96 protein-coding genes, 1 tRNA gene and 1 pseudogene are annotated in these 115343 nt (G+C 72.3%); 61 read left to right on the forward strand and 37 right to left on the reverse strand.

Features of this window, described 5'->3' with window-relative positions; genetic code table 11:
* Positions 1-713: glycoside hydrolase family 3 N-terminal domain-containing protein (locus tag NBM05_RS00005; RefSeq protein ID WP_302183536.1), on the reverse strand; the 713-nt coding region annotated here is incomplete at its 3' end.
* 157 nt (positions 714-870) lie between these two features.
* Between NBM05_RS00005 and NBM05_RS00010 the strand changes: the two genes are divergently transcribed.
* Positions 871-1599 carry a TVP38/TMEM64 family protein gene (locus tag NBM05_RS00010; protein ID WP_254164022.1) on the forward strand — a complete coding sequence of 243 codons (729 nt, stop codon included), beginning with the start codon at positions 871-873 and terminating at the stop codon, positions 1597-1599.
* Positions 1600-1619: 20 nt separating this feature from the next.
* On the opposite strand, the gene NBM05_RS00015 is transcribed toward NBM05_RS00010, so the two are convergent.
* From NBM05_RS00015 to NBM05_RS00035, 5 genes are all read right to left on the reverse strand, one after another.
* Complete coding sequence (locus NBM05_RS00015; RefSeq protein ID WP_254164024.1) at positions 1620-3869, reverse strand: heavy metal translocating P-type ATPase; 2250 nt, start codon at positions 3867-3869, stop codon at positions 1620-1622.
* 111 nt (positions 3870-3980) lie between these two features.
* Positions 3981-4607 carry a YdhK family protein gene (locus tag NBM05_RS00020; protein WP_254164026.1) on the reverse strand — a complete coding sequence of 209 codons (627 nt, stop codon included), beginning with the start codon at positions 4605-4607 and terminating at the stop codon, positions 3981-3983.
* Positions 4604-6943, reverse strand: a complete 2340-nt coding sequence (locus NBM05_RS00025; protein ID WP_254164376.1) for a heavy metal translocating P-type ATPase — start codon at positions 6941-6943, stop codon at positions 4604-4606. Before NBM05_RS00025 ends, NBM05_RS00020 begins: the two co-directional genes overlap by 4 nt.
* Positions 6944-7064: 121 nt before the next feature.
* The gene (locus tag NBM05_RS00030; protein WP_254164028.1) at positions 7065-7244 is read right to left on the reverse strand and encodes a hypothetical protein; all 180 of its coding nucleotides are present in this window, start codon (positions 7242-7244) and stop codon (positions 7065-7067) included.
* A gap of 1 nt (position 7245) precedes the next feature.
* Positions 7246-7458 carry a heavy-metal-associated domain-containing protein gene (locus tag NBM05_RS00035; RefSeq protein ID WP_254164030.1) on the reverse strand — a complete coding sequence of 71 codons (213 nt, stop codon included), beginning with the start codon at positions 7456-7458 and terminating at the stop codon, positions 7246-7248.
* A gap of 319 nt (positions 7459-7777) precedes the next feature.
* Here NBM05_RS00035 and dcuC point away from each other — a divergent pair, with 319 nt between their 5' ends.
* On the forward strand, positions 7778-9193 hold the full coding sequence (dcuC, locus tag NBM05_RS00040; RefSeq protein WP_254164032.1) for a C4-dicarboxylate transporter DcuC: 1416 nt from the start codon (positions 7778-7780) through the stop codon (positions 9191-9193).
* Positions 9194-9235: 42 nt separating this feature from the next.
* Positions 9236-10186, forward strand: a complete 951-nt coding sequence (locus NBM05_RS00045; protein ID WP_254164034.1) for a nucleoside hydrolase — start codon at positions 9236-9238, stop codon at positions 10184-10186.
* Positions 10187-10324: 138 nt separating this feature from the next.
* Here the strand turns inward: NBM05_RS00045 and NBM05_RS00050 are convergent, their stop codons facing one another.
* Positions 10325-11737 carry a sugar porter family MFS transporter gene (locus NBM05_RS00050; RefSeq protein WP_254164036.1) on the reverse strand — a complete coding sequence of 471 codons (1413 nt, stop codon included), beginning with the start codon at positions 11735-11737 and terminating at the stop codon, positions 10325-10327.
* 102 nt (positions 11738-11839) lie between these two features.
* A complete protein-coding gene (locus NBM05_RS00055; RefSeq protein WP_254164038.1) occupies positions 11840-12841 on the reverse strand; it encodes an Lrp/AsnC family transcriptional regulator in 1002 nt (333 codons plus the stop codon).
* 101 nt (positions 12842-12942) lie between these two features.
* Between NBM05_RS00055 and NBM05_RS00060 the strand changes: the two genes are divergently transcribed.
* Together NBM05_RS00060 and NBM05_RS00065 are read left to right on the forward strand one after the other, a co-directional pair.
* Positions 12943-15873 (forward strand): amidohydrolase, encoded by a 2931-nt coding sequence (locus tag NBM05_RS00060; protein WP_254164040.1) that lies wholly within the window; start codon positions 12943-12945, stop codon positions 15871-15873.
* A 149-nt stretch (positions 15874-16022) separates the two neighbouring features.
* On the forward strand, positions 16023-16721 hold the full coding sequence (locus tag NBM05_RS00065; RefSeq protein ID WP_254164042.1) for a glutamine amidotransferase: 699 nt from the start codon (positions 16023-16025) through the stop codon (positions 16719-16721).
* 124 nt (positions 16722-16845) lie between these two features.
* Here NBM05_RS00065 and NBM05_RS00070 read toward each other — a convergent pair whose 3' ends face one another.
* Complete coding sequence (locus NBM05_RS00070) at positions 16846-18312, reverse strand: anion permease (protein ID WP_254164044.1); 1467 nt, start codon at positions 18310-18312, stop codon at positions 16846-16848.
* A 206-nt stretch (positions 18313-18518) separates the two neighbouring features.
* The gene (locus NBM05_RS00075; protein ID WP_254164046.1) at positions 18519-19052 is read right to left on the reverse strand and encodes a hypothetical protein; all 534 of its coding nucleotides are present in this window, start codon (positions 19050-19052) and stop codon (positions 18519-18521) included.
* Positions 19053-19277: 225 nt separating this feature from the next.
* On the opposite strand from NBM05_RS00075, the gene NBM05_RS00080 reads away from it, so the two are divergent.
* The 9 genes from NBM05_RS00080 to NBM05_RS15525 all read left to right on the forward strand — a co-directional run bounded on the left by NBM05_RS00080 (position 19278) and on the right by NBM05_RS15525 (position 28889).
* Complete coding sequence (locus tag NBM05_RS00080; protein WP_254164048.1) at positions 19278-20318, forward strand: App1 family protein phosphatidate phosphatase; 1041 nt, start codon at positions 19278-19280, stop codon at positions 20316-20318.
* Between the two features lie 278 nt (positions 20319-20596).
* A complete protein-coding gene (gene nrdH, locus NBM05_RS00085; RefSeq protein ID WP_254164050.1) occupies positions 20597-20833 on the forward strand; it encodes a glutaredoxin-like protein NrdH in 237 nt (78 codons plus the stop codon).
* A 70-nt stretch (positions 20834-20903) separates the two neighbouring features.
* Positions 20904-21368 carry a class Ib ribonucleoside-diphosphate reductase assembly flavoprotein NrdI gene (nrdI, locus tag NBM05_RS00090; protein WP_254164052.1) on the forward strand — a complete coding sequence of 155 codons (465 nt, stop codon included), beginning with the start codon at positions 20904-20906 and terminating at the stop codon, positions 21366-21368.
* Complete coding sequence (nrdE, locus tag NBM05_RS00095) at positions 21365-23518, forward strand: class 1b ribonucleoside-diphosphate reductase subunit alpha (protein ID WP_302183547.1); 2154 nt, start codon at positions 21365-21367, stop codon at positions 23516-23518. The genes nrdI and nrdE overlap by 4 nt, the downstream gene beginning before the upstream one ends.
* Positions 23519-23632: 114 nt before the next feature.
* Entirely contained in the window at positions 23633-24607 is a 975-nt protein-coding gene (nrdF, locus tag NBM05_RS00100) for a class 1b ribonucleoside-diphosphate reductase subunit beta (protein ID WP_254164379.1), read from the forward strand.
* Between the two features lie 506 nt (positions 24608-25113).
* Entirely contained in the window at positions 25114-26379 is a 1266-nt protein-coding gene (locus NBM05_RS00105) for a hydroxymethylglutaryl-CoA lyase-like TIM-barrel protein (protein ID WP_254164054.1), read from the forward strand.
* The gene (locus NBM05_RS00110) at positions 26376-27305 is read left to right on the forward strand and encodes a ketopantoate reductase family protein (protein WP_254164056.1); all 930 of its coding nucleotides are present in this window, start codon (positions 26376-26378) and stop codon (positions 27303-27305) included. Before NBM05_RS00105 ends, NBM05_RS00110 begins: the two co-directional genes overlap by 4 nt.
* 36 nt (positions 27306-27341) lie before the next feature.
* Positions 27342-27884, forward strand: a complete 543-nt coding sequence (locus NBM05_RS00115) for a CGNR zinc finger domain-containing protein (protein ID WP_254164058.1) — start codon at positions 27342-27344, stop codon at positions 27882-27884.
* A gap of 45 nt (positions 27885-27929) precedes the next feature.
* The gene (locus tag NBM05_RS15525) at positions 27930-28889 is read left to right on the forward strand and encodes an AEC family transporter (protein WP_254164060.1); all 960 of its coding nucleotides are present in this window, start codon (positions 27930-27932) and stop codon (positions 28887-28889) included.
* 119 nt (positions 28890-29008) lie between these two features.
* Here NBM05_RS15525 and NBM05_RS00125 read toward each other — a convergent pair whose 3' ends face one another.
* Positions 29009-30598 (reverse strand): MFS transporter, encoded by a 1590-nt coding sequence (locus NBM05_RS00125; RefSeq protein ID WP_302183539.1) that lies wholly within the window; start codon positions 30596-30598, stop codon positions 29009-29011.
* A 278-nt stretch (positions 30599-30876) separates the two neighbouring features.
* Between NBM05_RS00125 and NBM05_RS00130 the strand changes: the two genes are divergently transcribed.
* The 3 genes from NBM05_RS00130 (at position 30877) to NBM05_RS00140 (ending at position 33627) form a co-directional block, all read left to right on the forward strand.
* Positions 30877-31584: a TetR/AcrR family transcriptional regulator gene (locus NBM05_RS00130; RefSeq protein WP_254164064.1), complete on the forward strand. Its 708-nt coding sequence runs from the start codon at positions 30877-30879 to the stop codon at positions 31582-31584.
* Positions 31585-31645: 61 nt separating this feature from the next.
* Positions 31646-32890, forward strand: a complete 1245-nt coding sequence (locus tag NBM05_RS00135; protein WP_254164066.1) for a GNAT family N-acetyltransferase — start codon at positions 31646-31648, stop codon at positions 32888-32890.
* A 101-nt stretch (positions 32891-32991) separates the two neighbouring features.
* The gene (locus tag NBM05_RS00140) at positions 32992-33627 is read left to right on the forward strand and encodes an SRPBCC family protein (protein ID WP_254164068.1); all 636 of its coding nucleotides are present in this window, start codon (positions 32992-32994) and stop codon (positions 33625-33627) included.
* 40 nt (positions 33628-33667) lie between these two features.
* On the opposite strand, the gene NBM05_RS00145 is transcribed toward NBM05_RS00140, so the two are convergent.
* Complete coding sequence (locus NBM05_RS00145; RefSeq protein WP_254164069.1) at positions 33668-35173, reverse strand: SulP family inorganic anion transporter; 1506 nt, start codon at positions 35171-35173, stop codon at positions 33668-33670.
* A gap of 121 nt (positions 35174-35294) precedes the next feature.
* Between NBM05_RS00145 and NBM05_RS00150 the strand changes: the two genes are divergently transcribed.
* The gene (locus NBM05_RS00150; RefSeq protein ID WP_254164071.1) at positions 35295-35987 is read left to right on the forward strand and encodes a lipoyl protein ligase domain-containing protein; all 693 of its coding nucleotides are present in this window, start codon (positions 35295-35297) and stop codon (positions 35985-35987) included.
* Positions 35984-36745, forward strand: a complete 762-nt coding sequence (locus NBM05_RS00155; RefSeq protein ID WP_309248078.1) for an SOS response-associated peptidase — start codon at positions 35984-35986, stop codon at positions 36743-36745. Before NBM05_RS00150 ends, NBM05_RS00155 begins: the two co-directional genes overlap by 4 nt.
* A 78-nt stretch (positions 36746-36823) precedes the next feature.
* Here NBM05_RS00155 and NBM05_RS00160 read toward each other — a convergent pair whose 3' ends face one another.
* The 4 genes from NBM05_RS00160 to NBM05_RS00175 form a co-directional block, all read right to left on the reverse strand.
* Positions 36824-37330, reverse strand: a complete 507-nt coding sequence (locus NBM05_RS00160; RefSeq protein WP_254164075.1) for a GNAT family N-acetyltransferase — start codon at positions 37328-37330, stop codon at positions 36824-36826.
* Between the two features lie 63 nt (positions 37331-37393).
* Complete coding sequence (locus tag NBM05_RS00165; protein WP_254164077.1) at positions 37394-38872, reverse strand: alpha/beta fold hydrolase; 1479 nt, start codon at positions 38870-38872, stop codon at positions 37394-37396.
* The gene (locus NBM05_RS00170) at positions 38869-41487 is read right to left on the reverse strand and encodes a DEAD/DEAH box helicase (RefSeq protein WP_254164079.1); all 2619 of its coding nucleotides are present in this window, start codon (positions 41485-41487) and stop codon (positions 38869-38871) included. The genes NBM05_RS00165 and NBM05_RS00170 overlap by 4 nt, the downstream gene beginning before the upstream one ends.
* Positions 41488-41539: 52 nt before the next feature.
* Positions 41540-42208 (reverse strand): MBL fold metallo-hydrolase, encoded by a 669-nt coding sequence (locus NBM05_RS00175; protein ID WP_254164081.1) that lies wholly within the window; start codon positions 42206-42208, stop codon positions 41540-41542.
* Between the two features lie 231 nt (positions 42209-42439).
* Here NBM05_RS00175 and uvrA point away from each other — a divergent pair, with 231 nt between their 5' ends.
* From uvrA to secG, 11 genes are all read left to right on the forward strand, one after another.
* A complete protein-coding gene (gene uvrA, locus NBM05_RS00180; protein ID WP_254164083.1) occupies positions 42440-45340 on the forward strand; it encodes an excinuclease ABC subunit UvrA in 2901 nt (966 codons plus the stop codon).
* Positions 45337-46077 (forward strand): HAD hydrolase-like protein, encoded by a 741-nt coding sequence (locus NBM05_RS00185; RefSeq protein WP_254164085.1) that lies wholly within the window; start codon positions 45337-45339, stop codon positions 46075-46077. The genes uvrA and NBM05_RS00185 overlap by 4 nt, the downstream gene beginning before the upstream one ends.
* Positions 46078-46116: 39 nt before the next feature.
* Positions 46117-46806 (forward strand): lysophospholipid acyltransferase family protein, encoded by a 690-nt coding sequence (locus NBM05_RS00190; RefSeq protein WP_254164087.1) that lies wholly within the window; start codon positions 46117-46119, stop codon positions 46804-46806.
* Positions 46807-46855: 49 nt separating this feature from the next.
* Positions 46856-48841, forward strand: coding sequence for an excinuclease ABC subunit UvrC (gene uvrC / locus NBM05_RS00195; RefSeq protein ID WP_254164089.1), 1986 nt, complete (start codon positions 46856-46858; stop codon positions 48839-48841).
* Positions 48842-48902: 61 nt separating this feature from the next.
* The gene (gene rapZ, locus NBM05_RS00200; protein ID WP_373689249.1) at positions 48903-49823 is read left to right on the forward strand and encodes an RNase adapter RapZ; all 921 of its coding nucleotides are present in this window, start codon (positions 48903-48905) and stop codon (positions 49821-49823) included.
* A 9-nt stretch (positions 49824-49832) separates the two neighbouring features.
* Positions 49833-50852 (forward strand): gluconeogenesis factor YvcK family protein, encoded by a 1020-nt coding sequence (locus NBM05_RS00205; RefSeq protein ID WP_254164091.1) that lies wholly within the window; start codon positions 49833-49835, stop codon positions 50850-50852.
* Positions 50853-50938: 86 nt separating this feature from the next.
* Positions 50939-51913 (forward strand): DNA-binding protein WhiA, encoded by a 975-nt coding sequence (whiA, locus tag NBM05_RS00210; protein WP_254164093.1) that lies wholly within the window; start codon positions 50939-50941, stop codon positions 51911-51913.
* Between the two features lie 358 nt (positions 51914-52271).
* A complete protein-coding gene (gene gap, locus NBM05_RS00215) occupies positions 52272-53276 on the forward strand; it encodes a type I glyceraldehyde-3-phosphate dehydrogenase (RefSeq protein WP_254164095.1) in 1005 nt (334 codons plus the stop codon).
* 50 nt (positions 53277-53326) lie between these two features.
* Positions 53327-54550, forward strand: coding sequence for a phosphoglycerate kinase (locus NBM05_RS00220; RefSeq protein WP_254164097.1), 1224 nt, complete (start codon positions 53327-53329; stop codon positions 54548-54550).
* 118 nt (positions 54551-54668) lie between these two features.
* A complete protein-coding gene (gene tpiA / locus NBM05_RS00225) occupies positions 54669-55484 on the forward strand; it encodes a triose-phosphate isomerase (RefSeq protein WP_254164099.1) in 816 nt (271 codons plus the stop codon).
* A 132-nt stretch (positions 55485-55616) separates the two neighbouring features.
* Positions 55617-55865, forward strand: coding sequence for a preprotein translocase subunit SecG (gene secG / locus NBM05_RS00230; RefSeq protein ID WP_254164101.1), 249 nt, complete (start codon positions 55617-55619; stop codon positions 55863-55865).
* 234 nt (positions 55866-56099) lie between these two features.
* Here the strand turns inward: secG and pgl are convergent, their stop codons facing one another.
* The 5 genes from pgl to tkt all read right to left on the reverse strand — a co-directional run bounded on the left by pgl (position 56100) and on the right by tkt (position 62845).
* Complete coding sequence (pgl, locus tag NBM05_RS00235) at positions 56100-56873, reverse strand: 6-phosphogluconolactonase (protein ID WP_254164103.1); 774 nt, start codon at positions 56871-56873, stop codon at positions 56100-56102.
* Positions 56866-57852, reverse strand: coding sequence for a glucose-6-phosphate dehydrogenase assembly protein OpcA (locus tag NBM05_RS00240; protein ID WP_254164105.1), 987 nt, complete (start codon positions 57850-57852; stop codon positions 56866-56868). The genes pgl and NBM05_RS00240 overlap by 8 nt, the downstream gene beginning before the upstream one ends.
* Positions 57852-59396, reverse strand: a complete 1545-nt coding sequence (zwf, locus tag NBM05_RS00245) for a glucose-6-phosphate dehydrogenase (RefSeq protein ID WP_373689250.1) — start codon at positions 59394-59396, stop codon at positions 57852-57854. Before zwf ends, NBM05_RS00240 begins: the two co-directional genes overlap by 1 nt.
* A 95-nt stretch (positions 59397-59491) precedes the next feature.
* On the reverse strand, positions 59492-60592 hold the full coding sequence (tal, locus tag NBM05_RS00250) for a transaldolase (protein ID WP_254164109.1): 1101 nt from the start codon (positions 60590-60592) through the stop codon (positions 59492-59494).
* Between the two features lie 135 nt (positions 60593-60727).
* Positions 60728-62845 carry a transketolase gene (gene tkt, locus NBM05_RS00255; RefSeq protein WP_254164111.1) on the reverse strand — a complete coding sequence of 706 codons (2118 nt, stop codon included), beginning with the start codon at positions 62843-62845 and terminating at the stop codon, positions 60728-60730.
* Positions 62846-63243: 398 nt separating this feature from the next.
* Here tkt and NBM05_RS00260 point away from each other — a divergent pair, with 398 nt between their 5' ends.
* Both NBM05_RS00260 and NBM05_RS00265 read left to right on the forward strand, forming a co-directional pair.
* The gene (locus tag NBM05_RS00260; protein WP_373689252.1) at positions 63244-64176 is read left to right on the forward strand and encodes a heme o synthase; all 933 of its coding nucleotides are present in this window, start codon (positions 63244-63246) and stop codon (positions 64174-64176) included.
* A gap of 7 nt (positions 64177-64183) precedes the next feature.
* The gene (locus tag NBM05_RS00265; RefSeq protein WP_254164113.1) at positions 64184-65092 is read left to right on the forward strand and encodes a dihydrodipicolinate synthase family protein; all 909 of its coding nucleotides are present in this window, start codon (positions 64184-64186) and stop codon (positions 65090-65092) included.
* Between the two features lie 22 nt (positions 65093-65114).
* Here NBM05_RS00265 and NBM05_RS00270 read toward each other — a convergent pair whose 3' ends face one another.
* From NBM05_RS00270 to NBM05_RS00280, 3 genes are all read right to left on the reverse strand, one after another.
* Positions 65115-66230 (reverse strand): COX15/CtaA family protein, encoded by a 1116-nt coding sequence (locus tag NBM05_RS00270; protein WP_254164115.1) that lies wholly within the window; start codon positions 66228-66230, stop codon positions 65115-65117.
* A gap of 87 nt (positions 66231-66317) precedes the next feature.
* A complete protein-coding gene (locus NBM05_RS00275; protein WP_254164117.1) occupies positions 66318-67112 on the reverse strand; it encodes an ABC transporter permease in 795 nt (264 codons plus the stop codon).
* The gene (locus NBM05_RS00280; RefSeq protein WP_254164119.1) at positions 67109-68107 is read right to left on the reverse strand and encodes an ABC transporter ATP-binding protein; all 999 of its coding nucleotides are present in this window, start codon (positions 68105-68107) and stop codon (positions 67109-67111) included. The genes NBM05_RS00275 and NBM05_RS00280 overlap by 4 nt, the downstream gene beginning before the upstream one ends.
* 187 nt (positions 68108-68294) lie before the next feature.
* Between NBM05_RS00280 and NBM05_RS00285 the strand changes: the two genes are divergently transcribed.
* From NBM05_RS00285 to NBM05_RS00310, 6 genes are all read left to right on the forward strand, one after another.
* Positions 68295-68999 carry a helix-turn-helix transcriptional regulator gene (locus tag NBM05_RS00285; protein WP_507237313.1) on the forward strand — a complete coding sequence of 235 codons (705 nt, stop codon included), beginning with the start codon at positions 68295-68297 and terminating at the stop codon, positions 68997-68999.
* On the forward strand, positions 68992-70449 hold the full coding sequence (gene sufB, locus NBM05_RS00290) for a Fe-S cluster assembly protein SufB (protein ID WP_254164123.1): 1458 nt from the start codon (positions 68992-68994) through the stop codon (positions 70447-70449). The genes NBM05_RS00285 and sufB overlap by 8 nt, the downstream gene beginning before the upstream one ends.
* A 3-nt stretch (positions 70450-70452) precedes the next feature.
* Positions 70453-71766 carry a Fe-S cluster assembly protein SufD gene (gene sufD, locus NBM05_RS00295; RefSeq protein ID WP_254164125.1) on the forward strand — a complete coding sequence of 438 codons (1314 nt, stop codon included), beginning with the start codon at positions 70453-70455 and terminating at the stop codon, positions 71764-71766.
* A 41-nt stretch (positions 71767-71807) separates the two neighbouring features.
* A complete protein-coding gene (gene sufC, locus NBM05_RS00300; protein ID WP_254164127.1) occupies positions 71808-72572 on the forward strand; it encodes a Fe-S cluster assembly ATPase SufC in 765 nt (254 codons plus the stop codon).
* A complete protein-coding gene (locus tag NBM05_RS00305; RefSeq protein WP_254164129.1) occupies positions 72569-72907 on the forward strand; it encodes a metal-sulfur cluster assembly factor in 339 nt (112 codons plus the stop codon). Before sufC ends, NBM05_RS00305 begins: the two co-directional genes overlap by 4 nt.
* A 109-nt stretch (positions 72908-73016) precedes the next feature.
* Positions 73017-74615, forward strand: coding sequence for an ABC-F family ATP-binding cassette domain-containing protein (locus tag NBM05_RS00310; RefSeq protein WP_254164131.1), 1599 nt, complete (start codon positions 73017-73019; stop codon positions 74613-74615).
* Positions 74616-74721: 106 nt separating this feature from the next.
* Here the strand turns inward: NBM05_RS00310 and NBM05_RS00315 are convergent, their stop codons facing one another.
* From NBM05_RS00315 to NBM05_RS00325, 3 genes are all read right to left on the reverse strand, one after another.
* Complete coding sequence (locus NBM05_RS00315; RefSeq protein WP_254164133.1) at positions 74722-75678, reverse strand: SURF1 family cytochrome oxidase biogenesis protein; 957 nt, start codon at positions 75676-75678, stop codon at positions 74722-74724.
* 64 nt (positions 75679-75742) lie between these two features.
* A complete protein-coding gene (locus tag NBM05_RS00320; RefSeq protein WP_254164135.1) occupies positions 75743-75976 on the reverse strand; it encodes an acetone carboxylase in 234 nt (77 codons plus the stop codon).
* A 2-nt stretch (positions 75977-75978) separates the two neighbouring features.
* Positions 75979-76515 carry a DUF3099 domain-containing protein gene (locus NBM05_RS00325; protein WP_254164137.1) on the reverse strand — a complete coding sequence of 179 codons (537 nt, stop codon included), beginning with the start codon at positions 76513-76515 and terminating at the stop codon, positions 75979-75981.
* 337 nt (positions 76516-76852) lie between these two features.
* Here NBM05_RS00325 and NBM05_RS00330 point away from each other — a divergent pair, with 337 nt between their 5' ends.
* Entirely contained in the window at positions 76853-77584 is a 732-nt protein-coding gene (locus tag NBM05_RS00330; protein ID WP_254164139.1) for a beta-ketoacyl-ACP reductase, read from the forward strand.
* A 74-nt stretch (positions 77585-77658) separates the two neighbouring features.
* Positions 77659-78408, forward strand: a complete 750-nt coding sequence (locus tag NBM05_RS00335) for an SDR family oxidoreductase (protein ID WP_254164141.1) — start codon at positions 77659-77661, stop codon at positions 78406-78408.
* A 152-nt stretch (positions 78409-78560) separates the two neighbouring features.
* On the opposite strand, the gene serB is transcribed toward NBM05_RS00335, so the two are convergent.
* A complete protein-coding gene (gene serB, locus NBM05_RS00340; RefSeq protein WP_254164143.1) occupies positions 78561-79514 on the reverse strand; it encodes a phosphoserine phosphatase SerB in 954 nt (317 codons plus the stop codon).
* Positions 79515-79675: 161 nt separating this feature from the next.
* Here serB and NBM05_RS00345 point away from each other — a divergent pair, with 161 nt between their 5' ends.
* From NBM05_RS00345 to NBM05_RS00355, 3 genes are all read left to right on the forward strand, one after another.
* Entirely contained in the window at positions 79676-80467 is a 792-nt protein-coding gene (locus NBM05_RS00345) for an ABC transporter ATP-binding protein (RefSeq protein ID WP_254164145.1), read from the forward strand.
* Positions 80464-81432, forward strand: coding sequence for a TSUP family transporter (locus tag NBM05_RS00350; protein WP_254164147.1), 969 nt, complete (start codon positions 80464-80466; stop codon positions 81430-81432). Before NBM05_RS00345 ends, NBM05_RS00350 begins: the two co-directional genes overlap by 4 nt.
* A 104-nt stretch (positions 81433-81536) precedes the next feature.
* Entirely contained in the window at positions 81537-82367 is an 831-nt protein-coding gene (locus NBM05_RS00355) for a TrmH family RNA methyltransferase (RefSeq protein WP_373689253.1), read from the forward strand.
* Between the two features lie 66 nt (positions 82368-82433).
* Here NBM05_RS00355 and NBM05_RS00360 read toward each other — a convergent pair whose 3' ends face one another.
* The 3 genes from NBM05_RS00360 to NBM05_RS00370 form a co-directional block, all read right to left on the reverse strand.
* Entirely contained in the window at positions 82434-83921 is a 1488-nt protein-coding gene (locus NBM05_RS00360; RefSeq protein WP_254164151.1) for a sugar porter family MFS transporter, read from the reverse strand.
* Between the two features lie 140 nt (positions 83922-84061).
* On the reverse strand, positions 84062-84886 hold the full coding sequence (locus NBM05_RS00365; RefSeq protein WP_254164153.1) for a nucleoside/nucleotide kinase family protein: 825 nt from the start codon (positions 84884-84886) through the stop codon (positions 84062-84064).
* Positions 84876-85745 (reverse strand): sugar phosphate isomerase/epimerase family protein, encoded by an 870-nt coding sequence (locus tag NBM05_RS00370; protein WP_254164155.1) that lies wholly within the window; start codon positions 85743-85745, stop codon positions 84876-84878. Before NBM05_RS00370 ends, NBM05_RS00365 begins: the two co-directional genes overlap by 11 nt.
* A gap of 142 nt (positions 85746-85887) precedes the next feature.
* Between NBM05_RS00370 and NBM05_RS00375 the strand changes: the two genes are divergently transcribed.
* Complete coding sequence (locus tag NBM05_RS00375) at positions 85888-87051, forward strand: ROK family transcriptional regulator (RefSeq protein WP_254164157.1); 1164 nt, start codon at positions 85888-85890, stop codon at positions 87049-87051.
* 60 nt (positions 87052-87111) lie between these two features.
* On the opposite strand, the gene NBM05_RS00380 is transcribed toward NBM05_RS00375, so the two are convergent.
* Positions 87112-88374, reverse strand: coding sequence for an SDR family oxidoreductase (locus tag NBM05_RS00380; RefSeq protein ID WP_254164159.1), 1263 nt, complete (start codon positions 88372-88374; stop codon positions 87112-87114).
* Positions 88375-88572: 198 nt separating this feature from the next.
* Between NBM05_RS00380 and NBM05_RS00385 the strand changes: the two genes are divergently transcribed.
* From NBM05_RS00385 to NBM05_RS00395, 3 genes are all read left to right on the forward strand, one after another.
* Positions 88573-89475: a helix-turn-helix transcriptional regulator gene (locus NBM05_RS00385; RefSeq protein ID WP_254164161.1), complete on the forward strand. Its 903-nt coding sequence runs from the start codon at positions 88573-88575 to the stop codon at positions 89473-89475.
* A 138-nt stretch (positions 89476-89613) separates the two neighbouring features.
* Positions 89614-89874 (forward strand): type B 50S ribosomal protein L31, encoded by a 261-nt coding sequence (locus NBM05_RS00390; RefSeq protein WP_254164163.1) that lies wholly within the window; start codon positions 89614-89616, stop codon positions 89872-89874.
* Positions 89875-90007: 133 nt separating this feature from the next.
* Entirely contained in the window at positions 90008-91030 is a 1023-nt protein-coding gene (locus NBM05_RS00395) for an LCP family protein (RefSeq protein ID WP_254164165.1), read from the forward strand.
* A gap of 167 nt (positions 91031-91197) precedes the next feature.
* On the opposite strand, the gene NBM05_RS00400 is transcribed toward NBM05_RS00395, so the two are convergent.
* The 4 genes from NBM05_RS00400 to NBM05_RS00415 all read right to left on the reverse strand — a co-directional run bounded on the left by NBM05_RS00400 (position 91198) and on the right by NBM05_RS00415 (position 98379).
* Positions 91198-92556, reverse strand: a complete 1359-nt coding sequence (locus NBM05_RS00400) for a hypothetical protein (RefSeq protein WP_254164167.1) — start codon at positions 92554-92556, stop codon at positions 91198-91200.
* A gap of 204 nt (positions 92557-92760) precedes the next feature.
* Positions 92761-95346 carry an aminopeptidase N gene (gene pepN / locus NBM05_RS00405; RefSeq protein WP_254164169.1) on the reverse strand — a complete coding sequence of 862 codons (2586 nt, stop codon included), beginning with the start codon at positions 95344-95346 and terminating at the stop codon, positions 92761-92763.
* Positions 95347-95512: 166 nt separating this feature from the next.
* The gene (locus NBM05_RS00410) at positions 95513-97591 is read right to left on the reverse strand and encodes an acyl-CoA dehydrogenase family protein (protein ID WP_254164171.1); all 2079 of its coding nucleotides are present in this window, start codon (positions 97589-97591) and stop codon (positions 95513-95515) included.
* Positions 97588-98379 carry a TetR/AcrR family transcriptional regulator gene (locus tag NBM05_RS00415; RefSeq protein WP_254164385.1) on the reverse strand — a complete coding sequence of 264 codons (792 nt, stop codon included), beginning with the start codon at positions 98377-98379 and terminating at the stop codon, positions 97588-97590. The genes NBM05_RS00410 and NBM05_RS00415 overlap by 4 nt, the downstream gene beginning before the upstream one ends.
* Positions 98380-98491: 112 nt before the next feature.
* Here NBM05_RS00415 and NBM05_RS00420 point away from each other — a divergent pair, with 112 nt between their 5' ends.
* The 8 genes and pseudogenes from NBM05_RS00420 to NBM05_RS00455 all read left to right on the forward strand — a co-directional run bounded on the left by NBM05_RS00420 (position 98492) and on the right by NBM05_RS00455 (position 104250).
* On the forward strand, positions 98492-99796 hold the full coding sequence (locus NBM05_RS00420) for an acetyl-CoA C-acetyltransferase (protein ID WP_254164173.1): 1305 nt from the start codon (positions 98492-98494) through the stop codon (positions 99794-99796).
* Between the two features lie 64 nt (positions 99797-99860).
* Positions 99861-101195 carry a 3-oxoacyl-ACP reductase gene (locus NBM05_RS00425; RefSeq protein WP_254164175.1) on the forward strand — a complete coding sequence of 445 codons (1335 nt, stop codon included), beginning with the start codon at positions 99861-99863 and terminating at the stop codon, positions 101193-101195.
* Positions 101192-101896, forward strand: a complete 705-nt coding sequence (locus NBM05_RS00430; protein ID WP_254164177.1) for a hotdog fold domain-containing protein — start codon at positions 101192-101194, stop codon at positions 101894-101896. The genes NBM05_RS00425 and NBM05_RS00430 overlap by 4 nt, the downstream gene beginning before the upstream one ends.
* Positions 101893-102180 (forward strand): MaoC/PaaZ C-terminal domain-containing protein, encoded by a 288-nt coding sequence (locus NBM05_RS00435; protein ID WP_254164178.1) that lies wholly within the window; start codon positions 101893-101895, stop codon positions 102178-102180. Before NBM05_RS00430 ends, NBM05_RS00435 begins: the two co-directional genes overlap by 4 nt.
* 104 nt (positions 102181-102284) lie before the next feature.
* Positions 102285-102370, forward strand: a tRNA-Leu gene (locus tag NBM05_RS00440).
* A gap of 262 nt (positions 102371-102632) precedes the next feature.
* Positions 102633-102926, forward strand: a complete 294-nt coding sequence (locus tag NBM05_RS00445) for a DUF4287 domain-containing protein (protein WP_254164180.1) — start codon at positions 102633-102635, stop codon at positions 102924-102926.
* 96 nt (positions 102927-103022) lie between these two features.
* Positions 103023-103519 (forward strand): annotated as a pseudogene (locus tag NBM05_RS00450) (RNA polymerase sigma factor).
* On the forward strand, positions 103516-104250 hold the full coding sequence (locus tag NBM05_RS00455) for a methylated-DNA--[protein]-cysteine S-methyltransferase (RefSeq protein ID WP_309248079.1): 735 nt from the start codon (positions 103516-103518) through the stop codon (positions 104248-104250). Before NBM05_RS00450 ends, NBM05_RS00455 begins: the two are co-directional and overlap by 4 nt.
* Positions 104251-104435: 185 nt before the next feature.
* On the opposite strand, the gene NBM05_RS00460 is transcribed toward NBM05_RS00455, so the two are convergent.
* Positions 104436-105734 (reverse strand): enterochelin esterase domain-containing protein, encoded by a 1299-nt coding sequence (locus NBM05_RS00460; RefSeq protein ID WP_254164182.1) that lies wholly within the window; start codon positions 105732-105734, stop codon positions 104436-104438.
* Positions 105735-106028: 294 nt separating this feature from the next.
* Here NBM05_RS00460 and NBM05_RS00465 point away from each other — a divergent pair, with 294 nt between their 5' ends.
* From NBM05_RS00465 to NBM05_RS00490, 6 genes are all read left to right on the forward strand, one after another.
* A complete protein-coding gene (locus NBM05_RS00465; protein ID WP_254164184.1) occupies positions 106029-107144 on the forward strand; it encodes a nucleotide disphospho-sugar-binding domain-containing protein in 1116 nt (371 codons plus the stop codon).
* A 54-nt stretch (positions 107145-107198) separates the two neighbouring features.
* Positions 107199-110897, forward strand: coding sequence for an ABC transporter ATP-binding protein (locus NBM05_RS00470; protein WP_309248080.1), 3699 nt, complete (start codon positions 107199-107201; stop codon positions 110895-110897).
* A 33-nt stretch (positions 110898-110930) separates the two neighbouring features.
* On the forward strand, positions 110931-112079 hold the full coding sequence (locus NBM05_RS00475) for a heme/hemin ABC transporter substrate-binding protein (RefSeq protein WP_254164188.1): 1149 nt from the start codon (positions 110931-110933) through the stop codon (positions 112077-112079).
* A 6-nt stretch (positions 112080-112085) separates the two neighbouring features.
* Entirely contained in the window at positions 112086-113144 is a 1059-nt protein-coding gene (locus NBM05_RS00480; protein ID WP_254164190.1) for a FecCD family ABC transporter permease, read from the forward strand.
* Entirely contained in the window at positions 113141-113899 is a 759-nt protein-coding gene (locus NBM05_RS00485; RefSeq protein WP_254164192.1) for a heme ABC transporter ATP-binding protein, read from the forward strand. The genes NBM05_RS00480 and NBM05_RS00485 overlap by 4 nt, the downstream gene beginning before the upstream one ends.
* 197 nt (positions 113900-114096) lie before the next feature.
* Positions 114097-114771: a condensation domain-containing protein gene (locus tag NBM05_RS00490; protein WP_254164194.1), complete on the forward strand. Its 675-nt coding sequence runs from the start codon at positions 114097-114099 to the stop codon at positions 114769-114771.
* Positions 114772-115343 lie beyond the last annotated feature (572 nt).

Consider the following 115343-nt stretch of genomic DNA (forward strand, 5'->3'; position numbering starts at 1 on the left):
CGGAGTTGTGTATAAGAGACGGGGTTGTAGCCGCCCATGCCCGCCCGCGGCCCGCCGTGCTCCAGCGCGATCTCGAAGGCCAGCAGGTCCGACTCCCGCAGCTCGGCCTCGGCGAGGTCCGAGCTGACCATCACCCGCCCCGTCTCCTGGGGGTTCAGCGCGAAGTGCTTGACGGTCGAGACGACGCCCTCCTCCTGGATGCCGCGCACCGCGGACCCGGCGAGCACCCCGCTGAGCAGCGCGTCCTCCCCGACGTACTCGAAGTTCCGCCCGCCGCGCGGCTCGCGGACCAGGTTCATGCCGCCGGCCAGCTGGACCGTGAGGCCGGTCGCGCGGGCCTCCGCCCCGATGGCGCGGCCCTGCGCCTCGGCCAGCTCCCGGTCGAAGGTGGCGCCCAGGGCGAGGCCGCTGGGGAACGCGGTGGCCGGGGCGTCCCCGCGGACCGCGCCGGGGTTGGTGACGCCCAGGCTCGCGTCGCCCTCGTCCCACGCCGGGATGCCGAGCCGGGGCACGCCGGGGGAGTGCGCCGCCGAGCCGAGGGCCTCCTCCGGCGCCCCGGGGCCGTAGCCCATGGGTGCGCTGACCAGGGAGAGCTTCTCCTCCCGCGTCATCTGCGCGACCAGGTCCGCCGCGGCGGCGAGGTCCTCCTCGCGCGTGGGCCACGGGTCCCGCTGGGCTCGGAACCTGGACTCGACGCCGTCGTGGGTGCTCATGCTGTGTCCTCTCGGTGGGGTCTCACGGTCGGCTCGACGCTGCGGGCGGCCTCGTCCCCGGTCTACTCCACCGCGGCGCACCGTGTCGACGCCGCCGGCCCCCGTCCGCGCAGGGCGAGAACGCCCGTCCGCTCCGCCGTCCTTCTATACTGAAGGGATGACTGACGACCGGAATCGCCCCGCCGAAGCCTCCCGGGGCGACTCCTCCGACGGGCCCCGGTGGGGCACGGTGCTGCGCAACGCGCTGCTGGTCTTGGTCCTGCTGGGCATGGTGTGGCTGGCCCTGAACGTGCGGCTGCCCTCGGCGGAGGAGCTGCGGGCGGACCTCGACCGGTGGGGCTGGGCCGCGTGGCTGATCTTCATCGGGCTCTACGCCGTCGTCGCCCTGACCCCCATCCCGGTCACCGTCATGGCCGTGGCCGCCGGGGTGCTGTTCGGCGTCGTGGAGGGCAGCCTGCTGTCGGTGGTCGGAGTGCTGATCGGCTGCTGGGGGGCCTACTGGATGGCCCGCGGGCTGGGGAAGCAGACCGTCAAGCGGCTGCTCGGCCGGCACGCCTCGGTGGTCGAGGACCGCCTCGACGACGCCGGCTTCCAGGCGGTCTACGTGCTGCGCCTGATGCCCGGCCTGCCCTACTGGCCCGTCAACTACGGCAGCGGCGCCTTCGGGGTCTCGCAGCGGGACTTCCTCGTCGCGAGCGTCCTGGCCACGATCCCCGGCCAGATCTCCCTGGTGGCGGTGGGGACGATGGTCGCCCAGCCCTCGGTGCTGCATGGCATCGTCCTGGGCGCCTCGTGGGTCGTGGTCATCGTCATGACGATCTGGGCCTACCGCTCCTACAAGGGGACCGCGAAGCACCAGCTGCCGGGGGCCGGGCTCCTGGACTGAGGGGCGGGCGGCGTCCGGCCTCAGTCCTCGGCGGCGATCCGTTCCGGCGCCAGGTCCAGCCGCCGCAGCAGCTGCGCGTTGAGCGCCACAACCACCGTGGAGGCCGACATCAGCAGCGCGCCCACGCTCATCGGCAGCACGAACCCCACCGGCGCCAGCACCCCCGCGGCCAGGGGCACGGAGAGCAGGTTGTACCCCGCCGCCCACCACAGGTTCTGCTTCATCTTCCGGTACGCGGCCCGCGAGAGCGCGTAGACGGACAGCACCGCCCGCGGATCCGAGGAGGCGAGCACGACGCCGGCCGAGCCGATCGCGACGTCCGTCCCGGCGCCGATCGCGATCCCGACGTCGGCCTGGGCCAGCGCCGGGGCGTCGTTGACGCCGTCGCCGACCATGGCAACCCGCTTCCCCTCCGCCTGCAGCTCCGCGACCTTCGCGGCCTTGTCCTCGGGGCGCACCCCGGCGAAGACCCGGTCGATGCCCAGCTCGCCCGCGACGCTCTGCGCCACGGCCGGCGCGTCGCCGGTGATCATGACGACCTCGGCGCCGCGCGCGTGCAGCGCCTCGACGGCCTCGCGGGACTCGGGGCGGACCTCGTCGGCCAGGCGCAGGGCCCCGGCCACCTCGCCGTCGTCGACGACGTGCAGGATGATCGCGCCCTCCTCCCGCCACGGCCCGACGGCGTTGAGCTCGGCCAGCCCCCGGTCGCGGAGCAGCGCGGGCCCGCCGACCTCGACCGTCCTCCCGTCCACCGTGGCGCGCACGCCCACCGCGGGCGAGGAGGCGAAGTCCGACGCCGCGGGGACGCTCAGCCCGCGCTCGGACGCCGCGGCGCGGATGGCCGCAGCCAGCGGGTGCTCGCTGTCGGCCTCGGCGGCGGCGGCGAGGGCCAGGACGCGGTCCCGCGCCTGGCCCACGGACGGGTCGGCGTCCGTCACGTCACGGCTGTCGGCCGTGTCCGCAGCGGCCCCCGCCTGGAGACCCCCGGTCGCGTCCATATCCGTGCCCGACCCGAGGCTGCCGGCCGGCTCCACCGCGGTCACGGCCGGCTCGCCGCGGGTCAGGGTGCCGGTCTTGTCGAAGAGCACGGCGTCGACGGTGCGCATCGACTCCAGCGCGAGCCGGTCCTTGACCAGGACGCCGGCGCGGGCGGCCCGCTCGGTCGCGATGGAGACCACCAGCGGGATCGCCAGGCCCAGGGCGTGCGGGCACGCGATGACCAGCACCGTGATGCTGCGGACGACGGCGTCGTCGGGCAGGCCGACCAGCGTCCAGGCCGCGGCGGTGAGGACCGCCGAGCCCAGGGCGAACCAGAACAGCCAGGCGGCCGCGGTGTCCGCGATCCGCTGGGCGCGCGAGGAGGAGGACTGCGCCTCGGTCACCAGCCGCTGGATGCCGGCCAGCGCGGTCTCCTCCCCGACGGCGGTGACCTCGACCCGCAGGCCCGAGTCCGTGGCGACCGTCCCGGCGACGACGTGCTCGCCGGCCTCCCGGCGCACGGTCCGCGACTCGCCGGTGACCATCGACTCGTCCATGCTGGCCGAGCCCTCGGCGATCCGCCCGTCCGCCGGCACCGAGGCGCCGGGCCGGACGAGCACGACGTCGCCCACCCGCAGCTCCGCGGGGGAGACGGCGACGACGTCGTCGCCCTCCACGCGCTCGGCCTCGTCGGGCAGCAGGGCCGCCAGGGAGTCCAGGGCGGAGGTGGTCTGGGCGAGCGAGCGCATCTCGATCCAGTGTCCCAGCAGCATGATGACCACCAGGAGCGCGAGCTCCCACCAGAAGTTCAGCTCGTGGTCGAGCAGGTGCAGGCTGGCGCCCCAGGAGGAGAGGAAGGCGACCGTGATCGCGAGCGCGATCAGCAGCATCATTCCCGGCCGGCGCGAGCGGATCTCACCGAGGCCGCCGGTGAGGAAGGGCCGGCCGCCCCAGAGGTACATGACCGTGCCGAGCACGGGGGAGACCCACCGGGTCCACTCGGCACCGGGCAGGGGATAGCCGATGAGCTCGGCGAACATGTCGTTGAACGCGACGACCGGCACCGCGAGGACAAGCATGATCCAGAAGAGGCGGCGGAACTGCCCGGCATGATCGCCGTGGCCTGCGTGGCCTGCGTGGCCTGCGTGGCCTGCGTGGCCTGCGTAGCCCGCGTGGCCCGCGTGCCCGTCGTGGCCCGCCTGCCCGTCGTGACCCGCATGCCCTCCATGGCCCGGGGCCTCGGCGAGGTCCGCGGTTCGGCCCTCGCCGATATCGGTGTGCTGCTCGTCCATGGTCGCTTCCTCTCAGCTCGCTCGTCTCCACCGGACTGCCGTGGTCCGGCGCCCCGCGGGGCCTCTCCGCCACCCGGGCCCTTCCGTCACCCGGGGGACCGGCCGGCGCCCCTAGGAGGCCGGCCGGATCTCGCTCTCGACGACCCACCGGTGGTTCGTCATGGTCATCCCGTCCGCCTTGTAGTCGACGACGTAGACGGTCTCGTCGGTCGAGGAGGCGATGGTCGCCGCCGCGCCCTCCATGCCCTCCATGTGACCGGCCTCGAGGGTGACCTCGGCGCCGTCGGCCAGCCGGTCCGGGCCCGCCCCGGTGAGCTCCTCCTGCACGACCCAGCGGTGGTCCTCGACGCGGTCCCCGCCGGTGGTGGGCGCGTAGTCGACCGAGTAGGCATAGGTGTCGTAGGCGCCGACGATCGTGGCCGGGGCGCCGTCCATGCCCTCCATGTGGTCCGCGGCCAGGGTCACTTCGGAGCCCACCGGGTACTCGGGATCGGCGGCGGGGGTCATGCCCTCGGGCACCGGGCCGCCGTCCATCGAGTGCCGCATGCCGCCGCCGTGCTCCCCGTCGCCCCCGTGGGCCATGCCCCCGTGCCCGCCGTGGCCCTCCTCGCCGCCCTGGGAGGCCGAGGCCGACGCCGAGGGGGCGGCGTCGTCGTCCCCGCCCGCGGCGCAGCCGGTCAGGAGGGCCGTGCCGCCGAGGATCCCCGCGGCGAGCAGCGTCGTGATGTTCCGGGTCATGTCCGTGTCCTCTCGAGGGTGCCGCGTTCCGGCGCGGCGTCGTCGGCCCGGGCCCTGAAGGTCCGCAGGCGCAGGCTGTTGCTGACCACGAACACCGAGGACAGGGCCATCGCTGCACCGGCCAGCATGGGGTTCAGCAGCCCGAACGCGGCCAGCGGGATCGCCGCTGCGTTGTAGGCGAAGGCCCAGAAGAGGTTGGCCTTGATGGTGCGCAGGGTCCGGCGGGAGAGCCGGATCGCGTCCGCCGCGGCCCGGAGGTCCCCGCGGACCAGGGTGATGTCGGCGGCCTCGATCGCGACGTCGGTCCCGGTACCCATGGCCAGCCCCAGGTCCGCCTGCGCGAGGGCCGGGGCGTCGTTGACGCCGTCGCCGACCATGGCCACCACGCGGCCCTCCCGCTGCAGCCCCGATACGACGTCGACCTTCTCCCGCGGCAGCACCTCGGCGATCACCCGCTCGATCCCGACCTCGGCGGCGACCTGCTCGGCCACCGCGCGGTGGTCGCCGGTCAGCAGCACCGGGGTGAGCCCGAGCTCGCGGAAGCGGGCCACCGCCTCGGTGCTGGTCGGCTTGATCCGGTCGGAGACCACCAGGACGCCGCGGGCCGCGCCGTCCCAGCCCACGGCCACCGCGGTCCGCCCCTCGGCCTCCGCGGCGCTCATGGCCGCGGTGAGGCGCTCGTCCAGCGCCATCGACCGGTCGGCGATCAGCGTCCGCCGCCCCGCCACGACCTCCCGGCCGCCGACGCCCCCGCGGACGCCCCGGCCCGCGAGGTTCTCGAAGGACTCGGGCGCGGGCAGCCCGCCGAGCTCGGCGGCGGCCCCGGCCGCGATCGGGTGCTCGGAGGAAGACTCCAGCGCCCCGGCCAGGCGCAGCAGCTCGGCCCGCTCCACGCCGTCGGCCGGCACGACGCCGCTCATCGTCATCCGCCCGCTGGTCACGGTGCCGGTCTTGTCCAGCACCACGGTGTCGACCCGCCGGGTGGACTCGAGCACCTCGGGCCCCTTGATGAGCACGCCCATCTGCGCGCCGCGCCCGGTGCCGACCAGCAGCGCGGTCGGCGTCGCCAGCCCCAGCGCGCACGGGCAGGCGATGATCAGCACGGCGACCGCGGCGGTGAACCCGGCCGAGACCGGGAAGCCCGCCCCGAGCCAGGCGCCCAGGGTCGCCACGGCGACCGCGATTGCGATCGGCACGAAGACGCCCGAGACCCGGTCGGCCAGCCGCTGCACCGCAGCCTTGCCCGACTGCGCGTCCTCGACCATCCGCGCCATCTGCGCCAGCTGCGTGTCCGCCCCGACCCGGTCGGCGCGGACCGCGAGGCGGCCGCCGGCGTTTACGGTGGCGCCGGTGACCCGGTCGCCCTCGGCGACCTCCACGGGCACCGACTCGCCGGTCAGCATCGAGGCGTCGATCGCCGAGGTCCCGGAGACGACGACGCCGTCGGCCGCCACCTTCTCCCCGGGCCGCACCACGAACTCGTCGCCGACCGCGAGCTCCTCGATCGGCACGCGCCGCTCGACGCCGTCCCGCAGGACCGCGACGTCCTTGGCCCCCAGCTCCAGCAGGGCCCGCAGCGCGGCCCCCGCGCGCCGCTTGGACCGCTTCTCGACGTAGCGCCCCAACAGGATGAAGGTCACGACGCCGGCCGCGACCTCGAGGTAGATGTGCCCCAGCCCGTCCGATGGGGAGACCGTGAGCTCGAAGGGGTGCACGACGCCGGGCCGCCCCGCCGTGCCGAGGAACAGCGCCACGACCGACCAGATCAGGGCCGCCGAGGTGCCGACGGAGATCAGCGTGTCCATGGTCGCCGCACCGTGCCGCAGGTTGGTCCACGCGGCCCGGTGGAAGGGCCAGCCGGCCCACACGACCACCGGGGCGGCCAGGACCAGGGAGGCGAAGCCCCAGTAGTCGAACTGCAGGGCGGGGATCATCGCCATCGCGATGACCGGCACGGCGAGCAGCGCCGAGACGACCAGGCGCTGGCGCAGGGCGCGCAGCTCGACGTCGTCGGAGGACTCGGCCCAGCCGGACTCCCGGTCCGCTGCGCCGTCCGCACGGACAGGACCGGTCCCGGTGCCCTCGGACCCGGCCCCGGCGTCGTGCTCCGGCGACCCGGCACCAGCGTCCCCACGCCCGGTCGCCCGGGACGGGGGCGGGGGAGGCAGCTCGGCGGTGTACCCGGTGCGCTCGACCTCGGCGATCAGCGCCTGCGGGTCGTACCCCGCGGGGGTGTTCACGCGCGCCTTCTCGGTCGCGTAGTTCACGCTCGCGGTCACCCCCTCGAGCCGGTTCAGCTTCTTCTCGATCCGGTTCGCGCACGAGGCGCACGTCATGCCCCCGATGCGCAGCTCGAGGCTGCCGACGCCGCGGCCCCCCGCGCCGCCGAGCGCCTCGACACCGCGGCCCCCCGCGACGCCGGCGGACCCTCCGACGCCGCCGCGGACGCCGCCCGTCTCACTCCCCGTGGCCATGCTCCGCCCCCTCCTGGTGCGATTCCTGATGCGTCTGCGTGCTCTGCTGCGTCCAGTCCCGGACGAGCTCCTCCGGCACGAGCGCGCCCGCCGCGGCGAAGGCCACGGCGAACACGGCCGCGAGGAGCAGCCCGTACAGGCCGAGTCGTGCCGGTGCCCTCATCTCAGCCCCTGGCCGCCTCATAGCCGGCCTCGTCGACAGCGGCGAGCACCGCGGCGTCGTCGAGCGGCGCGTCGGAGGTGACGCTCAGCAGGCCCGTCGCGGCGCTGACCTCGACGCCGGTCACCCCGGCGATCTCCGAGACCTCGGCGCGGACGGCGCTCTCGCAGTGCCCGCAGCTCATCCCGGTCACGCGGTACTCGGTCGTGGTGGTCATGGTTCGTCTCCTCGTCTCGGGGTCGTTCGCCTTCAACGGTATACCCCTAGGGGGTATAGGGCAAGGCCGTCTCCGTGACGGCGGCCGGGCCGGTGGAGGAGCGCCCCGCATTAGTCGACGGGAGGCCGGTTGTCCACGGGATAAGAAGAATCCGCGTGGCCCACGTCATCTGGGGTAACGTTCCGTGCAGCCCACGCCGGCCGCGGATCGACCCGCCGGGGCGGGGATCGCCGCCGATCGTCGTCGAGGAGCGGCTCCCGCCCGCGCCGGCGCCCTCCTCCCATCGGCGCCCGCTCCCGCGGCGCGAAAGGACGTCCGCATGATCGAACTGATCATCGTGGCCGTGGCGATCCTCGCCACCGGCTACCTCATCGTGAAGAAGGTCGACGCCGCCGTCGCCCTCCTCGTGGTGGGCCTCGCCCTGTTCATGGTGGCCCCGTTCCTGGGGCACACCGACACCGGCACCTTCGAGGTCGAGCCGAGCGGCAACGCCTGGTACGACCAGCTCCAGCTCGCCACGGCCATCTTCTCCGACCGCTTCGCCAACACCGGCCTGGTCATCATGATGCTCTTCGGCTTCGCCGCCTACATGTCCCACATCGGGGCCAACGACAAGGCGGTGGACCTGCTGACCCGGCCGCTGCTGAAGCTGCGGGTCAAGTACCTTCTGGTGCCCATCGTGTTCTGGGTGGGCAACCTGATGTCCCTCGTGGTGCCCTCGGCGTCGAGCCTCGCGGTGCTGCTCATGGCGACGCTGTACCCCATGATGGTCGGCGCGGGCCTCTCGCGGCTGACCTCGGGCGCCGTCATCGCCACGACCGCGACCATCGTCCCGACGCCGCTCGGCGCGGACAACGTCATCGCCGCCGACCGCCTCGCCCTCGACCTCGGCGAGTACGTCTTCAGCCTGCACGCCCGCGTCTCGATCCCGACCCTCGTCGTGATGGGCGTGGCCCACTACTTCTGGCAGCGCTGGATGGACTCCCGCGACGCCCGCAGGGGCCGCACCCTCGTGGACGAGGCGGCGGGCGGGGTCGGCTCCGTCGCGGCCGAGGACGCGCCGCGCGGCAGCGTCCCCGGGTTCTACGCGATTCTCCCGGTCCTGCCGCTGCTTTTGGTCCTGGTGCCCTACGTGCTCACGACCGTCGGCGTCATCGACTTCCAGGTCTCGCTGCTGCCCATCGTGCTGGTGAGCCTCATGGCCGGCCTCGTGGTCGAGGCGATCCGCAAGCGCCAGCTCCTGCCCTCGCTCAACGACCTCAAGGTCTTCTTCCGCGGGATCGGCGACGGCGCCGCGAGCGTCGTCGCGCTGCTCATCGCCGCTGGCATCTTCGTCGAGGCGATCACCCAGCTGGGCATCATCGACTCGCTCGTCGCCGCGACGGAGAACATCGAGGGGGCCGCCCTGGTCCTCATGCTGGTCTTCGTCGGCGCGACCATCCTTCTGGTCCTGCTGACCGGCAGCGGACTCGCGCCGTTCTACTCGTTCATCGAGGTGATCCCGCGGATCGCCGGGCAGACGGGCATCAACGGCGTGCTGCTCGCGCTGCCGATCCAGTTCGCCGGGAACCTCGCCCGGGCCGTCTCGCCGGTCTCGGCGGTCGTGCTGATCGTCTCGCGGGCCATGAACGCCAACGTCATCGACCTGGTCAAGCGGACCGTGGTCCCCATGGCCGTGGGCATCGTGGTGTCCATCGCGCTGACCTGGATCCTCATCCCCGGCGCGGTCGGCTGACCCGCCCGAGCCCGTAAACCCCCTACCCAGAAGGAGAACATCGTGCAGAACATCTGGATGGACTGCGACACCGGCATGGACGACCTGTTCGCCCTGCTCGTCCTCGCCGACGACCCCGAGATCGACGTCGTCGGGGTGTCCACCGTGGTGGGCAACACGAGCCTCGACCACGCGACGGCCAACACCCTGGCGGCGGTCGAGCTGGCGGGACTCGAGGTCCCCGTCCACCGCGGCGCCGCCAAGCCGCTCGCCCAGGAGCCCCAGACGATCGAGGACCTGCTCGGCGAGGGGGCCATGGGCACCCTCGGCCGCCGGCTCGCGGTCGCGACGTCGGAGGCCGCCCCCGAGAACGCCGTGCAGGCGCTGATCGGCGCGCTCGAGGCCTCCCAGCCCGGGGCGCTCACGATCCTCGGCACGGGGCCGCTGACCAACGTCGCGATGGCGCTGATCCTGCGGCCCGACCTCGCCGACCGCGTGGGCCGGCTCGTGATGATGGGCGGCTCCGCGACGTCGGGCAACCACACCAGCGCCGCGGAGTTCAACGTCTACGCTGACCCCGAGGCGCTGGACACCGTGCTGCGGGCGGGCCTGGACGTCCGCGTGTTCGGGCTGAACCTCACCCGGCAGGTGCTGGTCGGCCCCGAGCACGAGCAGGAGCTGCGCGACCTCGGCGGGGATGCGGGCCAGACGCTGGCCGACCTGCTCGGCGCCTACCTGCGGATGATCGACAAGACGACCGCGCGGGCCATGCCGCTGCACGACCCGAGCGCCGCGGCCTACCTGCGGTGGCCCGAGCTGTTCACGCTGCAGCCGGCCAAGGTCGACGTGGAGCTGAACCGCGGTGTCGGGCGCGGGGCCACCTTCTGCGAGTTCAGGCTGCCCCGTAAGGGCGAGCCCAACGCGCTGGTCGCGACCGAGGCGCGCGGCGAGGAGGTCATGCGGCGGGTAATGGACGCGATCCGCGGCGCGGTGGGGCACGGGCCGCTGGGGTGAGCCGTGCCGCGGCGGGCGGCGTCGTCGGGTGCATCCGGCCCGACGACGCCGCCGCCGTGCATCCAGTCCGACGCCGCCCGCCGCGCGCCCCGCCCGACGACGCCGCGCGTCCAGCACGCCGCCCGCCGCGCGTCCCGCTCAGCCGTCCCGCTCGGACAGCGCCTCCAGGGTCTCGCCCTTGGTCTCCTGGATGAACTTGATGACGAAGAAGATCGAGACGAAGGCGAAGAACGTGTACACCCCGTAGGCCAGGCCCAGGCCCGCCTCGGACAGCGCCGGGAACGTCGTGGAGACCACGAAGTTGGCCGCCCACTGGGCCGCGCCGGCCACCGCGAGCGCCATCGCGCGGATCTTGTTGGGGAACATCTCCCCGAGCATGACCCACATGATCGGCCCCCAGGTGCAGCCGAAAAAGACGACGAAGAGGTTCGCCGCGATCAGCGCGACCGGGCTCGCGGCCCCCTGCAGCAGCGGCTCCCCGTTGACGACCGGGGCCGTGGCGAAGGTGATCGCCAGGACCGCCAGCGAGGCGAACTGGCCGATCGAGCCGACCAGCAGCAGCGGCTTGCGGCCCACCTTGTCGATCAGCACGATCGCCACCACGGTGGTCAGGATGTTGGTCACCGAGGTGATCACGGTGATGATCAGCGAGTCCTGCTCCGTGAATCCCACCGCCTGCCACAGCACCGAGGAGTAGTAGAAGATGACGTTGATGCCGGTGAACTGCTGCAGGATGGCCAGGCCGAGACCCGCCCAGACGATCGGGTAGATCCGCCGCGAGGGACCGCGCAGCACCGACAGCTTGGGGCGCTCGGTGCGGCCCTGGAAGGACCGCTCGATCTCGTCCGCGGTCCGCTCGACGTCCCCGCCCACGTACTTGTGCAGCACCTTCAGCGCCCGCTGGCGCTGCCCGCGGTAGATCAGGAAGCGCGGGGACTCGGGGATGGTGAAGGCCAGCACGCCGTAGACCACGGCCGGGATCAGCTCGGCGAGGAACATCAGCCGCCAGGCCTCGATGCCGAAGAGCGTGGCCGTGGCGCTCCCGGCGGCCGCGACCAGCGCGTAGGCGGTGAGCAGCGCGACGAAGATGCCGGAGACGATGGCCAGCTGCTGCAGCGAGCCCAGCCGCCCGCGGATCCCGGCGGGGGAGACCTCGGCGATGTAGGCCGGGGCGATGATCGACGCCGCACCCACCCCCAGGCCGCCGACCGCCCGCCACAGGGAGAGGTCCCAGACCGAGAACGCGGCCGCGCAGCCGATCGAGCTGACGACGAAGAGCACCGCGGCGATGATCATGACCTTGATGCGCCCCAGCCGGTCCGCGACCGGGCCCGCGTACCAGGCGCCGATGGCGCAGCCGATGAGCGCCGAGGCCACGGCGAAGCCGAGCAGGAAGCCCGAGACGCCGAAGCGCTCGCCGATGGCCCCGACGGCGCCGTTGATCACGGCGGTGTCGAAGCCGAAGAGGAAGCCGCCGAGCGCGGCGGTAGCGGCGACGAGGACGATCCTGCCGAGGGGGACGTCCAGTGATGAGTTCTGCTGTTCGGACACGAGTGCCTCCCAGGTCGAGTGATACACCTCACCTCAGCACCGACCCCGAGCCACGTCAACAGCCCCGGGGCACTGTGACGGAGCACGGCGGGGCGGGCCGGCTCACGCGCCGTCGGGATGCACGTATCCCCTGGTCGCGCGGCCCTCGGGGTCGAGGACCCGCCCCATGTGCTTGCCCATCGAGAAGACCACGCTGCGGTCCATGATCCGCGCCCCCGGCAGGGCGCTCTCCAGCGCGGCCTCGAAGCGCACGACGTCGTCCAGCTCCCGCAGCCACGCCGCGGTCACCAGGTTGTACTGGCTCGCCACCACGAAGGCGGTGCGCAGCTCCGGGATCTGCGGCAGGACGGCCCGGGCCTGCCCGACCAGCCGCGCCGGCACCCGCATGAAGTACCAGGCGTAGATGGGCCAGCCGGTGACCGTGCGGGCGACGTCGGTGCGCAGCCGCAGCCGCCCCTGGGCGATCATCAGCGCGATGCCGTCCGCGAGGCGCTGCTCGCTGATCCCCGACTCCCGGGCGATGCGGCTGACCGGCGCCCGCCCGTCTTCGAGCAGGGCGTGCTGCAGGGCGCCCTCGACCTCGGGCCGCAGGGTTCGCGGGGCCCGGGCGCGGGGAGGGTGCGGGCGGGGGATCCGAGCGGCCTCGGCCGCGGTCAGAGCCCGGATGCGCCAGCTCGAGGCCTCCGAGATCGAGGACGTGATGAGGTGGCTCTGGGTGCCGCGCACGCCCTCCAGGGAGCCGATCCGCTGCGTCACGAGCTCCCAGACGTCGCGCGGGGTGTCGGTCAGGACGGTCGCGAGGATGTCCCGCGCGCCGGAGGTGCGGTCGATGGTGTGGACCGCCGGGATGGCGATGAGCCGCTCCTCGACCTCCCGCACCCGCTGCGGAATGCAGGAGATGTCCACCAGGGCGCCCGCGTAGCGCTGCGGGAAGAAGCCGCTGACCCAGGCGACGCCGCCCTCGCGCAGCGCCTCCCAGCGGCGGGACAGCGTCGCGGGGTCCACGCCGAGGACCGGGGCCAGCTCGGTCCAGCGCACGCGCCCGTTGATCTGCAGGGCATGGATCAGGCGCTCGTCGAGGGGGTCGAGCCGATAATCCTGCATGACAGAGATGATATGGGAGAAAAGCTGCAATGTGATCCGGTGGAAACCTCGCTGGGGAAGCATGGCGGGTGTTCCCCACCACACCCCCCCCTGGAGCAGTGATGAGCATTCGAGACCCACGACCGGGCGGCGCCGGCGCCGCCGTTGGATTCCTGATCGTCATGGAGCTGGGCAGCGGCATCCTGCAGGGCTGGTTCGCCCCGCTGTTCACGGCCATCGGGCAGCAGTACGGCGTCAGCGCCGCCTCCCTCAACTGGGTCAACGCGGCCTACTTCCTGGCCACCGTGCTGGTCGTGCCGCTGCTGTCCAAGCTGGGGGACATCTTCGGGCACAAGCGCCTGCTGCTGATCGCGACCGTGGTGGTCGCGGCGGCGTCGTTCCTCGTGGCCTTCGCCCCCACCTACGGGGTCTTCCTCGCGGCCCGGGCGATCCAGGCGCCGCTCGCGGTCTTCCTGCCGCTGGAGTTCGCGATCGTCCACCAGCGCGACCCGCGCAACGCCGGCCGCAGCATCGGACGGCTGGTCGGGGCGCTGACCCTCGGGGCCGCCGTCGGCGGGCTGCTGGCCGGATCCGTCCTGGACCTGCTGGGCAGCCTCACCGCGACGCTGCTGCTGCCCGCCCTGTTCATGACCGCCTGCGTGGCCGGCGTCGCCCTCTTCGTCCGGGAGACCGCCGTGCGGCGCCGGGACCGGGTGGACCTGCTCGGGGCGGCGCTGCTCGGCGCGGGGCTCGTGGCCTTCCTGGGCGGGGTCTCCAACCTGTCCGCGTGGCCCGCGCCGGTCGCGACCGGGGCGATCGCCGCCGGCGTCGTGCTGCTGGCGCTGTGGGTCCTCTCGGCGCGGCGCAGCGACCACCCCCTGATCGACCTGCGGATGCTCGCCAGCGGGGGCATCGGGCTGCCCGTGGTCATCGCGTTCCTCTACGGCGCGCAGGTCTTCGGCGCGCAGGCGCCCACCTCGCTGTTCGTGCAGGGCGACCCGGCGGCGTCGGGCTACGGCTTCGCCGCGACCGCGACGACGACCGGGCTGGTCATGTCCCTGTGGGCCGTGGCCGCGTTCCTCGGCGCCACGCTCAGCGACCGGGTGGCCCGGGCCGTGGGCGGACCCCGGGCCGTGGCCGCGGGCGGGCTGGTCTCGGTGGTCGGGTTCGTGCTGATGATCAACGCCCCGTTCGGGCTGGCCCTGTTCACCGGGTGGCTGCTGTTCTCGGGGTTCGGCAACGGGCTGGTCATCGGGGCCCTGCCCTCGATCGTGGTGGCGCGGGCCGAGCCCGACTCGGTCGGCATCGCCTCCGGCCTGTACAACACTGCCCGAACCGGGGCCGGGGCCGTCGCGGGGGCGCTCTTCGCCCTGCTGATGTCCGCGCTGGCGACACCGGGCCGGGACGGGGCCCCGGTCTCCACGCTGGCCTCGTTCCACGCCGTATGGTGGATCTGTGCCCTGCTGTGCGCGGCCTTCGCGGTCCTGGCGCTGTTCATCCGGCCCGCCCCCGCGCGGGAGCCCGCAGCGGCGGGCGACGCCGCGGCGGCCGGCGCACCCGCGGGGCCCCGAGCGGGGCGGCGACGGCCGGCGCACCCGCCGGAGCCCTGGGCGAGGCCGTCCCGGCGGACGACGCCGCGGGGACCGACGACGCCCCGGCGCCGCGGCCCGCCTGACCCCGTGGGGCCTAACCCTCCGCGGAGCGCCCGCCGGCCCCGTTCCATCCCGACCCGATCCGCCCACCCCCATCCACCCCGCAGCTTCCCCACCCACCCCACGCCTCCGAGAGGACCACCGATGAATTCAACGGACACCGCCCCCGCCGCCGGCACCGAGGCCGGCCAGGCCGATCGCGAGCCGCTCGCCCGGGCCGTCACCGACGCCGTCCGCGCCTCCCGCGAGGACCTGCTGCGGCTCAGCCGCACGATCCACGAGCTGGCGGAGGTCTCCTGGGAGGAGCGGCGCTCGGCGGAGGCCGTGGCCGGAGTCCTCGAGGCCGGCGGCTTCGAGGTCACCCGCGGCGCCTACGGCGTCGAGACCGCGCTCGAGGCGGTCTACGGGACCGGCGAGATGACGGTCGTGATCTGCTCGGAGTACGACGCCCTGCCGCAGATCGGCCACGGCTGCGGGCACAACATCATCGCCTCCGCCGGCGTCGGCGCCGCCCTGGCACTGCGGTCCGTGGCCGACGCCGCCGGGCTGCGCGTCAAGCTGCTCGGCACCCCCGCGGAGGAGCACGGCGGCGGGAAGGTCGACCTCCTCAACGCCGGCGCCTGGGAGGACGCGACGTTCTCGCTCATGATGCACGGCAAGCCCGACGGCGACGTCGGCGCCCTGTCCACGAGCATGACCGCGGTGGAGCGCTTCGAGGTCGTCTACACCGGCCGGGAGGCCCACGCGGCCGGGGCGCCCTCCGAGGCGATCAACGCCGGCGCCGCGGCGAGCCTGTCCCTGATGAACCTGGCCGTGCTGCGCCAGCACCTGCCCGCGGACTCCAACACCAACGCGTTCATCTCCGACGGCGGCGCGGCCACCAACGTCATCGCCGGCCGCGCGGTGGTCCAGGCCGAGGTGCGCGCCGTCGAGCTGGAGACCTGGCGCTCGCTCAAGCAGCGCGTGCTGGCCTGCTTCGAGGGCGCGGCGATCGCGACGGGCTGCTCCTGGGAGCACCGCCAGACCGAGCACCCCTACGCTCCGGTCGACACGCACGAGGGCCTGGGCCGGGCCTGGGACGCGAACATGGAGCGGGTGGGTCGCCCCGTGGACACCACGCCGGTCTCCGGCGGCGGCTCCACCGACATGGGCAACGTCTCGCTCGTGGTGCCCACCGTGCACGGCATGGTCGCGGTCCGCGGCTCGGAGGCGGTCATGCACCACCCCAGCTTCACCGCCGACGCCCTGACCCCCGAGGCGGACGAGACCATCGTGGACGGCGCGGCGGTGATCGCCCTGACCGCGCTCGACGCCGCCCTGGACCCCGCGCTGCGCGCCGAGCTGCTCGAGGCGCAGGCCGCGCGGGAGCCGGGGTCGACGCGGGTGCAGCTCCAGGCGTAGCCGCCGCGCCGCGACCGCTCGAGGCCCCCGGGGACCGGATCCCCGGGGGCGCGTCCACAGGGCGGGCACGGGAGGGCCGTCCGGCCGTGGATCCGGATAGGGTGGGGTGAGAGCCCGAGAACTGCATCGCCGAGCGTGAGGACCCACCCATGAGCAAGAGCGCCTACGTCATCCGCCACGTCCCCTTCGAGGACCTGGGCGTGCTGGAGGCGGAGCTGAGGCACCACGACTACGAGGTCGAGTACTGCGACGTCCCCGTCACCCCGCTGGACCCCAACCGGGCCCAGGAGGCGGACCTCCTGGTGGTCCTCGGCGGGCCGCTGAGCGTCAACGACGAGGAGCGGTACCCGTTCCTGCGGGACGAGCGCGAGGTCGTGGCCACCCGCGTGCAGTCCAACCGGCCCACGTTCGGCGTCTGCCTCGGCGCGCAGATGATGGCACTGGCACTGGGGGCCGAGGTCACGCCCATGGAGCGCCCGGAGATCGCCTTCGATACGATCCGGCTGACCGAGGAGGGGCGCGAGTCCGCGCTGGCGCCCCTGGACGGGCAGCTGGTCCTGCACTGGCACTCGGAGACCTTCGGCGTCCCCGACTCCGCCCAGCGCCTCGCGGAGACCGACGCCTGCTCCACCCAGGCCTTCCAGCTGGGCGAGCGGCTGCTCGGCCTGCAGTTCCACATCGAGGTCGAGCCGGAGGACGTCGAGGCGTGGCTCGTGGGCCACGCGCACGAGCTCGCCGCCCACGGGGTCGACCTCGAGGGCCTGCGCCGCGGAGCCCAGGACTACGCCTCGGACCTCCGGTCCCAGGCCCACGACGTCTTCTCCGTCTGGCTGGACCGGCTCGACTAGACGCGCGCGGGCCGCTGCCCGCAGGACGCAGGAGGCCGCGGGCCCGTTCCACCGAACGGGCCCGCGGCCTCCTGCGTCCCCGGCGCCGGGCGGGGAGCGCCTCCCCGCCCGGCGGCGGGGCCCGTCAGTCCCAGATGCCGATGAGGTACATCCACCCGCCGCCGACCAGGCTCCAGATCAGGATGTTGACCACGGAGGCGAAGAAGGAGACCTTGAACCACTCCGAGGTCTTGACGTAGCCGGACCCGAAGATCACGCCCGCCGGCCCCGAGGCGTAGTGGGTCAGCCCGCCGATGAGGTTGCCGATGAAGCCGAGGGCCAGGGCCGCGAAGAGCGGCGGGGCGCCCGTGGCGATGGCCGCGCCGAGGAACACCGCGTACATCGCCACGACCTGCGCGGTGTTGGACGCGAAGAGGTAGTGGACATAGAAGTAGACGAGCGTGAGGACGGCGAAGGCCGCGATCCACGGCATCCCGCCCACCAGGCCGGCCACCTCGTCGCCGATCCAGTCGATGACGCCGAGGTCGTTCAGGTGGCTCGCCATCCCCACGAGCACCGAGAAGAAGATCAGCGTGGACCAGGCCCCCGAGTTCGCGGCCATGTCCTTCCAAGTGAGCACCTTGGTCACGAGCAGGATGGCGACGCCGACGAAGGCCGCCGCGGTCGCGTTGACCCCGATGGTCCCGCCCAGCACCCACAGGACGAGCAGGAGCACGAAGGTCACCAGCATGGTCCACTCCCCGCGGCTCATCGGGCCGAGCTCCTTGAGCTCCCCGCGCGCGTGGGCGGGCGCCTCCGGCGTCCTGGTGATCGTGGGGCGGTACGCCTTGGCCATGAACCAGGGCATGACGACGAGCGACACGATGCCCGGGACGAGCGCCGCGAGCGCCCACGTGCCCCAGGTGATCTCGACGCCGGCGTCGGCGGCGAAGCCCACGGCCAGCGGGTTCCCGGCCATGGCGGTCACGAACATTGCCGAGGTGATGGTGTTGACCTGCACCGAGGTCAGGGAGAGGTAGGCACCGAGCCTCTTGCGGGACTCGTCGGAGGTCGGGTGCGAGTCGTTGACCGCGGCCAGGGACTTCACAATCGGGTACACGACGCCGCCGGCGCGCGCGGTGTTGGACGGCGTCGCCGGCGAGAGCACGAGGTCGGTCAGCGCCATGCCGTAGGACAGGCCCAGGGAGGACTTGCCGAGCAGCGCCACGAACAGCAGCGCGATGCGCCGACCGAGCCCGGTCAGCAGGAACCCGTCGGCGATGAAGAAGGCGGCCACGATCAGCCAGATCGTGGCGTTGCCGAAGCCCTGCAGGGCCTCGGTCCCGGTGTCCATGGTCCCGGTGATCATCGCGGCGGCCAGGCCGATGACGGCTACCGAAGCCGTCGGCAGCGGCTGGAGGATCAGCCCGAGGATGGTCCCGGCGAAGATGCCGGCCATGTGCATGCCCCGCGGGTCGACGCCGTCGGGGACGGGGAGAAAGTAGAGGACGAGGGTGACGAGCAGGATGGCGGCGATCTTCAGCGCCATGGCACGCCGGGCGCGCGACGTCGTTCCCCCCTCCCGCGTGCTGGTGCTCGTCGTGGTGGGCATGGGGGTTCCCTCGATTCTCCGTGGACGGGTGCTGGGGTCCGCGGGGGCGGCGATCCGCCCGCGGGACGACTCAACACTAGACCCGGCGCACCCCGGCGGCGCGGGCCGGAGGGGCGATTATGGGGGAGATCTCACGTGCCGTGCGGCACGGGGAGGTGTGATCCACGACCGACGCCGCGTGCCGGGCGGCCACGGTCCGCGGCGACTCAGCCCGCCGTGGCCGCGGAGGCCCGTCCCGGGAGCGCGAGCGGGGCCGTGCCCAGCTCGCGGCCGGTCCGGCCGTCCGGGGTGCGCCAGGAGAGGTCCCAGGCGATCAGGGGTGCGGCGGCCGGCGTCGCCTCCTGGACGGAGGCAGGGACGGGAACGGGGCCGGCGGTGCGGGACGCCGGTTCCTCCTGCGGCTGGAGGGGGAATCCGTGCAGGCGCTGGCTGATCTGCTCGCCCGCCCACAGGTCGGGGACGCGCACGGGCTGGGTCTGGTGCCCCACCGTCAGGGTTCCCGTGACCCGCAGGGTGCGCTCCTGGCCGCCGTTGCGGATGACCAGGGCGAGGGCCCCGCTCGGCGCCCCGCTCCGATCCAGGTGGACCTCCAGGCGCGGGTTCTCCGGGACCCAGAAGGCGGGGTGCGGCGTCGTGGGGGCCGAGGGGGCCAGGTGGCGCCGCGCGACGGGGACGAGCAGGACCAGGAGGGTCGAGGCGGCGACCAGCGGGGCCAGGTATCCCGCGATGATCTCGTACATGGTCCCCACGCCCTTCCGTCGCGCACCGCGATGGTCATCTGTTAATACGAAAGTAGTACACCAAAAGGCCTTGTCACGCTAGGGTCGCCCGAGTATGACGCGCGAGCGCCCTCGAGGGGAGGCCCCGCGCCCCGGCACGTCCGGCCGGGAGTCGGCGCGGCGCTGTGAGAAACTGGGCGCATGGCGAAGTCCCGATCACCCCGCTGCAGGAAAGATGCGCACTCGATGGGGAAGGAGGCCGCCAACCTGGCCTTCAAGGTCGCGGACCGCATCCACGACTACCGGGAGAGCACCGCCATCCGCGCCGGCAACCAGCCGGTGATCGTCCCCTTCGTGGGCTACGGGACCACGCGCTGGGTGCGGGTGCTCGGGCGGGCGCTCTACAAGACCATGCTGTTCTCGCACCTCACCGAGTCCCTGGTGGGGGACCAGCGGGCCACCAGCCCGGCCCGCGGCTGGCGCTCCTTCACCTCGGTACCGATCTCCCACGCGCTCGTGGAGGTGCGCATCGGGGGCCGCGTCTTCACGGTGCGGGCCGACCGCGGCGGGGTCCTGGACGCCCAGCTGGAGATCGAGCTCGAGCCCGGCGACCACGAGGTCCGCATGCGCACCGGCGCCTCCGAGGAGGTGGTCTCGAGCGTCTACGTGGCCCCCGAGGACCAGCGGATCGGCATCGTGTGCGACGTCGACGACACGGTCATGGTCACGGCCCTCCCGCGCCCCATGCTGGCGGCGTGGAACTCCTTCGTGATCAGCGAGCACGCGCGGATGCCGACGCCGGGCATGGCGGTGCTCATGGAGCGGCTGCTCCGGGCCCACCCGCACGCGCCGGTCATGTACCTGTCCACCGGCGCGTGGAACGTGGCCCCGGCCCTGCGCCGCTTCCTCTCCCGCAACGCCTATCCGGACGGGACGCTGCTGCTGACCGACTGGGGGCCCACCCGCACGCGTTGGTTCCGCTCGGGCGCGGCCCACAAGGTCAACTCGCTGCGCCGCCTGGTCCGCGAGTTCCCCGACGTCCGCTGGATCCTCATCGGCGACGACGGCCAGCGTGACCCGGACATCTACAACGGCTTCGCGCTGCGCTACCCGGACCGGGTCGCGGCCATCATCATCCGCAACCTGAGCGTGGGGGAGTCGGTGCTGGCCTCGGGCCGGGTGTGGGGCGACGACCGCGCCAAGCAGGTCGCCGCGGGGAGCCTCTGGATGGAGGCCAACGACGGCGCCACGCTCTCGGACAAGCTGCGCGAGACGGACCTGCTGTAGGCTCCTTCGAGGCGCCTCGCGACACGGCCGCGGGCGCCCGAAAAAAATCTTTCCTGTGGATCCAGCGGGGGATAAGTGCCGCGCGGAAACCGTCCGCCGCGTGATCCCGCGGCACAATGACACGGATGTGATTTGCACAGGCTGGGGATAACCGTTTCGGGGTGCTCCACACCATCTTGGGTAGCCTTGCAGGCCCCAACACAAGATGTAGTATTAAAACCAACTTCCCCAGACAGCGCTCCATTACGGGAGCAGAGCATTCATCGCAAGGAGCCACCATGTCTGTGACTGTGTACACCAAGCCTGCCTGCGTCCAGTGCAACGCGACCTACCGCGCCCTCGACAAGCGCGGCGTCGCCTACGACGTCGTCGACGTCACCGAGGACGCCCAGGCCCTCGAGCACATCAAGGGCCTCGGATACATGCAGGCTCCGGTGGTCGTCACCGAGAGCGATCACTGGTCCGGCTTCCGCCCGGACAAGATCGCCGAGCTGGACGTGGCCCTGGTCTCCTAGCCCAGAACCCCGCGGGCCCGCTCCGGGCAGGGCCGGGCCCGCGGCACCATCCTCGTTGAGGAGGAAGATCGTGGATACCGCACTCGAGGGGAGGCGGGACACGGATACCGGGACGGAACGCCCCCTCGTGGTGTACTTCTCCTCCGTCTCCGGCAACACCCACAAATTCGTGCAGAAGCTCGAGGCCGACTCGGTCCGGCTCCCCCTGCGAACGGGCGAGGACGCTCCCGTGATGGAGCGCCCCTTCGTCCTCTGCGCCCCCACCTACGGCAGGCCCCGCTCCGGCGGCGCCGTGCCGCCCCAGGTCATGAAGTTCCTGCGCGTGCCGCGCAACCGCGAGCTCATGCTGGGGGTCATGGGCGCGGGAAACACCAACTTCGGCGACCTCTACTGCATTGCGGCCGACAAGATCGCGGTCAAGTGCGAGGTCCCCGTCCTGTACAAATTCGAGCTGATGGGCACGTCCGAGGACGTCGCCCGCGTCAACGAAGGACTGAAAGCGCTGTGGACACGAAACTCGCGACACCCGGCCTGACCGCCGAGAGCGGCCCCGCCGAGAAGAAGATCCCCGAGAAGTACAAGGGCCTCGGCTACCACGAGCTCAACGCGATGCTGAACCTGTACGACGCGAACGGGATGATCCAGTTCGACGCCGACCGTCAGGCCGCGCGCCAGTATTTCCTGCAGCACGTGAACAACAACACCGTCTTCTTCCACGACCTGGAGGAGAAGCTCGAGTACCTGGTGGAGAACCAGTACTACGAGGCCGAGGTGCTCGAGCAGTACAGCATGGATTTCATCAAGTCGCTGTCCAAGCTCGCCTACTCGAAGAAGTTCCGCTTCCCGACCTTCCTCGGCGCGTTCAAGTTCTACACCTCCTACACGCTGAAGACCTTCGACGGCGAGCGCTACCTCGAGCGCTTCGAGGACCGCGTCTTGATGGTCGCGCTGAACCTCGCCCGCGGCGACGAGCAGCTCGCGACCGAGCTGGTCGAGGAGATCATCTCCGGCCGCTTCCAGCCGGCCACCCCCACCTTCCTCAACGCCGGCAAGAAGCAGCGCGGCGAGCTCGTCTCCTGCTTCCTGCTGCGCATCGAGGACAACATGGAGTCCATCGGGCGCTCCATCAACTCGGCCCTGCAGCTGTCCAAGCGCGGCGGCGGCGTCGCCTTCGCGCTGACCAACCTGCGCGAGTCCGGCGCCCCGATCAAGAAGATCAGGAACCAGTCCTCCGGCGTCATCCCCGTGATGAAGCTCCTCGAGGACTCGTTCTCCTACGCCAACCAGCTCGGCGCGCGCCAGGGCGCCGGCGCGGTGTACCTGCACGCGCACCACCCGGACATCTACCGCTTCCTCGACACCAAGCGCGAGAACGCGGACGAGAAGATCCGCATCAAGACCCTCTCGCTCGGCGTCGTCATCCCGGACATCACCTTCGAGCTGGCCAAGCGCAACGAGGACATGTACCTCTTCAGCCCGTACGACGTCGAGAACGTCTACGGCATGCCCTTCTCCGACGTCAACGTCACCGAGAAGTACTACGAGATGGTCGACGACGCGCGGATCACCAAGACCAAGATCAACGCGCGCGAGTTCTTCCAGACCCTCGCGGAGATCCAGTTCGAGTCCGGCTACCCGTACGTGATGTTCGAGGACACCGTGAACCGGGCCAACCCGATCGACGGCAAGATCATCATGTCCAACCTGTGCTCCGAGATCCTCCAGGTCTCCGAGCCCTCGGAGTACGAGCTCGGGCTCGAGTACCGGACCGTGGGCAAGGACATCTCCTGCAACCTCGGCTCGCTGAACATCGCGACGACGATGGACTCGCCGGACTTCGGCAAGACCATCGAGACCGCGATCCGCGGGCTGACCGCGGTCTCGGACATGTCCGACATCGAGTCGGTGCCCTCGATCGAGCGCGGCAACAACATGTCCCACGCGATCGGCCTGGGCCAGATGAACCTCCACGGCTACCTGGCCCGCGAGCGGGTGTACTACGGCTCCAAGGAAGGGCTGGACTTCACTAACATCTACTTCTACACCGTGACCTACCACGCGATCCGCGCCTCCAACGCGATCGCGCGGGAGCGGGGGGAGAGCTTCGTCGGCTTCGAGCGCTCCGCCTACGCCAGCGGCGAGTACTTCGACAAGTACACCCGCCGGGCCTGGGAGCCGAAGACCGAGCGGGTGCGCGAGCTGTTCGCCGGCGTCCACATCCCCACCCAGCAGGACTGGGAGGAGCTGAAGGCCGCCGTGCGGGAGCACGGGATGTACAACCAGAACCTGCAGGCCGTCCCGCCGACCGGCTCGATCTCCTACATCAACGGCTCGACGTCGTCGATCCACCCGATCGCCTCGAAGATCGAGATCCGCAAGGAGGGGAAGCTGGGCCGCGTCTACTACCCGGCCCCGTTCCTCAGCAACGACAACCTGGAGTACTACCAGGACGCGTACGAGATCGGCTACGAGAAGGTCATCGATACCTACGCCGAGGCGACCCAGCACGTGGACCAGGGCCTCTCGCTGACCCTGTTCTTCCGCGACACGGCCACCACCCGCGACATCAACAAGGCCCAGATCTACGCCTGGCGCAAGGGCATCAAGACGATCTACTACGTCCGCCTGCGCCAGCTCGCGCTCGAGGGCACCGAGGTCGAGGGCTGCGTGTCCTGCATGCTCTAGGCCTTCGAGCCCATCCCGACGACGCCGGCCCGGCAGCCTCCAGAACCCGGGCCGGCGGCGTCGTCCACCTATACTGAAGCCCCACAGATTTCCCAAGGAGTCGATTCCGCCATGATGAGCGAGAAGGTCGAACTGCTGCACCACGTCGAGGCGATCAACTGGAACCGCATCCCGGACGAGAAGGACCTCGAGGTCTGGGATCGCCTGGTCGGCAACTTCTGGCTGCCCGAAAAGGTGCCGCTGTCCAACGACGTCCAGTCCTGGTCGACGCTGAGCGAGCAGGAGAAGCAGCTGACCATGCGCGTGTTCACGGGCCTGACCCTGCTAGACACCATCCAGGGCACCGTCGGCGCGGTCTCGCTGCTGCCGGACGCGCAGACCCCGCACGAGGAGGCCGTGTACACCAACATCGCCTTCATGGAGTCGGTGCACGCGAAGTCCTACTCCTCGATCTTCTCGACCTTGGCCTCCACCAAGGAGATCGACGAGGTCTTCCGCTGGTCTCGTGAGAACGAGCACCTGCAGAAGAAGGCCAACATCGTCATGGACTACTACCAGGGCGACGACCCGCTGAAGAAGAAGGTGGCCTCGACCCTGCTCGAGTCCTTCCTCTTCTACTCGGGCTTCTACCTGCCGATGTACTGGTCCTCGCACGCGAAGCTGACCAACACCGCGGACCTGATCCGCCTCATCATCCGCGACGAGGCCGTCCACGGCTACTACATCGGCTACAAGTACCAGCGCGCGCTGGAGCAGGAGTCCGAGGCCCGCCGGCAGGAGCTGAAGGACTACACCTTCGAGCTGCTCTTCGAGCTGTACGAGAACGAGGTGGCCTACACCCACTCGCTGTACGACTCCGTGGGGCTGTCCGAGGACGTCAAGAAGTTCCTGCACTACAACGCGAACAAGGCGCTGATGAACCTCGGCTACGAGGCGATGTTCCCGTCCTCGGTCACCGACGTCTCCCCGGCGATCCTCTCCGCGCTGTCCCCGAACGCCGACGAGAACCACGACTTCTTCTCGGGCTCGGGCTCGTCCTACGTGATCGGCAAGGCCGTGAACACGGAGGATGAGGACTGGGACTTCTAAGTCTCCTCCAGACGTCCCTTACCTCAGGACGGCTGAACTGTGATGGCCCGGACCCGCAGCGTGCTGCGGGTCCGGGCCATTTGCATGCGACCAGCGCATAACAGGAGGGTTAGACACTACTGGTGAATCGCCCCGGGGATTGATTGCGGGGCCCTTCGAGCGCCACCGGTAAGAGCAAAACCCGGGTGCCTGCAACGGCAGTTCCCCGGTGCGGGCCATCCTAAGATCTCACCCTCCCCTGGGTCGATCAGCGATGAGGCGTCACCCACAAATGCCCAGTCAGTGCCAGAGACGATAGGGGCTGAATGCGACCAAAAGCCGGATCTCACATGCATGAACGCCCATTGTGGCATGCAGTGTTGACCGATCAGCAGGCACCAGGCCCCTAGGACTCCTCAAGCGGAACGCTTCCTCTGCGAGCGCGTGATCCACCCGCTCATCCTTGCGTAACGGCGATATGGCAGGATGTGCGTTACAGCATAAGCTCGCTGGGAAAGGATGATCCGATGCTCGACTTCCCGAGGGGCCACCGGCCCCGCTACCGTGACTTCTCCCTCCAAGCCATCTCCGACGAGACGATTCGCGAAGGCGGTGAACGTGCCATCTACGGCGCTGCGGATACCGACAAGATCCGCCTCGTCGAGAAGCTGTCCCAAGCTGGTATTAAGGACATCGACGTGGGATCCGGTCTTCACGAGGCTCAATTCCTGCGTAAGCTTCTTCTCCTGCAGGAATCAGCTGACTCCATCACCGACGACACGACCTTTTCCTTCAACCTGACGCTCAAGACCTGGGAACCACTGGTCGAGAAGCTCGAGCAGGAGGTTCCGCGCGAGCTCCTGAAGCGCATATACGTCAGCATCGGCATGATCGAGATCGACTCCGAGCGGCGTCTATTCGAGCGGGTCGCCCAGCGTCTCAGAGACATCGGAGTCGGCAAGATTCGCGCGAGTCTTCTCAACGCGTTCTCTACCGAGATCGACGAGGACGACTACGGTCACCTGATGGCTCAGATCGAACGCGCCCGCGCAATAGGCGTCAGTCTCATCAGGATCAACGACTCGGTCGGCACGCTCTATCCGGATTCCACAGCGGTCCTGGCGGCGAATCTCGTGCACGACAATCCAGACACGACCTTCTATCTGCACGGTCACAATGATCGCGGGCTCGGAACGGCAAACTCCCTGGTGAGCGTGTTGCATGGCTTTCAGGTCATCGAAGGCGGTGTTGCCGGCACCGGCAATCGGGCGGGGCTCGCGGAGCTGGAGTCCATTGCACGCTGTCTCGAGGAGAACAACATCAGCGTGAGCACTGGCCCGGTGGACGTCGATGGAGTCATCGCTGCCGCCCGGTTCTCCGAACGTGTTTACCTCACCGTGCCGACGCCGTATAGGGCTGTTAGCGGCTTCCTGGTCAAGAATGAAAACGCCGGAATCGTCAATGTTCCCGATTATCTCGGGGTCTCCCGGCCCGTCGACTACTTCCTCAATCGAATCGGGCTCTTCCCCGAGTATCTGCGGCAGATCCTCGTGGAGGGCGGCATCAGCGAGAACTCATTGAGCGACGCTGTGCTAGCGCAGGTGTACAACAGGTTGCAGGCTCGCTTCGACACCCAGCACACCTCCAAGCTCGCCGAGTACGAACGGCTCGTCGCGCAGATCTGGGACTTCCACGACGACATCGTGAGGCTTCCCGATGTCGTCGACATCGCCAAGATCGTGCTCCAGGAACAGCCGTTGGAGACGTCCACGATGTCCGAGGCGCGAGCATGAGTATCGTGGTCTACGGGGCGGGAAGCCTCGGTTTGTATCTGGCGGCACGTCTCGCCCAGGCTGGTGAAGAGGTCGTCCTCAAAGTGCGTGAGATGTCGGGCGACCACGGTCGCGGCGAAACCCTCAGGATTCTCACTCACGAGGGGATTGAGGATGTGACCGGGGTGCGGAACGTGGAATCCCTCGCAGGAGTGAAGGCTGACGCTGCGATCGTCACCACCAAGGCCTGGCAGGTCGGTGAGGCCGCCCGGGACCTGGCCGCGGCGCTTCCCCCGGAGGCACCCGTCCTCACAACCCAGAACGGCATCGACGCACCGACGTCCGCGCGGGGTCACCTCCGGGACGAGCAGGTCCTCGCCAGCACCGTGGTCGTCATCGCGACCCGAGTAGCACCCCTGGCCGTTCGCCTGATCGGCCCCGACGCGTCGCTGACGGTGGGCAGCCCGTCCGGCCGGAGGGCGTCGTCTGCACGGGGACTCACGGACGCGCTCTCCGCGGCGGGTCTCACCATGAGCTGGACCGATGACATCACCGCGGCTCTGTGGAAGAAGCTCGCGTTGATCTGCTCGTACGGTGGCGTGGGAGCCATCGTCGACGCGACGGTCGGCGAGACCCGCGCGGATGCGCGCACTAGGAGGCTGGTCTCTCAGGCCATGCGCGAGGTCTTCGCTGTCGCAGCGGCCGAGGGGGTGCGGCTGACCCAGGAGGATCTCGACGACGTCTCCGAGGTGTACCTGACGGGCTTCGCCCCGGGGACGACCTCGTCGATGCATCGAGACCTGCTGGCGGGCCGTCCCTCCGAGCTCGAAGACCAGGTCGGTGCGGTCGTGCACCGAGCCGAGCGACTCTGCGTGCCCACTCCCGTCCTGGACACGATCTACGCGGCCATGGCCCCGCGTGAGGCACGAGCTCGAGCCCGCCGATGAGACGCCCCGGCCCTCGGGGTGTCTATCCTGGGGGGCATGCCGCTGCATGTGCCCCAGATTCCAGTCCAGACCGTTGTCGAGTTCGTCAACGAATGGGCAGCCGTGCCCCAGGAGGTCTCGACACGAGCGTGGGAGGGATACCCGGCGTGGGAGTCCGAGCCCCGTCGGGTCCTGCGGTCGGTATGGCCCCCGGGGATCGCAGAGCCGAACGACGCACTGGTCGCCACGGCGTGCGATCGCGTGTACCCCGTATTCACGGGCGCATGGCCCGGATCCATCGTGGAGCGACTCAACACGGCGTTCGACGAGGCGGGGTTGAGGCCGCGCTTGGATGTCAACGACGAGGTGGTCCATCTGACGTGGGTTACCGATCGGCCGGAACGACTGATGTTCGCCGTCCTGGTGGCGTCGCTGGTCGCCCATGTCGGTCGGGTGCCTCGGGATCGGCTGGGCATCTGCGAATCCTCCGCGTGCGCCGACGTCTTGATCGACCGGTCGCCGACGCGGACCAAGCACTACTGCTCGGCTCGCTGCCAGACCCGCGAACGAGTCAAGGCGTACCGGGCTCGCACGTCCTAACGCCAGCGCCGCGGTGGCATGGCCGGGCGAGCGCCAGGATCCACCGTGCTTAGCGCTCTCACCGCGATCGGCCCCCTGTTCGCGGTGCTCGCCATCGGCGGCATGGCGAGCGTCTCTTCCAGGATGCGTGCCATCGGGCCCTCGTTGACGGTCTTCGTCCTCACCTTCGCCCTTCCGGCATTCCTATTCAACGCGGTGACCTCGGCCCCTGTGCGGGAGGGGATTCCCTGGACCTTCACAGCGATCGCCTTCGGGGTCACCGCGCTCATGTCGACGCTGACCTGGGTCTCCGGACGACTCCTCGGAGCCGGATCGGGTGGGGTCGCCGCTCCGCTGGCACTGGCCGTCGGGTATGGAAACGTCGGGTACATGGGCGTGCCCATCACGCTCAGCGTCCTGGGTCCCGAGGCGGGGCTGGCCGCTGCGATGGGTCAGCTCATCCACAACGTGATGTTCATGCTCGGCTATCCCTTGGCGAGAATGCTGTCTCCGGACCGGGGTGGGGACGTCTCGGTGCGGAAGATGCTGTGGACGGCCGCTCGCAAGGCGATCCTGACGAATCCGGTGACCTTGAGCGTCGCCGCGGGCGTCGGAGTCTCTCTGCTGGGGGTGAGACTTCCCGCAATGGCCGTCGACACCCTCGAACTCGTGGGCCAGGTCGCGGTGCCCCTAGCGATGTTCGTCGTCGGCCTCTCCCTCCCCACCGTAGGCGCGGGGCTCAGGGATGGCTCCGTTCCACGGATTCCTCTCGCCATCGGCACAGCGATCAAGCTGCTCCTGCTGCCGGTGGCGACGGTGGCAGCCCTGGCCGTCCTCGACCCTCGAATGGGCCAGCCGTGGGCGTCCACGCTCATCCTCATGGCGGCCATGCCCACCTCCACCACCGCCTTCATCCTCTCCCAGCAGGAGGACCGCGACCCTCGCCTCGTATCGGGGATGATCGCGACGACCTCGTTGCTCGGGGTGGTGACGATACCGACCGTCTTGGCGTTGTTCGTTTCATGACTATCGGGGAAACGCGTTTCTGAGCAGTGCGGGGGTCGGACGGCTGCGAGCGCTCGGCGATCCGGCCAAAGTCAGGTTCCCAGGCAGCCTCGCCTTCTCGGTCGTCCGGAACGCCCCCACTATCTCTCAGGTCGTTCCTTCCCGGGCAGAAGAAACATGCCGACCAGGAGGCTGAGAGCAAGGACCCCGCAGGCCACCCAGATTCCGAGGTGGAACGCATCGAGGAAGGCTGTCTCAGCCTCGCCGAGAACGGCCGCCGCGGTATCGGCGTCCATCTCGGCCGCGTCCCTGACCGCGGTGAGGGTCTGGGAGAGAGATTGATCCGCGCTCGCGGGCAGATCGGCGTGGAGGTTCCCGAGGGAAGGTCCGATGCGCGCCCGGTACTCCAGCGAGTACACGGCGCCGAGGACTGCGATCCCCACGATGGACATGACGCCGCGGATGGTGTTGATCAACCCGGCACCGGACCCGGCGCGAGCATCGTCGATCTCACCCATGGTCAGCGTGGTCGTCGCGCCCATGGTGATGCCCATGCCCAGACCCGCGGCGCCGAAGGCGATCTCGATCCAGGCCTGGTGGGTGCCGGCCTCGGCGACGCCGAACAGGCCCAATCCGAAGGCGAGGAGCAGCGTCGCCCCACTCACGGTCGCTTGGGCGCCGAGGGCCTGCATGAGCCAGCCGGCGACAAGCGCTCCCAGGATGGCGCCGACGGCGACGGGAAGCATGGACAGGCCGAGTTCCCCGGGTGACTGACCACGGACGAGTTGAATGTAGAACACGAGCAGGAACGTCCCGCCGGTCAGCGCGAAGTACGCCAGCGACACGGACAGGGTGCCGGCGGCGAAGGAACGGTGACACAATAGGCCGACGTCGAGCATGGGCGCGAGCCGACGACGCTCGACGACGACGAGGAGGATGAGGAGGACGAGCCCGAGGGCGACCGTCCCGGCCGTCTCCCATGCCGCCCACCGTCCGGTCTCGCCACCCCGGATAAGACCGAAGACCAACGCGCCGACGCCCGCGGTGGACAGGAGGATGCCGGCGACGTCGAGCCGAGCCCCGGTGGGCCGCTTCGACTCCGGCGTGGCCTTGGCGATGACGGCGAGGCATGCGGCGACGATCGGCACGTTGATGAGGAAGACGCTCCACCAGGGGAACCCCTGAACAAGGACCCCACCGAGGACGGGCCCGACGGCGACGGACGCGCCCCCGACGGCCGACCACACTCCCATCGCGCGAGCCTGGCGGCCCTCGGGGAAGACGTGCTTGATGATCGCGAGCGTCGTGGCCGGCACCACCGAGCCGCCGATGCCCATGACGACACGCCACGTGACGATCTGGCCCGCCGTAGCGGAGGTCGCCATGAGCGCCGAGCCGAGGAGGAAAACGACGAGGCCCAGGATCAGGACGCGATTGCGTCCGTACCGGTCCGCGAGGAACCCGGCCGGGAGCAGCAGCGCGGCGTAGAAGATCTCGTAGCCGCTGACCATCCACTGCAGCTGCGCGTTCGAGGCGTCGAAGTCCTCCTGGATGGTCTGGAGGGCGACGTTGATGATCGAGTAGTCCATCATCACGACGAGATACGCGGTGGCCACGGCGGCCAAGATCCATCCGGTGGGGACGGGGGTGCCGATGGGTGCTGGGCCTCCATCGGGCGCTGGGCCACCACTGGTGACATGGGGAGAGCTCGGGTCGGCTTGATCGGACATCGTGATGCGACGCTCCTTCGGCGCTGGTCCTCCGCGAGGGACTAGTAGGACGTGGGTGCAGAACCTTCTCGGACGGGCGAGGGGCGCAGCGGAATGCGCCGGCTCGCTCGCGTTGAGGGGAGGCTATCATTAAATTAGATGGCCATCTAAAAATCTGAGGACGTCGACCGCGAGTCCCGACGGCGCCCCATGTCGGTTGACGTCCTGCCACCTCCTCGATGGGTAAGCTGAGGGCCGACGAAACGGCCGATGCAGAGTCGAGAGGGGGTGAGGCGCGGATGCCGACTCGCCAACCACGCTCCGCCGCGACGCGCGACCTCATCCTCGACGCCGCCGCCGGCGAGTTCGCAAGTGCCGGCTACGGCGGCACCTCTCACGCGCGCATCCTCAAGGCGCTGGGCAAGAGCACGCCGAACTTCATCACCTACCACTTCCCGGCGAAGGCGGACCTCGCCCACGCGGTGCTCTCCCGTCAAGAGGAGCTGCTGCGCGCTGGCGTCGACGGCCTGGAGCGGCGGGGGATCCCGGGTCTGGAGGCCCTCGTGGCCATCGTGTTCGTCGTCGTGACCGACGAGGAGAACATGCGAGTCTTCCGAGCCGCCATGGCGCTGGAGAGCGACCGCACGGCACCCGCCGGGGGAGGCTCCCAGCCCTGCGCGACGTGGGTGGCGCTGGCGGAGCGTCAGCTGGGCCGGGCGCGGGAGGCCGGACAGCTGCCCCGGGCTGTGGACCTCGGCGACGAGGCCTGGACGATGGTCTCCGCTCTCTACGGCACCTATCAGCTCGCGGATCGCCTCGGCGCCTTGGACCGGCTCGCCCACCGTGTGGAGCAGGCGTGGCTCCCGCTGCTCGAGTCCCTCGGCGTCACCGATCCCGCCGCGCTCCTCGCGGCCGGCCGGCGGCACGCGCGCGAGTACCTCGCGGCCAGGGGCGCGGAGCCCATCCCGGCGACTCCGGAGGATCCCCGCCCAGACCGCGAGGCATGAGCCGGCCGGGTCTCACCGCCCCGGCGCCCCGCGCCCCCAGACCACCTCAGAAAGCGACCGAGTGGACCCCAGCGACCCCAGCATCCAGCGCATCATCACCTCCTACTGGGACCACCGCGCCGCCGCCTACACCGCCGCCCAGCACCGCACCGAGCGCGAGGAGCTGGACCGCGGCCTCTGGGTGGCGGTGTGGCGCTCGGCCCTGCCCGCCCCGCCGGCCGACGTCCTGGACCTCGGCACCGGCGGCGGCCACGCGGCGATCCTGCTCGCCGAGCTGGGCTATTCGGTCACCGCCACCGACCTCTCCCACGGCATGCTGGACCAGGCCCGCGCCCGCGCGGCCGGCCTGGCGGACCCGCCCCGCTTCGCCCTCGACGACGCCGTCCGCCCCACCCAGCCGCACCGCTCCTTCGACGCCGTCACCAGCCGGTACCTCGCCTGGACCCTCCGGGAGCCCGAGGCCGCCCTGCGCCGCTGGCACCGCCTCCTGCGGCCCGGCGGGACCCTGGCCCTGGTCGACGCCTCGTGGTTCCCCCGCGGGATCGACGCGAACCCCACCGAGGGCTTCGCCGAGCACTACCGCCCGGAGGTCAGGGAGCACCTGCCGCTGGCCGAGGCGCAGGGCATCGAGGAGACCGCCGCCGTCCTGGAGCGCGCGGGATTCCGCGACGTCGAACTGACGCCCCTGCGCGAGGTGCTCGAGGCCGACCGGCGCTGGGGCACGGTCCCCGGCCACGAGCCGCGCCTGCAGCACCTGATCACCGGGCGGGCCCGGCGCTATGGCGTGCGCCGGGCCGGGGCGGGCGACGTCGAGGCGATGCGCGCTGTCGAGCGGGCCGCGGGGGAGTCCTTCCGCGCCCTGGGCATGGAGCCCGTGGCCGACGACGCGCCGCCGGCCGCGGAGGAGCTGGCGCGTCACATCGCGGCCGGGCTCGCCTGGGTGGTCGAGGAGGACACGGCTCGGGGACGGGCGGGTGCCGCCGGGTACCTCGTCGCGGAATGGCTCGAGGGGTCACTGCACGTCGAGCAGGTCAGCGTGGACCCCGCCCACGGCGGGCTGGGGCTCGGCGAGCTGCTCCTCGAGCGCGCGGACCGGGAGGCCCGGGCTCTGGGGTGCGGAGAGCTGACCCTGACGACCTTCGCCGAGGTCCCGTGGAACGCGCCGTACTACGAGCGCCTCGGCTTCGAGCGGCTCGACGACGCGCGGGCGGATCCGGAGCTCCTCCGGATCCGCCGGGCCGAGGCGTCCCACGGACTCGACCGCTGGCCCCGGACGATCATGCGGCGCGCCGCCGACGGGCGATGAGGGCGTGCCGGGTCTGCTCCGGCCGCCGGGCGGGCCCTTGGGTTGGCCCCACCGCCCTCCAGATGCTTGCACCCGTCCCCGCCCTCCGGTAGACACGAGTCATGAGTGAGATCCGGATCACCGAGCTGCTGTCAGACTCCGAGCGCCACGTCGCCGAGAAGGAGGAGGCGCACGTCGTCGTCCTCGAGAAGACCTTCGGGGAACCCGCCGATGACCTCTGGCGGGCGCTCACCGACCCCGGGCACCTGGCCCGCTGGTTCGGCAGGGTCGAGGGCGACCTGCGCAGCGGCGGCCGCTACCGCCTGGCCGACAGCGGCATGGAGGGTGAGGTCCGCACGTGCGAGTCCCCGCGCCACCTCTCGCTGACCTGGGACGACCGGGGCGAGGCCGCGAGCGAGCTGACCCTGGTCCTGACCGAGGGCCAGGACGGCACCACCCTGACCCTGCGCCACACCGTCGCCGAGAACGAGCACTGGCGGACCTTCGGCCCCGCCGCCGTCGGCGTGGGGTGGGACGGCGCGCTCACCGCCCTCGCCCTGAGCCTGCGCGGCGACGAGCGCGCCGACCCGTCCCGGATGGCGCGGATCCACGAGACCGAGGACGGCCGCGCGTTCATCGACGAGTCGGCGCAGGCGTGGGGGCGCGCCCACGTCGCGGCCGGCGCGGACGAGGGCGAGGCGCGGACCGCGGCCCGGCGCACGGCGTCGTTCTACCGGGGCGAGGAGCAGCCCGGCTGATCCGCCGGCGCGCCCGCAGGTTGACCCGCCGGCTCCGCCCCTACAGCGTCCCGGTCATCCGCCGGTACATCGTCGCCGAGGCGTCGTTGAGGCCGGTGACCTCGACGTCGTGCCCGCCGCGGCCGTACTTCGCCAGCACGGAGTCCAGCGCCGCGACCGTGGAGGCGTCCCACACGTGCGCCTCGCTGAAGTCGATCACCACGCGCGGCGGGTCGCCCGCGTAGTCGAAGCGGTAGTAGAGGTCGTTGGAGGAGGCGAAGAACAGCTCGCCGCGCACCCGGTAGCGGGCCGTCGACGGCGCGCCCGCGGCGTCGTGCTCCAGCGTCCGCTCCACGCGGGTGAAGCCCGCGACGCGGCGGGCGAACGCGATCATCGCCCCCACCGTGCCGACCACCACGCCCAGCGCGAGGTTGTGGGTCAGCACCGTGACCAGCACCGTGGCGACCATGATGAGGTTCTCCGAGCGCGGGATGCGGCGCAGCGCGCCGAGGCCGATGGAGCGCCAGTCGAACGTGGTGAAGGAGATGTAGACCATCACGGCCACCAGCGCCGCCATGGGGATCGCCGCGACGACGTCGTTGAGGGTCACCGCGAGCAGCAGCACGAACGCCCCGGCCGCGAACGCCGAGATCCGGGTGCGGCCCCCGCCGGACTTCACGTTGATCATGGTCTGCCCGATCATCGCGCAGCCGCCCATGCAGCCGAACAGCCCGGCCACGGTGTTGGCGACGCCGAGCGCCCAGGACTCCCGGGTCTTGTCCGAGTGGGTGTCCGTGAGGTCGTCCACGAGCTTGGCCGTCAGCAGCGACTCGACCAGCCCCACCAGCGCCATGGCCAGCGCGTAGGGCGCGACGATCGCGAGCGTGTCCAGGCTGAGCGCGACGTCGGGCAGCCCCGGCACCGGCAGCGCCTCGGGCAGCTCGCCCCGGTCGCCCACGGTGGGGATCCGCGCCCCGGCCAGCACCGCCACCAGGGTCACGACGACGATCGCCACCAGCGGCGCGGGCACGGCCGTGGTCAGCCGGGGCACCAGGAACACGATCGCCAGCCCCAGCGCCACCAGCGGGTACACGAGCCACGGGACGCCCAGCAGCTCCGGCAGCTGCGAGGTGAAGATCAGGATCGCCAGCGCGTTGACGAACCCCTTCATGACCGAGCGCGGGATGAAGCGCATGAGCCGGGCCGCGCCGACGACCGCGAGCAGGACCTGCACGATCCCGGACAGGATCACCGCCGCGAGGTAGTACTGCACCCCGTGGGTCAGCACCAGCGGCGCCGCGACTAGCGCGACCGACCCCGCGGCCGCCGAGACCATGGCCGGCCGCCCGCCCAGCACCGCCGTGATCAGCGCGACGATGACGGCACCGAACAGCCCCATCCGCGGGTCCAGCCCGGTGACGATCGCGAACGCCGTCGCCTCCGGGATGAGGGCCAGCGAGGTCACCAGGCCGGCGAGCAGCTCCACGGAGGTGCGGCGCGGGCTGCGCAGGGTCGTGAGCACCGACTGCCGCTGCAGCGGCGAGAGCGTCTGGGGGCGGCTGGGCACGGGTCACCTCGGATGGGATGGGGCGGGGGAGAACCCCTCCATTAGATACCCGACGCCGCCGCCGGCCAAACGCGGGATACGCTGAACCAGGAGACGACCACCGGATGCGGGAGGGGACACCGTGCAGATCGAGCGCGCCGGCGCGCAGGCCGGCCGGGACGGCGAGGAGCTGCTGGCCCGGCTGCGCCGCATCGCCGCCGGGCAGGAAGGGGCGCTGCTGCGGATCAGCCGCCCGGAGCCCACGGTCGCCTTCGGCCGCCGCGACGAGCTCAACCCGGGCTACGCCGCCGCCGCCGCGGCCGTCCGCGCCGCCGGGTTCGCGCCGATCGTGCGCAAGGTGGGCGGCCGGGCCGCCGCGTACCACCGGACCTGCCTCATCGTGGACCACCTGCAGCCCGCCCGGGACGCGACGTCGGGCAACCTCGAGCGCTACCGGGAGTTCGGCGCGCTCTGGGTCCGCGCCCTGGCCGACCTCGGCGTCGAGGCCGGCGTGGGGGAGCTGCCCCGCGAGTACTGCCCCGGGGAGTTCAGCGTCCACGCCCGCCTGCCGGACGGGAGCAGGACTAAGCTGGTGGGGACGGCGCAGCGCGTCGTCGCCGGCGGGTGGTGGTTCTCGGCCGCCGTCGTGGTCGGCGGGCGCGAGCCGCTCGCGGAGGTCCTGACCGAGGCGTACGCGCGCCTCGGCCTGGACCTGGACCCGGCGACCGTGGGCTCGGTCGAGCAGGCAGTGCCCGAGGCCCGCTGGGAGGACGTCGAGGACGCGGTCCTCGCCGAGTACGAGAGGTGGGACGGCCCATGTGCGGACGGTACGTGATCGCCAGAGCGGCGGGGGACCTGCTGGGCGGCGTCGAGCTCGAGGAGGACCTGGACAACTACAACGTGGCCCCGACCCAGACGGTCCCCGTCCTGGTGGACCACGAGGACGACGGCGCGTGGCACCGCGAGCTGCACGCCGCCCGCTGGGGCCTGCTGCCGCGCTGGGCCAAGGACGAGTCGTTCTCCTCCCGAGCCTTCAACGCCCGCAGCGAGACCGTCCTGGAGAAGCCGACCTTCCGCCACGCCGTCAAGGCCCAGCACTGCGCGGTCCCCGCGACCGGCTACTACGAGTGGCTCAAGCACCCCTCCCCGGAGAAGGGCCGGCCGGCCAAGACCCCGTTCTACGTCCACCCGGAGGACGAGGCGCAGAACATCTACTTCGCCGGACTCTACGAGTGGTGGAAGGTCCCGGACGGGCCGGAGGCCGGCGGCTGGCTGCTCTCGACCACGATCCTCACCATGGACTCGCCCGGCGAGCGCGAGGCCGAGCTCGCCGAGGAGGGCGCCGCGACCCTCTCGGAGCTCTCCCGGCTCCACGACCGCCTGCCCATCCCGCTGGCCTTCACCGGCGCGGACGACGACGCCCTGACCCGCTGGCTGCGCGCCACCGACCGCCCCGACGCCGCGGTCGAACGGGTCCGGGAGGGGGCGTACGACGTCGCCGCGACCTGGCGGCTGCGCGAGGTCGGCTCGGAGGTCGGCAACGTCTCGAACAACGGGCCGGGCCTCATCGAGCCGGCCGGCACGCTCCTCTAGCCGCTCGGCGCACGGTCGCGGCGGGTGGGCCGGCTCAGGAGACCTCGCCGCCTCAGCGGCTCAGCGGACCCCTCCGCCTCAGTAGACCTCGTCCGAGTCCGGGAACCACCGGTTGAAGTCGAGCGTCAGGTACAGGGCGAGCGCCGCGGCGTTGTTCTCGTCGATCCGGAGCGCGACGTCGTCGTACCCGCCGTGGTGCAGCCGGTCGATGGCCACGCGCAGCAGCTGCTCGGCCATGCCCTCCCGGCGCCGCGAGGAGGCCGTGAAGAGCTCGAAGATGTAGGGCGACTGCGGCAGGCCGTCCCCGCGGCGGGACTCGAGCACCAGGATCGCGGCCACGATGCGCTCGTTCTCGTCCACGATGACCTGCGAGGCGTCCGCGATCAGCGTCCCGAACTCTCCCGCGAAGAGCTGCTGGATGATCTCCCGGGCCTCCGCCTGGCTGTTGACGGAGCCGTCGTCGTAGGACATGAAGAACAGTTTGGCCAGGCCCTCCGCGTCGCCGTGGGAGACGGCGCGGGACACGATGGTCAAAGGATGCGTGTTCGCCCAGGTCTTTCCGATCAGGGTGATCTTTCCGCTCATGGGGACCTCCTACGATGACGACGTGACAGCCCGTGAGGGCAGGGGTGTGCTGCTCGTACCAGTCTACCGACGCCCCGGTCCAAACGGACGAGGAACTTTCTGAGAGGGCTCCTCACGAGGGGCGATGGGCGACTCCGCGAGGGCCCCGAGCGAGACCAGCCGCTCGCCCAGCGCGCCCAGCACCGCGTCGGGGTCCTGCCCCAGCGCGTCGTGGTGGTGGGTCTCCGAGGTCCAGGCGGACAGGCCCGCCACGCTCGCGGCGGTCGCCAGCGCGAGGTCGTGGTCGACGTAGACGTCGTGCCGGTAGGCCGACGCCGCGACCGGCACCGTGTTCAGCGCGAGCCGCCCCCGGTCGTAGAGGCGGCCCCAGTCGTCCTTCTCGGCCAGCAGCCGGGCGGTCTCCGCGAGGGGGATCAGCGCGGGGTCCTCCTCGAAGTACCAGGGGTGGATCATCTCGCCCGTGAACATCAGCGGCCGCGCCGCCTCGTAGTCGGGCCGCTCGGCGCGGACGGCGTCCGCCGCCCAGCCGCTCGCGACGCCGGGGCCGTCGCAGTAGATCGCCTCGTGCATGAGCGCGTAGAGGGGCCGCCCGGCGAAGCTCACGATCTCCGAGACGTCCCGCAGGAACCCCTCCGAGAGCCGCCCGGGGCCCTCGGCGAACGCCGACTCCAGCAGGTAGTGCAGCCCGTGGACGCGGCCGGTGCCGCCCAGCAGCTGCCCGGCCATCTGGAACCGGTGCGGGGTCAGCCGCTCGCCGGTCGGCAGGCGCACGTCCTCCCGCTCGAGGTGCGCCGCGACCCGGGCCGCGGCGTCCACGTCCTCCGGGTACCACCCGTAGAACTCGGCGTTGCGCTCGGCCATGCGCTGGAAGGTGGCCCGGTACACCTCCCGCGGCGGGACGGTCAGGGGTGCCAGGCCCGCGGTGATCCAGCTGTGCAGCAGCGACTCGGGGGCGAAGGAGAGGTAGCTCAGCGTGCAGAAGCCGCCGAAGCTCTGGCCGAGCGTGGCCCAGCGCCGCTCGGGCTCGCCCGCGGTCAGCGCGAGCCGGATGGACTCGGCGTCGGCCACGATCGAGTCCGCGCGGAAGTGCTCGAGGTACGCCGCCTGGGCCTCCGGCCCGCCGCGGCGGCGCAGCGCCTCGGCGGAGAGCGGCGTCGACAGCCCCGTGCCGCGCTGGTCCATCAGCACGATCCGGTAGTGCGGCGCCAGGGCCGCGATCCAGCCGGAGGAGCTCAGCGGGCGCGGCGCCCCCATGCCGGGGCCGCCCTGCAGGTACAGCAGGTACGGCCGCTCGCCCGGGGGCAGAGGGGCCCGGGGCCCGACGTCGGTCACGACGCAGGCGAACAGCTCTACCTCCTCCCGCGCCAGCCCGGGGGCCGCGGCGGCGTCGAACGGCTCGCCGTGCCCGTAGGCCCAGCCGTGGGTCAGGGGGACCCGGAACCGGTGGTCGACGAGCTCCAGGTCCTCGACCCGGCGGCGGGGACCCGCGCGATGCCCCAGGGGCGCGCGGGGGCCCGGCCGCGCGGCGCCCGACGCCGTCACGCCCGGCCCCCGGCGCCGCCGGCCGCGGGGAACCCGACCTCGTCCATGCGGATGACCGGCGCGCCCTCCTCGTCCGAGGACAGCAGGTCCACGGTCGCCCGCATCGAGAAGTCGTAGTTCTCCTCCGGGTCGGCCAGCGCCTGGCGGATGCGCCAGACGCCGTCCTCGGCGTCGTCGATCGCGAGGTGGTGCGGGGCGCGGGCCGCGGCGTCGGTGTGGATGTCCTCGTACTCCCCGAAGTACTCGTCCATCGCCCCGGCCCACCGGTCGGCGTCCCAGCCGGCGCCGTGGTCCAGCTCGCCGAGCTCCCGCTCGCGCTCGTCCGCGAACAGCTCGACGCGGCGGAACATCGCGTTGCGCACCATGACGGTGAACGCCCGGCGGTTGTCCGTGACCTTGGGCGCCGACTCGGCCACCAGGTCCTCGAGGGTCTCCTGGGACAGCGGCTCGTCGTCGCCGGAGGTCATCTTCTCCCACTCGTCGATCAGCGAGTTGTCCGTCTGGCGGATCAGCTCGCCGAGCCACGCGATCAGGTCCTCGAGCTCCGGGGTGAGCGCGGAGAGCGGCACCGTCTGGCGCAGCGCGCGGTAGGCGTCGGAGAGGTAGCGCAGCAGGATGCCCTCGGAGCGGGCCAGCTGGTAGTGCTGCACGTAGTCGCCGAAGCCCATCGCGCGCTCGTACATGTCCCGCACGATCGACTTGGGGGCGAGCTCGAACTCCGCGATCCAGGGGGCGTCGCCGCGGTAGGTCTCGAAGGCCTGCTCGAGCAGCTCGGCCAGCGGCTGCGGGTAGGTCATCTCGTCGACGATGTTCATCCGCTCGGCGTAGTCGACCCCCTCCGCCTTGAGCCGGCCGATCTCCTCGCCGCGCACCTTCCGCTCCTGGGCCGTGAGCACCTGCCGCGGCTTCTCCAGCGTGGCCTCGATGACCGAGACGGCGTCGAGCGCGTACCCCGGGTCCTCCGGGTCCAGCAGCGTCAGCGCGGCCAGGGCGAAGGGAGAGAGGGGCTGGTTCAGCGCGAAGTTCTCCTGCAGCTGCACCGTCATCCGCAGCGTGCGGCCGTCCTCCTCCGGCTCCGCGAGGCGCTCCACGATCCCGGCGGCCAGCAGCTCGCGCAGGATCCCGAGGGCCTTGAGGACCAGGCGGCGCTGGCGCACGGCCGGCTCGTGGTTCTCGGTCAGCAGGCGGCGCGCGGCGGCCAGCGGGTCGCCCGGGCGCTCCAGGAGGTTCAGCAGCATCGAGTGGGTGACGGTGAAGGAGGAGGTCAGCGGCTCGGGGGAGGCCTGCACCAGCTGCTCGAAGGTCTTGCGGGACCATGCGACGAAGCCCTGCGGCGGCTTCTTCTTCTTGCCGCGCGTGGACTGGGTGATCTTCTTCTCGTCGTCGCCGAACTTCGTCCGCGCGCGCTCCATGATCTTGGCGTTCTCGATGTCGTGCTCGGGCGCCTGGACCACCACGGTGCCCGCGGTGTCGAACCCGGCCCGGCCCGCTCGCCCGGCGATCTGGTGGAACTCCCGCGCCTTGAGCCGGCGGGTGCGCTCGCCGTCGAACTTGGACAGGGCCGTGATGAGCACGGTCCGGATGGGCACGTTGATCCCGACGCCGAGCGTGTCCGTCCCGCAGATCACCTTCAGCAGCCCGGTCTGGGCCAGCTGCTCGACGAGCCGCCGGTACTTCGGCAGCATCCCCGCGTGGTGCACGCCGATCCCGTGGCGCACGAGCCGGCTCAGGACCTTGCCGAACCCGGTCGCGAAGCGGAAGCCGGCGATCACCTCGTTGACCCGGTCCTTCTCCTCCCGGGTCAGCACGTTGATGCTCATGAGCGCCTGGGCCTGGTCCATGGCCTGCAGCTGCGAGAAGTGGACCACGTACACCGGCGCCTGGCCGGTCTTGACCAGGTCCTCCAGCGCCTCGTGGACCGGCTCCTCCGAGTAGTAGTAGTGCAGCGGGATGGGCCGCTCGGTGCTCGTGACGTAGGCGGTGGGCCGCCCGGTGAGCTCGGTCAGCTCCTCCTCGAAGCGGCTCACGTCCCCGAGGGTCGCGGACATCAGGAGGAACTGCGCCTGCGGCAACTCCAGCAGGGGGACCTGCCAGGCCCAGCCGCGCTGCGGGTCAGCGTAGAAGTGAAACTCGTCCATGACCACCTGGCACACGTCCGCACCCTCGCCCTCGCGCAGCACCAGGTTGGCGAGGATCTCCGCGGTGCAGCACACGATGGGCGCGTGGGCGTTGACCGAGGAGTCGCCGGTGATCATGCCGACGTTCTCCGGGCCGAAGATCGCGCACAGGTCGAAGAACTTCTCCGAGACCAGCGCCTTGATCGGCGCGGTGTAGTAGGAGCGCTGCCCCGTGGCGAGGCCGGCGAAGTGCGCGGCCACGGCCACGGTGGACTTCCCCGAGCCGGTGGGGGTGGCGAGGATGACGTTGGCGCCCGAGGACAGCTCCAGCACGGCCTCGTCCTGGGCGGGGTAGAGCTCCATGTCCCGGGAGGCGATCCAGCGGGTGAAGCCCTCGTAGATCTCCTCGTCGGAGAGGGGGTTGGAGGCGAAGTCGCCGCGGTCGTAGGGGTGCGCCGAGTCGGCGAGGGAGGGTTCAAGGGCTTCGAGGAGTCTCATCGCCTCCGAGTCTACCCAGCGCCGCCGCCCACCGCGCCCGACGCCGCCCGCATCACCAGCCGCGCTCGCGCCACTCCTCGAGGTGGGGCCGCTCGGCGCCCAGCGTCGTGCTCGCGCCGTGCCCGGGGAGGATCACGGTGTCGTCCGGGTAGACGTCGAAGATCCGGGTGGTGACGTCGGAGAGCAGCTGCCGGAAGGCGGCGTCCGAGGCGGTCTTGCCCACCCCGCCCGGGAAGAGCGAGTCGCCCGTGAAGATGTGGACGGGGCCCTCCTCCGGCGTGTAGGCCAGGGCGATCGAGCCGGGGGTGTGGCCGCGCAGGCCGATGACGTCCAGGGAGAAGCCGTCGAGGTCCGCGGTGTCCCCGTCCTCGAAGGTGAAGTCCATGGGGACGTTGACGTCCGCCTCGTCGGCCGCGCCGCAGGCGGCCAGCGCCTCGGAGCGGGACTTGATCTCCGCCAGGGCGCGCACGTGGTCCCAGTGGGAGTGCGTGGTGACGATCAGCTGGACGTTGCCGCAGCACGTGCAGCTGCTCTTGACGTCCTGATGGCCGGCGGCGACCATGCCCGAGATCGCGTCCGGGTCGTCCGCCGCGTCGATCAGCAGCTGAGTCCCCGTGCTCTTGCACGTCAGGAGGTAGACGTTGTTGTCCATGGAGGAGACGCTGATGTGGCGGATCGTCAGGTCCCCCAGATCCAGCGAATTGGTTGCCGTTGCCATCATGGGCACGAGTTTACGACTCTGGCGGCGAAGTTGCGCAACCCCTGGACATGAAGCGTTCATCACCCCTCGTCCAACCGTGTTCGCCCGGGGTAAAAAGAGGGGGAGGGGCCCGCGCCGGGGCTTGACGGCGAGGCTAGAATAAATCTTCGAATCCTCCCGCTGCGCGCGCCCCGCCCTCAAGGCGCGGCGCCGCAGCGCGGCACGCACACGTCCAGCAGATCAGGTGTTCAGATGACCTCAGTCCACGCCGACGCGGCGGTCGCGGCCGCCTCCGCCCCGCACGACCTCGACCACATCCTGGTGAAGGGTGCGCGCGAGAACAACCTGCGCAACGTCGACCTCCACATCCCGCGCAACGCGATGGTGGTCTTCACCGGCCTGTCCGGCTCCGGCAAGTCCTCGCTCGCCTTCGACACGATCTTCGCCGAGGGCCAGCGCCGCTACGTCGAGTCGCTCTCCGCCTACGCCCGCATGTTCCTCGGCCAGGTGGACAAGCCCGACGTCGACTTCATCGAGGGCCTCTCCCCGGCCGTGTCGATCGACCAGAAGTCGACGTCGAAGAACCCGCGCTCCACGGTCGGCACGATCACCGAGATCTACGACTACATGCGCCTGCTGTGGGCGCGCGTGGGCCACCCGCACTGCCCCGTGTGCGGCGAGCCGATCGAGCGGCAGACGCCGCAGGCGATCGTGGACCAGCTGCTCTCGCTGCCCGAGCGCACCCGGCTGCAGGTCCTCGCGCCCATGGTCCGCTCCCGCAAGGGCGAGTTCGTGGACCTGTTCAAGAGCCTGACCCAGCAGGGGTACGCGCGCGCCGTCGTCGACGGCGAGCAGGTCCAGCTCTCCGACCCGCCCGTGCTCAAGAAGCAGTACAAGCACACGATCTCCGTGGTCGTGGACCGGCTGGTGGTCAAGGACTCGATCATGCAGCGGCTGACCGACTCGATCGAGACGGCGCTCGGGCTCGCGGACGGCCGCGTCGTCGTCGACTTCGTGGACGAGGAGCCGGACTCCGAGGAGCGCACGCGCACCTTCAGCGAGTTCCTGGCCTGCCCCAACGAGCACGAGCTCGAGTCCACCGAGATCGAGCCCCGGGCCTTCTCCTTCAACAGCCCCTTCGGTGCGTGCTCGCAGTGCGACGGCATTGGCTCGCGACTCGAGGTGGACGAGGACCTCGTCATCCCCGACCCGGAGAAGACGCTGGGCGAGGGCGCGATCGCCCCGTGGTCCCAGGGCAAGTCCACCACCGAGTACTGGCTGCGGCTGCTGGGCGGGCTCGGCAAGGAGGCCGGCTTCGACCTCAACACGCCGTGGCAGAAGCTGACCCCGAAGGCCCGCCGGGCCATCCTGGACGGCAAGGACTTCAAGGTCGAGGTCTCCTACCGCAACCGCTTCGGCCGGGAGCGGCGCTACACCTCGGGCTTCGAGGGCGTCTACGCCTACATCAAGCGCAAGCACGAGGAGACCGAGTCCGACTGGGCCAAGGACCGCTACGAGCAGTACATGCGCCAGGTCCCGTGCCCGGCCTGCGGCGGCGCGCGGCTGAACCCGACCATGCTCGCCGTCACGGTGGGCGGGCGGTCCATCGCCTCGATCACCTCGATGCCGATGGCGGAGACGCAGCGGTTCATGAACGCCCTCGAGCTGTCCCAGCGCGAGCTGAAGATCGCCGAGCAGGTGCTCAAAGAGATCAACGCCCGGCTGCAGTTCCTGCTCGACGTCGGCCTCGACTACCTGACCCTGGACCGCGCGGCCGCGACCCTGTCCGGCGGCGAGGCGCAGCGCATCCGGCTCGCGACCCAGATCGGCTCGGGCCTGGTGGGCGTCCTCTACGTCCTGGACGAGCCCTCCATCGGCCTGCACCAGCGGGACAACCGCCGGCTCATCGAGACCCTGACCAAGCTGCGCGACATGGGCAACACGCTGATCGTGGTCGAGCACGACGAGGACACCATCAAGGAGTCCGACTGGGTGGTCGACGTCGGCCCCGGCGCGGGCGAGCACGGCGGCCGGATCGTCCACTCGGGGCCCTACGCGGGGCTGCTTGAGAACGAGGACTCGCTGACCGGTGCGTACCTGGCCCGGCGCCGGGAGATCGCGGTGCCCGCCAAGCGCCGCAGGATCGACCGCAAGCGCATGGTCAAGGTCGTCGGCGCCCGCGAGAACAACCTCGACGACGTCAGCGTGAGCTTCCCCCTCGGCGTCTTCACGGCCATTACGGGCGTCTCCGGGTCCGGCAAGTCCACGCTGGTCAACGACATCCTCTACACCTCGCTCGCGAACAAGCTCAACGGCGCCAAGCAGGTCCCGGGACGGCACCGCCGCGTCGAGGGGCTCGAGCACCTGGACAAGATCGTGCACGTGGACCAGAGCCCCATCGGGCGCATGCCGCGGTCCAACCCGGCCACCTACACCGGCGTCTTCGACCACATCCGCCGCCTGTTCGCCGAGACCAACGAGGCCAAGGTGCGCGGCTACCAGCCGGGCCGCTTCTCGTTCAACGTCAAGGGCGGGCGCTGCGAGGCCTGCTCGGGCGACGGCACGCTGAAGATCGAGATGAACTTCCTGCCGGACGTCTTCGTGCCCTGCGAGGTCTGCCACGGGGCCCGCTACAACCGCGAGACCCTGGAGATCCGGTACAAGGGCAAGAACATCGCCGAGGTGCTGGACATGCCGGTCGAGGAGGCCGCCGAGTTCTTCTCCGCGTTCACCCCGATCGCCCGGCACCTGAACACCCTGGTCGACGTCGGGCTCGGGTACATCCGCCTGGGCCAGCCCGCGCCCACGCTCTCCGGCGGCGAGGCGCAGCGCGTCAAGCTCGCCTCCGAGCTGCAGAAGCGCTCCAACGGCCGCACCATCTACGTGCTGGACGAGCCGACCACGGGCCTGCACTTCGAGGACATCTCCAAGCTGCTCAACGTCCTGCAGTCGCTGGTGGACAAGGGCAACACCGTCCTGACGATCGAGCACAACCTCGACGTCATCAAGTCCGCCGACTGGATCGTGGACATGGGCCCGGAGGGCGGCTCCGGCGGCGGGCAGGTCGTCGCCGAGGGCACGCCCGAGCAGGTCGCCCGCGTGGCGGGCAGCCACACCGGACTGTTCCTCGACGAGATCCTGGAGACCGCATGAGCACCGAGCCGATCGTCCTCTTCGACCTCGACGGGACCCTGCTGGACCCGGGCGGGGCCATCACCGGCGGCATCGCGGCGGCCATCGAGGCCCACGGCTTCGCCCGGCCCGACGACGCGACCCTGCGCAAGTTCGTCGGACCCTCCTCCCTGGAGGGCCTGGAACGCCACACGGATATCCCGTTCGAGCAACACCGGGCCATCGTGGAGACCTACCGCGAGCAGTACCCGCAGCGGGCCCGGGAGCTCTCCAGCGTCTACGAGGGCGTCCACGAGCTGCTGGAGGACCTGAGCGCGCTCCCGGTGCGGCTTGCGATCGCGACGCAGAAGCCGCAGCCCTCGGCCGAGCGCATCGTCGGGGAGTTCGGCCTGACCCGGTACTTCCACGCGATCAGCGGCGCCCGCGACGACCGCTGGGAGGAGTCGGCCGCCCTGCCCACCGACAAGCCGGGCATCGTCGCCCGCGCCCTGGAGCTGCTCGGCGCGGCCGGGCGGGACCTCGCGGGCGCGGCCGTGATGATCGGCGACCGGGAGTACGACGCCGCGGGGGCGGCCGCCAACGGCATCCCCTGCATCGGCGTGACCTGGGGCTTCGGCTCGGCCGAAGAGCTCGCGGGCGCCGGGGCGCGGCCGGTGGTGGACGACGTCGAGGGCCTGCGGTCGGCGATCGCAGAGCTGACCGGACTGCGCGGCCTCGCCCCGGCCCGGCAGAGCGGCCGGCCCCCCGGCACGGGGTAAAGTATGACCTGAGCACGCGAGCAGAGAGGAACGCGAGAGGTGAAGGCGTACGAGCTGGCCCAGGCCGGCATCACCGGGCTGTGCAAGACGGTCTTCCGGGCCCGGGTCACGGGTCTGGAGAACTTCCCGATGGAGGGTCCGGTCATCGTGGCCTCCAATCACCTGGCGTTCCTGGACAGCGTGATCATCTCGGCGCTCATGCCGCGCCGCGTGGCGTTCCTGGCCAAGGCCGAGTACGTCAACTCGCCCGGGCTCCGGGGCCGGTTCATGAAGCGGTTCTTCGAGCTGATCGACATCATCCCGGTGAACCGCTCGGACCAGGCGGAGCGGCTCAAGGCCCTGGACATCGGGCTGGAGCGGCTCGAGCAGGGCGGGGTCTTCGGGATCTATCCCGAGGGCACGCGCTCCCGGGACGGGTTCCTCTACCGGGGCAAGGTCGGGGTCGCCTGGCTCGCGCACAAGACCGGCGCCCCCGTGGTGCCGGTGGGGATCATCGGCACCGAGCGCATCCAGCCTCCCGGCGCCCGGCTGATCCGGCCGGTGCGCTTCACCGTCCGCGTGGGGGAGCCGCTGACCTTCGAGACGCTGGGGGACCAGCAGACGGGTCCGCGCCGCCGGCAGACCACGGACGTCATCATGGACCGCATCGCGGCCCTCTCGGGCCAGGCCCGCAAGAACGACTACAACACCTCGCCGTCGTTGGACAAGGACGCAGGCACCCTCGCCTAGCAGCTGATCCGGCGCGACGACGTCGAGGAGATCAGGAGCTCGAGCCACCATGGCCAACCCCGCCAGCTACCGCCCCGCCACGGGGCAGATCCCCACGGATCCCGGGGTGTACCGGTTCCGCGACGAGTTCGGCCGCGTCATCTACGTCGGCAAGGCCAAGAACCTGCGCAACCGGCTGAACTCCTACTTCGCCGACCCGCAGCGGCTCGCGCCCAAGACCTATGCGATGGTGCACTCCGGGGCGAGCGTGGAGTGGACGGTGGTCGGCTCCGAGCTGGAGTCGCTGCAGCTCGAGTACACCTGGATCAAGCAGTACGCGCCCAAGTTCAACATCAAGTACCGGGACGACAAGTCCTATCCCTACCTGGCCGTCTCGGTGGCGGACCGCTTCCCCCGCGCCCGGGTCATGCGGGGGGAGAAGAAGAAGGGCACCCGGTACTTCGGGCCGTTCTCCCACGCGTGGGCCATCCGCGAGACCCTCGACGCGCTGCTGCGCGTCTTCCCGGTCCGCACCTGCACCCGCACCGTGTTCAAGCGCGCCGAGCAGACCCAGCGGCCGTGCCTGCTGGGCTACATCGACAAGTGCTCCGCGCCGTGCGTGGGGCGCATCAGCGAGGAGGACCACCGGGCGCTGGCCGACAGCCTGTGCCGCTTCATGGCGGGCGGCTCGGAGAGGTACATCCGCGAGCTGACCTCCCAGATGGAGCGCGCGGCGGAGAACATGGAGTTCGAGCACGCCGCGAAGCTGCGCGACGACATCGGGGCCCTGCGCAAGGCCTTCGAGCGCAACGCCGTGGTCCTGAACGACTCGGTCGACGCCGACCTCTTCGCCTACCACGAGGACGAGCTGGAGGCGGCCGCGCAGGTCTTCCACGTGCGGGAGGGCCGCATCCGGGGCCAGCGCGGCTGGATCGTGGAGAAGGTCGAGGACCGCACGCCCGCCGAGATGATCGCCCAGCTGCTCCAGCAGGTCTACGGCGAGTCGGCCGTGACTCTGGCCAGCACCCCCGACGAGCGGGACCTGACCCGCCACGAGATCCCCCGCACCGTCCTGGTGCCGACCATGCCCGAGGACGCGCTGCAGCTGGAGGAGTGGCTGAGCGGGCTGCGCGGCAGCCGCGTGAGCATCGCGGTGCCCCAGCGCGGGGAGCGCGCGCAGCTGCTGGAGACCGTGGCGGAGAACGCCCGGCAGTCGCTCATGCTGCACAAGTCCCGGCGGGCCGGGGACCTCACGACCCGCTCGGCCTCGCTGCAGGAGCTGCAGGAGGCCCTGGACCTGCCCGACGCGCTGATGCGCATCGAGTGCTACGACATCTCCCACTCGCAGGGCACCAACGTGGTCGCCTCGATGGTGGTCTTCGAGGACGGCCTGCCCAAGAAGTCCGACTACCGGAAGTTCTCGATCCGCGGGGAGGCGGCCCGGGACGACACGGCGTCGATGTACGACGTCATCCACCGCCGCTTCAAGCGCCACCTCGCCGAGCAGGAGGAGCGCCGTGCCGCGCCGCGCGCCTCGGGGGAGATCGCCGACGCCTCCGCGCAGGAGCCCACGCGCTTCGCCTACCCGCCCAACCTGGTCGTCGTCGACGGCGGGCCGCCCCAGGTCGAGGCCGCCCGCCGCGCGCTCGAGGACCTGGGCGTGACGGGCGTGCACGTCGTCGGGCTCGCGAAGCGCCTCGAGGAGATCTGGGTGCCCGACGACGACTTCCCCGTGATCCTGCCCCGCTCCTCCAACGGCCTGTTCCTGCTCCAGCGCCTACGCGACGAGGCCCACCGCTTCGCCATCACCTTCCACCGCTCCAAGCGGGGCAAGGCCATGCTGGTCTCCGCGCTGGACGGGGTCCCGGGCCTGGGCGCGAGCCGGCGCGACGCCCTCATCAAGCACTTCGGCTCGCTCAAGGCCATCCAGGAGGCGACGCCGGACCGGCTCGCCGAGGTCCGCGGCATCGGCCCGACCCTCGCCGAGAAGGTCCTGGAGCACCTGATCGCCCAGGACGAGGAGTCGGAGCCGGGGGAGGCCGCGACTGCCGGGTAACCTGGGAGCTGGGCCGGCTCGCCCGGCCGGCCCGTCACGGTGACACGGAAGCGAGATCAGCATGGTGAGCGACGAGACCACGACCCCGCCCGCCGAGCCCCTGCGGCACGAGAAGCCGGAGCGCACGGAGATGCTGGTGATCACCGGCATGTCCGGGGCCGGCCGCTCCACCGCCGCCCACGCCCTGGAGGACAACGGCTGGTACGTGGTGGACAACCTGCCCCCGCAGATGCTCAGCCCCCTCGTGGACCTCGTGGCGCGCGCCCCGCAGTCGATGCCCAAGCTGGCCGTCATCATCGACATCCGCGGCAAGGCGCTCTTCGCCGACTTCCGGGAGGCGCTGAACCTCGTGGCCACGGCGCCGGTGGACTTCACGGTGCTGTTCCTGGACGCCTCCGACGCCGCGATCATCGCCCGCTACGAGGCCCAGCGGCGCCCGCACCCGCTCCAGGGGGAGGGCCGGATCCTCGACGGCATCGAGACCGAGCGGGAGCTCCTGCGGGACCTGCGCCAGCGGGCCGACGTCGTGCTGGACACCACCGGCTACAACGTCCACGAGCTCGCGAAGGTCATCGCGGACACCTACTCGATGACGGGGCCCTCGGTCATCAACCTCACGGTCATGAGCTTCGGCTTCAAGTACGGCGTGCCGGCGGACGCCAACTTCCTGGCCGACATGCGCTTCATCCCCAACCCGCACTGGGTGCCCGAGCTGCGTCCCCAGACCGGGCGCGACGCCGCGGTCCGCGACTACGTCCTGGGCAACGGCGGCGCCGCCCGGTTCGTGGACCTCTACGTCGAGGCGATCGGCCCGGTGCTCACCGGCTACCGCGCCGAGAGCAAGCACTACGCGACCATCGCGCTCGGGTGCACCGGCGGCAAGCACCGCTCGGTGGCCGTGGCCGAGGAGGTCGCCCGGCGGCTGAAGTCCTACCCCAACGTGACCGTCAGTGTGCAACACCGGGACCTGGGGCGGGAATAGGTGCCCGCGATGCCGATCCCCGAGACCGGACCCGAGGAGGCGCGGACCCCGCCCCCGCCCCGCGTCACCGCGCTGGGCGGGGGCCACGGGCTCTACGCCTCCCTCTCCGCCCTGCGGCGGCTGACCCCCCACCTCGACGCCGTGGTGACCGTGGCCGACGACGGCGGCTCCTCGGGCCGCCTGCGCGAGCAGTTCGGCGTCCTCCCGCCCGGCGACCTGCGGATGGCGCTCTCGGCGCTGTGCGACGACTCGGAGTGGGGCCATCTGTGGCAGCGGGCCATGCAGCACCGGTTCGAGGGCCTGCCCGACGGGCCGCACGAGCTGCACGGCCATGCGATGGGCAACCTCATCATCCTCGCGCTGTGGCAGATGCTCGACGATCCGGTGGCGGGCCTCGAGTGGGCGGGCCGGCTCCTGCGGATCCACGGCCGGGTGCTGCCGATGGCGCTGGATCCGCTGGTCATCACGGGCTGCGCGGTGGGCCGCGACGGCGTGCGCCGCACGGTGACCGGCCAGGCGCGGCTCGCGAAGGAGCCGCGGGTCGAGGACGTGGCCCTCACGCCCGCCGACCCCCGGCCGTGCCCCGAGTCCGTCGCCTCGATGCGCGAGGCCGAGTGGGTCGTCCTGGGCCCCGGCTCGTGGTTCACCTCCGTGATCCCGCACCTGCTCGTTCCGGCCAACCGCGCCGCGCTGCAGCAGTCGGACGCCAAGATCTGCGTGACCATGAACCTGGGGCTGGAGGAGCACGAGACGGCCGGGCTCGGGGCGGCGGGGCACCTCGAGGCGCTGGCCCGCTTCGCCCCCGAGCTGAGGGTCGACGCCGTCATCGCCGACCCCTCGGCCATCGACCGCGTCGAGGAGTTCGAGGCCGCGGCCGCGCGGCGCGGCGCCCGGGTCCTGTGGCGCCGCGTGCGGGCCCAGGGGTCCGCGGACGTCCACGACCCCCTGCTGCTGGCGGCGGCCTACCACGAGGTCATGAGTGGGGCGACCGACCGCACTCACGTGGAACCTCCGGAACCGAGCGTGTAACCTCGCCTGAAGGTCCACATCACTGCACGGCCGCACCGCGCGCCGTCGCGCGGTGCCCCTCAGCCCAATTCGGAGGTAATCCCAGCATGGCCCTCACGGCACTCGTGAAAGACGAACTCGCCGCCCTCGACGTGCCGAAGTCCGTGACGAAGCAGGCGGAGGTCGCCACGATCCTGCGCTTCGCGGGAGGCCTGCACCTGGTGGGGGACCAGATCGTCATCGAGGCCGAGCTCGACCACCTGCCGACCGCGCAGCGCGTCAGGACCGTGATCGAGGACGTCTACGGCCACCGCAGCGAGCTGCTCGGCGTCTCCGGGGGCGCGCTCAAGCGCGGCGAGCACTACCTGGTGCGTGTGCGCCGCGGCGGGGAGGCGCTGGCCCGCCAGACCGGACTGCTGGACACGCGCGGCCGCCCGGTGCGGGGCCTGCCCCCGGCCGTGGTCAACGGCTCGCTCGCCGAATCCGAGGCCGTGATGCGCGGCGCGTTCCTCGCCCACGGCTCGCTGACCGAGCCGGGGCGCTCCTCCGCCATGGAGTTCACCTGCCCCGGGCCGGAGGCGGCGCTGGCGCTGGTGGGCGCGGCCCGCCGGCTCGACGTCTTCGCCAAGGCGCGCGAGGTCAGGGGCGCGGACCGCGTCGTCGTGCGCGACGGCGAGACCATCGCCCAGCTGCTCCGCCGCATGGGCGCCTTCGGGATGCTGGAGCAGTGGCAGGACCGCCGGACCCACCGGGACGTGCGGGCCACCGCCAACCGGCTGGCCAACTTCGACGACGCCAACCTCCGCCGCTCGGCGCAGGCTGCGGTGGCCGCGGGGGCCCGGGTCGAGCGCGCGCTGGAGATCCTCGGCGAGGACGTCCCGGACCACCTGCTCTACGCCGGCCGCCTGCGGCTGGCCCACCGCCACGCGAGCCTCGACGAGCTGGGCCGGCTGGCCGACCCGCCGCTGACCAAGGACGCGATCGCGGGCCGGATCCGCCGCCTGCTGGCCATGGCGGACAAGCACGCCATCGCGGAGGGGATTCCCGGCACCGACGCCGTGGACCGGGCCGAGGAGGCCTGAGCCCCGGGCCGTTCAGCTCAAAGCGCAACCGAACCCACCTCATCGCACGGACCCGTCCCGCCCCCTCCGGCGGGGCGGGTCCTCGCGCATGCACCGGCGGGCCGGGGTTCGTGGAGGGCCGCGGAGGCACGCGCGTGACCCCCACCACGGACCCCTGTTCCCGACTCCTCGAAAAAATCTGCCGGAAACACACCCAAACGCACACGAAATCACCTAAACTGGGATCAGGTCCGAAGGGAAACCCACACATGGGCTTCCGGGCGCTGCGCCCGACGCGTAGCGTTGACTTCGGCTGGACGGGCGCCCTCCGGCGCGCGTCCGACGACCGCCACCACTCAGACTGAGGAGTTTGATCGCAGTGACTGTACGCATCGGAATCAACGGCTTCGGACGCATCGGCCGCAACTTCTTCCGCGCCGTGCGCGAGCAGGGCGAGAACCTCGAGATCGTCGCCCTGAACGACCTCACCGACCCCAAGACCCTGGCGCACCTCCTCAAGTACGACTCGATCATGGGCCCGCTCGACGCCGAGGTCGAGGTCCGCGACGGCAACATCGTCGTCGACGGCCACGAGGTCCGCGTGCTCTCCGAGAAGGACCCGGCCAACCTGCCCTGGAAGGACCTCGGGGTCGACATCGTCCTGGAGTCCACCGGCTTCTTCACCGACGGCGAGAAGGCCAAGGCCCACCTCGACGCCGGCGCCCGCAAGGTCATCGTCTCCGCCCCGGGCAAGAACCTGGACGGCACGTTCGTCATGGGCGTCAACGACGGCGAGTACGACTCCTCGAAGCACAACATCGTCTCCAACGCCTCCTGCACCACCAACTGCCTGGCCCCGCTGGCGAAGGTGCTGAACGACAGCTTCGGCATCAAGGAGGGCCTGATGACCACCATCCACGCCTACACCGCCGACCAGCGCCTGCAGGACGCCCCCCACTCCGACCTGCGCCGCGCCCGCGCCGCCGCCGTGAACATGGTCCCCACCAGCACCGGTGCCGCCAAGACCGTCGGCAAGGTGCTGCCGGCCTTGGAGGGCAAGCTGGACGGCCTGGCCATCCGCGTCCCCGTCATCACCGGCTCGATCACCGACCTGACCTTCACCCCGGAGAAGGAGGTCACCGCCGAGCAGGTCAACGCCGCGCTCAAGGAGGCCGCCGAGGGCGAGCTCAAGGGCATCATCAAGTACTCCGAGGAGCCCATCGTCTCCAAGGACATCGAGGGCGAGCCCATCGCCACCGTGTTCGACGCCCCGCTGACCACCGTCATCGGCGGCCAGGTCAAGGTCTTCGCGTGGTACGACAACGAGTGGGGCTACACCTCCCGCACCGTCATGTTCACCAACAAGCTGGCGGCCGAGCTGTAGGCTACCGGTAGCAGTCACCACCTCACGACGACGTTTGGAGAGCTAACACGATGGCACACGCACTGGCCGAGCTGATGTCCCAGGGAGTGGAGGGGCGCACCGTCCTCGTCCGCTCGGACCTCAACGTCCCGCTGGACGGGACCAGGGTCACCGACGACGGGCGCATCCGCGCCTCGCTGCCGGTCCTGGAGAAGCTGGCCCGCGCCGGCGCGCGTGTCATCGTGATGGCCCACCTGGGCCGCCCCAAGGGCCAGGTGGACCCCCGGTACTCGCTGGCCCCGGCCGCCGAGCGACTGGGGGAGCTCGCCGGCGTCGAGGTGCTGGCGGCGAGCGACGTCGTGGGGGAGGACGCCCGCGCCCGGGCCGAGGCCCTCCGGGACGGCCAGATCCTGGTCCTGGAGAACGTCCGCTTCGACCCGCGCGAGACCTCCAAGGACGACGCCGAGCGCGCGGAGTTCGCCGGCGAGCTGGCCTCCCTGACCGGGGAGGACGGCGCGTACGTGGACGACGCGTTCGGCGCGGTGCACCGCCGCCACGCCTCCGTCTACGACATCGCCCAGCGCCTGCCCTCCTACCTGGGCGACCTGGTCAAGACCGAGCTGGACGTCCTCACCAAGGTCATCCAGGAGCCGGACCGGCCCTTCGTGGTCATCATGGGCGGGTCCAAGGTCTCGGACAAGCTCGCCGTGATCGACAACCTGATCGGCAAGGCCGACGCCCTGCTGATCGGCGGCGGCATGGGCTACACCTTCGCGGCCGCCCAGGGCTACGCCGTCGGCTCCTCCCTGCTCGAGAAGGACCAGGTCGAGAACGTCCGGGCCTACCTGAAGCGCGCCGAGGAGGCCGGCACCGAGTTCGTCCTGCCGGTGGACATCGTCTGGGCCGAGAAGTTCGACGCCGACGCCCGCACCGAGGTGCGCCCCGTGGAGTCCCTCGAGGAGGGCGAGATCGGCGCCTCCGGCACGGGCCTGGACATCGGGCCGAAGACCCGCGAGCTCTTCGCCGGGTACATCGCCCGGGCCGGCACGATCTTCTGGAACGGCCCCGTGGGCGTCTTCGAGATGGAGGCCTTCGCCGAGGGCACCCGCGCGGTGGCCCGCGCGATCGTCGACTCCCCGGCGATGAGCGTGATCGGCGGCGGCGACTCCGCCTCGGCGGTGCGCAACCTCGGCTTCACCGACGACCAGTTCGGCCACATCTCCACCGGCGGCGGCGCCTCCCTCGAGTTCATCGAGGGCAAGACCCTTCCCGGGCTCGAGGCGCTGGGGGCCTAGCGGCCACGAGGAGGGCGGATCGTCGACGATCCGCCCTCCTCGCCCGTCCGGCCCGCCGCCCCGCCCGGATCGCCGCGCCGCATCCTCGCGGCCCGGCTCCCGACGAAAGGAACCCCCCATGACCACGCAGACCGACGGCGTCTACGACCGCCAGCCGCTGATCGCCGGCAACTGGAAGATGAACCTCGACCACGCCGAGGGCGTGGCCCTGGTCCAGAAGCTCGCCTGGACGCTCGACGACGCCAAGAACTTCGACCACGCCCGCGTCCAGGTCGCCGTCTTCCCGCCCGCGACCGACCTGCGCTCCGTGCAGACCCTGGTCGCCGGGGACAAGCTGAAGCTGGCCTACGGCGGCCAGGACCTCTCGGACCAGGACTCCGGGGCCTTTACCGGGGACATCTCCGGCGCCTTCCTCAAGAAGCTCGACTGCGCCTTCGTGCTGGTCGGCCACTCCGAGCGCCGGACCATCCACGGCGAGTCCGACGAGCTGTGCGCCCGCAAGGTCGCCGCGGCCTACCGCCACGGCCTGACCCCCATCCTGTGCGTCGGCGAGGGCCTCGAGGTCCGCCAGGCCGGCACGCACGTGGACTACACGCTCGAGCAGCTGCGCGGCTCGCTCGCCGGCGTCTCCGCCGAGGACGCCGCGAGCCTCGTCGTCGCCTACGAGCCCGTGTGGGCCATCGGCACCGGCGAGGTCGCCGGCCCGGAGGACGCCCAGGAGATGTCGGCCGCGATCCGCGCCGAGCTCGAGCGCCTCTACGGCGAGGAGACCGCCCGCAAGGTCCGCATCCTCTACGGCGGCTCCGTCAAGGCGGCCAACGCCGCGGCGATCCTGGCCGAGCGCGACGTCGACGGCGTCCTGGTCGGCGGCGCCTCGCTGAAGGCCGAGGAGTTCGCCAACATCGCCCGCTTCGAGGACCACGTCGCGTCCTAGGGCACGACGCCGGCGGGGCGGGGTGGCAGGGCTGACCGCCGCCCCGCCCATGCCGTATAGTCGGATCCGGTCAACAACACGAGAGCGCCCGGCCGGCCGCACGGCGGCCCCGGACGCGAGGGAAAGGTCGACGTGGAAATCATTCGCTGGCTCCTGATCGGGATCATCGCCCTGACGAGCGTGCTCACGGTCTTCTTCGTGCTGCTCAACAAGGGCAAGGGCGGGGGACTGTCCGACATGTTCGGCGGCGGCATGACCAGCTCGCTGAACTCCTCCGGCGTCGCCTCGCGCAACCTGGTGCGGCTGACCGTGACCACGATCCTCGTGTGGGTCGTGGCGATCATCGCCTACGCCCTCATGCTGCGGCTCACGGTCATCTAGGCCCCGGCCTCGCGGCGCGCGGGTCGGCGCATCCCGGATACGCGAAGAGCGCCGGTTCCCTCGAAGGGAACCGGCGCTCTTCGCGTGCGGGGCGAAAGGATCGGGGGGGGGGCGCACCTCACGGAACCCCGGAGCAGACGCCCGCGCCGCCCGCGGCGGGCGGGATCGGCCTCCGTCCGGCTCGCGGAAGCGCCGAGTCAGCCGCCCGCCGCCCCGGCTCGCGGAGGCGCCGACTCAGCCGCCCGCCTCGCCCACCGCGTCGCGCGTCACCAGGTACAGCGTCTCCCGGATGCCGTGGGCGCCGGCCGCCGGCGTCTCGCGCAGCTCCTCGACGGTGGCGGCCCGGCCGGCCACGTCCAGCACGCGTCCCAGCGCCGGCGCCTTGTCCTGCCCGGCGACCAGGAACCACACCCGCTCGGAGCCGTTGATCAGCGGCAGAGTGAGCGTCACCCGGCCGGGAGGCGGCTTGGGGGAGTCCTCGATGCCGAGCGCGGCGGCGTCGTCCTCGAGGATCTCCTCGCGCCCCGGGAACAGGGAGGCCATGTGCCCGTCCGGGCCCATGCCCAGCAGCGTGAGGTCGAAGCGGGGGGCCGCCGCGCCGTCCTCGGCCCACTCGGCCAGCTCGGCCGCGTAGACCTCGGCCGCACGGTGCTGGTCCGGGAACTCGTCGCTGGAACCCATGACGTGGATGTTGCCCGCCGGAACCGCCGAACCGCCGAGGAACGCGTCGAACGCCTGCTGGGCGTTGCGATCACCGTCGCCGGTGGGGAGGAAGCGCTCGTCGGACCACCAGAAGTGCACGCGGTCCCACGCGACGAGCTCGGCCAGCGGGCTCGAGGCCACCGCCTCCCAGACGGCGATGCCCATGCTGCCGCCGGTGAGGCTGACGTGCACGGTCTCCCGCTCGGCCAGGGCGTCGGCCAGCGCCAGGACGATCCGGGCGCCGGTCGCCTCGCGCAGCCGGTCCTTGTCCGGGTGGACGACGGTCAGGGGGTGTCGCTCAGGCATCGTAGGCCTCCGTTCTGGTGTCCTCATCGACGGGCTCCCCGTCGATGTCTCCCTCGAGCCAGGTGACCCGCGCGCTCTCGAGGCCGCGGGTCAGGACGTCGCCGAAGGCCTCGTCCGGGTCCAGGCGGCGCAGCTCCTCGGCGAGGCACTGGTCCAGCGTGCGGACCGGCAGGGCGATCTGCTGGTCCGGGCTGCCGGGCTGGGAGAGGGTCGCCACGCTCCGGCCGGGGCGGTGGATCGTGACGTCGCCGCCCTCGCGGCACAGCGTGACCCGGAAGAGGCCGCGCTGGTGGGGGTCGCCGAGCACCTCGACGTCGGCGTCCAGCTTGTAGCCCAGCCAGGCGCCCAGCAGGATCACGGACGGGGAGCGCTCCGAGCCCTCGACGACGACCTTGCGGGTCGCCTCGGGCGGCAGGTCGTCCAGGACCGCGGCGAGCTGGATGCGCCACTGGGTCAGGCGCGTCCAGGCCAGGTCCGTGTCGCCCGGCAGGTAGGTCTTGCGCAGCGCGTTCAGGGCCTTCCACGGGTGCTCGGCGCGGGCGGAGTCGGTGATCCGGCGGGTCGAGATCTGCCGCAGCGACTCGTCGGCGTCGTCGTCGGGCAGGGCGTGGGGCCACCAGACCACGATCGGGGCGTCCGGCAGCAGCAGGGCCGCGAGCAGGGGCTCCGAGGCCCGGGCGGAGTCGCCCCAGCCGCGCAGGATGACGACCTCGCTGGCGCCGGCCTCGCCGCCCAGGTTGATCTCGGCGTCCAGGCGGTTCTCGGCCTCGGCGTCGTGGGCGATGTGGACGATGATCCGGCACGGGTGCTCCCGGCTGGCCGAGATCGCCGCCTCGACGGCCTTCTTGGAGTGCCCCTTCTCCGCGATGATGACCAGGGTCAGCACCCGGCCGAGGGTGCGCACCCCGGTCTCCGCGCGGAGCCGGGAGAGGGTCTTGTCCACGTTGGACGTGGTGGTGTCTTCCAGAACGGTGCCCATTACGGCCTCCTCCAGGCGCGCCCGTCGCGGGCGAGTAGACGGTGTGCCGACTCGGGTCCCCAGGACCCCGGCACGTAGGTCTCGGGCCGGACCCCGTGGTCCCGCCAGTGCTCCTCGAACGGGTCGAGGATCTTCCAGGACAGCTCGACCTCCTCGTGGCGCGGGAACAGCGGCGGCTCCCCGAGCAGGACGTCGAGGATCAGCCGCTCGTAGGCCTCCGGGCTCGACTCCGTGAAGGAGGATCCGTAGCCGAAGTCCATGTTCACCGCGCGCAGCTCCCGCTGGGTCCCGGGGACCTTGGAGGCGAGCCGGATGGTCACGCCCTCGTCGGGCTGGATGCGGATCACGATGGCGTTCTGGTCCGAGTCCTCGTGGGAGCGGTGCCGGAACAGCAGGTTGGGTGAGGACTTGAAGACCACGGCGATCTCGGTGACCCGCCGGCCCAGGCGCTTGCCGGCCCGGAGGTAGAAGGGGACCCCGGACCAGCGGCGCGTGTTGATGTCCAGCTTGATGGCCGCGTAGGTCTCGGTCAGGGAGTCCTGCGGGATGTCCTGCTCCTCCAGGAACGACTTGACCTCCTCGCCGCCCTGCAGCCCGCCGGCGTACTGGCCCAGCGCCGAGGCCTCCTCGAGGTCCTCGGGGAGCCGGACGGCGGCGAGCACCTTCTCCTTCTCGGAGCGCAGGTGGTCGGCCCCGAAGCTGATGGGCTCCTCCATCGCGGTGAGCGCGAGCAGCTGGAGCAGGTGGTTCTGGATGACGTCCCGGGCGGCCCCGACGCCGTCGTAGTACCCCGCGCGCGAGCCGATGCCGATGTCCTCGGCCATGGTGATCTGCACGTGGTCCACGTAGTTGGCGTTCCACAGCGGCTCGAACATCTGGTTGGCGAAGCGCAGGGCCAGGATGTTCTGGACCGTCTCCTTGCCGAGGTAGTGGTCGATCCGGAAGACGGAGTCGGCGGGGAAGACCCGCTCGACGATCGCGTTCAGCTCCCGCGCGGAGTCGAGGTCGTGCCCGAAGGGCTTCTCGATGACGACCCGGCGCCACCCCGAGGTCTGCTCGTGGGTCGCGAGGTCGTTGTCGGCGAGCTGCTGGCAGACCTGCTCGAAGGCATTGGGAGGGATGGAGAGGTAGAAGGCGTGGTTGCCCTTGGTGCCGCGGTCCTCGTCCAGCTGGTCGAGGACCGCGCGCAGGCGGCCGAACGCCTCGGGGTCGTCGAAGGCGCCCTGGACGAAGCGGATGCCCGAGGTCAGCTGGTTCCACACGTCCTCGCGGAACGGCGTGCGCGAGTGGTTCTCGACGGCGTCGCGCACCTGGGCCACGAAGTCCTCGTCGGACCACTCGCGGCGGCCGAAGCCGACGAGCGCGAAGCTCGGGGGCAGCAGGCCGCGGTTCATGAGGTCGTAGATCGCGGGCAGCAGCTTCTTGCGTGCGAGGTCGCCCGTGACGCCGAAGAGCACCAGCGCCGAGGGCCCCGCGATGCGGGTCAGGCGCCTGTCGTGGGGATCCCTGAGTGGATTCGATTCGTGAGTCGGGGACACGCTCATCCTTCGGTCGGTGGAGGAACGCGCGGTCCGCGGGACCGGACCGCGCCGCCGCGGGCGCCCGGGAGGGGACGCCCGCGGCGCGGGGGGTGGGTCGGCTACTTGCCGAGGGCCGTGGAGACGGTCTGCAGGAGCTCCTCCCAGGAGTCCTCGAACTTCTGCACGCCCTCGGTCTCGAGCTGCGCGACGACCTCGTTGTAGGAGATGCCCAGCGACTCGAGGCGGTTGAGCACGGCCTCCGACTCGTCGTAGGTGCCGCGGACGGTGTCCCCGGTGACCTCGGCGTGGTCCGCCGTGGCCTCGAGGGTCTTCTCCGGCATGGTGTTGACGGTGCCCTCGGCCACGAGGCCGGTCACGTACATGGTGTCCGGGAAGCTCGGGTCCTTGGTGCCGGTCGAGGCCCACAGGGGGCGCTGCGGCTTGGCGCCGGCCTGCGCGAGGCGGTTCCAGCGCTCGGAGCCGATGGCCTCCTCGTAGACCTGGTAGGCCAGGCGCGCGTTGGCCAGCCCGGCGCGGCCCTTGAGGTCGCGGGCCTCGTCGGTCCCGATCGCCTCGAGGCGCTTGTCCACCTCGGAGTCGACGCGGGAGACGAAGAAGGAGGCCACCGAGTGGATCGAGCCGAGGTCCTTGCCGTTCTCGAGCGCGCGCTCGAGACCGGTCAGGTAGGCGTTGATGACCGCGCGGTAGCGCTCGAGCGAGAAGATCAGGGTCACGTTGACGCTGATGCCCTCGGCCAGCGTCGCGGCGATCGGCTCCAGCCCGGCCTCGGTCGCGGGGATCTTGATCATGACGTTCTCGCGCCCGATGGCCTTTGAGAGGCGCGCGGCCATCTCGGTGGTCTTCTCGGCGTCGTGGGCCAGGCGCGGGTCGACCTCGATCGAGACCTTGCCGTCCACGCCCTGGGTCGCCTCGTGGAGGGGGGCGAGCACGTCGCAGGCGTCGCGGACGTCGTCGGTGGTCACGGAGAAGACCGCGTCCTCGACGTCGGCGCCCTGCTCGGCGAGCTGCTTCATCTGCTCGTCGTAGGACTCGCCCTGGGACAGGGCCTGGGCGAAGATCGTGGGGTTGGTGGTGACGCCGACGACGTCGCGGGTGTCGATGAGCTCCTGCAGGTTGCCGGTGGTCAGCCGTTCGCGGGAGAGGTCGTCGAGCCAGATGGAGACTCCGGCCTGGGAGAGCTTCTGGGTGGGGGTGGACATCGTGGATCCTCCTGGGGTGGCGCGGCGGCCCGGGCGGCCGCCGCTGTCGGCGAGGGGCGGGCGCGCGGGCGCCGCGGGGTGTCTGGCGAGGGCGGGGCCCGGGCCGGCCGGCGTCACCGGCCGGCCCGGGGCGCCTCAGCCGCGGGCGGAGGCGATCGAGTCGCGCGCCGCCTGGGCCACGGCGTCGGCGGTGATGCCGAACTCCGAGTACAGGGTCTTGTAGTCCGCCGAGGCGCCGAAGTGCTCGAGCGAGACCGCGCGGCCGTGGTCGCCCAGCAGGTCGTTCCAGGACATCGCGACGCCGGCCTCGACCGTGACGCGGGCCTTCCGGGCGGCCGGGATGACCGACTCGCGGTACTCCTCGGACTGCTGCGCGAACCACTCGCGGCACGGCATCGACACGACGCGCGCCGCGACGCCCTCGCCGCGCAGCGCCTCGCGGGCCTCGAGCGCGAGGTCCACCTCGGAGCCGGTGGCGATCAGGACGACGTCGGGCTCGCCCTCGGTCCCGGCGAGCACGTAGCCGCCGCGCGCGGCGCCCTCCGCCGAGGCGAGCTTCTCGCCCTCGGCCTCCGGGTGCAGGTCCTCGCGGGCCAGGGTGGCCACGGCCTGACGGGTCAGCGCGATCCCGGCGGGGTTGTCCCGGTTCTCCAGGATGGTGCGCCAGACGACGGCCGTCTCGTTCGCGTCGCCGGGGCGCACGACGTCGAGGTTCGGGATGGCGCGTAGCGAGGAGAGCTGCTCGACCGGCTGGTGGGTCGGGCCGTCCTCGCCGAGGCCGATCGAGTCGTGCGTCCACACGTAGATCGAGGGGACGCCCATCAGCGCCGAGAGGCGGACCGCCGGGCGTTGGTAGTCGCTGAAGATCAGGAACGTGCCGCTGTAGGCCCGGGTGGGGGAGGAGAGCACGATGCCGTTGACGATCGCGGCCGCCGCGTGCTCGCGGATGCCGAAGTGCAGGACGCGGCCGTAGGGGTTCGCGTGGAACTTCCCGGTGCTGCGGTCGGTCGGGTTGAACGAGTCCGCGGCGTCGATCGTGGTGTTGTTCGAGCCGGCGAGGTCGGCGGAGCCGCCCCACAGCTCGGGGAAGGTCTCGGCGATGGCGTTGATGACCTCGCCGCTGGCCGCGCGGGTCGCGAGCGGCTTGCCGGCCTCGAAGACCGGGAAGACGTCCCGGTAGTCCTCGGGCAGGCGGCCGGAGGAGAGGCGGTCGAACAGCGCGGCGGCGTCGGGGTTCTCCTGCTGCCACGCGCTGAAGGAGCGCTCCCACTCCTCGCGCTCGGCCCGGCTGCGCTCCACGACCGCGCGGGAGTGCTCGACGACCTCGTCCGCGACGTCGAAGGACTTCTCCGGGTCGAAGCCCAGGTGCTCCTTGACGGCCTTGACCTCGTCCTCGCCGAGCTTGGAGCCGTGCACGCCGCCGGTGTTCTGCTTGTTCGGCGCGGGCCAGCCGATGATGGTCCGCAGGGCGATCAGGGTCGGCTTGCCGGTCTCCTTCTTGCCCGCGACGATCTGCTCGTAGAGCGCCTCGACGTCCTCGGTGTACTCGCCGTGGTGCTCGGTCCAGTCCACGCGGCGGACGTCCCAGCCGTAGGCCTCGTAGCGCTTCAGGACGTCCTCGGTGAACGCGACGTCGGTGTCGTCCTCGATGGAGATGTGGTTCTGGTCGTAGACCACCACGAGGTTGCCGAGCTCCTGGTGGCCGGCCAGCGAGGAGGCCTCGCTGGTGACGCCCTCCTGGAGGTCCCCGTCCGAGGCGATCGTGTAGATCGTGTGGTCGAAGGGGCTCTCGCCCTCGGGGGCCTCGGGGTCGAAGAGGCCGCGCATGCGGCGCTGGGCGTAGGCGAAGCCGACGGCCGAGGCCAGGCCCTGGCCCAGCGGGCCCGTGGTGATCTCGACGCCCTTGGTGTGCTTGTACTCGGGGTGCCCCGGGGTCAGCGAGCCCCACGTGCGCAGCGACTCGATGTCCTCGAGCTCCAGGCCGTAGCCCGAGAGGTACAGCTGGAGGTAGAGCGTGAGCGAGGTGTGACCGGGGGAGAGGACGAAGCGGTCACGGCCGGACCAGCGGTCGTCCGTGGGGTCGTGGCGCATCACCTTCTGGAACAGTAGGTAGGCCAGCGGAGCGAGGCTCATGGCGGTCCCGGGGTGCCCGTTGCCCACCTTCTCCACGGCGTCGGCGGCGAGGACCCGGATGGTGTCCACCGCCCGCTTGTCCTGTTCGGTCCATTCGAGCTTCTGATTCAGGTCCGGCACGAAATTCGTTCCCCTTCCATGGGACGGCGCTAGGTGTGGATCCCGGCGGCTCGCGCCGGGCGAGGCGGGGAGGCGCGCGCACTGCTGCTCCGTCGCCCCGCATGTCCTATGTCTCACCATAAGGCACGGCCGCGCGCGGAGACAGGCGACTGAGCTGTCAGCTAAAGCGCGTCGCGGGCGCCGCCGGGCGGAATCCATGGCACATCTCACCGCGAGAGGAGGGACACGCCGGGCCAACCCATATATGCTGGTAGTTGGTCCATCAACGCGGCGCGAGACCGCGTTCCGGTGGGCGCACCATCAATCGTCGGAGGAACCCCTCAGTGAAGCATCACGGCACCGAGAACGGATCGCTGGTCGAGTCGCACGCTGGCGACTCTGATCCCGGGGTCGCGCCGGTGCCGTCCCGGGCGCGGCGGGCCGACGCCGGCCGCGTGGGGCTGCGCCGCAAGGCGCGCGCCTACTTCCTGCTGACCAAGCCGCAGGTCATCGAGCTGCTGCTGGTGACCACGGCGCCCACTATGATCTTCGCGGCCAAGGGCTGGCCCAGCCCGCTGCTGATCCTGGCCACCATGCTCGGCGGCGCCCTGGCGGCCGGCGGGGCCGGGGCCTTCAACTGCTACATCGACCGCGAGGCCGACCGCCTGATGCGCCGCACCGAGCGGCGCCCCCTGGTCACCGGCGAGGTCACGGACCGGCAGGCGCTGGTCTTCGCGTGGCTGCTCTCGATCGTCTCGGTGGTCTTCCTCACGCTGGCGGTCAACCCCCTGGCCGGCGGGCTCGCCCTGCTGGCGATCCTGCTCTACGTGGTCTTCTACTCGATCATCCTCAAGCGCCGCACCGCGCAGAACATCGTGTGGGGCGGCATCGCCGGCTGCATGCCGGTGTTCATCGGCTGGGCCGCGGTGGAGAACACCCTGAGCTGGTCCGCCGTCGTGCTGTTCCTGGTGGTCTTCCTGTGGACGCCGCCGCACTACTGGCCGCTGTCCATGAAGTACGCGGAGGACTACCAGCGGGCCGGGATCCCCATGCTCGGCGCGATCGCCTCGGCCAAGGCCGTGTCCGTCCAGGTGGTCCTCTACGCCTGGGCCACCGTGATCTGCTCGCTGCTGCTCATCCCCGTGGGCGGCGCCGGCTGGGTCTACGGCCTCACCGCGCTGGTGAGCGGCGCCTGGTTCATCTTCCAGTGCCACCGCCTGCACCGCCTCGCGCTCGAGGAGCAGGCCACCTCCCGCACCGCGATGGTCGTCTTCCACGCCTCGATCACCTACCTGACGCTGCTGTTCATCGCCCTCGCCGTCGACCCGTTCGTCGGCGGCGCGGTCCTGTAGCCCGCGGATGGACTTCCGCGGCGTCCTGGCCTATCCGATCACCCCGCTGCTGGGCGGCGGGGCCATCGACCACGCCGAGCTGTTCTCCCACGTCGCGCAGGTCTGCGAGGCGGGGCCGGACGGCGTCGTGGTCCTCGGCACCTCCGGCGGGTTCGCGTACCTGAGCCGGGAGGAGCGCCGCGAGGTCGTGGAGACGGCCGTGGCGGCCGCCCAGGGCACCGGCGTCCCGGTGGCCGCGGGGATCTCCGCGATGACCACCGCCGAGGTGCAGCGGCTGGCGTGGGACGCCGAGAACGCGGGCGCGGACGGCTACGTCCTGAACGCGCTGTCCTACATCCCGCTGACCAGCGCCGAGGTGGCCGACCAGGTCGAGACGCTCGTGCAGTCGACCGCCCTCCCGCTCTGCGTCTACAACAACCCCGTGACCACCGGGTTCGACCTCCCGGTGGAGCTCGCGGCGGACCTGGCCGAGCTGGAGACCGTGGTCGCGTTCAAGGACACGGCCGCCGACCGGGAGACCTTCGAGCGGCGCCGGGCCTACCTCGCCGCGCGCCGCCGGCCGGACGAGCTGGCGCATGGTCTCTCGAGCGCGCGGCTCATGCTCGAGGAGGCCTGCCCCGCGGACGCCTGGCACTCGGGCCTCGTAGCATTCTTCCCGCGCGAGTTCGCGCGGCTCTTCGCGGTCGCCAACGGCGCCGAGGGAGGGCAGGAGGCGGAGCGGCTGCGGGTCGCGCTGGCCGGGCTGAACCGGGTGATCATGGGGATCCGCCCGGTCTCCGGGCTGCACGCGCTGGCCCGGGAGACCGGCGTCGCGACCGCGCCGCCCCGGCGCCCGCTGGGGCCCGTGACCCGGGACGACGCCGAGACCCTCGCCTCCGCGGTCGCGATGGTCCGGTGGGCCGCCGCCGACCTCTGAGGCCGGCCGGCGGCGCGCTCCCTCAGCCGCGCTCGGCGGTCTCCCGTCCGGCGGCGTCCCGTTCGGCGGCCTGACGGCCGGCCTCGGCCAGGCGGTGGTCCACCGGGGCGTCCACGCGCAGGACGGCACGCTCCCGCAGGGCCCCGGTGCCCAGGACCGTCATCCGGTCGAAGAGCGCCGCGACCGCCCAGATCGTGAGCGCCGCGCCCAGCAGGTGCAGTTCCACGAGCCAGCCGGGCAGCCCGTTGAAGTACTGGACGTAGCCCACGGCCCCCTGGTAGACCATGACCGCCACGAGCAGCCAGGCGGAGCGGGCGACGCCGGGGGCCCACGCCCGCCGGGCGCGCAGCACGAGGATCGCCACGATGACGATTAGCAGGATCCACACCGGCACGGAGTGCATGCGGGTCACCAGGACCGCGTTGAACTCGTGCCGCGCGGAGTCGGCGTCGCCGGAGTGGGGGCCGGTGCCGGTCACCAGTGTGCCCATGTAGACGGCGAAGGCGGCGACGGCCAGCGCGACGATGCCCAGCCGGCGCAGCAGCGGGTCGCTCGCGTCGACGTCGTGCAGGCGCTCGGCCTCCCGGACCCGCTCCAGCGAGTACCGGCGGACCCGCGAGTAGAGGATCCCGCCGAGCGCGATCATCGTCCCGGAGAGGATGAAGTGGATGCCCACGACCCAGGGGTTGAGCTCCATGTGCACCGAGACGCCGCCGACGACGGCCTGGACCGGGATGCCGAGCGCGAGGATCGTGGCGAGCACGAAGAGGTCGCGCTGGCGGGCCCGGAGGCGGGTGACGGCGATCCAGGTCAGCACCGCGACCACGGTGAGCACGAAGGTCAGCAGTCGGTTCCCGAACTCGATGTAGCCGTGGATCCCCATCTCGGGGACGTTGGACCAGGAGTCGTCGGTGCAGCGCGGCCAGGTCGGGCAGCCCAGGCCCGACTGGGTGAGCCGCACGGCCCCGCCGGTCAGGATGAGGGTCATGTTCGCCAGCACGGTGGCCAGCGCCATCGCGCGCACCCAGGCGGTGATCCGGACGGGCGCGAGCCGCTGCCAGAGCCTTCCCCAGGCGCCGAGGGGCCGCACCTCCCCGGGCGTGTTCCGGGTGGGGCGCTCTGTACGGGACGAGGTCATGCTGGCTTCCTTGCGTTGATCGCGGAGCGGGGTCCGTACCCCATTATCGCGGGTCCGGGGCGGAAACGCATCGCCGCCCGGGCGTGGTCATGCCCACTTGAAGAATCGCCGGGCCAGCGCGCCCAGCACCACGGCCCACGCGGCGAGCACGAGGCAGTGGGGCAGCGAGAGCTGGTGGTCCAGGATCCCGCTGCGCAGCGCCGCGCCCAGGGCCCCGGAGGGCAGCGCCTCGACGAGCCAGGGCCCGACGCCGGGCAGCCGGTGCGCCGGGATGAGCGAGCCGCCCAGCGAGGCGAGGACGAGCCACAGGGTGTTCACGACGGCGAGGGTCGCCTCGGCCCGGATGGTCCCGGCCACGAGCAGCCCCAGCGCCGTGAAGGCCGCAACGCCGAGCAGCAGCGGCGGGATCGAGAGCAGGACGCCCGCGACCCCCGGGGTCCAGCCGAGCACCGCCCCGACCAGGCCCATCACCACGTACTGCACCACGACCACGGACAGGACCGCCATGGCCTTGCCGAGGATCAGCCCGCCCCGGCCCAGCGGCGTCGTGGACAGGAAGCGCAGGACGCCGTAGCGGCGGTCGAATCCGGTGGCGATCCCCTGGCCGGAGAGCGCGGTGGACAGCGCGCAGAGCGCCAGAACGCCGGGCATCGCGACGTCGACCCGGGACATCCCGAGGTCCCGCGCCCACGGGTCGATGAAGCTGGTGAACGCGAGCCCCAGCAGCGCCATGAGCGGGAAGAGGATGAGCAGCATGAGCTGCTCGCCGTTGCGCAGCATCGCCAGGGTCTCGTAGAGCCCCTGCGCGAGGACGCGGCGGCCGCCGGGGGCGGGGCCGTCCTCCGGGGCGGCGGGGTCGGCCAGGGGCGCGACGGCGCTCATCGGCTGCTCCTTTCCGAGATCTCGAGGAAGAGGTCCTCCAGGTTGCGCGGCTGCAGCTCGAGGCTGGACGGCGTGATGCCGCGGCCGTGCCAGCGGGAGGTCAGGTGGTCCAGGTGCGCGATGTCCAGCGGCCCGGTCAGCTCGTAGGAGCCGGCCTGGCGCTCGGTCAGGCGCAGGGAGGCGCGCAGGCCCTCCGGGAGGAGGTCGGCGAGGACCAGGCCCGGCTCGCCCGTGGTGAAGCGCAGGGTGCGGGCCCGCTGGCCCGCGGTCAGCAGCTCCTCGACGCGGCCCTCGACGACGTTGCGCCCGCCCTCGACGATGTAGACGTAGTCGGCCAGCCGCTCGGCGTCGTCCATGAGGTGCGTGGTGAGCACAATGCAGGTGCCGGCGTCGCGCACCTCCTGGATCAGCTCGAAGACGACGCGGCGGGACTGGGGGTCCAGCCCGGCCGAGGGCTCGTCGAGGAAGAGCACGTGAGGGCGGCCCACGAGCGCGGCGGCCAGGGCCACGCGCTGGCGCTGGCCGCCGGACAGGCGCCGGATCGAGGTCCGGTCGAACCCGTCGATGCCCAGCCGCTCGACCAGCGCGTCGACGTCGGCCGGGCGGCGGTACATCGAGGCCACGTGCCTCAGCAGCGGGACGGGGCGGACGGCCTGGGGGAGCCCCCCGTCCTGCAGCATGATCCCGACCCGGGCGCGCAGGTCCGGGCCGGCCCGCCAGGGGTCCCGGCCGAGCAGGCGGACGAGGCCCGAGGTCGGGCGCTCGAGGCCCTGGGCGCAGGCCAGCGTGGTGGTCTTGCCGGCCCCGTTGGCCCCCAGCAGGGCGGTGACATGGCCGGACTCGGCGCGTAGACTGATCCCGTCCACCGCGCGGACGGGACCGTCCCTCCGGTCCCGGCGTCGGGCCGCGGCGAAGTCCTTCCGCAGGTCGCGGATCAGCAGGGCGGGCTCCGGCCCGCCCGACCCGTTCTCGTACTCGTCTCCCAGTTGTGGCACCGTCACAGTCTACGCGGGAACGCCCCCGTTCGCCCGGTGGCAAGGGTCCCCTTAGTGGCGAGGACGGAATAAATTAGGACATACTTCAGTTGTGTATTCCGTGAAGCAATCAGCCCAAGAACACGCCGCCCCGGCGCGGGGCGCTGCCGATTCCGAGGAGCGGACCCGCGACCGGGTCCTCCAAGGTGTGCTTGCTCACGGACCGGTCTCGGCCGCCGACCTGGGCACCGCCCTGGGCCTGACGCCGGCCGCGATCCGGCGCCACCTGGAGGCCCTGGAGAGGGACCAGCTCATCGAGGTGACCCTCGTGCGGAAGCACGGGGCGGGGGCCGGCCGACCGGCCCGCCGCTACGTCATCGCCCCGCAGGGCCACGCCCGGCTCGGCAACGACTACCTGGACATCGCCATCGGCTCGCTGTCGGCCCTCCGCGAGGCGCTCGGCGACGAGGCGCTGGAGGAGTTCGCGCGCCGCCGCTTCGAGGAGATGGAGCGCCGCTACCGTCCGATCGTGGACGCGGCGGGGCCCGACATCGCGGACCGGACCCGCGCCCTGGCCGCGGCCATGACGCGGGACGGCTTCGTCGCCAGCACCTCGGTGATGGCGATGGGGGAGGCGGCCAAGACGGTCGAGCTCCCCGAGCACCTGCTCTCCAGCATCCAGTTCTGCCAGGGGCACTGCCCCGTGCGCGACCTCGCGGAGCGATTCCCGCAGTTCTGCCAGGAGGAGACCCGGATGATCGCCTCCCTCCTGGGGGTCGACGTCCGGCGCCTGTCCACCATGGCCGGCGGAGCACACGTCTGCACCACACACATCCCGCTCGCCCGCGGGACGCAGCACAAGCACGCACCTCACCGAGGGGCGACCACCAGTAAGGAAAGGTCACATGACTGAACAAGTTGAGCGCGCAGCCGACGGTAACGTCATCACCGACATCTTGGAGAGGAACCCCGAGCTCGAGGGCATCGGGAACTACCAGTACGGCTGGTACGACTCCGACGCCGCCGGGCAGGCCGCCCAGCGCGGCCTGAGCGAGGACGTCGTCCGCGACATCTCCGCCAAGAAGAGCGAGCCCGAGTGGATGCTGAACCTGCGCCTCAAGGCGCTGAAGTTCTTCGACCGCAAGCCCATGCCCAACTGGGGCGCGGACCTGTCCGGCATCGACTTCGACAACATCAAGTACTTCGTCCGCTCCACCGAGAAGCAGGCCGAGACCTGGGAGGACCTCCCCGAGGAGATCCGCGACACCTACGAGAAGCTGGGCATCCCGGAGGCTGAGCGCAACCGCCTGGTCGCCGGCGTCGCCGCCCAGTACGAGTCCGAGGTCGTCTACCACCAGATCCGCGAGGACCTGGAGGCCCAGGGCGTCATCTTCCTGGACACCGACACCGCGCTGAAGGAGCACCCCGAGTTCTTCGAGGAGTACTTCGGCACCGTGATCCCCGTGGGCGACAACAAGTTCGCCGCGCTGAACACGGCCGTGTGGTCGGGCGGCTCGTTCGTCTACGTGCCCCCGGGCGTCCACGTCGAGATCCCGCTGCAGGCCTACTTCCGCATCAACACGGAGAACATGGGTCAGTTCGAGCGGACGCTGATCATCGCCGACGAGGGCTCCTACGTCCACTACATCGAGGGCTGCACCGCGCCGATCTACAAGTCGGACTCGCTGCACTCGGCCGTCGTCGAGATCATCGCCAAGAAGAACGCCCGCGTGCGCTACACGACCATCCAGAACTGGTCGAACAACGTGTACAACCTGGTGACCAAGCGCGCGATCGCCCACGAGGGCGCCACCATGGAGTGGATCGACGGCAACATCGGCTCCAAGGTGACCCAGAAGTACCCGGCCGTCTACATGGTCGGCGAGCACGCCAAGGGCGAGACCCTGTCCATCGCCTTCGCCGGCGAGGGCCAGCACCAGGACACCGGCTCCAAGATGGTGCACATCGCGCCGAACACCTCCAGCTCGATCGTCTCCAAGTCGGTCGCGCGCGGCGGCGGCCGGGCGGCGTACCGCGGCCTGGTCCAGATCCGCGAGGGCGCCAAGCACTCCAAGAACAACGTGGTGTGCGACGCGCTGCTGGTGGACACGATCTCCCGGTCGGACACCTACCCCTACATCGACATCCGCGAGGACGAGGTGACCCTCGGCCACGAGGCGACCGTCTCCCGCGTGTCGGAGGAGCAGCTGTTCTACCTCATGCAGCGCGGGCTGCCCGAGGAGGAGGCCATGGCGATGATCGTCCGCGGCTTCGTCGAGCCCATCGCCCGCGAGCTGCCGATGGAGTACGCGCTCGAGCTGAACCGTCTTATCGAACTCCAGATGGAAGGATCCGTAGGCTAGAACATGACTGATCAGATGAAAGCGGAGCAGACCGAGGCCCCGGAGAAGGTCGACGGCGTGCGCGTCGGGGAGGCCCGCCCGGCCATTCCCGGCATGGACCAGGAGGGCGAGAAGCTCTCCCCGGACCTCGCCGCCGACGACACGATCCGCGCCCGCCGATCGGCCAACGCCGGATCCGACTCGCAGATCATGCACTCGCGCGCCGAGCGGCCCTGGAGCTTCGACGTCGCCGACTTCTCGCTGCCCACGGGCCGCGAGGAGGAGTGGCGCTTCAGCCCCGTCAAGCAGCTGCAGGGCGTCTTCGAGGACGCCGCGAGCGACGACCGCGAGGGCGACCCTGCGGCGTCGTACGCCCTGGAGGTCCCCGAGGGCTGGGACGCCGGCACGCTCGCCGGCGGCCAGGCCCCGCGGGACTCCGTGCTGCGCCCGGCGGACCGCGCCGCGGCCGTCGGCTCGGCCAACGCCGGCGAGGCGCGCTACGTGCGCATCCCGGAGAACTCCGAGCACGCCGAGCCCGTGACCGTCCGCGTCGCGGGCCGGGGCGCGGACCGCCGCTCCAACAGCCACCTCGTGATCGAGGCCGGCGCCAACTCGCACACCACCGTGGTGGTGGAGCACACCGGCTCGGCCCAGCACAACGGCAACGTCGAGGCCATCGTCCGCGAGGGCGCGAGCCTCACGCTCATCTCCCTGCAGCGCTGGGACGACGACGCCGTGCACGTCGGCCAGCACGACGCGCAGGTCGGCAAGGACGGCAGCTACAAGCACATCGCCGTGACCCTCGGCGGGCGCATCGTCCGGCTGAACTCCAACGTCCGCTACGAGGCCGAGGGCGGCAATGCCCAGCTGTTCGGGCTGTACTACGCGGACTCGGGCCAGCACCTGGAGCACCGCTCCTTCGTGGACCACAACTCCCCGCGCAACACCTCCAACGTCCTGTACAAGGGCGCCCTGCAGGGCGAGGGCGCGCGCACCGTCTGGGTGGGCGACGTCCTCATCCAGAAGGAGGCCGAGGGGACCGACAGCTACGAGAAGAACCAGAACCTCGTGCTGACCGACGGCGCCCGCGCCGACTCGGTGCCCAACCTCGAGATCGAGACCGGCGTCATCGAGGGCGCCGGGCACGCCTCGACCACCGGCCAGATGGACGCCGAGCACCTGTGGTACCTCATGGCCCGCGGCATCCCGGAGAAGCAGGCCCGCCGCCTGGTGGTCCGCGGGTTCCTCAACGAGATCGTGCAGCAGATCGGCGTGCCCGAGCTCGAGGACTCCCTCATGGAGGCCTTCGAGGCCGAGCTCGCCATCAGCGACAACTAAGCGCCCAGCACCCCATTCTTACTTCTTACGAGGAGAACTCATTGTCCACTCTTGAAATCAAGGACCTCCACGTCTCGGTCATCCTGGCCGACGAGACCACCAAGCCCATCCTCAAGGGCGTCAACCTGACCATCAAGTCGGGCGAGATCCACGCGATCATGGGCCCGAACGGCTCGGGCAAGTCCACGCTGGCCTCGACCATCGCCGGCCACCCGAAGTACCAGGTCGACTCGGGCGAGATCCTGCTCGACGGCGAGGACGTCACCGAGATGTCGGTCGACGAGCGCGCCCGCGCCGGCCTGTTCCTGGCCATGCAGTACCCGGTCGAGATCCCCGGCGTCACGATGTCCAACTTCCTGCGCTCCGCCAAGACCGCGATCGACGGCGAGGCCCCGGCCCTGCGCACCTGGACCAAGGACGTCAAGAACGCCATGGGCGAGCTGAAGATCGACCCCGACTTCGTGACCCGCAACGTCAACGAGGGCTTCTCGGGCGGCGAGAAGAAGCGCCACGAGATCCTCCAGCTCGAGCTGCTGCGCCCCAAGTTCGGCATCCTCGACGAGACCGACTCGGGCCTGGACATCGACGCCCTGCAGGTCGTCTCCGAGGGCGTCAACCGCGCCCACGAGGCCAACGACATGGGCGTCATGCTGATCACCCACTACACCCGCATCCTCCGCTACATCAAGCCGGACTTCGTCCACGTCTTCGTCGACGGCAAGGTCGCCGACCAGGGCGGGCCCGAGCTGGCCGATCGACTGGAGGAGGAGGGCTACGTCAACTACCTGAAGGGAGCCGCCGCGTGAGCGAGCAGACCGCAGCGCCCCAGAGCCGCCCCTCCGCCCAGGAGATCGAGGACGCCCTGGCCAACGTGATCGACCCCGAGCTCGGGGTCAACATCGTGGACCTGGGCCTGCTCTACGGCACCCGGTGGGACGACGACGGCTCGCTGGTCATGGACATGACCCTGACCACGGCCGCCTGCCCCCTCCAGGACGTCATCGAGGAGCAGGTCGCGTCGAACATCGACGCCCTGGTCGACGAGTGGCACGTCAACTGGGTTTGGATGCCGCCGTGGGGTCCTGAGAGAATCACCGAGGACGGCCGCGACCAGATGCGGGCCCTCGGCTTCAACATCTAGGACGCACCCGCGAGCCCAAGGGGCCGGACCACATCCCGTGGTTCCGGCCCCTTGGTCGGTTCCGCCCCACCCACCTCCATCCCTTCACCGAAAGGTCGACGACGCTCCCGTGATCAACGTTTCAAACCTCGAGCTGCGGGCGGGCGCCCGCCTGCTCATGGACGAGGTCAACTTCCGCATCTCCACGGGGGACAAGATCGGCCTCGTGGGCCGCAACGGCGCCGGCAAGACCACCATGACCAAGGTGCTCGCCGGGGCCACCCTGCCCGCCGCCGGCGAGGTCACCCGGACGGGCAGCATCGGCTACCTCCCGCAGGACCCGCAGGTCGAGGACATGAGCCAGCTCGCCCGGGACCGCATCTTCTCCGCCCGGGGGCTCTCCGGCGTCGTCACCCGCATGCGCCAGGCCCAGGAGGACATGGCCAGCGAGGACGACGTCGTGCGCGCCAAGGCCATGCGCTCCTACGACCGCCTCGAGGCCGAGTTCATGAGCGGCGGCGGCTACGCGGCCGAGTCCGAGGCCGCGACCATCACGCACCACCTGGACCTGCCCGAGCGCGTGCTCGCCCAGCCGCTCTCCACCCTCTCGGGCGGCCAGCGCCGCCGCGTGGAGCTCGCGCGCATCCTGTTCTCCGACGCGGACCTGATGCTGCTCGACGAGCCCACCAACCACCTCGACGCCGACTCGATCGCCTGGCTGCGCGAGTTCCTCAAGAACTACCGCGGCGGCATCCTGGTGATCAGCCACGACGTCGAGCTCATGGAGCTGGTGGTCAACAAGGTGCTGTACCTGGACGCCAACCGCTGCGTCGTCGACGTCTACAACATGGACTGGAAGCACTACCTCCAGCAGCGGGACCAGGACGAGCAGCGCCGCAAGCGCGAGCGGGCCAACGCCGAGAAGAAGGCCGGCGCCCTGATGGACCAGGCCAACAAGATGCGCGCCAAGGCCACCAAGGCGGTCGCGGCGCAGCAGATGATCAAGCGCGCCGAGCGGCTCATGCGCGAGGTCGAGCCGGAGCAGATCAAGGACCGCGTGGCGGCCATCCGCTTCCCCGCGCCGGCCTCGTGCGGCAAGACGCCGCTGCGGGCCAGCGGGCTGTCCAAGTCCTACGGCTCCCTGGAGATCTTCAACGACGTCGACCTGGCGATCGACAAGGGCTCGCGCGTCGTCGTGCTGGGCCTCAACGGCGCCGGCAAGACGACGCTGCTGCGGATGCTCGCCGGCGTGGCGCGCCCCGACTCGGGGCAGGTCGAGCCGGGGCACGGGCTCAAGCTCGGCTACTTCGCGCAGGAGCACGACACGCTGGACAAGGAGCGCAGCGTCCTGGAGAACATGCGCTCGGCGGCGCCGGACCTGCAGGACACGCAGGTGCGCACCATCCTGGGCTCGTTCCTGTTCTCCGGGGACGACGTGTCCAAGCCGGCCGGGGTGCTCTCCGGAGGGGAGAAGACGCGGCTCGCGCTGGCGACCCTGGTCGCCTCGAGCGCCAACGTGCTGCTGCTCGACGAGCCCACCAACAACCTCGACCCGGCCAGCCGTGAGGAGATCCTCAACGCGCTGAAGACCTACGAGGGCGCGATCGTCATGGTCTCGCACGACGTCGGCGCCGTGGAGGCGCTGCAGCCCGAGCGCGTGCTCATGCTGCCGGACGCGCTCGAGGACATGTGGTCGAAGGAGTATCAGGATCTGATCACGCTGGCGTGATGGCGTGACGTCTTGATGCTGGGCCGGCTTCCTGCCCCCCTCGGTGGGGTGGCGGGAAGGCCGGCCCTTCGCGTCCGCGCGGGTGCGCCGGCCTGCCCGGCCCGGGTCAGTGGCCCCGGCGGGCCGCCTCCGCGGCGTCGAGGGCGGCGTCCTCGGCCTCCTCGTCGGTGATGCCGCGGCGCTTCCTCGCCGGGCGGGGGCGCACGATGGCCTTCATGTGCCGCGGCATGTCGTCGATCATGTCCATGCGGCGGCGCACCACGGCCTCGTCGTCCTCGCCGACGTACGTGCCGTCCTCGTCGTAGAACGTGCCGTAGTACTGCTCCAGCTCGGCCACGAGCTCGGCGTCCATCCGGTCGTTGCGCACCTTCTGCCGGGCGCACCAGCCGTAGGCCACGTAGATCAGGACCGCGAAGGCGTACCACTGCAGCGAGTAGGAGAGGTTGGGCCCGGCGTCCTGCTCGGGGGCCGCGAGCGGCTGGGGCCGCTCGGCCGGGGACGGGTCCTCGGCGGACATGATCCCGTAGGCGCCCTCCTGGATCGGGTAGTCGAGGCGCTGGGCGTAGTCGGTCAGGTCGATCGAGGGCAGCTGGCCCTCGGGCGAGTTCCGGCCCGTGGCGGCCTCGGGGGAGTGCAGGCGGGCGGTCACCGTCACGGTGCCGGCCGGCGGGGCCGGGACCGCCTGGGCGGGGGCCGCGTTGTCGTCGCCGGTCGCCACCCAGCCGCGGTCCACCACCACGGTCTCCCCCTCCTGCGTGGTGAACGGGACGAGGACCTCGAAGCCCACTTGGCCGTTGTGCGGCCGGTTGCGCACCAGCGCCTGGTCCTCGGCCCGGTAGGAGCCGGTCATGGTCACCTGCTGCCACTGGAGGTCGGGGTCCATCCGGGCGAAGTTCCCGCCGGCCTCGGCGAAGGAGGCCGGGGCGGCGTCGTAGTTGTCCGCGATCCGGCTGTTCGTGTAGTCCAGGGCCTCCTTGCGGTCCATCTGCCAGCCCGCGAGGTACACGCAGAGCAGGGAGAACAGGACGCACAGGAGGAAGGCGCCGATCCATTTGCCGGACAAGAGGAATCTGTACACGTGGGGCTTTCTTCCGCGGCGGCGGACGTCGGGGGAGCGGGCGTGCGGTCTAGCGGGTCTCGCCGCCGAGCGGGGCGACGCGCTTGAGGAACCCCCGCGCGCTCAGGAAGTCGGCGAGCCAGTCGCGGTGTTCGTCGCAGGCCAGCCAGACCTTGCGCCGCTCGGGGGCGTGCACCTTCGGATTGTTCCACTCGATCCTGTGGAGACCCTCCGCGGAGCAGCCCCGGCGGGAGCACACGGGGCGCTCGGCCTCGCGCTCGCCCAGCAGGTCGGTCAGGTCCATGCTCATCCTCTCCTGTTCCCGGGCGGGTCCCCGTCCGGGTCGTCCCCGTCCGCCGGGTCGTCCCGGTCGTGCAGGTGGCCGGAGCGGAACTCGCCCTCGATCACGTCGTCGTCCGCGTACGGGGAGCGCGGGCGCGGGGCCTCGGCGCGCGCCTCGTGGGGCGCCGAGTCGCCGGTCGGGTCCTCGCCGGCGGCGACGTCGTCGGGATCCAGCGGGTCCCCGGAGGACGTCGCGGGACCGGGGCCCAGCTGCGGGGGCGTCTCCTCGGGGAGGTAGGACGCGCCCCGGACCTCGGCGCGGTCGCTGCCGTTGGCGAGCACCACGGCCACCCACGGCAGGATCGCGACGCCGGCCACCGCGACCCAGCGCAGCCACCCGTCGACCAGCACCGCCACGATGAGGCACACGATGCGGAGTCCCATCTGGATCGCGTATCGCTTCATCCGCGCGTCGACGTCGGTGCTGTGGGCGCCGTGTGCGGTGGTGATGGAGTGAACCTCCTCGGGCTCCTCCGGGCCGTTGTGCCGCGATCGAGCCATGCGGTCACCTCCTGGGGTCGTGCGCGGGCCCCGTCGGGGTCCTGACTCAACGTTCCATTATCTCACTTCGGGCTTCGCCGCGCGCCCCCCCCTGGGGCGGGTTGTTCGCGCCGAGGGGCGGTGGGCTCCCGGGGCCGGGGTGCTCGGGCCGCTTTCGGACGGCCCGGGCGGGGTGCCCGTGCGGCCGCGGGCCCGGGGACCCGGTGCGGCACCGCCCGGGGGCGCCGGTGCGCGCGTGTCCACAGGGCGGCGGCACGGCGTCGGCCCGACCGATAGGATGGCCACTGACCGCCGTACGGCGAACCGCATGCACCCACCGCCACCGAAAGGACCGCACATGACGGAGAACACCACCGAGACCCCCGCGCCCAGGACGGTCCTGGTCACGGGAGGCAACCGGGGCATCGGCCGCAGCATCGCCGAGGCCTACCGGGAGGCCGGCCACAACGTCTGCATCACCTACCGCTCGGGGGAGGCGCCCGAGGGCTTCTTCGCCGTCCGGGCCGACGTCACGGACTCCGCCTCGATCGATGAGGCCTTCCAGCAGATCGAGGCCCAGTTCGGCCCCGTCGAGATCCTGGTCGCCAACGCCGGCGTCACCAAGGACACGCTGTTGCTGCGGATGAAGGAGGCCGACTTCGCCGACGTCGTCGACACCAACCTCACCGGCGCCTTCCGCGTCGTGCAGCGGGCGGCCAAGGGCTTCCTGCGGAAGAAGTTCGGCCGCGTCGTGCTGATCTCCTCGGTGGTGGGCCTCTACGGCTCGCCCGGCCAGATCAACTACTCGGCGTCGAAGTCCGGGCTCATCGGGATCGCCCGCTCGCTGACCCGCGAGCTCGGCTCCCGCAACATCACGGCCAACGTGGTGGCCCCGGGGTTCATCGACACCGAGATGACCGCCGTCCTCCCCGAAGAGACCCAGCAGCAGTACCTGGACTCCATCCCGGCCCACCGCTTCGGCAGCCCCGAGGAGGTCGCGCGCGTGGTCCGCTGGCTGACCGGGGACGACGCCGGGTACATCTCGGGCGCCGTCATCCCCGTGGACGGCGGCCTCGGCATGGGGCACTGACCCCTCCGCATCCGCGCATCCCGGGGGCGTTCCGCCCCCGCCCACCCCTTCACTCCTACCGAAAGGACCTCTCCATGGGTCAGCTCGACCAGAAATCCGTCATCGTCACCGGCTCCTCGCGGGGCGTCGGAGCGGACACCGCCAAGATCCTCGCCGGCGAGGGCGCCAGCGTCGTCGTGAACTACCGCCAGAAGGCCCCCCGGGCCAACAAGGTGGTCAAGGGCATCGAGGAGGCCGGCGGCCGCGCCGTGGCCGTGGGCGGCGACATCACCCGGCACGAGGACGTCGAGGCGCTGGTCAAGGCCGCCGTGGAGAACTTCGGCACCCTCGACGTGCTGGTGCTCAACGCCTCGGGCGGCATGGAGTCGGACCTGGGCGAGGACTACGCCCTGAAGCTGAACCGGGACGCTCAGCTGGACCTGCTGCGCACCGCCGCGCAGGTCATGCAGCCCGGTTCGCGCGTCGTCTTCGTGACCTCGCACCAGGCGCACTTCATCAACGATGTCGAGACGATGCCAGAGTACGAGGCCGTGGCGCGCTCCAAGCGGGCGGGCGAGGACGCGCTCGTCGCGGAGATCCCGGCGCTGTCCGAGCGCGGGATCGAGCTCGTGGTGGTCTCCGGGGACATGATCGAGGGCACCGTCACCGCGACGCTGCTCAACCGGGCCCGCCCCGGTGCGCTCGAGGCGCGCCGGGCCGAGGCCGGGAAGCTGTACTCGGTCGAGGAGTTCGCCCAGGAGGTGGCCCAGATGGTCACCGCCGACGTCGCCTCCGGGCACGTCGAGCTCGTGGGCGGCGCCAAGGGGTTCGTCCCCGAGGCGTAGCCGCCGCCCCGCTCGCCCGGGGGCACTCGCGGTGGTCCCGCGGGTGCGCCCGGGCCGCGGAACCCGCGGGGGCGCCCGCGTCTCGAAACCCGCGGGTTCGCCGCGCCGAGGTCGCCGGGCCGACGGCCCCCGCGACGGCCGGGCCGCGGGGCCTACAGTCCCGCGAAGTGCCGCACGGCGTCGAGCCGGCGCAGCGTGACCTGGGCGTCGGCCGTCTCGCGCAGGGCCGGCTTGGCCTGGAAGGCGACGCCGAGCCCCGCGCGCTCCAGCATGAAGCGGTCGTTCGCGCCGTCGCCGACCGCGATGACGCGGTCCAGGTCCACGTCCTCCGCCTTCGCCCACTCGCGCAGGGACGCGGCCTTGACGTCCGCGTCGATGATCTGCCCCGAGACCTCACCGGTGAGTCGCCCGTCCTCGACCCCCAGCAGGTTCGCCCGCGCGTGGTCGAGGTTCAGCCGCCGCGCGAGCGGCTCGAGGATCTGGATGAACCCGCCCGAGACGACGCAGACCGGGTGCCCCTGGGCCTTGAACGCGGCGATCAGCTCCCGCGCCCCCGGCGTCAGCGTCAGGGCGGCGGCGACGCGCTCGAGCACGTCCTCCCCGAGGCCCTCGAGCAGGGCCACCCGCTCGCGCAGCGACTCCTGGAAGTCCAGCTCGCCCCGCATGGCCCGCTCGGTGATCGCGGCGACGCGCTCCTGGAGGCCGGCGTGCGCGGCCAGCTCGTCCACGGCCTCCTGGCCGATCAGCGTCGAGTCGACGTCCATGATCAGCATGCGCTTCTTGCCCGCGTCCTTCTCCTTCGGCCGCTCGAGCACGACGACGTCGTACCCCGGCAGCGCCTGGACCTGCGGATCGGGGTTCAGCGCGGATCGCAGCTCCCGGACCGACTCCTTGGCGCTGCCCTCCACGAGTACGGCCGTGTAGGGGCCGGCTGCCTCGACGGGCACCTCCTGACCACCGGGCGCCACGGCGTCGATCCCGGGGAAGGTCAGCGGCGTGAACGCCTCGACGACGACGCCGGCCGCCTCGAGGTGGGCGCGGAGCGCGGCGTGCTCGTCAGCGGACGGGCGTTCGGTCAGGGCGACGATGCTGATCTGGGTGCTCATGCCCCCATCATAGGAAGCGGCGGCGGCGATGCCGGGAGCCGGCCCCGCGCGTCCGGTGCGCCGCGTCGGACCCGTCGAGGCGCGCCGTTCCAGACCCGCTGGGGCGCGCCGCGCTGGACCCGTTTGGGCGCGCGGTGCCCGGGTGCCTTAAAGTCGTGCCTATGAGTGTGGTTCTAGATCTTGTGGACGTCTCCGTGGTCCGTGGCGCAGGGAAGCGCCTGATCGACGGGGTCAGCTGGCGCGTCGAGGAGGGCGAGCGGTGGGCCGTCCTGGGCCCCAACGGCGCCGGGAAGTCGACGCTGCTCAGCGTCGCCGCGGCGCGGCTGTTCCCCACCAGCGGCATGGTGGACATCCTGGACGAGATCCTCGGCGCGGTCGACGTCTTCGAGCTGCGCCCCCGCATCGGCGTCACCTCGGGCGCGCTGGCGAACCAGATCCCGCACAGCGAGACGGTCCTGAACGTCGTCGTCACCGCCGCCTACGCGGTGACCGGCCGCTGGCGCGAGCAGTACGACCCCGACGACGAGCGGCGTGCCCGCGAGCTCATGGGCCAGTGGGGCGTGGGCGAGCTCGCGGACCGGACCTTCGGCTCGCTGTCCGACGGGGAGCGCAAGCGGGCGCTGATCGCCCGCGCGCTGATGACCGACCCCGAGCTGATGATCCTCGACGAGCCCGGCGCCGGCATGGACATCGGCGGCCGCGAGGACCTCGTGGAGCGCCTGACCGAGCTGGCCCGGGACCCGTACGCGCCCACCACCGTGCTCGTCACCCACCACCTCGAGGAGCTCCCGCAGGGCCTGACCCACCTGATGCTGCTCAACCGCGGCCGCGTCGTGGCCGCCGGGCCGATCCAGGACGTCCTGACGTCGGAGAACCTCAGCGCCACCTACGAGACCCCGCTGAAGCTGACCGAGGTCGACGGGCGCTACACCGCCTTCAAAGACGCCTCGTGAGCACGCTCGAGATCGTCCTGATCCTGGTCGCCGGGCTGTGGGCCGGGCTGATCAACACGATCGTCGGCTCCGGCACGCTGGTGACCTTCCCCGTGCTGGTCTCCCTGGGGTTCCCGCCCGTCACGGCCACGATCTCCAACGCGATGGGCCTGATCGCGGGCAACCTCACGGGCGCCTGGGCGTACCGGAGCAAGCTCAAGGGCCTGGGGCGGGTGCTGCTCAAGCTGCTGCCGTGCTCGCTGGTGGGCGGCATCCTGGGCGCGTACCTGCTGCTGCACCTGCCGGCGTCGGTCTTCGAGACGATCGCGCCGATCCTGATCGCGGTGGCCCTGCTGTTCGTGATCTTCCAGCCCAAGCTGCAGGCCGTGGTCAAGGCCCGCCGGGCGCGCGCGGACGGCGGCGGGCCGGCGACGTCGTCGGGCACCGACGTGCAGACGGTCGAGGGCCCCGACGCAGAGGAGGGGAGGGACCCCGACGCCGGCGTCCCCGACGTCCCGGAGTCGGGGGCCTCGCCCGCCGACGGATCCTCGGGCCGCGACGCCGGCACCCCTCCCGGTCCCGGCGCCACCACGCCGGCCGCGGCGGGGGAGTCTCACTCCGACAAGCAGCCGCTCATCCTCTACCTGCTGACGTTCTTCGCCGGCGTGTACGGCGGGTACTTCGTTGCGGCCCAGGGCGTGCTGCTGCTGGGCATCCTGGGCGTGTTCCTGCTGGCCTCCCTGCAGGGGGCCAACGCGATCAAGACCGTCCTGGTCTCGGCCGTCAACATCATCGCGGCCGTCTCCTACGTCATCTTCGCCTTCGACCGGATCGACTGGTGGGTGGTGCTCCTGATCGCGGTGAGCTCCACCGTGGGCTCGTGGATCGGCGCCAAGGTGGGCATGCGGCTGAGCCCGGGCGTGCTGCGCTCGATCATCGTGGTCCTGGGCGTGGCCGCCATGGTCAAGATGATCTTCTTCGACTGACCCGACCGACAGGACCCCCGAGCACCGTGAGCAACCCCCAGCTGACCCCCGAGGACATCGCGGCCCGGGCCCGGCGCGTGGACGCGCTGCCCGGCGTCGTGCGCATCGACGCCGCCCAGGTCGAGGCCGCCGACGGCCGCGCCGAGGACCCCGTCCTGCGCGACCTGCGCTTCTACCGCGGCCTGACCGACGTGCGCATGCGCTCCTCGCGCGAGTCCGAGTGGGGCGTCTACATCGCCGAGTCCTCCAAGGTGCTGCGCCGCGCGCTCGACGCCGGCCACGAGCCGCTGTCCTTCCTGATGGGGGACAAGTGGGCCGAGGACCTCGCGGACGTGCTGCGCGCGCATCCGGGCGTGCCCGCCTACGTCGCCGCCGACGCCGTCCTGGAGGGCCTGACCGGCTTCCACCTGCACCGCGGCGCCCTGGCCGTAATGCGGCGGCCGCGGCCGCTGGAGGTGTCCGAGCTGCTGGACGGCGCGCGCCGGATCGCGGTGCTCGAGGACATCGTGGACCACACCAACATCGGCGCGATCTTCCGCTCGGCCGCCGGGCTGGGGGTCGACGGCGTCCTGGTCACCCCACGCTGCGCCGACCCGCTGTACCGGCGGGCCATCCGGGTCTCGATGGGCACGGTCTTCCAGGTGCCGTGGGCGCGGGCGACGTCGTGGCCCGGAGACCTGGAGACGCTGCGCGAGCACGGGTTCGTCACCGCGGCGCTGGCGCTGACTGAGGACTCGGTGAGCCTGGAGGAGCTGGCCGCGGAGGACCACGAGCGGCTCGCCCTGATCCTCGGCACGGAGGGCGACGGCCTGGGCCGCGGGACGCTGGCCGCGGCGGACCGGACCGTCACGATCCCGATGTCGCACCGGGTGGACTCGCTGAACGTCGCGGCGGCCTCGGCGGTGGCGTTCTGGGAGACGCGGGCGCGGGGCTGACGTTCGGACGGCCAGCCGGCCGCGCTCGTCGGATGGCTGGCCGCACCCACGTCAACGGTGACGTCGTCAGCGCCGAGCTCGGGCCCGCCGCACCCTCCCGATAGCGTGGATCGCCCCCGTCGTCACATCTTCCTCGAGCGCTTCCAGCGTGCGCCCGCGGGTCTCGGGCACCAGCCGCCACACGTACAGCAGCGAGGCGACGCCGATGACCGCGAACATCAGGAACGCTCCGACCAGGCCGATGGAGGCCAGCAGCGTCGGCATCAGGATCGCGAGCACGCCCTGGACCAACCAGCCGCCGACCGCGGCGATTCCCATTCCCAGGCCGCGCATGTGCAGCGGGAAGATCTCCGCCAGCCACACCCATACCGCCACGTTGAGGAAGGTCTGCATCGCGAGCACGAACGCCACGACGAGCACCAGGATCACGAACGGGCGTGCCGGATTGCCCTCCGGGAAGACCACCGCGGCCAGGCTGATCAGCAGGTGGCACGACGTCGTGAGCGCGAGCCCCAGCAGGAAGGTGGTGCGGCGATTGACGCGGTCCATGTTTCGCACCGCTACGACACCGCCGATCACCGCGACGACGCCGAACGAGATGTTCGCGAGCACCGCCTGCCCCGGCGTCATGCCCGACTCCTCCAGGACACGGGTGCCGAAGAACATCACGGTGCTGATGCCCGTGAGCGACTGGATCATGCTCAGCCCGAAGCCCACGGCCACGATCCGGACGAGCCACTTGTTGCGCAGCAGCGCGCCGAGGCCCACCCGGCCGCGGGACTCCTCCTCCGCGACGACGTCGATCTGCTCGAGCTCGGCCTCCGCTCGCGGGACCGTCCGGATGGTCCGGAGGACGGCCAGGGCGTCCTCGCGCCGGCCGTGCTCCACGAGCCAGCGGGGCGACTCCGGCATCCGCAGCATCCCGACGAACAGCGCGATCGCCGGGATCGCGCACATGGCGAACATGAAGCGCCACACGTGGCCCTCCGTGCCGAAGACCGTGGCGATGAGCGCGTTGACGACGAACGCCGCCAACTGTCCCGAGACGATCGCGAGCTCGTTGCGGCCCGTGATGGAGCCGCGGATCTCGTAGGGCGCGAGCTCGGCCAGGTACACGGGCACGACCGTGGACGCACCGCCCACCGCGAGCCCCAGCACCAGGCGACCCGCGAGGGCCATCGCGTATCCGACGAGGGAGAACTCGCCGTCCCCGCCCGGGGCGAAGACCACCAGCAGCACCCCGCCGAAGAACAGCACGGCCAGCAGGATGATGGCCCGCCGGCGGCCGATCGCATCGGAGAGCCGCCCGCACAGCAGTGCACCGGCCGCGGCCCCGAAGGGCAGCAGCCCGACGAAGACGCCGAGCTGCAGGAGGCTCAGCCCGAGGTCCGCCGCCATGGGCCCCTCGGAGCCGTTGACCACGCCGGTGTCGTACCCGAACAGCAGCCCGCCGAAGCAGGCGACGATCGAGACGAGGCCGAGGCGGCGCCGGTGGGGGCCGGACTTCTCGAGGGGTGGCAGCGCGGCGGTGCCGGTGCTCGCTCCAGTGGTCATGGTGACTCCTTCGTCAGGCGGGTGCATGGATGTGAGGCGGGTGGGGGAGGCCGGGCCCGCTGCGTGTAGCCGGTGCCGGCGCGCCCGTGCGCGGATCGGCCGGGTGCTGACGCGGACGCGTGCTGGGCCCCGGGTGCCGGTCAGTCGAGGGGAGCCGTCAGCGGCTCCGCGGTCACGCCGGACAGGACGAGGTCGGCCCGGCCCGCGGTGGCCTCGACGAGCGCGGCATTGACGCCGTCGACCTCGCGCGCCCACGCGGTCGCGGCCTCGAGGCTGCGGCCGTGGCGGACGTGCCGGTCGACCAGGCGCGCCTCCCGCTCGGCCGCGGGGGTCGAGCAGAACCAGGCGGTGTCGAGGCGCTCGCGCACCTGCGCCCACGGGCCGCTCTCCGCGAGCAGGTAGTTGCCCTCGACGACGACGACGCCCGCGGCCGGCTCGATCGCCAGCTCGCCGGCCACGCCCTCGTCGACGGCCCGCCGGAAGCTGGGGGCGTAGACGGTGTGGCCGGTCTCGGCGCGGACCCGGTCCAGGAGGGCCAGGAAGCCCCACCCGTCGAAGGTCTCGAGGGCGCCCTTGCGATCGCGGAGGCCGAGCCGGTCCAGGGTGGCGTTGGCCAGATGGAATCCGTCCATGGGGAGGTAGGCGGCGGTTCTGGGCGCGAGCTGGTTGAGCCGGCCCACCAGTACCGTGGCGAGGGTGGTCTTGCCGCTGCCGGGACTGCCGGCGACGCCGAGCAGGTACCGCACGCCCGGACGGGCCGCCGCTCGGACCTCCCGGGCCAGGGCGTCGAGACGCTTCAGGGGCGGCCGCGACGACGACTCGTCGTCGAACGCGGGCGCATCCGTCGCGATTTCGCCGGCGGGGGTTCCGCGCCTCGCGGCCCCTGCGATAACGGCATCGTCCGCAGCCCCGGTGATCACGGCGTCGTCCACGGCGCCGGCCGTCCCGGCGGCCTCACGCACCACGGTGCGCCTCGAGCTGCGCGGTCATGAACGCGTGCGCGTGCCGGGCCAGCGCCGGCCCGTCCTGCCACAGGTCGCGCCAGATCGCCAGGTCGTTGGACAGCGTCGGGGAGACCACGGCCGAGGAGAAGGACTCGAACGTGATCGGCCCGGAGTAGGCGACGTCGTCGAGCGCCCGGAAGAAGGAGCCGAAGTCGAGGTGGCCGCTGCCGAGGTACCCGCGGTGGTTCTCGCCGACGTGGACGTAGCCGAGGCGGTCGCCGACCAGGTGCACGGGGCGGACGAAGTCGTCCTCCTCGATGTTCATGTGGTAGACGTCCAGGTGGATCGTGACGTTCTCGTGCCCGACGTCGTCGGCCAGGCGCAGCGCGTCCGCGGCCGTGTTGACCACGTTGGTCTCGTACCGGTTGCAGACCTCCAGCCCGAGGGTCATGCCCTTCCCGTCCGCCTCGGCGGCGAGCTCACGCAGGACCGCGACGACGTTGGCGCGCCCCGCCGCCCCGAGCGGCCGGCCGTACTTGCCGAGCGCGCTGTAGAGGGCCCCGGTCAGGTGCGTCCCGCCCAGCTCGTGGGTCGCCTCGAGCGAGTCGTGCAGCAGGCGCGCGCCGCGGGCGACCACGTCCGGGTCCTCGCTCGAGACGTCGGCGTCAAAGGCGAGGCCGCGGGAGCACGCGACGTCGAGCCCGGCCTCCCGCAGCTCCCGGCGCGTCTGGCTCACGTCGAGCCGGTCGAGATCGTGCAGCGAGAGTTCCAGCAGGTCGTATCCGGCGGCCTTCGCCTGCCGGACGGTCGCGGTGACCTCGTCGGGGGTCGTGCCGCCGGAGAAGACGAGCGCGTGGACTCCGAGGGGATTGACGGTCATGGGGGGCCTTTCACGAGGGGAGTCGAGATGACGTGAGTGACTTCCAGCTCAATGTATCCACACTTTTGTGTTTGGTCAACGCAAAAGTGTGCCGACTTTATGCTTCCCGTCCGTTAGACTGAGAGCGACGAGAGGAGGGCCCATGGCTGTCGGGTCACACGAGAGCGACGTGCTGGCGCTGTTCCGCGAGCACGGGGAGCTCAGCCGGACCGAGCTCATCGCCCGCTGCGGGCTCTCGCGCTCGACCGTGAACCACCGCCTCACGGCGCTGACGACCGCCGGTCTGCTCGTCCCCGTGGAGGGCGGCGAGTCCACCGGCGGCCGCCCCTCCAGCAGGTTCGAGCTCAACGCCGGGCGGGCCGCGATCCTCTGCGCCGACGTCGGCGCCACGGGCTTCACCGCGGCCCTGTGCGATCTCACGGGCGCCCCGCTGGCCCATCGGGAGCGCGCGATCGATGTGTGGGAGGGTCCCGAGGCCGTCCTCTGCGCGGTGCTCGAGGCCTTCCGCGAGCTGCCCGTGTGCACGGAGGTGTGGGGGATCGCGATCGGGGTGCCCGGTCCGGTCGAGTTCGCCGCGCGGCGGGTCGTGAACCCGCCGATCATGACGGGGTGGGACCGCTTCGACATCGCCGCCTGGTTCCGGCCGCACTACGACGCCCCGGTGCTGGTGGAGAACGACGCCAACGCCCGCGCCGTCGCCGAGGCCCGCGTGAACCGGCTCGACAACGTCATCGCGCTCAAGCTGGGCACCGGCGTCGGCGCGGGCCTGGTCTTCCACGGCGAGATCATCCGCGGGGAGAACGGCGCGGCCGGGGACATCGGCCACACCCGGGCGGCCATCGTGGACCCCGAGCCGCGCCCGTGCCGGTGCGGGAGCTTCGACTGCGTTGAGGCCTACGCGGGCGGGTGGGCGCTGCAGCGGGAACTCGCCGGGTGCGGGATCGAGGTCCGCGGAACGGCCGACGTCGTCGAGCGCGTGGCGCGCGGTGACATCGAGACCACCCGCCGCGTCCGGGCGGCCGGGCGCGTGGTGGGCGACGCGATCGCGGACCTGGTGGGCATCCTGAACCCGCGCGCGATCGCCCTGTCGGGCCGGCTCGCGGAGTGCGACGAGGTGCTCATGGCCGGGATCCGCGAGCGGCTCTACCAGCGCGCGACGCCGCTGGTGACCCGCGACCTCACCATCGCCCGGTCCGCGCTGGGCGCCCTCGACGGCGTCACCGGCCTGGCGCTGATCGCCAGCGACGCCGTGCTGGCGCAGGGCTCGATCGAGCGGATCGTCGCGGGGTCCGCCACGGGGGCGTGACGGCCCCGGCGGGCTGGGCGGGTCGTACGGACAGCGCCCCGCCCACCCGGCCGCGGCGACTCAGCCCCGCCGCGGCCGCGCCGGCACCAGCCCGTCCGCCTCGTAGCGGTCGAACAGCTCCAGGAACGCCCGCTCGGTGTCGACGTAGGTCGCGAACCCGGCGAGCCGGCTCTTGGTCATGTCGGCGAGGACCTCCACCTCGACGCCGAGGTCGCTGTCGGTGTGCCAGAACGACGCCACCCGGTCCAGCCGCTCCTCCGTCAGCCCGTGCCGGGCCACGATCTCGGACCAGACCCGCTCCTGCCCCTCCATCTGCTCCACGAGCGGCCGCGGCTCGGCCCCGGGGCCCTCCCACTCGACGCCGAGGGCGTCGGCCAGGCGCGGCCACAGCCAGCGCCACCTGAACACCTCGCCGTTGGTCACGTTCCACGCCTCGTTCCCGACGCCGGGCGTGGTCGAGGCCCAGATCATCTGATCCGCGACCACGCGCGAGTCGGAGATGTCCGTCAGGCAGTTCCACACCGTCTCCGTGCCCGGGAAGACCAGCGGGGCCCCGGTCTCGCGGGCGATCGCGGCGTGCACGGCGAGCGTGAGGGCGAAGTTCATCGCGTTGCCGACGGCGTGCCCGGTCACGGTGTGGGCCCGGTGCACGCTCCAGGTGAAACCGTCGCGCTCGGCGGCGGCGAACAGCTCGTCCTCCTGCGCGTAGTAGAAGTTCGGGGTCTCCAGCCGCTCGGACTCCTCGCGGAAGGGCGTCTCCCGCATCTCGCCGGTGCCGAAGGCCTCGAAGGGCCCCATGTAGTGCTTCAGCCCGGTCATCAGGGCGACGTGGCGGACCGAGCCGGCGGGGGAGAGCGCGTCGAAGAGGTGGCGCAGCATCGCCCGGTTCACCCGGATGTTCGCGGCCTCGTCCTCCTGGCGCGACCACACCGTGAGGAAGACGTGGGTCGGCCGGAGCTCGGCCAGCGCCCGGGCAACGCTCTCGCGGTCCTGGAGGTCGGCGAGGATGGGGTGGACGCCGCGGGGCAGCTCGTGGGCGGAACGGGAGAGGCCGTGCACCTCCCAGCCCTCCCGTCCCGCGAGCTGGCGGGCCACCTCGGAGCCGACGATGCCGTTGACGCCCACGACCAGGGCGACCGAGGGCCGGCCGTCCGCCGCGTTGCCCGGGCCCTGCAGCCGGACGTGGCCCGCGGCGTCGTGCTCCGGACGGGCCGCGGCTCCTTCTGACGTTCCGGCTCCGGCTCCGGCTTCCCCTGCGGTCCCGGTCGCGGCTGCGGACGCGGCCGGCGCTGCGGCGAGAGGGTCGGGTGTGGTGGGACGCATGGTTCCTCCTGCGGTTGACGTGAAGATTCCGGTGGGCCCGCCCGTTCCGTGCGGGGCCCGACGCCGCCTCGGCGACGTCGACTCACCACCCTCCTCCGGAATCGGCGGCCCAGCCAGACATCCGTTGAGCGTGCGACCGCGGTGCGTACCACCGGCAGGGTCAGGATCGGCCGCCGGCGGGCGCCTATGCTGGGGGACATGGTTTCCTCGACGCCCGCGACCTCCCGCGACTTCGGCGAGTTCCTCCGGTCCCGGCGCGCCGCCCTGGGCCCGGAGCGCGCCGGCCTCCCCGGAGCGGGCCGACGCCGGCGCGTGCCGGGGCTGCGCCGCGAGGAGGTGGCACAGCTGGCGGGCGTCAGCGTCGCCTACTACACCCGCCTGGAGCAGGGGCAGGCCCGCAACGCCTCGACCGAGGTGCTGCTGGCCCTCGCCCGGGCCCTGCAGCTCACCGCCACCGAGACGGAGCACCTGCTCGACCTGGCCCGCCCTGCGGTCCTGCGCCCCGCCCCCAGCACCCGGCCCGAGCGGCCGCACCCCCGCGCGCTGGGCATGCTGGAGGCGATCGCGGACCAGCCCGCGGTGCTCCTCGGGCGGCGCAACGACGTCCTGGCCTGGACCAGGACCGGCCACGCGCTCCTGGCCCCGCACGTGCCGTTCGCCAGCGCGGAGGACCCGGCCACCCGTCCCTCGTTGCCCCGGGCCCTGTTCCTGGACGCCCCGATGCGCGCCCTGTACGCCGACTGGGAGCACGAGGCCCGCGCCAACGTCTCCTACCTGCGGCTGGTCAGCGGCAAGCACCCCGACGACGCCGGTCTGGCCGCCCTCATCGGGGAGCTGTGCATGAAGGACCGCGAGTTCGCCGCGATGTGGGCGACCGGCCGCGTCTCCGAGTGCACCGGCGGGACGAAGCGGTTCCACCACCCCCAGGTCGGCGACCTGATGGCCGAGTTCCAGATCTGGCTGCAGGCCGACAGCCCGGACCACCGGCTGGAGGTCTACACGCCCGTGGACGATCAGTCCGCGGACGCGCTGACCCTGCTCGGGGCCGTGGCGCACGACCGGGCGCTGGGCCGCGCGGCGACCGGCCCGACGTCGTCGTGACCCGACTCTCACGCATCTCGCCCAGACCCGCGTGATACGCTGACAAGGTTGCCCGCACGGGCGACTCCCGCGGACGCGGTCCCGGGACACATACCGAGGCCTGGCAAAATCCAGTCCGACGACGAAGGTAGACGACTTATGCAGACTGACATCCACCCGGACTACCACCCGGTGATCTTCCGCGACCTCGCGTCCGGCACGACGTTCCTCACCCGCTCCACGGTGACCAGCGCCAAGACCGAGACCTGGGAAGACGGCAACGAGTACCCGCTGGTCGAGGTCGAGGTCTCCTCGGCATCGCACCCGTTCTACACGGGCAAGCAGCGCATCATGGACTCGGCCGGCCGCGTCGAGCGCTTCAACGCGCGCTTCAAGAACTTCGGCAAGTCCGGCAACTAGAGCCGACTGCCTTAACAAACGCCGGAGACTCCGCGGAGTCTCCGGCGTTTGCGTATCCTCTGATCTACACTGAAGGCTCGCCCGGGCCCTCCCGCGCCTAGTCCTGCCCCCGCCGTGGAAGAAGAAGCACATCGTGACCCAGCTACTCGACGAGACCGACAGCCAGCCCCGCAAGCCCCGCCGCGGCCGCCGCAAGGTCCTCGCGGTCTTCCTGGTCCTCATCGCGCTGCTGCTCGTCGCGGCGATCGCCGTCGGGGCCTACCTGTTCAACCTGGCCAACAACTTCAACTCGGGCACCCAGCGGATCGAGCGGGCGCTCCCCGGCGCCGACGACGCCGACCGGCCCGAGGACACCGACGCGCAGAACATCCTGCTGATGGGCAGCGACTCCCGCGCCGGGGAGGCCGACGAGGCCAACGTCGGCGGCGAGCGCGCCGACTCGCTGATGCTGCTGCACGTCCCGGCCGACGGCGGCGCCGCCTACATCGTGTCCATCATGCGCGACACCTGGGTGGACATCCCCGGCCACGGCCAGGCCAAGATCAACGCCGCGCTCGACATCGGCGGCGTCGAGCTCGAGGTCCGCACCATCGAGGACCTGCTGGACACCCGGATCGACCACGTGGCCCAGATCGACTTCGAGGGCTTCCGCGAGCTCACCGACTCCGTGGGCGGGGTGACGGTGGACGTCCCCGAGGACTTCTCGACCAACGGCGGCCACGTCTTCACCCAGGGCCAGCAGAAGCTCGACGGCGAGGAGGCCCTCGCCTTCGTCCGCGAGCGCTACAGCTTCGCCGACGGCGACTATCAGCGCGTGCGCAACCAGCGGGCGTACCTGCGCGGGCTGCTGAACGAGGTGGCCAGCCCCGGGACCCTGGCGAACCCCGCCCGCGTCAACGACCTGGTCAAGACCTTCTCGCCCTACGTGAGCGTCGACGACTCGCTGACGGCCAACCAGATCGCCAAGATCGGGCTGCAGGTGGGCCCGGGCGGGATGAACAACGTCAAGATGTTTACCCTGCCCAACGCGGGCACCGGCTGGTCGGACGACGGCCAGTCGATCGTGGTCCTCGACGACGCCGCGATCTCCGGGCTGTCCGAGGCCATGGCCGACGGCACGATGGACGAGTACGCCCGCACGGTCTCGACCGACTGACCCCCGCGCCGACGCCGAAACGGCCGCCCGCCTCTGCGAAGAGGAGGGCGGCCGTCGTCGTCTGCGGGATGGAAAGGGTTGCCGTGCGAGGGCGGTGCCGGGCGGGGAGAGGGGGTGACCCAGGGGCAGCTCGATCCCGGCTGCTCGGCCCCGCCCCACCGCGGGAGCTAGGAGGAGCGCTCCGAGCTCCGGGAGGTGCCGAGCTCCGAGAACGCCTGCGCTCGGGCGTCGGTCGAGGCGAGGCTCGGGACCGGCTCTCCGGGGTCGCCGGCCTGAAGCCGGGCCACATAGAGGCCGGTGAAGGCCAGGGACCCGCCGAGCAGCAGGCCCAGGATGCCGAGGATGGGCCGGAAGAAGATCAGTACGAGGCCGAGCAGCAGCACGACGAGGCCGACCACGCCGAGAACCCAGCCGATGCGGGCCTGGGCCGACACCGGCCAGCGGGATCGCGCCGGGCGCTCGCGCGGGGTGCGCGCCGCGGCGGCCCGCTCCCTGCTCGCCCGCTCCTTGACCGGGCCGTCCTTGGTCGCTCGCTCCTTGGGCGTTCGTTCTTTGGTCGCTCGCTCCTTGGGCGCCCGGTCCCTGAGGGCGCGCTCCCAGAGCGGGGCCCGGGGCCGCTCGGCCGCCGCCGTCTCGGGGGACTCCTCGCCCGCCGGGACGGGGCGCTTGTTCTCCGGGTGCTCCTCGGCGTGGCTCGGGGCGAAGGCGGGCTCGATCTCGTAGTCGGCCTGCTCCGGCCGCAGCTGCGGGAGGCTGTTGGGCAGGTGGGCGCGCCACGAGGAGGGGATGTCGTCGGCGCGCACGGTCTGCACCGTGAGCGAGAGCTCGAAGGCGCTGCCGCGGATGGTCCCCCACGCGGCGGTCAGCTTGTCGCGGGCGAACGCGTCGCGGACCACGGGCGCCAGCTGCTCCGACATCTGCGTGCTGAGCCGGCCGACGACGCGGCGGTCGTGCAGGACGTCCACCGAGTCGACCTCCTGGCCGCCCGGCAGCTTGAGGTGGTTGGCCTCCAGGGTCAGGATGACGCGGCTCTCCCCACTGGGCGGCAGGACGGCGTGGAGGTACTCCGCGTGGTCCTTCTCGTCCAGGACCTTCAGACTCGGCCCCTGGGGGAGCAGCGCCGCGTGCGTCGGGGAGTCGTTGGCGGGGAAGAGCAGGTCCGGGCGCGAGACGGACAGGCTCGCGCGCGACTCCAGGACGACCCGTCCCTCGAGCTTGCGCAGCGTGGCCCAGAACCGGACGGGGGCCACGGGGGAGTACCCGGAGGTGACCACGCGGCACAGCGGGGCCCAGTACCGCCGGGCGTCCTCGGCGCCGAAGCGGGCGACCTTGAGTCCCTGGACGTAGACGGCGATGCTGTCGGGGAACAGGGGGTTGTCGGTCTCGGGCACCAGCGTGGCCTGCGCGTCGATCATCTGCTCGCGGTCGACCCTCAGGCCGTCGAACAGACGGAGGATCTCCGTGTCGTAGTAGTCCTCCGTCACGAGGTCCACGGAACCACGGTCGCTGAGCGCATATTCGGTCACGGCACTTCTCCTCCGGTGTCTCAAAAGAACCGAGCACGGTTGTTCCTAGAATCTCATACAACGCGAGCGGCGCGGCCGCATTCGCCCCGCCGCCGCCGTGTTGTTCCTCAACCCCGCGTCACGGGACGGGAGGGGAGCGACGCGCCCGGGCCCGGAACGCCGGGTGGCTCACCCTTCCCGAGCCGCCCAGCCCTCGCGAGCCGCTCAGCCCTCCCGGGTCGCCCAGGCCTCCCTGACCCGCAGCTGCCGCTCGGCGTCCTCGATGCGCTCGGTGAGCAGGCGCCGCAGGGCCCGGGGGAGCTCCGCCTCGCCGGGCAGCAGCCCGCGGGCGGCCCCGACGACGTCGACCCCGGAGTCCACGCCGGGGAACAGGCCCGTGACGAAGCGCGAGGCCATGCCGATGGTCCGCTCCTCCCACACGCGGGGCAGCTCCTCGAAGTAGTCCTCGGCGTAGGGGGCGCTCAGCGCAGGGTCGCCCAGCGCGAAGCCCGCGGCCGTGGCCGAGAGCAGGTCGTTGGACAGCTCCCCGTTGTGGAGGCGGCGCCACGCCTCGGCCTTGGCCTCCGGGGTGGGGATCGCGGCGGCCGAGCGGGCCCGGCCGATCTCGGCCTCCTGGCCGGGGCGGGCCTCCGCGGCCCGGTCCAGCTCCTCAGCACCCATCCCGTCCTGGAGCACCAGGGCCGTGCGGGCGGACCAGGCGAGCTGCTCGGTGACGGGCAGGCCGCGCAGGAGGGCGGCGTCGTCGGGGGCCGCCTGGGCGGAGGCGGCGACGACGTCGCGGGCCAGCTGGACCAGCTCCGGGGCGTGCCGGGCGATGCGCAGCCCGTGGGCCAGCACGATCCGCTGGGCGTCCGAGCCCTCCTCCGCGGCGTCCCAGAGGTCGCGCAGCGCGGCCGCCAGTTCGCTCAGGGGGGCCGCCCGCCGCTCCGGGGGGAGGTAGTCCAGGATCGCCGCGCTCGCCGTGCCGAGGCTCGCCTCCAGCAGGGTGGCGGACTCCTCGCCGGCCAGCCCGGCCAGCACGTGCCCCGCGTAGCGTGCCGGGTCGAGCCGCCCCTCGCGCACGAGGTTCCACAGGGTGCTGCCCAGCACGGCCCGGTCGATGGGGTCGGTCAGCGTGGCACCGGCGGCGAGGGCGGCGTCGAGGTGGCGCTGCGGCAGGCCGATCAGGGCGTAGGTGAGGTCGTCGCGGTTGAGCAGCACCAGGTCCGCGGCGTCGACCAGGCCCCCCTCGGCCCAGCGGGCCGGGCCCTCCGCGGGGACCTCGAGCTCGCCCTCGCCGGCGGGCTCCAGCCGGCCGTCCCGCAGCCGGAAGGACCGCGCCCGCAGCGTGTGGGGCAGCAGGGTCCCGTCCGAGGACGGCGTCTGGCGCACCCCGCCCTCGACGCCGGGGTCCCACTCGAGCCCGGTGACCCCGGAGGTCCGCAGCCAGGCCTCGGCCCACCCCCGCAGGTCCCGGCCGCTGCTCTCCTCGAGCGCGGCGAGAAAGTCGCCCAGGTCCGCGGTGCCGTAGGCGTGCCGGGCGAAGTAGAGCCGGGAGGCCTCCACGAAGGCCCGGAAGCCGACGTGGGCCACGAGCTGCTTCAGCACGGCCGCGCCCTTGGCGTAGGTGATGCCGTCGAAGTTCTGCTTGGCGGCCTCGACGTCGGCGACGTCGGCCACGATCGGGTGGGTCGTGGAGTACGCGTCCTGCCGGTACGCCCACGCCTTGCGCCGCTGGGCGAAGGTCACCCACGAGTCCTCGTAGCCACCCACCTCGGCGGCGGCCAGCGCCCCCATGTACTCGGCGAAGGACTCCTTGAGCCACAGGTCCGACCACCAGGCCATCGTCACCAGGTCCCCGAACCACATGTGGGACATCTCGTGCATGACCACGTTGGCCCGGCCCTCGAGCTGCGAGCGCGTGGCCCCGCCCGGGTGCAGGTAGGACTCGGTCAGGGTGACCAGGCCGGGGTTCTCCATCGCGCCGAGGTTGTACTCGGGGACGAAGGCCTGGGCGTAGGTGCCGAAGGGGTAGGGCGAGGCGAAGAGCCCCTGGAAGTAGTCGAGCCCGGCCGAGGTCAGCGAGAACAGCTCCTCGGCGTCGAGGTGCTCGCGCAGGGCCTGCCGGCAGTACAGGGTCATCGGGATCGGGTCCCCGCCGTGCGCCCCGGGCCGGTGCAGGCGGTCGACGGCGTGGTACTGGCCGGCGAGGATCGCGGTGACGTAGGTGGAGATCCGCCGGGTGGGGGCGAAGACCCGCTTGCTGAAGCCCTCGTCTCCGGGGTCCGGCACCGAGGAGACCACCGTGGTGTTGGACGCGACCTCCCACGCGGCGGGCGCGGTGACGGAGAACCTGAAGGAGGCCTTGAGGTCCGGCTGCTCGAAGACCGGGATGACCCGCCGGCAGTCGCTGGGCTCGTACTGGGTGTAGAGGTAGGCCCGGCCGTCCTCGGGGTCGAGGAACCGGTGCAGGCCCTCCCCGGTGCGGGAGAACCACGAGTAGCCGTGGACCACCAGCTCGTTCTCGGCGCGCAGGCCGGGCAGGCGGATGCGGCTGCCCTCGACGACGTCGTGCCGGTTCAGCGGCTCCCCGTTGAGCCGCACCGCGTCGATGCTGTGGTGGATGTACTCGATGAAGGTCTCCGCGCCGAGGGCGAGGTCGGCGGAGAAGCGCACCGTGGCCCGGACGGGGAACGCCGCGAGCTCGGGGTCGGCGGCGTTGCTGAGGTCCAGGTGGACGTCGTAGGAGTCGATGCGCAGCAGCGCGGAGCGGTGGGAGGCCTCGTCGCGGGTCAGGTTCTCGTTCCTCATCGGGCCATTAAACCAGCCCCGCCCGGCGCGGCCGGGGGACGACGCCGTCTCAGCGCGGTGCGGATCGCGGACGATGCAGGGCGCAGCGAAAACGACGCCGGGCGGGGCGCAGCGCGGCGAGCGGGGAGGCACCCCGCTCGCCGCGCCGTCGTCCCTGACCGCCGCCTCACCGGCGCCGCCGGGCCCGCACCGCCTTCTCGTCCACCGGTGCCCCCGCGGAGGCCCGCAGCCGCTCCCGGTAGTCGATGGCGTCCTCCTGCCGGATGCCCTCGATGCCCGTGGCGATCTCCGCCCGCAGGTGCGCCTGCTTGAACCCGAAGGCGTCGACCAGGTCCAGCGAGTACGGCTCGAGCCGCTCCATGAGCCGGTTGATGTACGGCTCCAGGGTGCGGGCCCGCCGGGTCGAGACGAAGCCGTGGGACATGTACCAGCCCATGTTCTTCTCGATCAGCGTCATGCCGAACAGGTCGCGCAGCCAGGTGAGCACGACGGCGTTCTGCCCCTCCTGCCCCTCCACGGCCCGGGTCAGCGCCTCCCACTGCAGCAGCTCGCCGTGCGCGCGCCCGGCCTCGATGAGCCGCACCTGCTGGGAGTTGAACACCGCGGCGGCCTCCTCCTCCGGCAGCTTCCGCGCCCGCCGCAGCTCCTGGGCGGCCGCGCCGATCAGCGTGTGCACCCGGTCCTGCAGCAGCTCCCGCTGGCTGTCCGCCTCCTTCAGCGCGTTGACCGCCCGGCGGCTGTCCCCACTGTCCTGGATCGACTGCGCGACGCGGCGCAGGCCCGTCCGGTTCAGCGCGAGGTCCTCCGCGCGGCTGGTCACGTACTTGGTGATCGACCCCACGTTCAGCCCCGCGAACTCCTTCGAGTAGTCGCCGAGCAGGCGCTTGGCCACCAGCTGCAGCAGCACGTGGTTGTCGCCCTCGAAGGTCGCGTAGACATCCAGGTCCTGGTAGAGCGCCGTGAACCGGTTCTTGGTCAGGAAGCCGGAGCCTCCGCACGCCTCGCGGCACTGCTGCAGGGTCCGCAGCGCGTGCCACGTGCTGATCGGCTTGAGCGCGGCCGCGAGTGTCTCGAGCTCCACGCGGTCCTCGGGGCTGTCCTCCCCGGTGAACACGGAGTGGAACGTCTCCAGCAGCTCGTGGTGGGCGAAGGTCCCCGCGTAGGTCTGGGCCAGCAGGGGCAGCAGCCGACGCCGGTGCAGCTGGTAGTCCATGAGCACCTGCTCGCGGTCCCCGCCGCCGGTGAACTGGCGGCGCTGGTAGGCGTAGCGCACCGCGATGGTCAGGGCCATCTTCGCGGCGTTGGTCGCGGCGCCGTCGAGCGACACGCGCCCCTGCACCAGCGTGCCCAGCATGGTGAAGAACCGCCGGCCCGGCGACTCGATGGGGGAGGAGTACGTGCCGTCCGGGGCGACGTCGCCGTACCGGTTCAGCAGGTTCTCCCGCGGCACCCGCACGTGGTCGAAGGCCAGCCGGCCGTTGTCGATCCCGTTCAACCCGCCCTTGTGGCCGTCGTCCTCGCCCTGCACGCCCGGCAGCAGCTCCCGCCGCTCGTCCCGGATCGGGACGTAGAGCGCGTGGACCCCGTGGTTCACGCCGCCCGTGATGAGCTGGGCGAAGACGACGGCGGCCCGGCCGTGCACCGCCGCGTTGCCGATGTAGTCCTTCCACGCCGACTTCAGCGGCGTGTGGATCTCGAACTCCTGGGTCTCGGGATCGTAGGTCGCGGTGGTGGCGATCGAGGCGACGTCGGACCCGTGGCCGATCTCCGTCATCGCGAAGCAGCCCGGGATCTCCAGGGACATGATCCCGGGCAGCCAGCGGCGATGGTGCTCCTCGGTGCCGAGCTGGTGCACGGCCGCCCCGAACAGCCCCCACTGGACGCCGGCCTTGATCTGCAGCGAGGGGTCCGCCGCGACGAGCTCCTCGAAGCCGGCGATGTTGCCCCCGGGGTTGTCCTCGCCGCCGACGGCCGCGGGGTAGGCCCGGTGCACCAGGCCGTTCTCGACCAGCAGCTTGAGCTGCCCGAAGACGCGCTCGCGCTGGTCGTGGTAGGTCAGCGTGGGGTCCTGGTGCAGGGCCGGGTCCTCGATCAGGTCCCGGCTGGCCTGGCGCTCGCGGGCCCAGCGGCCCATGATCGCCGTCTTGAGGGCGGCGACGTCGAGGTCCTCGGCCGAGCGGGCGGAGGGCGAGCCGGCGGGACGGGTGGTCGAGCCGGCGGCGGTGGTGCTGTCGAGGGGTGTCATGCTCTCCTCCTGGGTGGCATGGGGTCTGCGGCCCGCGGGGTCTGCGGGTCCGGGGTGTTCGGCGGCGCGCCCCGGGTGGGGGCCGCCCCCGGCGCCGTGACGGGCGCCAGGATCCAGTCGGTCAGGCAGTCGACGACGACGGCCCGGTCCGGCGCCTCGCCCTCCAGCTGGGCGTGGCGCCACTTCTCGGTCACGGAGTGCACCATGCCGACCACGGCCCGGGCCCAGTAGCTCAGGCCCTCGCGCCGCATCGGCGAGCCCGGCTCGAGGGTGCCGGTCAGCAGGGACGAGCTCGCCTCGGAGTCGGTGAAGTTCTGCAGCAGCAGGCTGGCCACGTGATCCGCGAAGGCGCCGAGCGAGGAGGTCGGCGCGGCCGACTCCTCGGTGCGGCTCCAGCCCAGGCCCGAGTACGAGGTCACGAACTCGTGGATCGCGGGGGAGCGCTGGACCATCACCAGGTAGGCGTCGACCATGCCGTGCACCAGCTCCCGGTCGTCCCGGGCCCGGCGGGCGGCGTCGGAGATCTTGCCCTCCAGCCGTTCCAGCAGGAACTCCCCGAGCGCCTGGCTCAGCCCCTGCTTGTCGTGGAAGTAGCGGTAGAAGACCGACTTGGACGTGCCCGCCAGCTGGGCGATCTCGCCCATCGAGGCGGCGGGTCCGAGCTGGTGGATCGCGCCCCTGGCCTTGATGAGCAGCTCGATGCGGCGCATCGCCCGGTGCTCGGCCCAGCGCGTGCTGCGGCCGTCGCGCGGCCTGCGGGGGCCGCTCGCCGGGACCTCCTGCTTCATGGTGTTCACGATACGCAGAGTATCAGGTACCGTTGGGGAATGTAACCCCGGTCACCCTCGGCGAACGGGGTCGACCGCACCCCGCACCCAGCGCGATCCCATCGGAGGAACCATGCCCGACGCCTACGTCCTCGGAGGGAACAGGATCCCCTTCGCACGCTCCCACGGCGCCTACGCCCAGATCGGCAACCGCGAGATGCTCACCGCGGCGATCGACGGCCTCGTCGCCCGCTACGGCCTCGCCCACCAGGAGGTCGGGGAGGTCGCGGCCGGCGCCGTCCTCAAGCACTCCCGCGACTTCAACCTGACCCGGGAGGCCGTGCTCGGCTCCGCCCTGGCGCCCACCACCCCCGCCTACGACGTCCAGCAGGCCTGCGCCACGGGCATGGAGGCGGTCTGGGGCCTGAGCAACAAGATCCGCCTGGGCCAGCTGGACTCCGCGATCGCCGGGGGAGCAGACACGGCCTCGGACGCCCCCATCGTGGTCTCGGAGGGCCTGCGCCGGCGCATCCTCGAGCTCGCCCGGGCCCGCAGCCTCCCGCAGCGGCTGGCCGCCGCCGTTAAGGTGCGGCCCGGCGACCTCAAGCCCCAGGCGCCCGACACCGCCGAGCCCCGCACCGGGCTGTCCATGGGCGAGCACCAGGCCGTGACCACCGCCGCCTGGGGCATCGACCGCACGGCCCAGGACGAGCTGGCGCTCGCGAGCCACCGCGGCCTCGCCGACGCCTACGACCGCGGCTTCTTCGACGACCTGGTCACCGGGTTCCGGGGTCTGGCCCGCGACGGCAACCTCCGCCCGGACACCTCCCTCGAGAAGCTGGGCAAGCTCGCGCCGGTCTTCGGCCGCTCCCTGCAGGAGGAGGCCAGCATGACCGCGGGCAACTCCACCCCGCTGACCGACGGCGCCGCGACCGTGCTGCTGGGCTCGCCCGACTGGGCCGCCGAGCACGGGCTGACGCCGCTGGCCCGCGTCGTCGACGCCCAGGTCGCCGCCGTGGACTTCGTCACGGGCGAGGAAGGGCTGCTCATGGCGCCCGTCTACGCGGTGTCCCGGTTGCTGGACCGGCTGGACCTCGGCTTCGCGGACATCGACTACTTCGAGATCCACGAGGCGTTCGCCGCGACCGTGCTGTGCGCGCTCGCCGCCTGGGAGTCCGAGGAGTTCTGCCGGGAGCGGCTGGGGCGGGAGGCGCCGCTGGGCGCCGTCGACCGCTCGAAGCTCAACGTCAACGGCTCCTCCCTGGCCGCGGGGCACCCCTTCGCGGCCACCGGCGGCCGGATCGTCGCCACGCTCGCGAAGCAGCTGCACGCGGCCTCCGCCGAGTCCGGGCGGCCGCAGCGCGGGCTGATCTCCGTGTGCGCCGCCGGGGGGCTCGGCGTCGCGATGGTCCTGGAGGCCGACGCCGCCGCCGGCTGACCCGTCCTCGCCGCGACCACCCAGTCCACCGCCCCACCGCCCCACCGCACGCAAGGAGCGTTCCGTGACCGATTCCTACGCCCGCCTGATCAACACGCCCGTGGGCGCCCGCGCGGCCCGCGCGCTGGGACTGCCCCGGCCCTCCGAGCTGCGTCGCTACCGGCCCGGCGCGGACGCCCTCCCCGGCCGCGAGGTCCTGGTGCTCGGCGACGCCGGCACCGACTCCCTCGCCGCGGGCCTCCTGGCCCGTGGCTGCTCGGTGTACCGCCACCCCGAGCCGCGGGCCGCCTACGCCGCGGTCGTCGCGGACTTCACCGCGGCTCAGGATCCCGCCGACCTGCAGCGCACCGCCCTGGACCTCGGGCACGCGCTGAAGGGGCTGGCCGCCCACGGCCGGATCGTCGTCCTGGGCCGGCCCGGGGCGCCGGAGGACGAACCCGGGCTCGCGGCGGCGCGCGCCGGCGTCGTCGGGCTCATGCGCTCGGTGGCCCACGAGGTGCGCCGGGGGGCCACCTGCAACGCGCTGCTGCTGGCCGACGGCGTCGAGCCGGGGTCCGACGACGCGGCGGGCCCGCTGGCCTTCCTCCTCTCCACCCGCTCCGCCTACGTCAACGGTCAGCCGCTGACCGTGCGGGCCGGCGGAGCGTCCCGGCCGACCCCGACCGGCCCTCGAGGGCCGGACCGCCGTGGTGACCGGGGCGGCGCGGGGATCGGGGCCGCCATCGTGCGCCGGCTGAGCCGGGACGGGGCGCGGGTCCTGCTCGTGGACGTGCCCGCGGCCGGCGAGGCGCTGGCCGCGGTGGCCAACGAGGTGGGCGGCGTCGCGCTGCAGCTGGACATCACCGCCGCGGACGCGGGCCGCCGGATCGCGGAGGTCGCCGGCGCGCGGCTCGGGCCCATCGACGTCTTCGTGCACAACGCGGGCATCACCCGGGACAAGCTGCTGGCCAACATGGACGAGGCGCGGTGGGCGTCGGTGATCGCGGTCAACCTCTCGGCCCAGCTGGCCATCAACCGGCAGCTGCTGGAGTCCGGGGAGCTGGGGGCCGCGCCGCGGTTCGTCTCCCTGGCCTCGACCAGCGGGATCGCGGGGAACCGCGGGCAGAGCAACTACGCGGCGTCGAAGGCGGGGATCATCGGGATGGTCGCGGCCGAGGCCGAGCGGTTCGCGGCCGCGGGCGGGACCGTCAACGCCGTCGCGCCCGGGTTCATCGAGACCGAGATGACCCGGGCCATGCCGGCGGTGACCCGCGAGGTCGCGCGCCGCCTCAACTCGCTGCAGCAGGGCGGGGTGCCCGACGACGTCGCGCAGGCGGTCGGCTTCCTCGCCTCCGACGCCGCCGGGGGCGTCACGGGGCAGACCCTGCGGGTCTGCGGCCAGTCGATGGTGGGTGCGTGATGGGGCTGCTCGGGAGACTCGGGGACCGCGACGCGGCCCGCGGCCCGGCCGGCATGCTCGCCGCGGTGGGGGCCCACGAGCTGCGCCGCCGGGTGGGCCGGCGGCGCGGCGGGTCCGGCCCGGCGGACCTGCCGAGCCCCTCGGAGATCCGCTCGGCCCGGGGGTCCGCCCTGGTCGACCCGGCGCGGCACGCCGACTTTGTCCGGGCGGTGTCGGGGGAGCCGACGCCGCACGCGCACGGCGGGTACCTGCACGCCCTGACCTTCCCGGTCAGCATGCGCCTCATGGCCTCGGGCCGCTTCCCGCTGAGCGTGCTGGGGCTGGTGCACCTGCGCAACCGGGTGGAGCACCTCCGCGCCGTGGAGATCGGCACGACCGTCCACATCCACTCGCACGTGCTCGAGTTCGGCGAGCACCGCCGCGGCACCACCGTCACGATCGTCGCCGAGGTGTGGGACGCCACCGGGCGGCTCGCGTTCCGCGACGAGTCGCTGTACTTGGCGCTGGGCCCCGCGCCCGGCGAGGGCCACGGCGAGGGCCGCGCGGGCGGACGCGGCGGGTCCGCGTCGGGCGGGACGGCGGGCCCGCGCCGCAGGGCAGGCACCGGGCCCGCGAGCAGCGCCCCGACGCCCGCGACGGCGCGCGCCGCATCGCCCGGGGGCGCCTGCCCGCCTCGACCGGGCGACGCTACGCCGCCGTGAGCGGCGACGTGAACCCGATCCACCTGAGCACGCCCAGCGCCCGGGCCCTCGGAATGAAGGGGATGATCGCGCACGGCATGTACGCTGCGTCGCGCACGCTGAGCGAGATCGCCGACGACGCCTCCGCCCCGTGCTCGTGGACGGTCGAGTTCGGCGCGCCCATCGTCCTCCCGGCCGAGGTCTCGATCTGGCGCGTGCTCGACGCCGAGGCCGCCATGAGCGTGCGGGGCGTGGGGCGCTCGGGCCGCCTCCACTTCGCCGTGGAGCACTCGCCCCGCCCATGACGAGGGTCACCTCGCGGGCGGGGCGCCCGATTTGCGCGGACGCCGCGGGTGCAGTAAGTTATTACTCGTTGCCCGGGAGTTACGGCTCCTGGAAACGCTCACCTGCGCGGGTGGCGGAATAGGCAGACGCGCTAGCTTGAGGTGCTAGTCCTCGTATTAGAGGGTGGGGGTTCAAGTCCCCCCTCGCGCACGAATCGAATGGCCCCCGGCCCGGAGTCCCAGACTCCGGGCCGGGGGTCTTTCGCGTGCCGTCGGGAGGGCGGCGATCCGGGATCCGGGAGGTATCCCATCGGGCCGCCGCGTAGTTTACTGGCCTCATGACCACCGAGGTGCCCGGAAGCACCCGACCCGCGGCGACCCGGTGCGGTGCCTCGTGACGAGCGGACCGCTCCGGATCGTTCCGGACTCGCCAGCCCCGTCCCTCGCCCCGCCTCACACCCCCGGAGATCGACATGTCCTTCCAGGCGTACCTCGACACCATCGAGAAGAAGACCGGCCTCACCCCGCGGCAGCTCCTGGCGAGAGCGGAGGAGCGCGGGCTCAAGGGCCCCGACGTCAAGGCCGCCGACGTCGTCGCGTGGCTCGCGGAGGACTACGGGCTCGGCCGCGGTCACGCGATGGCCCTGGTCCACGTCATCAAGAACGGGCCCACCCTGTCGCAGAGGCACGTGGGGACCACCGGGGCGCATCGAGACCCGTCGGACACGCTGTGGCTCGACGGGATCGCGACCAACCCCCACGCCTGACGCCCGGCCTCTGTCCCCGAGGACACGGCGCCCGCGCCGCGCCGGAACCGCGGATCTCACGTTCCGCCCACCCGGGGCGTCTACCGTGTGATGACGATGAACGAACCATTCGAGCGGGCCGTGACGCGGCACGGGGCGACCGTGCTGCGGGTCTGCCGCGCCGTGCTCGGCCCGGGCCCCGACGCCGACGACGCCTGGTCCGAGACCTTCCTCGCCGCCCTGCGCGCCTGGCCGGGGCTGGAGGAGGGCATGAACGTCGAGGCGTGGCTGGTGCGCGTCGCGCGGCGCAAGGCCATCGACGTCGTGCGGGCCCGCGCCCGGCGCGCCCTGCCCGCCGAGGACCTCCCGAGCGCCCCTCGCCCCACGGCAACCCGGGCGGTGACGAATACGGCGTGTGGCGCGCGGTCGCTGCCCTGCCGGAGCGCCAGCGGCTCGCCATCGCCTACCACTACCTCGGCGGCCTGCCCCACGCGGAGACCGCCGCGCTGATCGGCGGCAGCGCCGACGCCGTGCGCCGCGCCGCCGCGGACGGCATGAGATCCCTGCGCACGACCTACCGGGCGGGCGAACCGCCACGAGGAGGACCCCGATGAGCCACGAGCAGTCGCCGATGCACCACGAGCGATTCCCGGCGGGTGACGAGCAGCTCCCGACGCACCACGGGCGGCCCCCGGCGGGCGACGAGCGGCCCGTGACGCACCACGAGCGGTTCCCGGAGGACGACGAGCGGTCCCGGGAGGGGCCCGAGCAGTTCCCGATCGCCGACGCCGACCTGGCCCGGCTGCGCGCCGGGCTGGCGGACCGGGCGGAGGGGGACGGCGTCGTCGACGTCGCCTACCGCACCGTGGACACCCCGCTCGGCCCGCTCCTGCTGGCCGGGACCGCGAGGGGGCTCGCGCGCGTCGCGTTCGAGCGGGAGGGGTTCGACGCCGTGCTGGAGGCCCTGGCAGCGCGGATCAGCCCCCGCGTCCTGGAGGCCCCGCGCCGCCTGGACCGGGCGGCGTCGGAGCTGGAGGAGTACTTCGCGGGGCGGCGGCGCGCCTTCGACCTCCCCCTGGACTTCGCGCTCTCCTCCGGCTTCCGGCGGGACGTGCAGCGGTACCTGCCGCACATCGGGTACGGGCTGACCCGCTCGTACCGGGAGGTCGCCGGGCTGGTGGGAAGCCCGCGGGCGAGCCGCGCCGTTGGCACCGCTTGCGCGACCAACCCGCTGCCGGTCGTCGTGCCCTGTCACCGCGTGCTGCGCGCCGACGGGTCCCTGGGTGGGTACGTCGGCGGGCTGGCCGCCAAGTCTGCCCTCCTGGCGCTGGAGGGGCGCGGCTGAGGGCGTTCCCGGCGGTGGCGGGCGACGCCCCTCGCGGCGCGAGGCCTCGCCGGGCTTGGATGGCGGACGCGCCAGTCCCAACTGGCGGCCCGCCGGGTCCAACGAACGGTCGCGCCAGGCCTAGCGGGCGGCGCCGCCAGCTCAGCCGGCGGTGCTGCCAGGCCCAGCGGGCGGTCGCGCCTGACTCAGCCGTTGGCGGCCGGGCCGCGCCCCAGCGCCGCTTCGAGGCCGTCGAGCAGCGCGCCCCGCCACCACGCGACGTCGTGCCCCCCGCCGTAGGTCGCGGAGACGGCGTTCCAGCCGCGCTCCAGCAGGACCCCGCGCAGGATGTCCAGGCGGGGGAGCGTCAGGCCCTCGCGGTCGCCGACGGCCAGCTGGACCCGCACGTCCCCGGCCGGCGCCGCGCGGAACCGGTCCGTGACCCAGTCCTCGCCGGTCCGCCGGCCCATGTCCCGCGGGGTCGAGGCGCCGTCGGGGGTCCACCACATCGAGGGGGAGTGCGCCAGCGCGTGGCCGTAGTGGCCGGGCAGCTCGAGGGCGGCGATCAGGGCCGAGAGCCCGCCGAGGCTCTGACCGGCCACGACGCGGGACTCGCGCCCCGCGAGCGCGAACCCCGCCTCGGCGGCGCGCCGGGTCGCCCACGCGGTCGCCTCGCCCGCGACCTCCCGCAGGAACTCCGAGTTGGCGCCCAGGCACTCGATCCGGTCCAGGCGGGCCGTATTGGACACGGCCAGCACCGCGAGCGGGCGCAGCCTCCCCGCCTCGACCGCGGCCTCCAGCGCTGCCGGCAGGCCCGCACTGCCGAACCAGGTCTCCGCGTCGAAGAGCGTCAGGAGCGGGAGCGGCTCCGCCTCCGGGACCGCTGCGGGGTCCGGCAGATAGAGCCAGTGCCCGCGGACGACGTCGCGCGCGGCGTCCCGCGGCAGCGCCCTGACCTCGTGCAGGATGCGGCCCCTCACGGGCTGGCGGGCCCCCGACTCCCACTCGGGCTGCGGGGGCGCCGCCGGGCCCCGGTACACCGAGAGGCCGTGGCCTCCCCGGTCCGCGAGCGGGGGCAGGGGGTTCCACGGGTCCAGCCGCGTGTCGTAGGAGTCGAAGGAGGGCGGGCCGCTGGGGGGCGCGGCGTCGGCCCGGGGGAACTTAAAGCCGTAGCTGGCCCTCAGGCCGGCCTCCAGGGGCAGGGACCTGACCCAGAGATCGGTCCCGGGCACGTGGCGCATCAGGCCGTCCGCGTGGCGCTCCTTGTCGGTGACGCGGTTGACGTGCACGTGCACCGCCTCGAGGCCCTCCGGGGCGTCCGCGGCGTGCGGGGCGCGCCACAGGAACGTGGAGAGCCCCGAGGCCGGGTCAATCAGGGGCGTGCCGCGCCGCTCGACCCAGGACCACCAGCGCTGGAGGTCGGCGGGCTCCGCGTCGCGGTACCGGGCCAGGAGGGACTCCTCGTCCAGGCCCGTGCCGGGGGCGTCGTCGTCACGGGGAGTCATCGGCGAGGGCTCGCTCTCTGTCGCGTCCGGGGGCACGTGCGGCCGGTGCGCAGGGCCGGCCCATGAATAAGATACATGACTCTGATGTATTGAGTTTTCGGGCGCCGCCCACCGTCCGGGAAAGGGTCCCGCCGCGTGCAAGGGAAGGTGGAGGCGAGTTGCGGGGCGCCGGGCAGGTCCCGCCGTCCAGGCTCGCGCGTCGCGTGGACATCTCGCCCCCGGGGGAGTTAGGGTGCACTAAGTTCGTGTTGAGTAAGGATTGACTTACTCCGTCTCCCACCGTGAGGAAGTGCCGTGCGAGTTCTCGTCATCGGGCCGCCGCTCTATGGCCTGCTGTTCCCCGTCCTGTCCCTGGCGCAGGGCTTCCGCGCCGACGGGCACGACGTCGTGGTCGCGACCGCGGGCGACTCCGCGGGCCACGTCCGCGAGGCCGGCCTGGTGGCCTTCGACGCCGCCCCCGGCCTGGACCCCGACGCCGAGTACCGGCGCCGCGAGGAGGACCGCAAGCGCCGCCAGCTCGGCACCCGCCCGGGCGGATTCTCCTTCTTCAGCGACGAGATGACCGACCGCCTGGTCGACCTCACCGCCCGGTGGCGCCCCGACCTCATCGTCTACCCGCCGCTCGGCGTCGTGGGCCGCCTGCTCGGCGCCAAGTTCGGCATCCCGACCGTGCTGCAGACCGTCGGCTTCGCCCACCAGCGGCAGCACGTCGACACGGTGACCGGCGCGCTGGCCGGCAAGTTCGAGGAGCACGGCGTCGACGGCCCGGTGGAGGACCTGCGCTGGCTCGATGTGGCCCCGCCCAGCATGAGCATCCTCGAGCACCCCGCGGAGCGCACCCTGCCGATGCGCTACGTCCCCTACAACGGCGGCTCCGTGCGCCAGGACTGGTGGGACCGCCCCGAGCGCCCGCGCGTGCTGGTCAGCCTGGGGACCCTGAAGCCCATGGTGGACGGACTGGACCTCATCGACTGGGTCATGCGCCGCGCCGACGAGCTCGACGCCGAGTTCGTCCTGCAGCTGAACCACAACGCCCGGCAGGAGCTCGTGGAGGACCTGCCGGAGAACGTGACCCTCACCGACTGGATCCCGATGGGCGGCCTCTTCGAGCACTCCGACCTGTTCATCCACCACGGGGGCGCGGGCAACACCTTCACGGCGCTGGCCGCCGGGATCCCGCAGATCGTCTTCGGCCAGGGGGCCGACCGCCCCACCAACGCCCGGATCGTCGCGGAGAGCGGCTGCGGCGTCGTGCCCGGCGAGGCGGGCCTCACCGCGGACGCCATCCGCACCGTGGCCACCGACCCGGCCTTCCGCGAGCGGGCGGCCGCCGTCCGCGCGGAGATGCGCACCATGCCGAGCCCCGCCGCGGTCGCGGGCCGGCTCGCCGACGCCGTGGCGGGGGTGTAGACGATCGCACCGGAGAGGGAGCGCGACGCCGCGGCGTCGCGGAACGTGGGATGGGTGCGCCGGCTCGTCGGGATCTGCTGCGAGTTCCCGAAGCTGGTCGCGCTGATCATGGTGGTCTCCGTGGCCACGATCGCGGCCGTGGTGGCCGGTCCGCTGCTGACCCGCGAGGGGATCAACGGCGCGGTCGCGGGGCAGACGTCGTCGCTGTGGTGGCTCGGCGGCGGCCTGGTGGCCATCGCGGCCTTCGACTTCCTGGGCGACTACCTGCGCCGCTTCGCAGCCGGGAAGCTCTCGCTGCGGGTCCAGCACGCGATGCGCAGCCGGGTCTTCGACTCGATCCAGCGCCTCGACGGCCCCGGGCAGGACTCCCTGCGCACCGGGCAGGTCGTCTCCCGGACCAACAACGACCTGCAGCAGGTCCAGGCCATGCTGCAGATGTGCCCGGTGCCGCTGTCGGTGATCTCCTACTACGCGTTCGGCCTGGCCGTGATGCTGTGGCTCTCGCCGAGCCTCACGCTCATCTCGGTCAGCGTGATCGCGCTGCTGGGGCTGACCGCGTGGCGCACCCGCAAGCGCGTGTTCCGCACCTCGGCGCAGGCCCAGCAGGACGTCGGCGAGGTCACCGAGCACATCCGCTCGACCCTGGCCGGGATCTCCGTGGTCAAGTCCACCGTCCAGGAGGCGCGCCACGCCCGCTGGATCGAGCGGGCGAGCCGCTCGCTGTTCTCCCGCCGCATGCAGACCATGCGCGCCCAGGCGGCGCCCGGCGCCACGATGCTGGCCCTGCCGCCCCTCGGCCAGGCCGCGCTGCTGCTGGTGGGCGGCTGGCAGGTCATGACCGGGCGCCTGGACCTCGGCACCTTCGTGGCGTTCTCCACCTACCTGAGCATGCTGACCGGGCCCACGCGCGTGCTGGCGTCCTTCCTGGTCATCGCCCAGCGCACGCGGACCTGCGCCGAGCGCATCTTCGAGCTCATGGACGCCCGCCCGGAGATGCGGGACGGCACGGCGTCGGCCCCGGCCGGCGCGGGGCTGGAGCTGCGCGGCGTCTCCTTCGGCTACACCTCGGACGACCCGGTGCTGCGCGACGTCGGCTTCCGCGTCGAGCCCGGCGAGACCGTGGCCGTGGTCGGCGCCTCCGGATCCGGCAAGTCGACGCTGGCGCTGCTGGTGCCGCGCTTCTACGACGTCGCCGGCGGGCAGGTCCTGATCGGCGCGCCGGACGCGCCCGGCGGCCCGGTGGACGTCCGGGAGCTGCGCCTGGAGGAGCTGCGCCGCTCGGTCAGCGTGGTCTTCGAGGACCCGTTCCTGTTCCGCGCCACCGTGCGGGAGAACATCGCCTACGGCAACCCGGGGTGCGACGACGCCGCGGTCGAGGCCGCCGCCCGCGCCGCCGGCGCCGAGGAGTTCATCGCCCGCCTGGAGCGCGGGTACGAGACGCCCCTGGCCGAGGGCGGCCGCAACCTCTCCGGCGGGCAGCGCCAGCGGCTCGCGCTGGCCCGGGCCCTGCTGAGCGAGCCCGGGGTGCTGATCGTCGACGACGCGACCAGCGCCGTCGACGCCGCGACCGAGAGCGGCATCAACCGGGCCCTGCGCGGCTACGCGCGGCCCGGCGGGCCCGACGGCGCGCCGGGGTCCGAGGGGTCCCGCTGCACCCTGCTGATCGCCCGGCGCCGCAGCACGCTGGACCTGGCGGACCGGATCGTGGTCCTGCACGAGGGCCGCACGGTCGGCGTCGGGACCCGCGAGGAGCTGCTGCGCGACTGCCCGGAGTTCGCCGAGCTGATGGCCGGGGGCCAGGAGGCGATCGACGAGGTCTCCGGGGCCTCCCGGCTCTGGCCGGAGAAGACGGCCGGGGCAGCCGGCGTCGTCGGCGCGGCCGAGGAGGGTCCGGAGCACCCCGAGACCGCGCCCGCCCGCCGGGGCGCCTCGTCCCGCCCGCGCCGGCTCACCGCCGTCCCCCGGGCCGCCGTGACGATGGCCCAGGACCCCCGAGTGACCAAGGTCACCCAGATGCTGCGGCCCGTCAAGGGGCCGTTCTCCGCCGCGCTGCTCCTCATCGCCCTGAGCGCCCTGGTCGGGGTGCTGGTCCCGGTCATGGTGCAGCGGGGGATCGACCACGGCGTCGGACCCGGGGACGGGCACGTCCTGATGCTCTGCGCCGGGCTGGCCGGGGCGCTGGTCTTCGCCGACTGGTTCTTCTACGCGGGGCAGACGCTGCTGAGCTCCCGGGGCTCGGAGGCCGTGCAGTACGGGGTGCGGGTGCGCAGCTTCCGGCACGTGCTGGGCTTCGGCCTGCCGTACTTCGAGGGGCAGCAGGGCGGGCAGATGCTGACCCGCCTGACCGTCGACGTCGACTCCCTGGCCCGCTTCCTGCAGACCGGCCTGGTCAACGGGGCGATGTCGCTGATCACGATGTTCGGCATCGGCGTCGCCATGGTCGTCTTCGACCCGCTGCTCGCGCTCGTCGCGCTCTCGCCGCTGCCGGTGGTCGTCGCGGCCACGCTGGTCTTCCGCAGGTTCTCCTCGCGGGCCTACTCCAAGGCGCGCGAGGACATCGGGAAGGTCAACAGCTCGCTGCAGGAGAACATCTCGGGGCTGCGCGTGGTGCAGTCCCACGGCAAGCAGGGCGCGGCCGCGCGGCTCTTCCAGCGGGTCTCGGACCGGTACCGGATCTCCCGCGAGAAGGCGCAGCGCTACATCGCCCTGTACTTCCCGTTCGTGGTCTTCTGCTCCCAGCTGTCCAACGCGCTGGTGCTCGTCGCGGGGGCCCACTTCGTGGCGCGCGGCTCCCTCACCGCGGGCGTCCTGGCGGCCTTCCTGCTCTTCCTGGGGCAGTTCTACGCCCCGATCCAGCAGCTGGCCAACATCATCGACTCCTACCAGCAGGCGAGGATCGGCCAGAAGCGCACCGACGAGCTGCTGGCGATGCCCCGGGAGGAGGGCGACCTCGTCGACGCCGCGCCGGTTCAGGACGGCCCGTCCCTCCGGGGAGACGTCAGCCTGCTAGACGTCGACTACACCCACGCGGGCGCGCCCGCCCCGGCCCTGAGGGGGCTGGGCCTGGAGCTGCCGGCCGGGACGAGCCTCGCCGTCGTCGGCAGCACCGGCGCCGGCAAGACCACCCTTGTCAAGGTCATGGCGTGGCTCTACGACGCCGACGCCGGCGCGGTCGAGGTGGGCGGCGCCGAGCGCGGCGGCCTGGAGCGCGGGGCCTACCGGCGCCGCGTCGGGCTGGTGTCCCAGGAGCCGTACCTCTTCGCCACCACCGTGGCCGAGAACATCCGCTACGCCCGCCCCGAGGCGTCCGACGCCGAGGTGCAGGAGGCGGCCCGGCGCGCCGGCGCCCTGCCGGCCGTCTCGCGGCTGCCCGGCGGGTTCGAGCACGAGGTCGAGGACGGGGGCGGCAACCTCGCCGCCGGCCACCGGCAGCTGATCGCCCTGGCCCGCGCGGAGCTGGCCGGCATCGACCTGCTCCTGCTCGACGAGGCGACGGCCCAGCTGGACCCGGCCTCGGAGCAGGCCGTCATGGACGCGGTGCGCGACGCCGGGACCACCGCCGTCGTCGTCGCCCACCGGCTGAGCACCGCCGCCCGCTGCGACCGCATCGCCGTGCTGGAGCGCGGCGAGGTCGTGGAGACGGGCACGCACGCGGAGCTGCTCGAGCTCGGCGGGCGCTACGCCCGGCTGCACGGCTCCCTCGACCCCGGGGCCCCGGCCCCCTCCGACGCCCACCCGGTGGGCACCCACTAGAACCGGCCGGCCACCGGCCGCAGAAAGGCAGACATGACACGCGAACACCAGACCCCGGCGGAGCACCGCCCCGCCTCACCCCGGCCGAGGCCGACGCCGCCCGGGCGCCTGCTCGAGGCGCCGCGACCGCGCCTGCGCGGCCGTGCCACGGCCCTGACCGCCGCCCTGAGCCTCGGCGCGCTCGTCCTGGCCGGCTGCGGCGGGGCCGAGGCGCAGGGCGAGCCCGCCTCCGACTCCGGGCAGTCCGGATCCGCGGACTCGCAGACGGTCGCCGGCATGGAGCTGCCCGAAAGCTGGCAGCACGTCGCCGGCGAGGTCGACTTCGAGGGCATCGAGGCCGAGCCCCAGCTGCCCGCCACCGTGACCGACGGGACCGGCACCGAGGTCACCGTCCACGACACCTCCAAGATCATCTCGGCCGGCGACGGCGTCTCCTCCACGCTCGCGGCCCTCGGCCTGGCCGACAGCATCTACGCCGCCCCCGGCAACGGCACCGACCCCGCCAGCGTCGCCGCGCCCGAGCACTTCGAGTTCAGCAAGCAGACCGGGACCGAGGGCCTCCTGGCCCTGGACGGCACCCTGTTCATCGGGGACAACACCAAGCGCCACGGCGACGTCGCCCAGCAGTTCCGCGACGCCGGCACCGACGCCGTCGTCCTCGACGACCAGCAGACCCAGGCCGAGAAGCTGCAGGCCGTGGCCGACTACGTGGGCGCCCACGAGGCGGGCGAGCAGCTCGTGGACTCCCTCGAGTCCGACATGGACGAGGCCAAGCGCACCGTCGAGGACGCGGACCTGACCGGGCACCGGGTCATCCAGGTGACCGCCAACGGCGCCGGCGGCCAGAACTCCGTGGCGGGCACCGGCACCCCCGGGACCGAGATGGTCGAGGCGCTGGGCATGACCTCGGTCGGCTCGGAGAGCGGCCTGCGCGGGTTCTCGCGCGAGTTCAGCAGCGAGGGCATCCTGGCGGCGAACCCCGACGTGATCCTCATGGCCGAGTCCGACTTCGAGAAGTGGGGCGGCGAGGACGGCTTCTGGGAGGCCTTCCCGACCCTGCGCGACACCCCGGCCGGGCAGGACGCGAAGATCATCGTGATGCCCGACGCCCAGCTGCGCTACTCCAGCCCCGAGCTGGGCGCGGGCGCGCAGGCGCTGGCCCAGAAGCTCGCGGAGTCCTGACCCCGGATGCTGAAGGGACGTGGAACCACAGCCCGCGAGGACATCCGGCGGATCCCGCACGGCCTGGCCCTGGGCGGCGGCGTGCTGCTGCTGCTGGCCGTCATGGTCGTCTCGGTCTCCGTGGGACCGGTGCACATCGCGCTCGGGGACGTCTGGCACATCCTGACCTCCCGCCTGCTCGGCGGCGAGGGCGGGATGAGCCAGCGGGACGCCTCGGTCGTGTGGCAGCTGCGGGTTCCGCGGATCCTGCTCGGCGCCGTCGTCGGGGCCGCGCTGGCGATCTCCGGCGCGGCCCTGCAGAGCCTGTTCAACAACCCGCTGGCCGACCCCGGCATCGTCGGGGTCACCAGCGGGGCCTCGGCCGGGGCGGTCGGCGCGATCGTCCTGGCCGGGGGCCTGGCGGGTCAGTGGGTCGTGCCGCTGGGCGCCTTCGCGGCGGGCCTGGGCGTGACCGCGCTGATCTACGTGCTCGCCCGCCCCGGGCGGACCACGGGGACCTCGCGGATGCTGCTGGTGGGCATCGCGATCGGCTCGGCGTGCCAGGCGCTCGTCGGCTTCTTCACCTACATCGCCGACGACACCCAGCTGCAGACCCTGGTCTTCTGGCAGATGGGCTCGCTGGGCCGGGCCACCTGGCCCCAGCTCGTCGCGGTGCTGCCGGTCTTCGTGCTCGCCCTGATCCTGGTGGTCCGGCTCTCCCGCACGCTCGACGTCCTGACGCTGGGCGAGCGGCAGGCCCAGCACCTCGGGCTCAACGTGAAGCTCAGCCGCTTCGCCGTCATCCTGACCACGGCGCTGCTGACGGCCGCGGCCGTCGCGTTCGCCGGCTCGATCGGCTTCGTCGGCCTCGTGGTCCCGCACATCATGCGGTTCGTGGTCGGTCCCCGGCACCGCGCGCTGCTGCCGGCCTCGGCGATCATGGGCGCCGTGCTCGTGGTCGCGGCCGACGCCGCCGCCCGCACCGTCAACCCGCCCACGGAGATCCCGATCGGGCTGTTCACCGCCGCGGTGGGCGCCCCGTTCTTCCTGTTCCTGATCCTGCGCGAGAAGAGGAGGGTCTCGTGATCCGCGCCGCATCGGTGAGCTACGTCGTCGGGGGCAGGGCCCTGGTCGACGACGTCGCCTTCGACCTTCCCGGCGGCACCCTGACCGCCCTGGTCGGCCCCAACGGGGCCGGCAAGTCCACCATGCTCGGGCTGCTCTCCGGCGACCTGGAGGCGAGCGCCGGCACCGTCCACCTCGGGGACCGTCCCGTGGCCGAGTGGAAGGTCAAGGACCTCGCCCGGCAGCGCGGCGTGATGCTGCAGCAGCAGGCCGCGCACTTCGGGTTCAGCGTCGAGGAGACGGTCGAGATGGGCCGGCTCCCGCACGACGTCGACCCCGGGCGGGACCGCGAGATCGTGGAGTCCGCGCTGCGGGGCTCGGACCTCGCCGCGCTGCGCCGCCGGGACGTGACGACGCTGTCCGGGGGCGAGGGCGCCCGGACCGCCTACGCCCGGGTCGTGGCGCAGACGACGCCGGTCGTGCTGCTCGACGAGCCCACCGCCGCCCTGGACCTGCGCGCCCAGGAGGCTCTCCTGCGCTCCGCGCGGGCGAAGGCCGACGAGGGGGCCGCCGTCGTGGTCGTCCTGCACGACCTCAACCAGGCGGCGCGGTACGCCGACCGGGTGCTGATGTTCTCGGGCGGCCGGCTCGTGGCCGACGGCCCGCCGCCCGAGGTGCTCACGCCCCCGCGCATCGAGGAGGTCTACGGCCAGCGGGTGCACCTGATGGAGCACCCCGAGACCGGCGCGCCCGTGCTGGTCCCCGCCCACGGCTGACCCGGGCGCGCACGCCCCCGCCGACTCGGCCGGTCCCGACGCGGCCGATCCACCCGATCTGCCCAGCATCCCACGCTCGAGCGCGCCGACCGGAAGTTCTGCGCTCGAGCACGCCGTTCGGAAGCACGGCGCCCAGCACACCGCGCCGCACCCCACGCGCGACGAGCGCGCCGTCCGCACCCCACGAGGAGACACGCATGACCACCTGGCACCCCCTGACCGAGGCCGCCCGCGGGATCTACTTCGCGACGCAGCTCGACCCGGAGAACCCGTGCTACAACACGGCGGAGTGCGTCGAGTTCGCCCCCGGCGCGGAGGTCGACGCCGGCGTTCTGCGCCGCGCGCTGCTCGCCGTCTACGCGGAGAACGAGGGGTTCAGGGCCCGGTTCGCCTCCCGGGGCACGGAGCCGGTCTGGCAGGCGCTGCCCCTCGCGGACTTCGAGGCGCGGGTCCGGGTGCTGCGGCCGGTCGAGCTGCCGGATCCGGCCGCCGCGTCGGCCTCTGCGGCGTCGCGCCACGCCGCATCCGACGCGGCGCCGCACCGCATCAGTTCCGGCGCGGCGCCGCACCGCACCGGTTCCGCGACGGTGCCGCCCGACTCCGCGGCGGTGCCGCCCGCGGGCGCCCCGGCCGCCCCCGGCGCCTCGCCGCAGGCGGGGAGACCGAGCCCGACCCGGCCCGCGCCGCCGTCCTGGCCTGGTGCCGCGAGGCCGCCGACGAGGCCCTCGACCTGGAATCGGGCCGGACCGTCGACTCCGCGATCGTCCGCTGCGGCGACCGCACCTGGCTCTACCACTGCGTCCACCACGCCGTCGCCGACGGGTTCGCCGCCTCCGAGGCGCTGCGGCGGGCCGGGCGCCTGTACGGCCTGATCCTGGCCGGCGAGGAGCCCCGCCCGCCCGCGCGCCCGGCCTCGCCGAGCTCGTAGCCCAGGAGACTGCCGACGCCCCCGCCGCGCCGAGGACCTGACGGCCTGGACCCGGCTGCTCGAGGCGGAGACCGGCCGGGAGGACGATTCCCTGGCCCAGCGCTCCGCCGCCCCGAGCCCCGCGCGCACCGCGTCGGCCTGCCGCTCGAGGCGGCCGTCCAGGAGTCGCTCCTGGCGGCGGCCCGCTCGGGCGGGGCGGGCTGGGCCGCCGCCGTCGTGGCCGCCACGGGCTCCTACCTGGCCCGCGCCCTGGGCCACGACGCCGCCCGCGTCGGCGTGCCCCAGATGAACCGGACCCTTCCCGGCGGCCCCCGCACCGCGGCCCGCACCGGCTGCACCGCGGTCAACGTCCTGCCCGTGACGGTCCCCGCCACCGGGACCCCGGAAGCCCAGATCGCGGCGGCCGCCGAGCAGATGGAGCGCAACCGAAACGCGGCCCTGGCCCGCCACGAGGAGCTCGAGCGCCTCTGCGCGCGGCGCGGCGAGCGCCTGTTCGGCGCCCAGGTCAACGTGATC

This window comes from Rothia santali (assembly GCF_024199905.1).
Lineage (GTDB): Bacteria > Actinomycetota > Actinomycetes > Actinomycetales > Micrococcaceae > Rothia > Rothia santali.

Bases quoted from the DNA above. Each gene is read 5' to 3' on its own strand.
- NBM05_RS00010 (WP_254164022.1), top strand. From the start codon at position 871: ATGACTGACGACCGGAATCGCCCCGCCGAAGCCTCCCGGGGCGACTCC.
- NBM05_RS00015 (WP_254164024.1), bottom strand. From the start codon at position 3,869: ATGGACGAGCAGCACACCGATATCGGCGAGGGCCGAACCGCGGACCTC.
- NBM05_RS00020 (WP_254164026.1), bottom strand. From the start codon at position 4,607: ATGACCCGGAACATCACGACGCTGCTCGCCGCGGGGATCCTCGGCGGC.
- NBM05_RS00025 (WP_254164376.1), bottom strand. From the start codon at position 6,943: ATGACGTGCGCCTCGTGCGCGAACCGGATCGAGAAGAAGCTGAACCGG.
- NBM05_RS00030 (WP_254164028.1), bottom strand. From the start codon at position 7,244: ATGAGGGCACCGGCACGACTCGGCCTGTACGGGCTGCTCCTCGCGGCC.
- NBM05_RS00035 (WP_254164030.1), bottom strand. From the start codon at position 7,458: ATGACCACCACGACCGAGTACCGCGTGACCGGGATGAGCTGCGGGCAC.
- dcuC (WP_254164032.1), top strand. From the start codon at position 7,778: ATGATCGAACTGATCATCGTGGCCGTGGCGATCCTCGCCACCGGCTAC.
- NBM05_RS00055 (WP_254164038.1), bottom strand. From the start codon at position 12,841: ATGCAGGATTATCGGCTCGACCCCCTCGACGAGCGCCTGATCCATGCC.
- NBM05_RS00060 (WP_254164040.1), top strand. From the start codon at position 12,943: ATGAGCATTCGAGACCCACGACCGGGCGGCGCCGGCGCCGCCGTTGGA.
- NBM05_RS00065 (WP_254164042.1), top strand. From the start codon at position 16,023: ATGAGCAAGAGCGCCTACGTCATCCGCCACGTCCCCTTCGAGGACCTG.
- NBM05_RS00070 (WP_254164044.1), bottom strand. From the start codon at position 18,312: ATGCCCACCACGACGAGCACCAGCACGCGGGAGGGGGGAACGACGTCG.
- NBM05_RS00075 (WP_254164046.1), bottom strand. From the start codon at position 19,052: ATGTACGAGATCATCGCGGGATACCTGGCCCCGCTGGTCGCCGCCTCG.
- NBM05_RS00080 (WP_254164048.1), top strand. From the start codon at position 19,278: ATGGGGAAGGAGGCCGCCAACCTGGCCTTCAAGGTCGCGGACCGCATC.
- nrdH (WP_254164050.1), top strand. From the start codon at position 20,597: ATGTCTGTGACTGTGTACACCAAGCCTGCCTGCGTCCAGTGCAACGCG.
- nrdF (WP_254164379.1), top strand. From the start codon at position 23,633: ATGAGCGAGAAGGTCGAACTGCTGCACCACGTCGAGGCGATCAACTGG.
- NBM05_RS00105 (WP_254164054.1), top strand. From the start codon at position 25,114: ATGCTCGACTTCCCGAGGGGCCACCGGCCCCGCTACCGTGACTTCTCC.
- NBM05_RS00110 (WP_254164056.1), top strand. From the start codon at position 26,376: ATGAGTATCGTGGTCTACGGGGCGGGAAGCCTCGGTTTGTATCTGGCG.
- NBM05_RS00115 (WP_254164058.1), top strand. From the start codon at position 27,342: ATGCCGCTGCATGTGCCCCAGATTCCAGTCCAGACCGTTGTCGAGTTC.
- NBM05_RS00125 (WP_302183539.1), bottom strand. From the start codon at position 30,598: ATGTCCGATCAAGCCGACCCGAGCTCTCCCCATGTCACCAGTGGTGGC.
- NBM05_RS00130 (WP_254164064.1), top strand. From the start codon at position 30,877: ATGCCGACTCGCCAACCACGCTCCGCCGCGACGCGCGACCTCATCCTC.
- NBM05_RS00140 (WP_254164068.1), top strand. From the start codon at position 32,992: ATGAGTGAGATCCGGATCACCGAGCTGCTGTCAGACTCCGAGCGCCAC.
- NBM05_RS00160 (WP_254164075.1), bottom strand. From the start codon at position 37,330: ATGAGCGGAAAGATCACCCTGATCGGAAAGACCTGGGCGAACACGCAT.
- NBM05_RS00170 (WP_254164079.1), bottom strand. From the start codon at position 41,487: ATGAGACTCCTCGAAGCCCTTGAACCCTCCCTCGCCGACTCGGCGCAC.
- NBM05_RS00175 (WP_254164081.1), bottom strand. From the start codon at position 42,208: ATGATGGCAACGGCAACCAATTCGCTGGATCTGGGGGACCTGACGATC.
- uvrA (WP_254164083.1), top strand. From the start codon at position 42,440: ATGACCTCAGTCCACGCCGACGCGGCGGTCGCGGCCGCCTCCGCCCCG.
- NBM05_RS00185 (WP_254164085.1), top strand. From the start codon at position 45,337: ATGAGCACCGAGCCGATCGTCCTCTTCGACCTCGACGGGACCCTGCTG.
- uvrC (WP_254164089.1), top strand. From the start codon at position 46,856: ATGGCCAACCCCGCCAGCTACCGCCCCGCCACGGGGCAGATCCCCACG.
- rapZ (WP_373689249.1), top strand. From the start codon at position 48,903: ATGGTGAGCGACGAGACCACGACCCCGCCCGCCGAGCCCCTGCGGCAC.
- NBM05_RS00205 (WP_254164091.1), top strand. From the start codon at position 49,833: ATGCCGATCCCCGAGACCGGACCCGAGGAGGCGCGGACCCCGCCCCCG.
- whiA (WP_254164093.1), top strand. From the start codon at position 50,939: ATGGCCCTCACGGCACTCGTGAAAGACGAACTCGCCGCCCTCGACGTG.
- NBM05_RS00220 (WP_254164097.1), top strand. From the start codon at position 53,327: ATGGCACACGCACTGGCCGAGCTGATGTCCCAGGGAGTGGAGGGGCGC.
- tpiA (WP_254164099.1), top strand. From the start codon at position 54,669: ATGACCACGCAGACCGACGGCGTCTACGACCGCCAGCCGCTGATCGCC.
- pgl (WP_254164103.1), bottom strand. From the start codon at position 56,873: ATGCCTGAGCGACACCCCCTGACCGTCGTCCACCCGGACAAGGACCGG.
- NBM05_RS00240 (WP_254164105.1), bottom strand. From the start codon at position 57,852: ATGGGCACCGTTCTGGAAGACACCACCACGTCCAACGTGGACAAGACC.
- zwf (WP_373689250.1), bottom strand. From the start codon at position 59,396: ATGAGCGTGTCCCCGACTCACGAATCGAATCCACTCAGGGATCCCCAC.
- tal (WP_254164109.1), bottom strand. From the start codon at position 60,592: ATGTCCACCCCCACCCAGAAGCTCTCCCAGGCCGGAGTCTCCATCTGG.
- NBM05_RS00265 (WP_254164113.1), top strand. From the start codon at position 64,184: ATGGACTTCCGCGGCGTCCTGGCCTATCCGATCACCCCGCTGCTGGGC.
- NBM05_RS00270 (WP_254164115.1), bottom strand. From the start codon at position 66,230: ATGACCTCGTCCCGTACAGAGCGCCCCACCCGGAACACGCCCGGGGAG.
- NBM05_RS00275 (WP_254164117.1), bottom strand. From the start codon at position 67,112: ATGAGCGCCGTCGCGCCCCTGGCCGACCCCGCCGCCCCGGAGGACGGC.
- sufB (WP_254164123.1), top strand. From the start codon at position 68,992: ATGACTGAACAAGTTGAGCGCGCAGCCGACGGTAACGTCATCACCGAC.
- sufD (WP_254164125.1), top strand. From the start codon at position 70,453: ATGACTGATCAGATGAAAGCGGAGCAGACCGAGGCCCCGGAGAAGGTC.
- NBM05_RS00320 (WP_254164135.1), bottom strand. From the start codon at position 75,976: ATGGACCTGACCGACCTGCTGGGCGAGCGCGAGGCCGAGCGCCCCGTG.
- NBM05_RS00325 (WP_254164137.1), bottom strand. From the start codon at position 76,515: ATGGCTCGATCGCGGCACAACGGCCCGGAGGAGCCCGAGGAGGTTCAC.
- NBM05_RS00330 (WP_254164139.1), top strand. From the start codon at position 76,853: ATGACGGAGAACACCACCGAGACCCCCGCGCCCAGGACGGTCCTGGTC.
- NBM05_RS00335 (WP_254164141.1), top strand. From the start codon at position 77,659: ATGGGTCAGCTCGACCAGAAATCCGTCATCGTCACCGGCTCCTCGCGG.
- serB (WP_254164143.1), bottom strand. From the start codon at position 79,514: ATGAGCACCCAGATCAGCATCGTCGCCCTGACCGAACGCCCGTCCGCT.
- NBM05_RS00345 (WP_254164145.1), top strand. From the start codon at position 79,676: ATGAGTGTGGTTCTAGATCTTGTGGACGTCTCCGTGGTCCGTGGCGCA.
- NBM05_RS00360 (WP_254164151.1), bottom strand. From the start codon at position 83,921: ATGACCACTGGAGCGAGCACCGGCACCGCCGCGCTGCCACCCCTCGAG.
- NBM05_RS00370 (WP_254164155.1), bottom strand. From the start codon at position 85,745: ATGACCGTCAATCCCCTCGGAGTCCACGCGCTCGTCTTCTCCGGCGGC.
- NBM05_RS00375 (WP_254164157.1), top strand. From the start codon at position 85,888: ATGGCTGTCGGGTCACACGAGAGCGACGTGCTGGCGCTGTTCCGCGAG.
- NBM05_RS00380 (WP_254164159.1), bottom strand. From the start codon at position 88,374: ATGCGTCCCACCACACCCGACCCTCTCGCCGCAGCGCCGGCCGCGTCC.
- NBM05_RS00385 (WP_254164161.1), top strand. From the start codon at position 88,573: ATGGTTTCCTCGACGCCCGCGACCTCCCGCGACTTCGGCGAGTTCCTC.
- NBM05_RS00390 (WP_254164163.1), top strand. From the start codon at position 89,614: ATGCAGACTGACATCCACCCGGACTACCACCCGGTGATCTTCCGCGAC.
- pepN (WP_254164169.1), bottom strand. From the start codon at position 95,346: ATGAGGAACGAGAACCTGACCCGCGACGAGGCCTCCCACCGCTCCGCG.
- NBM05_RS00410 (WP_254164171.1), bottom strand. From the start codon at position 97,591: ATGACACCCCTCGACAGCACCACCGCCGCCGGCTCGACCACCCGTCCC.
- NBM05_RS00415 (WP_254164385.1), bottom strand. From the start codon at position 98,379: ATGAAGCAGGAGGTCCCGGCGAGCGGCCCCCGCAGGCCGCGCGACGGC.
- NBM05_RS00420 (WP_254164173.1), top strand. From the start codon at position 98,492: ATGCCCGACGCCTACGTCCTCGGAGGGAACAGGATCCCCTTCGCACGC.
- NBM05_RS00445 (WP_254164180.1), top strand. From the start codon at position 102,633: ATGTCCTTCCAGGCGTACCTCGACACCATCGAGAAGAAGACCGGCCTC.
- NBM05_RS00455 (WP_309248079.1), top strand. From the start codon at position 103,516: ATGAGCCACGAGCAGTCGCCGATGCACCACGAGCGATTCCCGGCGGGT.
- NBM05_RS00460 (WP_254164182.1), bottom strand. From the start codon at position 105,734: ATGACTCCCCGTGACGACGACGCCCCCGGCACGGGCCTGGACGAGGAG.
- NBM05_RS00475 (WP_254164188.1), top strand. From the start codon at position 110,931: ATGACACGCGAACACCAGACCCCGGCGGAGCACCGCCCCGCCTCACCC.
- NBM05_RS00480 (WP_254164190.1), top strand. From the start codon at position 112,086: ATGCTGAAGGGACGTGGAACCACAGCCCGCGAGGACATCCGGCGGATC.
- NBM05_RS00490 (WP_254164194.1), top strand. From the start codon at position 114,097: ATGACCACCTGGCACCCCCTGACCGAGGCCGCCCGCGGGATCTACTTC.